This is a genomic window from Cobetia crustatorum, assembly GCF_000591415.1.
Lineage (GTDB): Bacteria > Pseudomonadota > Gammaproteobacteria > Pseudomonadales > Halomonadaceae > Cobetia > Cobetia crustatorum.
In genome coordinates, this window is record NZ_JEMF01000018.1 from 1 (window position 1) to 101341 (window position 101341).

82 protein-coding genes and 8 pseudogenes are annotated in these 101341 nt (G+C 58.2%); 55 read left to right on the forward strand and 35 right to left on the reverse strand.

What is annotated here, in order from left to right; all coding sequences use genetic code 11:
* Nucleotides 1-27: 27 nt before the first annotated feature.
* The 5 genes and pseudogenes from ftsY (at nt 28) to BF12_RS21040 (ending at nt 6994) form a co-directional block, all read left to right on the forward strand.
* Nucleotides 28-1376, forward strand: a pseudogene (gene ftsY, locus BF12_RS18655) (signal recognition particle-docking protein FtsY).
* Complete coding sequence (gene ftsE, locus BF12_RS0104380) at nt 1373-2041, forward strand: cell division ATP-binding protein FtsE (protein ID WP_024951214.1); 669 nt, start codon at nt 1373-1375, stop codon at nt 2039-2041. Before ftsY ends, ftsE begins: the two are co-directional and overlap by 4 nt.
* Entirely contained in the window at nt 2038-3066 is a 1029-nt protein-coding gene (gene ftsX / locus BF12_RS0104385) for a permease-like cell division protein FtsX (RefSeq protein ID WP_024951215.1), read from the forward strand. The genes ftsE and ftsX overlap by 4 nt, the downstream gene beginning before the upstream one ends.
* Before the next feature lie 247 nt (nt 3067-3313).
* Nucleotides 3314-4189 (forward strand): RNA polymerase sigma factor RpoH, encoded by an 876-nt coding sequence (gene rpoH, locus BF12_RS0104390; protein WP_024951216.1) that lies wholly within the window; start codon nt 3314-3316, stop codon nt 4187-4189.
* Between the two features lie 174 nt (nt 4190-4363).
* Nucleotides 4364-6994, forward strand: coding sequence for a putative bifunctional diguanylate cyclase/phosphodiesterase (locus BF12_RS21040; protein WP_024951217.1), 2631 nt, complete (start codon nt 4364-4366; stop codon nt 6992-6994).
* Nucleotides 6995-7131: 137 nt separating this feature from the next.
* Here BF12_RS21040 and slmA read toward each other — a convergent pair whose 3' ends face one another.
* The 5 genes and pseudogenes from slmA to coaBC all read right to left on the reverse strand — a co-directional run bounded on the left by slmA (nt 7132) and on the right by coaBC (nt 12226).
* Nucleotides 7132-7749, reverse strand: a complete 618-nt coding sequence (slmA, locus tag BF12_RS0104400) for a nucleoid occlusion factor SlmA (protein ID WP_024951218.1) — start codon at nt 7747-7749, stop codon at nt 7132-7134.
* Between the two features lie 113 nt (nt 7750-7862).
* Nucleotides 7863-8780, reverse strand: a complete 918-nt coding sequence (argB, locus tag BF12_RS0104405) for an acetylglutamate kinase (RefSeq protein ID WP_024951219.1) — start codon at nt 8778-8780, stop codon at nt 7863-7865.
* A 128-nt stretch (nt 8781-8908) separates the two neighbouring features.
* The gene (locus BF12_RS0104410) at nt 8909-10291 is read right to left on the reverse strand and encodes a phosphomannomutase/phosphoglucomutase (protein ID WP_024951220.1); all 1383 of its coding nucleotides are present in this window, start codon (nt 10289-10291) and stop codon (nt 8909-8911) included.
* Nucleotides 10292-10401: 110 nt separating this feature from the next.
* The gene (gene dut / locus BF12_RS0104415; RefSeq protein ID WP_024951221.1) at nt 10402-10860 is read right to left on the reverse strand and encodes a dUTP diphosphatase; all 459 of its coding nucleotides are present in this window, start codon (nt 10858-10860) and stop codon (nt 10402-10404) included.
* Nucleotides 10860-12226, reverse strand: a pseudogene (coaBC, locus tag BF12_RS18665) (bifunctional phosphopantothenoylcysteine decarboxylase/phosphopantothenate--cysteine ligase CoaBC). The gene dut and the pseudogene coaBC overlap by 1 nt, the downstream one beginning before the upstream one ends.
* A gap of 330 nt (nt 12227-12556) precedes the next feature.
* Here coaBC and radC point away from each other — a divergent pair.
* The 11 genes and pseudogenes from radC (at nt 12557) to BF12_RS0104475 (ending at nt 23405) form a co-directional block, all read left to right on the forward strand.
* Nucleotides 12557-13231, forward strand: coding sequence for a RadC family protein (gene radC / locus BF12_RS0104425; protein ID WP_024951222.1), 675 nt, complete (start codon nt 12557-12559; stop codon nt 13229-13231).
* A gap of 397 nt (nt 13232-13628) precedes the next feature.
* Entirely contained in the window at nt 13629-13865 is a 237-nt protein-coding gene (gene rpmB / locus BF12_RS0104430; protein WP_024951223.1) for a 50S ribosomal protein L28, read from the forward strand.
* A gap of 91 nt (nt 13866-13956) precedes the next feature.
* Complete coding sequence (rpmG, locus tag BF12_RS0104435) at nt 13957-14112, forward strand: 50S ribosomal protein L33 (RefSeq protein WP_024951224.1); 156 nt, start codon at nt 13957-13959, stop codon at nt 14110-14112.
* Nucleotides 14113-14270: 158 nt separating this feature from the next.
* Entirely contained in the window at nt 14271-15086 is an 816-nt protein-coding gene (mutM, locus tag BF12_RS0104440; protein WP_024951225.1) for a bifunctional DNA-formamidopyrimidine glycosylase/DNA-(apurinic or apyrimidinic site) lyase, read from the forward strand.
* Nucleotides 15087-15202: 116 nt separating this feature from the next.
* Nucleotides 15203-16393, forward strand: a complete 1191-nt coding sequence (locus BF12_RS0104445) for a class I SAM-dependent rRNA methyltransferase (RefSeq protein WP_024951226.1) — start codon at nt 15203-15205, stop codon at nt 16391-16393.
* A gap of 144 nt (nt 16394-16537) precedes the next feature.
* On the forward strand, nt 16538-16906 hold the full coding sequence (locus BF12_RS18670; protein ID WP_024951227.1) for a putative signal transducing protein: 369 nt from the start codon (nt 16538-16540) through the stop codon (nt 16904-16906).
* Nucleotides 16903-17412: an acyl-CoA thioesterase gene (locus BF12_RS0104455; protein WP_024951228.1), complete on the forward strand. Its 510-nt coding sequence runs from the start codon at nt 16903-16905 to the stop codon at nt 17410-17412. Before BF12_RS18670 ends, BF12_RS0104455 begins: the two co-directional genes overlap by 4 nt.
* A 219-nt stretch (nt 17413-17631) precedes the next feature.
* Complete coding sequence (gene ald / locus BF12_RS0104460; RefSeq protein ID WP_024951229.1) at nt 17632-18747, forward strand: alanine dehydrogenase; 1116 nt, start codon at nt 17632-17634, stop codon at nt 18745-18747.
* A 151-nt stretch (nt 18748-18898) separates the two neighbouring features.
* Complete coding sequence (locus BF12_RS0104465) at nt 18899-19912, forward strand: tryptophan--tRNA ligase (protein ID WP_024951230.1); 1014 nt, start codon at nt 18899-18901, stop codon at nt 19910-19912.
* A gap of 292 nt (nt 19913-20204) precedes the next feature.
* Nucleotides 20205-21433: pseudogene (locus tag BF12_RS18675) on the forward strand (YeeE/YedE family protein).
* A gap of 292 nt (nt 21434-21725) precedes the next feature.
* Nucleotides 21726-23405, forward strand: a complete 1680-nt coding sequence (locus BF12_RS0104475; RefSeq protein ID WP_024951231.1) for an NAD-dependent malic enzyme — start codon at nt 21726-21728, stop codon at nt 23403-23405.
* A gap of 107 nt (nt 23406-23512) precedes the next feature.
* Here BF12_RS0104475 and acnA read toward each other — a convergent pair whose 3' ends face one another.
* Both acnA and BF12_RS0104485 read right to left on the reverse strand, forming a co-directional pair.
* Complete coding sequence (gene acnA, locus BF12_RS0104480) at nt 23513-26257, reverse strand: aconitate hydratase AcnA (protein ID WP_024951232.1); 2745 nt, start codon at nt 26255-26257, stop codon at nt 23513-23515.
* Between the two features lie 17 nt (nt 26258-26274).
* Nucleotides 26275-26532, reverse strand: a complete 258-nt coding sequence (locus BF12_RS0104485) for a hypothetical protein (protein WP_024951233.1) — start codon at nt 26530-26532, stop codon at nt 26275-26277.
* 10 nt (nt 26533-26542) lie between these two features.
* Here BF12_RS0104485 and BF12_RS21555 point away from each other — a divergent pair, with 10 nt between their 5' ends.
* The 3 genes from BF12_RS21555 to trxB all read left to right on the forward strand — a co-directional run bounded on the left by BF12_RS21555 (nt 26543) and on the right by trxB (nt 29123).
* The gene (locus BF12_RS21555) at nt 26543-26908 is read left to right on the forward strand and encodes a zinc ribbon domain-containing protein (RefSeq protein WP_024951234.1); all 366 of its coding nucleotides are present in this window, start codon (nt 26543-26545) and stop codon (nt 26906-26908) included.
* A gap of 243 nt (nt 26909-27151) precedes the next feature.
* Nucleotides 27152-27754, forward strand: a complete 603-nt coding sequence (locus tag BF12_RS0104495; protein ID WP_024951235.1) for a peroxiredoxin — start codon at nt 27152-27154, stop codon at nt 27752-27754.
* Between the two features lie 412 nt (nt 27755-28166).
* Nucleotides 28167-29123: a thioredoxin-disulfide reductase gene (trxB, locus tag BF12_RS0104505; RefSeq protein ID WP_024951236.1), complete on the forward strand. Its 957-nt coding sequence runs from the start codon at nt 28167-28169 to the stop codon at nt 29121-29123.
* A 106-nt stretch (nt 29124-29229) separates the two neighbouring features.
* Here the strand turns inward: trxB and BF12_RS0104510 are convergent, their stop codons facing one another.
* Nucleotides 29230-29487: a SlyX family protein gene (locus BF12_RS0104510; protein ID WP_051510737.1), complete on the reverse strand. Its 258-nt coding sequence runs from the start codon at nt 29485-29487 to the stop codon at nt 29230-29232.
* Nucleotides 29488-29983: 496 nt separating this feature from the next.
* On the opposite strand from BF12_RS0104510, the gene BF12_RS23095 reads away from it, so the two are divergent.
* Nucleotides 29984-30448 carry a cold-shock protein gene (locus BF12_RS23095; protein WP_024951238.1) on the forward strand — a complete coding sequence of 155 codons (465 nt, stop codon included), beginning with the start codon at nt 29984-29986 and terminating at the stop codon, nt 30446-30448.
* Nucleotides 30449-30579: 131 nt separating this feature from the next.
* Here the strand turns inward: BF12_RS23095 and BF12_RS0104520 are convergent, their stop codons facing one another.
* The 7 genes and pseudogenes from BF12_RS0104520 to map all read right to left on the reverse strand — a co-directional run bounded on the left by BF12_RS0104520 (nt 30580) and on the right by map (nt 38680).
* Complete coding sequence (locus BF12_RS0104520) at nt 30580-31005, reverse strand: hypothetical protein (protein ID WP_024951239.1); 426 nt, start codon at nt 31003-31005, stop codon at nt 30580-30582.
* On the reverse strand, nt 31002-32198 hold the full coding sequence (gene dapE / locus BF12_RS0104525; protein ID WP_035159090.1) for a succinyl-diaminopimelate desuccinylase: 1197 nt from the start codon (nt 32196-32198) through the stop codon (nt 31002-31004). The genes BF12_RS0104520 and dapE overlap by 4 nt, the downstream gene beginning before the upstream one ends.
* A 152-nt stretch (nt 32199-32350) precedes the next feature.
* Nucleotides 32351-33376: a 2,3,4,5-tetrahydropyridine-2,6-dicarboxylate N-succinyltransferase gene (gene dapD / locus BF12_RS0104530; RefSeq protein WP_024951241.1), complete on the reverse strand. Its 1026-nt coding sequence runs from the start codon at nt 33374-33376 to the stop codon at nt 32351-32353.
* A 38-nt stretch (nt 33377-33414) separates the two neighbouring features.
* On the reverse strand, nt 33415-33771 hold the full coding sequence (locus BF12_RS0104535) for an arsenate reductase (protein WP_024951242.1): 357 nt from the start codon (nt 33769-33771) through the stop codon (nt 33415-33417).
* Between the two features lie 37 nt (nt 33772-33808).
* On the reverse strand, nt 33809-35008 hold the full coding sequence (dapC, locus tag BF12_RS0104540) for a succinyldiaminopimelate transaminase (protein ID WP_024951243.1): 1200 nt from the start codon (nt 35006-35008) through the stop codon (nt 33809-33811).
* Between the two features lie 165 nt (nt 35009-35173).
* The gene (locus tag BF12_RS0104545) at nt 35174-37885 is read right to left on the reverse strand and encodes a [protein-PII] uridylyltransferase (RefSeq protein WP_024951244.1); all 2712 of its coding nucleotides are present in this window, start codon (nt 37883-37885) and stop codon (nt 35174-35176) included.
* 5 nt (nt 37886-37890) lie between these two features.
* A pseudogene (gene map, locus BF12_RS18685) lies at nt 37891-38680 on the reverse strand (type I methionyl aminopeptidase).
* Between the two features lie 313 nt (nt 38681-38993).
* On the opposite strand from map, the gene rpsB reads away from it, so the two are divergent.
* The 18 genes and pseudogenes from rpsB to tilS all read left to right on the forward strand — a co-directional run bounded on the left by rpsB (nt 38994) and on the right by tilS (nt 60727).
* Nucleotides 38994-39728, forward strand: coding sequence for a 30S ribosomal protein S2 (rpsB, locus tag BF12_RS0104555; RefSeq protein WP_024951245.1), 735 nt, complete (start codon nt 38994-38996; stop codon nt 39726-39728).
* A 180-nt stretch (nt 39729-39908) separates the two neighbouring features.
* Nucleotides 39909-40777: pseudogene (gene tsf, locus BF12_RS18690) on the forward strand (translation elongation factor Ts).
* A 116-nt stretch (nt 40778-40893) separates the two neighbouring features.
* Nucleotides 40894-41634, forward strand: a complete 741-nt coding sequence (gene pyrH, locus BF12_RS0104565) for a UMP kinase (protein WP_024951246.1) — start codon at nt 40894-40896, stop codon at nt 41632-41634.
* Between the two features lie 4 nt (nt 41635-41638).
* Nucleotides 41639-42196, forward strand: a complete 558-nt coding sequence (frr, locus tag BF12_RS0104570) for a ribosome recycling factor (RefSeq protein WP_024951247.1) — start codon at nt 41639-41641, stop codon at nt 42194-42196.
* A 55-nt stretch (nt 42197-42251) separates the two neighbouring features.
* Nucleotides 42252-42995, forward strand: a complete 744-nt coding sequence (gene uppS / locus BF12_RS0104575) for a polyprenyl diphosphate synthase (protein ID WP_024951248.1) — start codon at nt 42252-42254, stop codon at nt 42993-42995.
* A complete protein-coding gene (locus BF12_RS0104580; protein WP_024951249.1) occupies nt 42995-43798 on the forward strand; it encodes a phosphatidate cytidylyltransferase in 804 nt (267 codons plus the stop codon). The genes uppS and BF12_RS0104580 overlap by 1 nt, the downstream gene beginning before the upstream one ends.
* Nucleotides 43795-45024 carry a 1-deoxy-D-xylulose-5-phosphate reductoisomerase gene (gene ispC / locus BF12_RS0104585; protein WP_024951250.1) on the forward strand — a complete coding sequence of 410 codons (1230 nt, stop codon included), beginning with the start codon at nt 43795-43797 and terminating at the stop codon, nt 45022-45024. The genes BF12_RS0104580 and ispC overlap by 4 nt, the downstream gene beginning before the upstream one ends.
* Before the next feature lie 86 nt (nt 45025-45110).
* Nucleotides 45111-46466 (forward strand): sigma E protease regulator RseP, encoded by a 1356-nt coding sequence (rseP, locus tag BF12_RS0104590; protein ID WP_024951251.1) that lies wholly within the window; start codon nt 45111-45113, stop codon nt 46464-46466.
* Between the two features lie 244 nt (nt 46467-46710).
* Nucleotides 46711-49047, forward strand: a complete 2337-nt coding sequence (gene bamA / locus BF12_RS0104595) for an outer membrane protein assembly factor BamA (RefSeq protein ID WP_176426471.1) — start codon at nt 46711-46713, stop codon at nt 49045-49047.
* Nucleotides 49048-49166: 119 nt separating this feature from the next.
* Nucleotides 49167-49679: an OmpH/Skp family outer membrane protein gene (locus BF12_RS0104600; RefSeq protein ID WP_024951253.1), complete on the forward strand. Its 513-nt coding sequence runs from the start codon at nt 49167-49169 to the stop codon at nt 49677-49679.
* A 91-nt stretch (nt 49680-49770) separates the two neighbouring features.
* Nucleotides 49771-50808 carry a UDP-3-O-(3-hydroxymyristoyl)glucosamine N-acyltransferase gene (lpxD, locus tag BF12_RS0104605; RefSeq protein ID WP_024951254.1) on the forward strand — a complete coding sequence of 346 codons (1038 nt, stop codon included), beginning with the start codon at nt 49771-49773 and terminating at the stop codon, nt 50806-50808.
* Between the two features lie 175 nt (nt 50809-50983).
* The gene (gene fabZ / locus BF12_RS0104610; RefSeq protein ID WP_035159064.1) at nt 50984-51427 is read left to right on the forward strand and encodes a 3-hydroxyacyl-ACP dehydratase FabZ; all 444 of its coding nucleotides are present in this window, start codon (nt 50984-50986) and stop codon (nt 51425-51427) included.
* On the forward strand, nt 51424-52191 hold the full coding sequence (gene lpxA / locus BF12_RS0104615; RefSeq protein ID WP_024951256.1) for an acyl-ACP--UDP-N-acetylglucosamine O-acyltransferase: 768 nt from the start codon (nt 51424-51426) through the stop codon (nt 52189-52191). Before fabZ ends, lpxA begins: the two co-directional genes overlap by 4 nt.
* 2 nt (nt 52192-52193) lie before the next feature.
* The gene (lpxB, locus tag BF12_RS18695) at nt 52194-53345 is read left to right on the forward strand and encodes a lipid-A-disaccharide synthase (RefSeq protein ID WP_035159066.1); all 1152 of its coding nucleotides are present in this window, start codon (nt 52194-52196) and stop codon (nt 53343-53345) included.
* A 132-nt stretch (nt 53346-53477) separates the two neighbouring features.
* Nucleotides 53478-54122: pseudogene (rnhB, locus tag BF12_RS18700) on the forward strand (ribonuclease HII); the annotation flags it as partial.
* 362 nt (nt 54123-54484) lie between these two features.
* Nucleotides 54485-57985: a DNA polymerase III subunit alpha gene (dnaE, locus tag BF12_RS0104630; protein ID WP_024951258.1), complete on the forward strand. Its 3501-nt coding sequence runs from the start codon at nt 54485-54487 to the stop codon at nt 57983-57985.
* Between the two features lie 236 nt (nt 57986-58221).
* Complete coding sequence (gene accA / locus BF12_RS0104635) at nt 58222-59175, forward strand: acetyl-CoA carboxylase carboxyl transferase subunit alpha (protein WP_024951259.1); 954 nt, start codon at nt 58222-58224, stop codon at nt 59173-59175.
* Between the two features lie 154 nt (nt 59176-59329).
* The gene (tilS, locus tag BF12_RS0104640; protein ID WP_051510739.1) at nt 59330-60727 is read left to right on the forward strand and encodes a tRNA lysidine(34) synthetase TilS; all 1398 of its coding nucleotides are present in this window, start codon (nt 59330-59332) and stop codon (nt 60725-60727) included.
* On the opposite strand, the gene ppx is transcribed toward tilS, so the two are convergent.
* Nucleotides 60724-62256, reverse strand: coding sequence for an exopolyphosphatase (ppx, locus tag BF12_RS0104645; RefSeq protein WP_024951261.1), 1533 nt, complete (start codon nt 62254-62256; stop codon nt 60724-60726). The two genes, tilS and ppx, sit on opposite strands and share 4 nt — an antisense overlap.
* Before the next feature lie 366 nt (nt 62257-62622).
* On the opposite strand from ppx, the gene trxA reads away from it, so the two are divergent.
* The 6 genes from trxA (at nt 62623) to BF12_RS23330 (ending at nt 67984) form a co-directional block, all read left to right on the forward strand.
* The gene (trxA, locus tag BF12_RS0104650) at nt 62623-62949 is read left to right on the forward strand and encodes a thioredoxin (RefSeq protein WP_024951262.1); all 327 of its coding nucleotides are present in this window, start codon (nt 62623-62625) and stop codon (nt 62947-62949) included.
* A gap of 526 nt (nt 62950-63475) precedes the next feature.
* Complete coding sequence (rho, locus tag BF12_RS0104655) at nt 63476-64735, forward strand: transcription termination factor Rho (protein WP_024951263.1); 1260 nt, start codon at nt 63476-63478, stop codon at nt 64733-64735.
* Nucleotides 64736-64899: 164 nt separating this feature from the next.
* Nucleotides 64900-66369, forward strand: coding sequence for a 4-hydroxy-3-polyprenylbenzoate decarboxylase (ubiD, locus tag BF12_RS0104660; RefSeq protein ID WP_024951264.1), 1470 nt, complete (start codon nt 64900-64902; stop codon nt 66367-66369).
* Between the two features lie 86 nt (nt 66370-66455).
* A complete protein-coding gene (locus BF12_RS0104665) occupies nt 66456-67250 on the forward strand; it encodes an NAD(P)H-flavin reductase (RefSeq protein WP_024951265.1) in 795 nt (264 codons plus the stop codon).
* Between the two features lie 21 nt (nt 67251-67271).
* The gene (locus BF12_RS23325; RefSeq protein WP_345917359.1) at nt 67272-67673 is read left to right on the forward strand and encodes an SDR family NAD(P)-dependent oxidoreductase; all 402 of its coding nucleotides are present in this window, start codon (nt 67272-67274) and stop codon (nt 67671-67673) included.
* The gene (locus tag BF12_RS23330; RefSeq protein WP_345917360.1) at nt 67670-67984 is read left to right on the forward strand and encodes an SDR family oxidoreductase; all 315 of its coding nucleotides are present in this window, start codon (nt 67670-67672) and stop codon (nt 67982-67984) included. The genes BF12_RS23325 and BF12_RS23330 overlap by 4 nt, the downstream gene beginning before the upstream one ends.
* A gap of 131 nt (nt 67985-68115) precedes the next feature.
* Here the strand turns inward: BF12_RS23330 and BF12_RS0104675 are convergent, their stop codons facing one another.
* Both BF12_RS0104675 and BF12_RS0104680 read right to left on the reverse strand, forming a co-directional pair.
* The gene (locus BF12_RS0104675) at nt 68116-68826 is read right to left on the reverse strand and encodes an anti-sigma factor (RefSeq protein ID WP_024951266.1); all 711 of its coding nucleotides are present in this window, start codon (nt 68824-68826) and stop codon (nt 68116-68118) included.
* Nucleotides 68805-69359 (reverse strand): sigma-70 family RNA polymerase sigma factor, encoded by a 555-nt coding sequence (locus BF12_RS0104680; protein WP_024951267.1) that lies wholly within the window; start codon nt 69357-69359, stop codon nt 68805-68807. Before BF12_RS0104680 ends, BF12_RS0104675 begins: the two co-directional genes overlap by 22 nt.
* Before the next feature lie 783 nt (nt 69360-70142).
* On the opposite strand from BF12_RS0104680, the pseudogene BF12_RS18710 reads away from it, so the two are divergent.
* The 3 genes and pseudogenes from BF12_RS18710 to BF12_RS0104690 all read left to right on the forward strand — a co-directional run bounded on the left by BF12_RS18710 (nt 70143) and on the right by BF12_RS0104690 (nt 73683).
* A pseudogene (locus BF12_RS18710) lies at nt 70143-71287 on the forward strand (3-deoxy-7-phosphoheptulonate synthase).
* Between the two features lie 49 nt (nt 71288-71336).
* Nucleotides 71337-71546 (forward strand): hypothetical protein, encoded by a 210-nt coding sequence (locus BF12_RS21945; RefSeq protein ID WP_156941132.1) that lies wholly within the window; start codon nt 71337-71339, stop codon nt 71544-71546.
* A complete protein-coding gene (locus BF12_RS0104690; protein WP_024951268.1) occupies nt 71530-73683 on the forward strand; it encodes a PhoX family protein in 2154 nt (717 codons plus the stop codon). The genes BF12_RS21945 and BF12_RS0104690 overlap by 17 nt, the downstream gene beginning before the upstream one ends.
* 253 nt (nt 73684-73936) lie before the next feature.
* Here BF12_RS0104690 and ppk1 read toward each other — a convergent pair whose 3' ends face one another.
* Nucleotides 73937-76222 carry a polyphosphate kinase 1 gene (gene ppk1, locus BF12_RS0104695; protein WP_024951269.1) on the reverse strand — a complete coding sequence of 762 codons (2286 nt, stop codon included), beginning with the start codon at nt 76220-76222 and terminating at the stop codon, nt 73937-73939.
* 42 nt (nt 76223-76264) lie between these two features.
* Nucleotides 76265-77284 carry a porphobilinogen synthase gene (gene hemB, locus BF12_RS0104700; protein WP_024951270.1) on the reverse strand — a complete coding sequence of 340 codons (1020 nt, stop codon included), beginning with the start codon at nt 77282-77284 and terminating at the stop codon, nt 76265-76267.
* A gap of 420 nt (nt 77285-77704) precedes the next feature.
* Between hemB and elbB the strand changes: the two genes are divergently transcribed.
* The gene (elbB, locus tag BF12_RS0104705; protein WP_024951271.1) at nt 77705-78394 is read left to right on the forward strand and encodes an isoprenoid biosynthesis glyoxalase ElbB; all 690 of its coding nucleotides are present in this window, start codon (nt 77705-77707) and stop codon (nt 78392-78394) included.
* A 134-nt stretch (nt 78395-78528) separates the two neighbouring features.
* On the opposite strand, the gene tatC is transcribed toward elbB, so the two are convergent.
* The 13 genes from tatC to BF12_RS0104770 form a co-directional block, all read right to left on the reverse strand.
* Entirely contained in the window at nt 78529-79326 is a 798-nt protein-coding gene (gene tatC, locus BF12_RS0104710) for a twin-arginine translocase subunit TatC (RefSeq protein ID WP_024951272.1), read from the reverse strand.
* A complete protein-coding gene (gene tatB / locus BF12_RS18715) occupies nt 79326-79802 on the reverse strand; it encodes a Sec-independent protein translocase protein TatB (protein ID WP_024951273.1) in 477 nt (158 codons plus the stop codon). Before tatB ends, tatC begins: the two co-directional genes overlap by 1 nt.
* A 5-nt stretch (nt 79803-79807) precedes the next feature.
* On the reverse strand, nt 79808-80062 hold the full coding sequence (gene tatA / locus BF12_RS0104720; protein WP_024951274.1) for a Sec-independent protein translocase subunit TatA: 255 nt from the start codon (nt 80060-80062) through the stop codon (nt 79808-79810).
* A gap of 110 nt (nt 80063-80172) precedes the next feature.
* Nucleotides 80173-80508 (reverse strand): phosphoribosyl-ATP diphosphatase, encoded by a 336-nt coding sequence (locus BF12_RS0104725; protein WP_024951275.1) that lies wholly within the window; start codon nt 80506-80508, stop codon nt 80173-80175.
* Between the two features lie 262 nt (nt 80509-80770).
* Nucleotides 80771-82399, reverse strand: coding sequence for a ubiquinone biosynthesis regulatory protein kinase UbiB (gene ubiB / locus BF12_RS0104730; RefSeq protein ID WP_024951276.1), 1629 nt, complete (start codon nt 82397-82399; stop codon nt 80771-80773).
* Nucleotides 82396-83079: a ubiquinone biosynthesis accessory factor UbiJ gene (locus BF12_RS0104735; RefSeq protein WP_024951277.1), complete on the reverse strand. Its 684-nt coding sequence runs from the start codon at nt 83077-83079 to the stop codon at nt 82396-82398. Before BF12_RS0104735 ends, ubiB begins: the two co-directional genes overlap by 4 nt.
* Nucleotides 83080-83086: 7 nt before the next feature.
* Nucleotides 83087-83833, reverse strand: coding sequence for a bifunctional demethylmenaquinone methyltransferase/2-methoxy-6-polyprenyl-1,4-benzoquinol methylase UbiE (gene ubiE, locus BF12_RS0104740; protein ID WP_024951278.1), 747 nt, complete (start codon nt 83831-83833; stop codon nt 83087-83089).
* Nucleotides 83834-83968: 135 nt separating this feature from the next.
* Complete coding sequence (locus BF12_RS18720; RefSeq protein WP_024951279.1) at nt 83969-84433, reverse strand: gamma-butyrobetaine hydroxylase family protein; 465 nt, start codon at nt 84431-84433, stop codon at nt 83969-83971.
* Between the two features lie 181 nt (nt 84434-84614).
* Nucleotides 84615-85940, reverse strand: coding sequence for an ATP-dependent protease ATPase subunit HslU (gene hslU, locus BF12_RS0104750; RefSeq protein ID WP_024951280.1), 1326 nt, complete (start codon nt 85938-85940; stop codon nt 84615-84617).
* A 1-nt stretch (nt 85941) separates the two neighbouring features.
* On the reverse strand, nt 85942-86463 hold the full coding sequence (gene hslV / locus BF12_RS0104755) for an ATP-dependent protease subunit HslV (RefSeq protein ID WP_024951281.1): 522 nt from the start codon (nt 86461-86463) through the stop codon (nt 85942-85944).
* 346 nt (nt 86464-86809) lie between these two features.
* Complete coding sequence (locus tag BF12_RS0104760) at nt 86810-87451, reverse strand: SPOR domain-containing protein (protein WP_024951282.1); 642 nt, start codon at nt 87449-87451, stop codon at nt 86810-86812.
* A 3-nt stretch (nt 87452-87454) separates the two neighbouring features.
* Nucleotides 87455-89140: an arginine--tRNA ligase gene (gene argS, locus BF12_RS0104765; RefSeq protein ID WP_024951283.1), complete on the reverse strand. Its 1686-nt coding sequence runs from the start codon at nt 89138-89140 to the stop codon at nt 87455-87457.
* Nucleotides 89141-89340: 200 nt separating this feature from the next.
* Entirely contained in the window at nt 89341-91608 is a 2268-nt protein-coding gene (locus tag BF12_RS0104770) for a primosomal protein N' (protein ID WP_051510741.1), read from the reverse strand.
* Nucleotides 91609-91814: 206 nt separating this feature from the next.
* Between BF12_RS0104770 and rpmE the strand changes: the two genes are divergently transcribed.
* Both rpmE and BF12_RS0104780 read left to right on the forward strand, forming a co-directional pair.
* Complete coding sequence (rpmE, locus tag BF12_RS0104775; RefSeq protein WP_024951285.1) at nt 91815-92027, forward strand: 50S ribosomal protein L31; 213 nt, start codon at nt 91815-91817, stop codon at nt 92025-92027.
* Nucleotides 92028-92565: 538 nt separating this feature from the next.
* Nucleotides 92566-93834, forward strand: coding sequence for a malic enzyme-like NAD(P)-binding protein (locus tag BF12_RS0104780; RefSeq protein WP_024951286.1), 1269 nt, complete (start codon nt 92566-92568; stop codon nt 93832-93834).
* Nucleotides 93835-94045: 211 nt separating this feature from the next.
* On the opposite strand, the gene BF12_RS0104785 is transcribed toward BF12_RS0104780, so the two are convergent.
* Together BF12_RS0104785 and BF12_RS18730 are read right to left on the reverse strand one after the other, a co-directional pair.
* A complete protein-coding gene (locus BF12_RS0104785; RefSeq protein ID WP_035159073.1) occupies nt 94046-94810 on the reverse strand; it encodes a DUF481 domain-containing protein in 765 nt (254 codons plus the stop codon).
* Nucleotides 94811-94956: 146 nt separating this feature from the next.
* A pseudogene (locus tag BF12_RS18730) lies at nt 94957-97469 on the reverse strand (penicillin-binding protein 1A).
* A 253-nt stretch (nt 97470-97722) separates the two neighbouring features.
* Between BF12_RS18730 and pilM the strand changes: the two are divergent.
* From pilM to BF12_RS18735, 5 genes are all read left to right on the forward strand, one after another.
* Nucleotides 97723-98784, forward strand: coding sequence for a type IV pilus assembly protein PilM (pilM, locus tag BF12_RS0104795; RefSeq protein ID WP_024951288.1), 1062 nt, complete (start codon nt 97723-97725; stop codon nt 98782-98784).
* Nucleotides 98781-99371 carry a PilN domain-containing protein gene (locus BF12_RS0104800; protein ID WP_024951289.1) on the forward strand — a complete coding sequence of 197 codons (591 nt, stop codon included), beginning with the start codon at nt 98781-98783 and terminating at the stop codon, nt 99369-99371. Before pilM ends, BF12_RS0104800 begins: the two co-directional genes overlap by 4 nt.
* Complete coding sequence (locus BF12_RS0104805) at nt 99368-100000, forward strand: type IV pilus inner membrane component PilO (RefSeq protein WP_024951290.1); 633 nt, start codon at nt 99368-99370, stop codon at nt 99998-100000. The genes BF12_RS0104800 and BF12_RS0104805 overlap by 4 nt, the downstream gene beginning before the upstream one ends.
* The gene (locus tag BF12_RS0104810; protein WP_024951291.1) at nt 99997-100548 is read left to right on the forward strand and encodes a pilus assembly protein PilP; all 552 of its coding nucleotides are present in this window, start codon (nt 99997-99999) and stop codon (nt 100546-100548) included. Before BF12_RS0104805 ends, BF12_RS0104810 begins: the two co-directional genes overlap by 4 nt.
* A gap of 153 nt (nt 100549-100701) precedes the next feature.
* The coding region (locus BF12_RS18735; RefSeq protein WP_156941133.1) for an AMIN domain-containing protein at nt 100702-101341 on the forward strand (640 nt) is incomplete at its 3' end.

Here is a 101341-nt window from a genome sequence, read left to right on the forward strand (position 1 = left end):
CAGGCCGCCCAAGCTGAAGCGGATCGCATTGCTACTGAGCAGGCCGCCAAGGCTGAAGCCGAACGCATTGCTGCTGAGCAGGCCGCCAAGGCTGAAGCGGATCGCATTGCCACCGAAAAAGCGGCTGAAATCCAAGCACAAGCGATTGCAGAAGAAGTCGCTGCAGCCGCACGTGTAGAAGACGCACGTGTTGTTGCGCGTCAGGAAGAAGAGCGCATTGCCGAAGCGCGAGCCGCAGCCGAGTTTGTGGCCATCGAGGAAGAGGAGCGTGCGGCACTGGAGCAAGCTCGCCAGGAAGCTGAAGTACGTGCCGCTGAAGGCATCGCTGCCTCTATTCACGAGGAGCTGGAGGCTGACGCATCAACCAATGCCTCGGAAGATGAGCGGGATACTGCTCGTGATGGCCGTGAGAAGCCGCGCCGTGGTTTCTTCGCGCGCATGAAAGCAGGGCTTGGCAAGACGCGCGCCAACCTGACAGAGGGCGTTGCTAGCCTGTTCCTCGGCAAGAAGCAGATTGACGATGAACTGATGGAAGATCTCGAGACCCAGCTGCTGATGGCAGATGTGGGGATCGAGGCCACCACCGAGATCATCGATAACCTGACGGCACGTATCTCCCGCAAGGAGCTTAAAGAGCCGGAGGCGCTTTATCAGGCGTTGCAGGAAGAGCTGCGCGTGATGCTGGCACCGGTTGCACGTGACATCGAGCTGCCGCCCAAGGGCAGTGGTCCCTTCGTGATTCTGATGATCGGGGTCAACGGGGTCGGCAAGACCACCACCATCGGCAAGCTGGCCAAGCGCTACCAGAGCCAGGGCCGCAGCGTGATGCTGGCGGCTGGCGATACCTTCCGCGCGGCAGCGGTCGAGCAGCTCAAGGTCTGGGGAGAACGCAACAAGGTGCCGGTCATCGCGCAGCACACCGGCGCTGATAGCGCATCTGTCATCTATGACGCGCTGGAGGCAGCCAAGCACGTAACGTCGATATTTTGATTGCTGATACTGCTGGGCGTCTGCACAACAAGAGCCATCTGATGGAAGAGCTCAAGAAGGTGCAGCGCGTGATGGCCAAGCTGGACGTCAATGCGCCGCACGAAGTGATGCTGGTACTGGACGCGGGTACCGGGCAGAACGCACTGGCGCAGGCGACCACCTTCCATGAGGCGGTCAATATTACTGGCCTGACGCTGACCAAGCTTGATGGCACTGCCAAGGGCGGCATTATCTTCGCGTTGGCCAAGCAGCTCAATCTGCCGATTCGCTATATTGGCGTCGGTGAAGGTGTGGATGATCTGCGTCCCTTCGCAGCCGATGATTTCGTCAGTGCGTTGTTTGCCCGTAGTGGGGAAGAGGTCGACGAGGAGCAGCGCGAGGCATGATCGCATTCGAGCATGTAGGCAAGCGTTATGGTGGGCGCTTTGATGCACTGGCCGGGCTCGACTTCACGGTCGAGCGAGGCGAAATGGCTTTTCTCACTGGGCATTCCGGCGCAGGAAAGAGCTCACTGCTCAAGCTGATCATGCTCCTTGAGCGGCCTTCGCGGGGGCGCATACTGGTGGCCGGCCATGATATCGGCCGACTGCACGTCTCCCAGGTACCGTATTACCGCCGCCAGATTGGCGTGGTCTTTCAGGATCATCAGCTGCTCAGCGATCGCAATATATTCCATAACGTGGCACTGCCGCTGATGATTCAGGGTGTTACACCACGTGAACAGGCTCGGCGCGTGCGGGCTGCGCTCGACAAGGTGGGTTTGCTACACCGAGAAAAGGCACTGCCGGTTGAGTTATCCGGTGGTGAGCAGCAGCGGGTGGGGATCGCGCGCGCCGTGGTCAACAAGCCTGCGTTGCTGCTGGCAGATGAGCCTACTGGTAATCTCGATCCGGCGTTATCCGCAGACATAATGCGGTTGTTCGAGGATTTCAATCGCATCGGTACCACGGTGATGATTGCCAGCCACGACTTGGCGCTGATTGCGGGCCTGCACCATCGCACGCTTGAACTCGCCGATGGCCGCCTGATTGCTGACAAGGATGCTCGATGAGTTCTTCTCGCCTTCGCACACGCAAGCCGACTCCCGAAGCAGTAGAATCTGCCGATGCTGCTGAGCGTCGCGCACGCAAGGGGGCACGCTCCAGTCGAGTCTCCGTCGAGAGTCGCTATCGTAGTTGGTTGAGCCATCATGGCGCCATGGCGCGTGATAGTGCTCGACGACTGCTCGTTACACCGATTGCCAGTCTTCTCACCATGCTTGCTATCGCCATCGCACTGACATTACCGGCGGCATTATGGCTGGCGCTGGATAGTGCGCGGTTGTTGGATAATGAGCTCAACGACAGTGCTCAGTTGACGCTGTATCTTGATACCTCCGTCAGTGAAGGGCGGGCGCTGGACCTGGCAGATCGATTGCGAGACGAGCAGGGCATCGGCGGTGTGCGTCTGATCACTGCGGCTGAAGGCATGGAAGAGTTCGCTCAGGCGCTGGACCTCAAGCGTTCCTTAAGCTTGCTGGATAATAATCCACTCCCCGCCAGTATCATGATTACACCTGTCGATACGACGCCGGAGTCTGTGCATCAGCTGGCGACTCGACTGGAAAGTGAACCGGGCGTGGAGAGCGCGCGGCTCGATCTGGCCTGGTTGGAGCGTCTTCGCCAATTGGGTGAGCTAGGCCAAAAAGTGACGCTGGGATTGGCGGTCTTGTTTGGTCTTGGTGTTCTGCTAGTCGTGGGTAATACCATTCGCCTATCCGTAGAGAGCCGCCGGCAGGAAATTGAAGTGGTGACACTGATTGGAGCAACGCATGCCTTTGTGCGACGTCCTTTCTTGTACAGTGGCGCTTGGTATGGGCTGGGGGGCGGGTTGCTGGCCTGCGGGATTCTGGCGCTAGGAGGTAGCTGGCTGGCAGCTCCTGTGACGGGCCTTGTACAAAGCTATGGCGGCAACTATGTGTTGCCTTCACTGGGGCTTTCAGGCGGCGCTGCACTGCTGTTTTCGAGTACAATACTGGGCTGGGTCGGTGCCTGGTTTGCGGTAGGGCGTCATCTCGCCAGCATATCCCCACGTTAATTATTGGCGATCAGCTGTCGATATTGTCATGACGGCAGGCAACGATTACGCCCCGACAACATTTTTACCGGGTGGCAGTGAAAGGAGGGTGGGCGATTAAACGTTTTTCTCACTTTGTCATGTTACGCCGCGCAACGTGACATGACATTTATACACGTCATGTACAGCCTTGACGGGAACCTGTTGCAACCTTCACAGTCTTACTACTTGCATGCGTGAATTAGGCAACCATGGAGACATCTGTATTATGAGCACTAGTCTTCAGCCACTTGGCCATCTGTCACCGGGTCAAGATCTAAACGGCTATATTCAGTCGGTGAACCGTATCGCTGTGCTTACTGCGGAAGAAGAGCATGAGCTAGCGTTACGTCTGCATGAAGAAAATCATCTGGAATCGGCACGTCGTCTCGTCATGTCGCACCTGCGCTTCGTTGTACATATCGCGCGCAGCTACAGCGGTTATGGCTTGCAGCAGGCAGATCTGATCCAGGAAGGTAATGTCGGCCTGATGAAAGCGGTCAAGCGCTTTGATCCTCATCAGGGAGTTCGTCTGGTCTCCTTTGCTGTGCACTGGATCAAGGCCGAAATCCACGAGTTTGTGTTGCGTAACTGGCGTATCGTCAAGGTCGCGACCACCAAGGCTCAGCGTAAGCTGTTCTTCAACCTGCGTGGTGCCAAGAAGCGTCTGGGGTGGTTGAACAATGATGAAGTAGACGCGATTGCGGGTGATCTGGACGTCAAGCCCACAGTAGTGCGTGAGATGGAAAGCCGTCTCTCTGCACACGATGCGGGGTTTGATGCAGGGCCCAGCGACGATGAAAGTTCTGCTTATCAGGCGCCGGCCAACTATCTCGAAGACCATAGCCTTGACCCGGCCGCTCGGGTTGAGCAGCAGGACATGGAAAACGACTCCCATGGTCGCTTGCTGAAAGCATTGGCTGCGCTGGATGAGCGCTCTCGCGATATCCTGCAGCAACGCTGGTTGAGCGATAACAAGTCAACCTTGCATGAGCTTGCTGATATCTATGGCGTGTCTGCTGAACGTATTCGCCAGCTTGAAAAAAATGCCATGAAGAAGCTGCGTGAATCGATGGGTGATATGAGTGAAGGCTTCGCTGCCTAAGTTCACTCTTGGATAATGCTGCGATGAATAAAGATACCCCTCGAGAATCTCGACGGGGTATCTTCGTTGAGGCAGGGTCGATACTAATAGGGAAGCAGTTATCAGTTGAACAGTGCAACATAATGTTTCATTCTGTTACAGTGCGATATATTTCATTCCTTTATTGGTGGCTCTGTGGACCCAATTTCTCCCCGTGACGGTGGTACACATTCGCTATGGCGGATCTTTGGCATCAATGCCGCCTTGCTGGTGGTGCTTGGGGGGCTCTATCTGGCCAGCCAGTGGTTCGATGTGCGCGAGCAAGAGATGCGAAGACTTGAGGCGCTGGATACTCAACTACACATCTCCACTGAGCAGCTGATTTCAGATGTCGCTCGCGAAATGATGGTGCTGGAACGAGTGTTGCGGGGGGAGAGTGATGATCAGTGGCGTGGCTCGCTTGAAAGTGCGCTGGGGCGGCACCCCTCGTTAGTCTCCTTGATAGCGGTACCGTTCGCTGATTATCGCGGAAGTAGTCTTCGTCAGATTGGTGTCGGGCGCAGCTGCAGTTGGCAGCTTTCTCAGTCCGAGGCTCAGGCATTGCCGGGGCGCAGCAGCCTGCTGTTTGGGTCAGCGTTACCGCTGGCATCCGGGCAACCAGGTCTCCCGTTTTATCGATATATGGATGTCGAAGGCATGCCTTGGCTAATCATCGGTTGCCTGGATTTCTCGGAGTCTCGTAGCCTACTGGCCAATCCTGGCTCTGATGAAGGTCAGCGCCTGCGTTTGTTCTCGACCAACGGTTTGCTGTTGTTCTCCAGTCCTCAGGAACATGCGCTAGGCATTACAGGGAAGCTGCCGCTGTCTTCTCTGGCCAGCATGGGCAAGTACATCTCGGAGCGTGGCGTGCGTCGTTATCATGTGCCGGGTTTTGATGGACGCCCCCGCATGGCCGCAGGCAGTTATATCGCACCTCTCAAGCTATTCAGCGTGGTAAGTCAGCCAGTGTCCACTCTATGGTGGTACTGGTGGCAGCGTACTTGGTTCGGTCTATTGCTGGGCGGTATCTTTCTGGTAGTTCTCGTCGTCGTTGTGGCCCGTGCTGAACGTCAGCGTGGCGAACGTCATGATGAGCTTGAAGGGGCGCTGGAATCCATGACCGCGCGCTCACGCACCCTGATTACCCTGATGGATAACTTGCCAGGCGTGGTGTATCGCATTGAGGTCAATACAGGTGTGTTGACGTTTATCAGCAGCGGTGCCGCGGAACTATTCGGACGTTCTGCCGAGTCGCTGGTGGGTGCCGGCGTCACGTTGTCCGAATTGATCCATCAGGAAGATCGTCAGGCTGTCAGCACGGCGCGTCACTGGGCAATGTGCGCCCAGATGCGCCATGAGCAGGTATTCAGAATTATCGCCGACCACGAGCGTTGGGTGCTGGAACGTAGTGTGATGATCGAGGGCGAGGACGGAGTGCGCTACTGGGAGGGCTTGCTGCTCGATATCAGCGCCCACAAGGAATCCGAGCGGCAGCTCGACTTCCTTGCGCGACACGATGCTCTGACCGGCCTCCATAATCGTAAAGCCTTCATGGCGGCGGCCGATGAAAATGTCGCGGTTGGCGGGCTGATGATCTATGCCGATATTGATCGCTTTTCCACCGTCAATGATGGGTTGGGTCATGAAGCTGGTGACCAACTGTTGGTATCAATGGGCGAGCGACTGCGACGTCTATTGCCCCCCGGTGGGCTAGTGGCACGACTTGGGGCAGATGAATTTGGTCTCTATCTCCCTCATGGCAATGAGCATCCGGCGCAGGTAGTAGAAGAGCTCCAGCAAAAGATTGAGCGTCCGTTTACGATTCTAGGGCGGCCGCTGATCATCAGCCTGACAGCAGGCTACGCGCTGGCGGAATCGGGTGGTGATGCACAGGCGCTGATGCTGAATGCTGACGTAGCGCTTTATCACGCCAAGTCGCGTGGCGATCATGCGCTGTGCTGGGAGTCGTCGCTGGACAAGCATGTGGCATCACGCATGACGCTGGAACAAGACCTGCGTCAGGCCATTGACCGTGATCAGCTATACCTTCACTACCAACCTCAATTGAATGCAGAGGGCGAGTTGCTAGGTGTTGAGGCGCTGTTGCGCTGGCAGCATCCAGAGCTAGGCATGATCTCGCCCGCGCAGTTCATCCCATTGGCAGAGGAGACAGGGCTGATTTTCCGGCTTGGGCGCTTTGTGCTGGAGGAGGCCTGTGCCCAGATGGTGCGCTGGCAAGAAGTGGGGCTTCACATGCCGCGTATGGCCGTCAATCTTTCGGCGCGGCAGCTGACATCTGGATATGAGCATGAGGTGATCAGCGTACTGGAAAGCCAGAATCTCTCGCCGACGCGGTTGGAGGTTGAGGTGACCGAGACGCTGCTGATTCAGGATATGGAAGGCGGGTTGGCTGTATTGAATGCGTTGCGTGAGCTGGGAGTGAGAGTGGCGCTGGATGACTTCGGGCAAGGTTATTCCTCGCTCTCCTACCTCTCATCGTTACCACTGGATGTCCTCAAGGTGGATCGCAGTTTTGTCATGAAGATGGATGCGCTTGCGATAGTAGACAGCGGTAATCGTTGCCCCAATCATCAAGCCACTCAACTCATAGGGGCCATCATCAGCCTGGGACATTCGCTGGGGCATGAAATTGTGGCGGAAGGTGTCGAGACCGAAGCACAGTTTGAGGGACTGAAGCAGTTGGGTTGTGATTCCTATCAGGGCTTCCTGCTGGCACGCCCGATGTCAGCAGACGCCATTGTCGAGCGATTCATGACAGTAAGTTGATGTATCGCTCTAGCACGCCCTGCATTTTGTGGACATGAGAAAAGCTCTAGGTGCAAAAAAGCCCTGCCTGCAATCATTGCAGGCGGGGCTTTTTTTGGTTGGTCTAGCTTATTGGGATCAATCAGCGATGTGCCTCATCAGACAGCGATACGCTCCTGACTGCTCAGCAGTAGATCACGGCTCAACAGCATCCACTGGTCTTCCCAATGCTCTGTCGGGCGTTTTCGATAATCACTGCGCACATATTGACCGATACGGCCTTCTGCACAAGCCAGCAGCAAATTGGCAGCCGCTGTGACAGTAATTGCCGGTCGCAGCCCTTCGCGAGGTTCGGCTTCGCGAAGCACCTGTTTGAGCTGGGTCTCGAGGCGCTCGAACAGCTGCGCCATGCGAACGCGCAGGCGTGCCGTCTCACCGGTAAGTGCATCACCGTTGAGCAATCGACACAGGCCCGGGTTCTTCTCGGCAAAACCCAGCAGTAGACTCAGGATATGGTGCACCCGAGCATGAGCTGTGTCGTTGTCTTGAAGAATCAATGCGATACGCTCGAATAGAGTGGTCTCGATAAACTCGATTAGCCCCTCGAACATTCGCGCCTTGCTGGGGAAATGACGATAAAGTGCCGCTTCTGACACGCCGACCTGACGTGCCAATGCCGCGGTAGTGATACGTTTGCCGCTGTCCTCTTCCAGCATCAATGCGAGTGCCTGAAGGATCTGTTCGCGACGGGATTGTTTTGGATTCGCCTGCGTCATGGGATCTTGTCGTTTCTCGCGGCCTATAGCGATGTGCTATGGGCGGGTACGTGTCCTGAGGCGTGTTGGCTGCCTCGCGCGAAATACCGGGGCATACCCCGGCTTTAGGCTCTTTAAGCCGTAACAGGGTCCGCTTCAGCGTTGCTGATCAGCGTGCCAACCCCGGCATTCGTGAAGATTTCAAGCAGGGTAGCGTGCGGAACGCGGCCATCAATGATGTGTGCGCTACGGACACCTTGTTTTACGGCATCCAGGGCACAGCTGATCTTGGGCAACATGCCGCCGTAGATGGTGCCGTCTTCAATGAGCGCGTCTACCGCTTCAGTGGTCAGGCCAGTCATGACTTCACCTTCGGCATTCAAGAGGCCCGCTACGTTGGTCAGCAACATCAGCTTCTCGGCACCCAATGCCTCGGCGACCTTGCCAGCCACCAGGTCGGCATTGATATTGTAGCTGCGGCCCTCTGCATCGACCCCGATCGGCGCGATGACAGGAATGAAGTCATTGCGTGTCAGCAGCTCGATCAGGTCAGTAGAAACGTGCTCCACTTCACCAACATGACCGATGTCGATGATTTCCGAGGCATTCATGCCCGGCATATGTCCGCTGACCTTGAGCTGACGTGCACGAATCTGACTGTTGTCCTTGCCGGTCAGGCCGATGGCCTTGCCACCGCACTGATTGATCAGATTGACGATGCCTTTGTTGACCAGGCCGCCGAGTACCATCTCGACCACATCCATGGTCTCGGCATCAGTCACACGCATGCCATCAACGAAGCGTGATTCGATGTTGAGCTTGGCGAGTAGAGCACCGATCTGAGGGCCGCCGCCGTGCACGACCACTGGATTGATGCCGACTTCCTTCATCAGCACCATGTCACGTGCAAAGGAGTTGATCAGGGCTTCTTCGGTCATGGCGTTGCCGCCGTACTTGACCACCACGGTCTTGCCGGAGAACTGCTGGATATAAGGCAGGGCTTCGGACAGGACCTCGACCACCTGATGTGGGTCGCGGTTGGCGTGGCTCATCAGCGTATCACTCCACAGAAATTAGGTCCGGAAATTGTCGTCGGAAAAGCATGTGCGGCGACGGGGTCTTCCGTCGCCGCACGTTCTATCTGTCCATCATGTCATATTTGAAACTGTAGAGATGCAGATCAGAAGGGCGCCACGATGCTGGGCTCTGCCTGCTTGAGTGCGGCACGGAAGCTGTCCTTGATGCGCTCCAGGGATTCCTCGGATTTGCCTTCAAAGCGCAGCACTAGCACTGGTGTGGTGTTGGAGGCACGACACAGTCCCCAGCCGTCAGTGTAGTCAACGCGAATACCGTCGAGGGTGGTCTTGACGCCATCAGTCCCGAAGTCGCCTTCACGCGCAAGGCGCTCGACGATAGCGAACTTGGTCTCATCGGTCACCTCGACATTGATCTCGGGGGTGCCGAGGTCCTGCGGATAACGATCGAAGAAGGTGTCAGCGTCCACATCCTGCTTGGCCAGAATCTCCAGCAGGCGTGCGGCACCATAGATACCATCATCAAAGCCGAACCAGCGTTCCTTGAAGAAGATGTGGCCGCTCATTTCGCCGGCCAGCGCCGCGCCGGTTTCCTTCATGCGCGCCTTGATCAGTGAGTGACCAGTGCGCCACATTTCCGGCGTGCCGCCAGCTTTCTCGATCACGGTCGCCAGATTGCCGGTGCACTTGACGTCAAAGATGATGCGCGCGCCCGGCACACGTTCGATCAAATCCTCGGAGAGCGCCATCATCAGGCGATCCGGATACAGGATTTCCCCCTTGGGAGTGACAACGCCAAGACGGTCGCCGTCGCCATCAAAGGCCAGGCCGATATCAGCACCGGTCTCCTTCACCTTGGCAATCAGGTCCTGAAGGTTTTCCGGCTTGCCCGGGTCCGGGTGGTGATTCGGGAAGTTGCCGTCGATCTCATCGAATAGAGCGATGGTGTCAACGCCAAGGCGACGGATGAGCTCTGGCCCCAGCTCACCTGCCACACCATTGCCGCAGTCGACCACTGCCTTGAGCGGACGCTTGACGACCACATCGCCGGTGATCTGCTCCAGGTAGCGCTCACGCACGTCTTCTTCGCGCAGACTGCCTTCGCCTTGGCTCAGGTCATTCTCCGCGAGACGACGATATAGATCGGTAATGGTATCGCCAGACAGGGTTTCGCCCGCCAGAACGATTTTCAGACCATTGTAATTGGCCGGATTATGGCTACCGGTCAGCATCACGCCGGAACGGGTACCTTCCAGGATGTTGGTGGCGTAGTAGAGCACCGGGGTCGGCACCATGCCGATGTCGATGACATCACGGCCGGCATCACGCAGGCCCGCGATCAGCGCCTTGGACAGACGTGGTCCGGAGAGACGGCCATCCCGCGCGACCACGACGGTGGATTCACCGCGTGCAGCGGCTTCGCTGCCGATGGATTGGCCGATGGCGCGTACGCCGTCTTCGGTGAGCGTCTCGTCAACGATCCCACGGATATCGTAGGCGCGAAAAATTGAAGCGGGTACCTGGCTCATGGTGCATCCCTGTCGGTTGAATCAATCATTAAGACTGTGCGGTCGCTTGCTGACCTGTGATGAATGGTGCGAATACCTGAGGCGTTTGAGGTGCCTGGGATGGCAAGGGCTCAGTGGCGGCCCGAGTGGCCGAAGCCACCCTCACCACGCTCACTGGCGTCGAATTCCGTGACCTCAACCAGCTCTGCCTGCACGACAGGTACTAGCACGTACTGTGCCAGTCGCTCACCGGGTTCCAGCACGAACTCGCTGGTACCGCGGTTCCAGACTGAAATCATCAGTTCGCCCTGGTAGTCGGAATCGATCAAGCCAACCAGATTGCCCAGCACGATGCCGTGTTTGTGACCCAAACCGGAGCGCGGCAGGATCATGCCGGCCAGTGCCGGGTCGGCAATGTGAATTGCGAGGCCAGTACGGACCAACTCACAGGCACCGGGTGCCAGTGTCAGTGGTGTATCCAGCAGGGCCCGCAGGTCCATTCCAGCGCTGCCGGGAGTGGCGTGATGCGGCAGCGGATAGTCGCGAACGCGCTCGTCGAGAATCTTGAGTTCGAGCTGGGGGCGGGTCATCAAGGTGTTTCCTGATCGTCAATGGCAGCAGGTGAGGTTGGTGAAGTGGTGCCATGCTGGGCATCACTCTCGGCACTCATGCTTGTCTTGTGGTGATGAAGCGTCAGCGCGCGGAGTAGTATCTCACGCGCCAGCGCGAATTTTGGGCAGGCGTCGATGGCCTGCTGCGCGATCGAATCACGCTCGTGCCACAACAAGGTGGCGGCATTGGAATCGCTGCCGAAACCAAGTCCCGGCGTACTGACATCATTGGCCACGATCATGTCGAGGCGCTTGCGCGTCAGCTTGTCGCGAGCATAGTGGGCTACATCGCGCGTCTCGGCGGCAAAGCCACTATCAGAGGCGCTGGCTGTCCGGCGGTGCGGTATTTATGGCTGCGGCTCGCAATACCGGCAATGATATCGGGATTGCGTGTCAGCACGACCTGCATCTGCTCTTCACCCGCCTGTTTCTTGAGCTTGTGCGTGGCGACCTCGGTCGGACGGAAGTCAGCGACGGCGGCGCAACCGATGAAGATATCACTGTCCTCGAACGCTGCCTCCGCCGCAGCTTGCATCTCAAGTGCAGACTCTACGTCGATGCGCTCCACGCCTGCTGGTGTTGACAGGGCGACAGGGCCGCTGATCAACCGCACACTGGCACCCAGTGCCACGGCTTCGGCGGCCAATGCGTATCCCATCTTGCCGGAACTGTGATTGCTCAGGTAGCGCACGGGATCAAGCGCTTCACGAGTCGGGCCAGCAGTCAATGTGATGCGTAGGCCACTGGCTGGCAGCTCACTTGAAGCAGCCGTTGAGTGGCTTGATACGACGGTGCCTGAAGTGAGCTGCTCACTCAGTGCTTTAAAGATGTCGTCTGGCTCCAGCATGCGGCCAGCACCGATATCGCCGCAGGCCTGTTCGCCGCTATCTGGCCCAAGCAGTGTCCATCCATCAGCGACCAATTGTTGAGCATTACGCTGTGTCGCAGGGTGCCCCCACATGGCTTGATTCATCGCTGGGGCCATTACCCAGTGCGCATCATTCGCTAGGCACAACGTAGTTAGCAGATCATCAGCATGGCCATGGGCTAGCCGCGCCATCAGGTCGGCCGTGGCGGGAGCAATGAGAATGACCTCTGCCCAGCGTGCCAGTTCGATATGACCCATGCCGGCTTCGGCCTCAGGGTCGAGCAATGATGTATGCACTGGATTGCCCGACAGTGCCTGCAGGGTCAGTGGCGTAATGAAGGCTTGGGCTCCCTCCGTCATGGCAACACGTACCTCACACCCCGCCTTTTTCAAAAGGCGAGTGAGGAGGGCGGCTTTGTAGGCCGCAATGCCACCGCTAATGCCTAGCAGAATGCGCCGTCCGGTGAGTGAGTGCATGGTATGTCCTGCGTCCCTGATTCGTCGATTTTTAAGCGCTTGAGTCTGCCCTCTACCATATCACCGTGATGCAACCTTGCGTAGCGTCTCCGGCAGCGTACGGCGGCTGTCGCGAGTGCATTGACTGGCCTTCCCTCCTGCCCTTCCATCTTGGCTTTCAAGGCTTGCGTTGAAGGAATAAGCGTTGAGAGTGCTGGTGGCAGGCTTGGAGTGAGGTGACCACTCTTCTCATGCTTTACGACCAGGTGAGTCTGGTGTGAAGCACTTGTCGGCGCCTGCGCTGGATATTGATCCGCCGCCGTATTTCGGGCAACACGGAAGGAGCAGGGCATGGGGATTCGGGAGTGGCCAGTCGGGGAGCGCCCGCGTGAAAAGTTGATTTCGCTAGGTGCTGCGGCATTGTCAGATGCTGAGCTGTTGGCGATATTCTTGCGAGTCGGCATCAAGGGGCGTTCTGCCGTTGATCTGGCTCGTGACCTGCTGACCACCTTTGGTGGGCTTAGACCGTTGTTGGAGGCAACGAAAGACGAATTCTGTGCCGCCAGAGGTCTTGGTGATGCCAAGTATGTCCAACTGCAGGCTTCGCTTGAGCTATCGCGTAGACATCTGGAAAGCTTGTTGATGCGCGGTGCAGCGCTGACGTCGCCTGTCCTGGTAAGGCGCTATCTGTCATCGCATCTACGCGATTTGCCGCATGAGGTCTTCGCGGCGCTTTTCCTTGATAGTCAGCATCGCGTCATACGCTTTGAAACGCTGTTCACTGGCACACTGGATGCTGCTGCGGTCTATCCGCGCGAAGTGGTCAAGCGTGCGTTAGCACTTAATGCAGGCGCCTTGATTCTGGCCCACAATCACCCATCAGGTGTTGCTGAGCCCAGCGATGCCGATCGACGAATCACTCAACGATTGGAAGAGGCGCTGGGCCTGTTTGATATTCGTGTGCTGGATCATTTCGTGGTGGGTGACGGTGAAGTCATCTCTTTTGCGGAGCGTGGCTGGTTATAAAAGAGCGAATGGCCAGCGTCATGTGAGACATGCTGTATGACGGGGGATTGCAAAACAGGGCACTGATTGTGGTAATGTTGCGCCTCCCGTATCACCCACCACAGAATTCGCGACCACTCTGGCCGACATTGGCTGAGTGAAGCGTTCGGCTAAGCAAGCGGCTGTACCGATGTGACACTTCGGGCACGGGCGTGTTGGCGAAAAAAATCCGACTTGGGCGTGCTTTCGCGTCACTCTTCGGGTAAAATGCTGCGCCTGCACGTTCCAGTACCCTGAAGCTTGTCTTCCGGAATGGACGTAACACACTTTGAAATCAGGGCATGAGGCGGCGCCTGCCACTTCCGGTTTGCCCGACAGGTTTTGAACAACTTAGCCAACGCAGCGGTTGGAGGCTCCAATGTCCAAAGTATGTCAGGTTACCGGCAAGCGCCCGGTGACTGGTAACAATGTTTCTCACTCCCAGCGCAAGACTCGTCGCCGGTTCCTGCCGAACCTGCACACCCACCGTTTCTGGGTTGAATCCCAGCAGCGCTTCGTCAAGCTGCGTGTCTCTACCAAGGGCATGCGCATCATTGACAAGAAGGGTATCGACGATGTCCTCAAGGACCTCACTGCACGTGGCGAGCGCTTCTAAATTTTAGAAGACAGCCTTGTAGCAATGGCAACCGGACCGAGAGCAATGCTTTCATCCGTTCGGTGAATGCGAATGTGGAAGGAAACTGAAAATGCGTGACAAGATCAAATTGGTGTCAAGTGCCGGTACAGGTCACTTCTACACCACCGACAAGAACAAGCGTAACACTCCGGACAAGCTTGAATTCAAGAAGTACGATCCGGTTGTTCGCAAGCACGTGATGTACAAGGAATCCAAGATCAAGTGATCTTGTTTCCCGTCAGCGTGCTGTCGGAATCCTCGAAAACCCGGTCCTGACCGGGTTTTCGAGTATCTGGATACTGCCCGATTGGGCATATCCCGCAACAGGGTGTCGGCACTGGCCGTCGCCCTGTTGCGCGTTTGGCCGTAAGTCGAGGACAAAGCATGCCCGAATTACCAGAAGTCGAGACGACTCGTCGCGGTATCGCGCCGTTGGTTGAGGGGCAGGAAGTTACCGAGGTGATCGTTCGTCAGCCACGTCTGCGTACGCCTGTCCCTGGAGAGCTTGCCGAATGGTTGGTCGGACATCGCTTTGGTGAATTGTCTCGGCGCGCCAAGTATCTGTTACTGCCTATTGCTGAGGGCCATCTACTCTGGCATCTAGGCATGTCGGGTAGTCTCAGATTGGTACCGCTGGGCACTCCGCCGCGTACTCACGACCACGTGGATGTGGTGCTGGGCAACGGGCAGATACTTCGCTATCACGACCCGCGTCGCTTTGGTTTCGTGGATTTCGTGAGTGGCGATCCGTATGCGGATATTCGGTTGAGCCGGCTGGGGCCTGAACCGCTGTCCTCGGCATTTACCGGTGAGTATTTCTTCACGCGCTCGCGCCGTCGCCGTGTCGCGATCAAGCCGTTCTTGATGGATAACGCCAACGTGGTCGGGGTGGGTAACATCTACGCCAGCGAAGCGCTATTCATGGCCGGTATTGATCCGCGTCGACCTGCGGGTGAAGTGACCCGCGAAGAGTGCGATCGTCTAGTCACATCGGCAAGTACGGTGCTGGCGGCGGCCATTGAGCAGGGCGGCACGACCCTGCGTGACTTCGTTGGCGGTGATGGTAAGCCGGGCTACTTCGCCCAACGCCTCAATGTCTACGGACGTGGTGGCGAGCCGTGTCGCGAATGCGGTCATGAGATCACGAGTCTGGTGCTAGGCCAGCGGGCGAGCTGTTTTTGCCCTTACTGCCAGCACTAGACCACTGCTTGACCGGGGGGCTCCGTGACCGGGGTCGCCTTGACGACTAGAATAGGCCCGTTCGGGCGCGTCCTGTCGTCGTCCTGTCCCCTTTCTCTGCTTTCTGGATATTTCCTGTGACTGAACGTCTGCGCCTGAAAAAGAATGCTGATCGCCGCCTCAAGGCTGGCCATCTGTGGCTGTACTCCAATGAAGTCGACATCGTCGAGACACCGCTCAAGAATTTCGAGCCGGGCGCTCAGGCCATCATCGAGGCCAGCAATGGCCGTGCGATGGGCGTGGCATACGTCAACCCGAACTCGCTGATCTGTGCACGTATCGTGTCGCGCGACCCGGAGCAGCGTCTCGATCGCTCGCTGTTGGTTCATCGCTTCAATCAGGCACTGGCCCTGCGTGAGAGTCTTTACGACAAGCCTTACTATCGCCTGGTACATGGTGAAGGTGATCTGTTGCCGGGGCTGGTCGTTGATCGTTTTGGCGACGTATTGGTGTGTCAGCTGAATACGTTTGGCATGGAGCGTCTGGCGGAAGTGATCGTCGATGCGCTGCTGAAGGTCGTCAAGCCGACGGCCATCGTATTCAAGAACGATTCCAGCGGTCGTCGTCAGGAACAGCTCGATCGTAGCGTCGAAGTTGTCTACGGCGAACTGCCGGACCAGGTCATGCTGGAAGAGAATGGCGTCAAGTTCACTGCGCCAGTACTCGACGGCCAGAAAACCGGTTGGTTCTACGATCACCGCGACAACCGTGCCTGGCTCAATCGCCAGGTAAAGGGTAAGCGCGTATTGGATCTATTCAGCTATGTCGGTGGCTGGGGCGTGCAGGCAGCAGCGAATGGTGCCAGTGAAGTGCTGTGTGTCGACTCTTCTGCTGCCGCACTGCAACGCGTCTCTGACAATGCCGTGCTCAATGGTGTCGAAGACCGTGTCTCCACCGCGGAAGGTGATGTCTTCGAGGCCATGGCTGCACTGCGTGCTGAAAGCGAGCAGTTTGACGTGATCATCGTCGATCCGCCGGCCTTCATCCGCAAGCGCAAGGACATCACCAACGGCGAGCGTGCCTATGCGCGTCTGAATCGTGAAGCCATGCGTCTGCTGGGTCGTGACGGTTTGCTGATGTCAGGTTCCTGCTCCATGCATCTGGCGCCGGACCGTCTGATGGATGTCGTACGTGGTGCTGTGCGCCATCAGGATCGCCACGGTCAGGTCATCTTCCAGGGGCATCAGGGCAGTGATCATCCGGTGCATCCATCGATTCCCGAGACGTCCTATCTCAAGGCGCTTGGTCTGCGGGTCTATCGCGACTGATCTCTTGTTGCCGCTCGATCATGACAATGCCGCCCCTCGGGGCGGCATTGTCGTTTCTGGCCTGTTCGTTCTGGCCTGTCCGTTTCTGATTACATCGCGCTCAGTCAGTCGTTTTCAGCCCAAGGACTCTGATAGTCTGAGAGCATGTATAAACGACTGACATCACATCACAATCTCGTGCTCATCGATCACTGGCGCAATCTGCTGGAGAGTGAAGGGATTCCCTGTGAATTGCGCAACCGTTTGCTTGGCGCGGCAGCGGGTGAGTTGCCGGTGCACGATTGCGAACCTCAGCTGTGGGTGGCCGAGCACAATCTGTCGCGTGCCAAACGTCTACTGGCGCGTATTGAGGCGGCGCCTACGCAGCCGGATTGGCAGTGTGCGTGTGGAGAGCAGCTCGAAGGTAGCTTCAGTGAGTGTTGGGCCTGTGGCGCCAGTGCACCGCTGGGCGAAGGAAGGCACAAGGAGGAGCGCGATGGTGATGTTCACGATGATCCGGAGTTTGTCGCATGAGTGCTGATGGCCAGACGACTGAGGCGCCCACCGGGCCTGATACGTTGAAGGAGCCCTCTGCTGGAGACTGGGCGCTGCCGCGTCCTTTTCTGTTGCCCATCACGGTGAACCGGGAAGCGTTGGATGGCTATGGTCATGTCAATAACGCCGAGTATGTGCGCTGGCTTGAGCGCATCAGCTGGGCGCATTCCGAGGCACTTGGGCTCGGGATTGAGCACTACCGAGAGCATGATCGCGGCATGGCGGTACATCGTCATGAGATCGATTACCTGGCCAGTGCCCGCCTTGATGAATCATTGATGTTGGCGACCTGGCTGGTGGACTGTGATGGTCGCCTCAGTCTGACACGACGCTTCCAACTGCGACGCTGCTCGGATGGCTTGACATTATTGGCGGCGCGCACACGTTTTGTATGTATTGAGCTCTCGAGTGGGCGCGCGCGACGGATGCCAGCTGCCTATCGTGAGTGCTACGGGGCAGCGTTGGTGAGCGAGGATTCTGCATAGTAGCCAACATTCCCTGCATTCTTCTGTGAAGAGGATGTGATTTGGTGGATGCCGCTAGCATCTGGCTGGCGAGACAGCGTTATGTCTGCTGTGCTTAGAGAGTGTCATGTGTAATGTGCGGCATTCTCTAGCTGCACTTCGTTAGTAGTGCTTCGCCAACAGTACTTTGCAAGTTCCACTCCGCCAGCAGTACTCCGCCAGCAGTACAAGGAATTCGCCATGCAGATCGCCGTGCCGAAGGAAATCAAGAACCATGAATATCGCGTTGCACTCACTCCCGCGGGGGTGCGTGAGCTGATTGCCCATGGGCATGAGGTCACGGTCGAGTGTGGCGCAGGAGAGGGCAGCGGTTATAGTGATGCCGAGTATCAGGGCGTTGGGGCGCGACTGGAATCCGCTGTCGAGCGTGTCTTCTCTTCCGCTGAGCTTATCCTCAAGGTCAAGGAACCCCAGCCGAGCGAGGTGGCCCGCCTCTCGAAGGGACAGACGCTCTTCACCTATCTGCATCTGGCCGCCGCGCGTGAACTGACCGAGAGTTTACTGGCCAGTGGCGTGACCGCGATTGCTTACGAAACGGTGACGGATGCCGCAGGAGGCTTGCCGCTGCTGGCACCGATGAGTCGTGTCGCGGGGCGTATGGCCATCCAGGCCGGTGCGCATGCGCTGGAAAAGGCCCAGGGCGGGCTGGGCGTGCTATTGCCGGGTGTTCCCGGTGTCGCTCCAGCGCGCGTCACGGTGATTGGTGGAGGTGTCGTGGGCGAGAACGCCGCGCGTATGGCGCTGGGGCTGGGCGCTGAAGTCGTGATTCTTGATACCTCATTGGCTCGCCTCGAAACGCTGGATCATCGTTATCAAGGTCAGATTCGCACTGTCTACTCCACGTCAGAAGCGCTGGACGAAGCGGTACGCCACTCTGCGCTCATCATCGGGGCGGTACTGGTGCCCGGTGCTGCGGCCCCCAAGCTGATTCGGCGCGAGCATCTGCGCAACATGACACCGGGGGCGGTGCTGGTCGACGTCGCGATCGATCAGGGCGGCTGCTTCGAGACCAGCCGACCGACCACGCATGCTGATCCTATCTATCTGGTCGATGGCATCGTCCACTACTGCGTGGCCAACATGCCGGGCGCCGTATCGCGTACATCGACTCAGGCTCTCACCAGTGCCACGCTTCCGTATGTCGTACGCCTCGCCAATGGTGGCTTCCGCAAGGTGTTAAGTGAAGATCGCCACTTTGCTGGTGGCCTCAATGTCCACGATGGCCACCTGATTCTGCCTGAAGTGGGAGAAGCTTTTGACATGCCTGTCACGCCACTGGATGAGGCGCTGAGATAAGGTGGTGAGGAGGGCGGAGCAGCCCTTACGAAGGCTATCCACCTCGGGGTAAGATAATGGCATCATGCATCGGGGCATCCGTCAGAGGCGGCTGCCCCGATGCGACTTGCTTGCAAGATTATCCCGACACAGACGGCCAAGAAGTGCATCCATGACCAAGACCCGCGTTCTTACCGGCATTACGACCACCGGCACCCCTCACCTCGGCAACTATGTCGGCGCCATCAAGCCCGCCATTGAGGCCAGCCAGGACCCAACGGTCCAGTCCTTCTATTTCCTCGCTGACTTCCACGCCCTGATCAAGTGTCAGGACCCGAAGCGAGTGCAGGAGTCGCGCCGTGAGATCGCCGCGACCTGGCTGGCGCTGGGCCTGGATACCGACAACGCCATCTTCTATCGCCAGTCGGACGTGCCGGAGATTCCGGAGCTGATGTGGTTGCTCAACTGTGTCTGCGCCAAGGGCCTGATGAATCGTGCACATGCCTACAAGGGTGCCGTGGCCGAGAACGAGGAAGCGGGCATCGAGGATGCAGATCGCGGCATCAGCATGGGTCTGTTCAGCTATCCGGTGCTGATGGCGGCGGACATCCTGATGTTCAATGCTCACAAGGTGCCGGTCGGACGTGACCAGATCCAGCATATCGAGATGGCACGTGACATGGCAGGGCGTTTCAACCACCTCTTCAAGGGCAATTACTTCACCATGCCCGAGGCGGTGACCGACGAGAAATCCCAGCTGCTGCTGGGCCTCGACGGCCGCAAGATGTCCAAGAGCTACAACAACACCATTCCGCTGTTCGGCACCGAGAAGCAGCTGCTCAAGAGCGTGCGCAAGATCAAGACCAACTCGCTGGAGCCGGGGGAGCCGAAGGACCCGGATACCTGTTCCCTGTTCCAGATCTATTCGGCCTTCGCCACCGAGGCGGAAGTCGCCGCCATGCGTGAGCAGTACGCCGCCGGCATTGGCTGGGGCGATGCCAAGAATCAGCTGTTCGAGTATCTGAACGATCATCTCAAGGCTCCGCGTGAGCGTTACGTCGAGCTGATGGATGATCCGGCGCATGTCGAGGCCATTCTCAAACGTGGTGCCGAGCGTGCACGTGATGAGGCCGCGCCGATGATGACGCGTCTACGGAGTGCAGTGGGCCTGGGCAACTTCATCTAAGCCCACCTGTCAGGTTGCCTTCGAGTGCATCCTCCTTCCATCGCTTTTACGCGTGAATGAGCTCAGCACCATGAGCGTGAAACGCCCGTCATTGACCTCAATGGCGGGCGTTTCTGTTGGTCGGGATCGTGGATGAGGTTGTGGGAAAGTATTAGCCTCTCCATATATCTTAAAAGAATGATTAGCTCGCTTAAAATTCATTCACAGGCATAAAGAGGCGCGCTAGGCTTGGCGCATTGAAGGAAAGCGACATGATTATATCCAAGGGGAGCAAGACATGAGTCACCAAGCGATGCCGGGCAAGGCCAGTGAGCCTGCTCTGCCCTCTACCACCATCAGTCCGCGGGCCATCTGGGCTGGTGGCCTGCTAGTGATTGCCGCAGTGCTGCTGACGCTGGTGTCTGGCTGGCGTCAGGGCCTGTTGCTACTGATCGGCGGTGCCTGGGTGTGGTGCTTTATCACGCCGCCTTCGGCTTCACCTCGGCATGGCGAGTGTTCATCACAGATCGCCGTGGTCGTGGCCTGCGCGCTCAGATGCTGATGCTGGCGATTGCCGTAGTGCTGTTCTTCCCTGTGCTGGCGGGGGGCAGTCTGTGGGGGCAGGAGGTTTCTGGCTTCGTCTCGCCGCTGGGCACCTCAGTGGTGGTCGGTGCCTTCCTGTTCGGGCTCGGCATGCAGCTGGGCGGCGGTTGCGCCTCGGGCACGCTGTTCACCGTCGGTGGCGGCAATGCACGCATGATGATCACCCTGATCTTCTTCTGCGTTGGCTCCGTGATCGGTACCGCGCACTTCAGCTGGTGGCAGAGCCTGCCATCACTGCCGGCGGTCTCGCTGGTGGATAGCTTCGGCGCACTGGGTGGCATCATCGTAAGCCTGGTGCTGTTCGCCATCATCGTGGTGGTGACGCGTACGCTGGAAAAGCGCCGTCATGGTTCGCTTGAGAAAGCAGCCGTGACTGATAGCCAACCGCGCGGCCTGTCACGCTTCCTGCGAGGGCCCTGGCCGCTGCTGGCGGGGGCCGTGGCACTGGCACTGCTCAACTTTGCGACGCTGGCGCTGGCTGGCCGTCCGTGGGGCATCACCTCGGCCTTCGCGCTGTGGGGCACCAAGGCCTATACCGCGCTGGGTTTCGATGTCAGCGACTGGGGCTACTGGCAAGCAGCAGGTAATGCCAAGGCGCTGGCTGCACCGCTTTACCATGACATCACCACGGTCATGAATATCGGTATCATTGTCGGTGCGCTGGCGGCGGCACTACTGGCAGGCAAGTTCGCACCGAAGTGGAACATTCCGCTACGTTCGCTGGTCGCGGCCGTGCTGGGTGGGTTAATGCTTGGCTACGGCGCACGCTTGGCCTTCGGCTGCAATATCGGTGCCTACTTCGGCGGCATCGCCTCCGGCAGCCTGCACGGCTGGTTGTGGTTGGTAGCAGCCTTCGCTGGCAATATGCTGGGGGTGCGTCTGCGACCCTTCTTCTCGTTGGCACCGCGTAAGGCGGTTTCGCGAGCTGACCTCGCATAAAGAACGCACGAGAAAGGCATGAAATCAGGTGCCTTAAGCCAATGTAAGCGCCTTGTTTGAGCCATCAGTGATGGATTAAGCGAGGCGTTTTGCGTTGTAAGGGTCTCCTCGCTACGCAACGTCAGGCAACCCCGACCAGACTGCCGAAGCATAAGGTGCGCATGTTATCATCCGGCCTTGGTCGTACGTGGTAGTCGCACGTCGACAGGTCCCTCGGGCGTACGGCAGCCTGCAGTCATTCTGCGGTGAGTGTCGGACGTGAGGTCGTCCCAACTGATTCAAGAGTCCCGCCATGACCGATACTTCCAAGCGCTCCCTGTATATTCCCTATGCCGGCCCGAGCCTGCTCGAAATGCCGCTGCTCAACAAAGGCAGCGCCTTTAGCCTTGAAGAGCGTGTCAGCTTCAATCTGATGGGCCTGCTGCCGCAGAATGTCGAGAGCATCGAGGAGCAGGTCGCGCGCGTCTACAGTCAGTATCAGCAATGCACCAATGATCTCGACAAGCACATCTTGTTGCGCTCGGTGCAGGACGACAACGAGACCCTGTTCTTCCGTGTGATTGAAGAACACCTCGAAGAGATGATGCCGATCATCTACACCCCGACCGTTGGTCAGGCGTGCGAGGAATTCTCTAACATATACCGTAATCACCGCGGCCTGTTCATCTCCTATCCAGACCGCGAGCACATGGATGACATCCTGCGCTCCGCAACCAAGGACAACGTCAAGGTCATCGTTGTCACCGATGGCGAGCGTATTCTGGGTCTGGGCGATCAGGGTATTGGCGGCATGGGCATTCCCATCGGCAAGCTGTCGCTGTACACCGCCTGTGGCGGCATCAGCCCAGCCTACACTCTGCCGATCTCGCTGGATCTGGGCACCAACAATCAGAAGCTGCTCGACGACCCGCGTTACATGGGCTGGCGTCACGAGCGTGTCACTGGCGATGATTACAACGCCTTTGTCGCTGACTTCATCACTGCCGTGAAGCGCCGTTGGCCGAAAGCGCTGATCCAGTTCGAGGATTTCGCGCAGGCCAACGCCATGCCGCTGCTCGAGCGTTATCGTGATGAGGTCTGCTGCTTCAACGATGATATCCAGGGCACTGCCTCCGTGGTCGTCGCGACCCTGATGGCGGCCTGCAAGGCCAAAGGTGAGAAGCTCTCCGATCAGCGCGTCACCTTCCTGGGGGCTGGTAGCGCCGGTTGTGGTATCGCTGAGATGATCGTCGTGGCGATGGTCAAGGAAGGTATGGACGAGCGCGAAGCACGCAAGCGCGTTTATATGGTCGATCGCTTCGGCCTGCTGACCAGCGACATGGAAGGACTGTATGACTTCCAGAATCGTCTGGCACATGACGCTGCAAGCGTTACCGAACTTGGCGATCGCGGTCTGCTGGATGTGGTCAAAGGCACACATCCAACGATACTGATCGGTGTGTCCGGTCAGCGTGGCCTGTTCAGCGAAGAGGTGATTCGTGCCATGCATGCCGGCTGCGAAAGCCCGCTGGTCATGCCGTTGTCCAATCCCACTTCCCGTGTCGAAGTAACGCCGGCCGAAGTGATCGAATGGACTGACGGCAAGGCGTTGGTCGCGACCGGTAGTCCGTTCGCACCGGTCGAGCACAACGGCCACATCCATGCGATTGCCCAGTGCAACAATGCCTACATCTTCCCGGGCATCGGTCTGGGTGTACTGGCAGCCAATGCTTCGCGTATCACCGACAACATGCTGATGGCCGCCGCCAATGCATTGGCCAACAACGCGCCCATCGTCGTGAAGGGTGAAGGTGCACTGCTGCCGTCTCTGGGCGACATCCAGTCCATCAGCCGCCAGATCGCCTTTGATGTGGCGCGTCAGGCACAAACCGATGGTGTGGCTTTGGCCTCCAGCGAAGAAGTGGTTCTCGCCAACATCGAGAAGAACTTCTGGCAGCCACGCTATCGCTCCTACCGTCGCAAGGCATTCTAAACTCTCATCATGAGAGTGCCGCATAAAGAAACCCCCGCAGGCTCAGCCTGCGGGGGTTTTTGTCTTTCTGGTACTTAAGATTCAACCACCTTCAATGGGATTGAGGATTACAGCATGCCGCGCAGCACGTACTGAAGGATACCGCCGTGGCGGTAGTACTCCAGCTCGTTATCGGTATCGATGCGGCACAGCGCCTCGACTTTCTGCTCGCCTTTCTTGCCCTTGAAAGTCACCTTGACCTTGCCGCCAGCGCTCAGATCATTCAATCCGCTGATACTGACTTCTTCGTCACCAGTCAGCCCCAGCGATTGACGGCTCTCGCCTTTAGGGAACTGCAGCGGTACCACGCCCATGCCAATCAGGTTGGAGCGGTGGATGCGCTCGTAAGATTCGGCAATCACCGCACGCACGCCCAGTAGCAGGGTGCCCTTGGCTGCCCAGTCACGTGAGGAGCCGGTACCGTATTCCTTGCCCGCCACCACAACCAGAGGGGTCTTGTCCTCGGCGTACTTCATGGCAGCATCGTAGATCGCCATCTGTTCGCCGGACGGCACGTGACGTGTCTCGCCGCCCTCGACGTCATCGAGCATCTCGTTACGGATACGCACGTTGGCGAAGGTGCCGCGCATCATCACTTCGTGGTTACCACGGCGTGAACCATAGGAGTTGAAGTCCTTGACCTCGACACCGTGCTCCTTGAGGTAGCGACCCGCTGGACTATCCGGCTTGATGGCGCCAGCCGGCGAAATGTGGTCGGTGGTCACCGAGTCGCCAAGCATGGCCAGTACACGGGCGTTCTCGACGTCCTTGATGGGTTCCGGCTCACGGCCCATGCCTTCGAAGAATGGAGGATGCTGAATGTAGGTGGAGTCTTTCCATTCATACACCTCGGCTTCCGGGACTTCGATGGCCTGCCAGGTTTCGTCGCCATTGAAGACCTCGGCGTACTCCTTGCGATACATGTCGGTACGCACCTGCTCGACAGCCGTGGCAATTTCCGCTTGGGTCGGCCAGATGTCCTTGAGGAAGACATCATTGCCCTCGGTATCCTTGCCCAGCGGCTCCTTGGAGAGGTCGGTACGCACGGTGCCGGCTAGCGCATAGGCGACCACCAAGGGCGGCGACGCCAACCAGTTGGTGCGCACGTTGGGATGCACGCGGCCCTCGAAGTTGCGGTTGCCCGATAGCACCGAGGCGACCGTCAGGTCTCGCTCGTTGATGGCAGCTTCGACGGGGTCAGGCAGTGGGCCGGAGTTACCGATACAGGTGGTGCAGCCGTAGCCGACCAGATTGAAGCCCAGCGCGTTGAGATCTTCCTGCACACCGGCGGACGTCAGATATTCGGTGACCACCTTGGAGCCCGGTGCTAGCGAGGTCTTGACCCATGGCTTGCTGCGCAGGCCCTTCTCACGCGCCTTGCGTGCCACCAGACCAGCGGCCAGCATTACGCTGGGGTTGGAGGTGTTGGTGCAGGAGGTGATGGCCGCGATGACGACATCACCGTGATCAAGGCGGAAGGTTTCGCCCTCAAGTTCACTGTAACCGGCGTCCTTGCCATAGCTTTGCTCGACATCGACGGCGGTCTGGCCGCCTTCGGAAAGCCACTTGCCTTCTTCGATATCCGGCACCTCACCAAGCTGCTCATCGAGAATCTTTTCGAAGACTTGCTTGATGTCGGTCAGTGCGACGCGGTCCTGCGGACGCTTGGGGCCCGCGAGGCTGGCCACGACTTCAGTCATGTCCAGCTCAAGAGTATCGGAGAACACCGGCTCGTGACCGGGCTCACGCCACAGGCCTTGCTCTTTGGCATAGGCCTCGACCAACGCGATCTGCTCGTCGGAGCGGCCAGACAGACGCATGTAGTTGAGCGTCTCGCCATCCAGAGGGAAGAAACCGCAGGTAGCCCCATACTCCGGTGCCATGTTGGCGATGGTGGCGCGATCTGCCAGCGGCAGGTCATCGAGGCCATCACCATAGAACTCGACGAACTTGCCGACCACACCACGGCTTCTCAGCATCTGGGTGACGGTCAGCACCAGATCCGTGGCGGTGATGCCTTCGTTGAGCTTGCCGTTCAGCTTGAAGCCGACCACTTCGGGAATCAGCATCGATACCGGCTGACCGAGCATGGCAGCTTCCGCTTCGATGCCACCAACCCCCCAGCCAAGTACACCCAGACCGTTGATCATGGTGGTGTGAGAGTCAGTGCCGACCAGGGTATCGGGATACGCGAATGTCTTGCCGTCTTCTTCACGGGTAAAGACCGCACGTCCCAGGTACTCGAGATTGACCTGGTGGCAGATGCCAGTGCCTGGCGGTACGACGGAGAAGTTGTCGAAGGCCTGCTGGCCCCAGCGCAGAAACTCGTAGCGCTCGCGGTTGCGCTCCATCTCGATACGCACGTTGTCCTTGAAGGCCGAGGCATCACCGTAGTGATCCACCATCACCGAGTGATCGATGACCAGATCAACTGGCGTCAGCGGATTGACCTTCTCTGGATCAGCGCCCAGCTTCTTGACGGCATCACGCATCGAGGCCAGATCAACCACGCCCGGCACACCGGTGAAGTCCTGCATCAGCACGCGAGCGGGGCGATAGCCGATCTCATGTGTGCTGGAGGCGGTCTTCTGCCAGTCTGCCAATGCCTTGATGTCAGCCTTGGTAGCGGTCTCGCCGTCTTCAAAGCGCAGCTGATTTTCCAGCAGTACCTTGAGCGTGAAGGGCAGGCGCGTCAGGTCACCCAGCGTCTCGGCCGCTTTCTTCAGCGAGTAGTAGTGATACTGCTTGTCTCCAACTTTCAGTTCCGAGAGCGTGTTGAGCGAATCCAGTGACTGAGAGTGCTGGGAACCCATGATTCTCCTCCTTGTCATTATCTTGCCCGGTCCGACAACTGATGATTCATCACGCAGCTATCTCGAACAGCGATGTCAGGTGCTGTCTGGCCGGATGCGAAGCGTCGCAGGCGAGCGATATCCAAATCGCCAATGTCGGCATAGTTAAAGCTATGGTCATCATGTGACAGGAATTCAAGCATTCGCAACGCATTGGCCGCAGTATAAGTAAGGAACCCCGCGTCGCGTTCGCTGCCATACAGGTGAGAGTCGGCGGTCGCCGATACTGAAGTCATGGAGGTTGCCATGCGTAATGATACCACTGAACGCCCGGAGCCCACGGGGCTGCCGGATGATGATGAAGTGCTGGATGCTGCCGTTGAGCAATGGCTGGCGGAGCATTCTGCTGGCCAGCCCGATGAATGGCCAGGGCATGAGTTACTCGAGAGTGAAGGAGAGGAGGCGACCAATGATGCGCTGCATGAAGCCGAGATCAACTGCCCTTACTGCGATACTCCCTTCACGTTGTTTCTTGATCTCGATGAAGGCAGCTTGCTGAATATTGTCGATTGCGAACGTTGCTGTCAGCCGATTCAGGTACGCCAGCATGTCGATCCGGTCAGTGGTGAGCTGGAGGGGTTGGATATCGGTCAGGACGACGACGTTCTATAATCCAGACGCCGCACGATTCCTCTAGCAGGATATTCTGGTCATGCAGTGCTTTGGCTTCATAGTGCGAGTACCCTTGCCGGAAGGTGTTTGGTAGCACTGTCATTGAGCTGCCATAGCCAATTTCTATGATGCTAATTGTGGCAAACATTTGGCATCCGCCACGTGTGACGATTAGTCTGTGTGGCGATTCATCACAAAGGCAGCCCGCTGCCTTTAACATCATCATTTCCTCAGGAGATCACCATGAGCGTATTGGTCGGACGTCAAGCCCCGGATTTCGAAGCCGCAGCAGTACTGGGCGACGGCACCATCGTTGACAACTACAAGCTGTCCGATTCCAAGGGCAAGCTACGCGTGCTGTTCTTCTGGCCGCTGGATTTCACCTTCGTATGCCCGTCTGAAATCATCGCCCACGACAACCGTCTGGCGAAGTTCAAGGAACTCGGCGTTGAAGTCATCGGTGTGTCCATCGATTCCCAGTTCACTCACCACGCATGGCGCAAGACCTCTCCGGACGCTGGCGGCATCGGTGAAGTCGGCTTCCCGATCGTGGCTGACGTCAAGCACGAAATCGTCCAGGCCTACGGCATTGAGCATCCGGAAGCAGGCGTCGCGCTGCGCGCTTCCTTCTTGATCGACGAAGATGGTGTCGTTCAGCACCAGGTCGTCAACAACCTGCCACTGGGCCGTAACGTCGACGAGATGGTCCGCATGGTCAAGGCCCTGCAGTTCCACCAGACCAACGGCGAAGTTTGCCCGGCAGGCTGGGAAGAAGGTCAGGAAGGCATGAAGGATACTGCTGAAGGCGTCGCTAAGTATCTGGCAGGCCACTCCAGCAGCCTGTAAGCCGCTAGGCTGTCCTTCGGTAAGTTGATTGCCGAGCGACTTGTCATCTACCTCTCGACACTCTCGCGAGGTAGATGACGCAGAAGCCGCTGCCTCTGGCGGCGGCTTCTGCATTTCTGATCTGAATGCTTGGTCTGCATATCAAGGGAGGAAGGCGTCAGTCATAAGCTTCTGCCATGCCGGTCTGAGGCCAATGCTGAAAGCCGTCGCTGTCTGCGCTACCCTGCCAATCCTGTTGCGCGAGCATCAGGTGTCTTATCACTACATGCAGTGCACTGAGCCATGTTGATCGCCTGTCATCACGTGGTGTGCCATTCGATGGCCTGCATCGCTCAGTACATTGACTGGCTTGCTGTCCCGCGCGCGGATGGCAAGCCGATGCCATCTGTTTTATCTGTTATCGAGGTCATCCATGAGTAATGTCCGTCACGAACGCCTGATCATTCTCGGTTCCGGCCCAGCGGGTTACACCGCTGCCGTCTATGCTGCGCGCGCCAACCTCAAGCCGCTGCTGATCACTGGCCTGCAGATGGGTGGTCAGCTGACCACCACGACTGATGTCGATAACTGGCCGGGTGATGACGCTGGCGTTCAGGGGCCAGAGCTGATGGAGCGCATGCGCCGTCATGCTGAGCGCTTCGAGACCGAAGTGCTGTTTGATCACATCAATGAAGTCACGCTTGGCGAGCGTCCGTTCATGCTCAAGGGCGACAATGGCAGTTATACCTGCGATGCGCTGATCATCGCCACCGGTGCCAGTGCCCAGTATCTGGGCCTGCCGAGCGAGCAGCAGTTCATGGGCCAGGGCGTATCGGCCTGTGCAACCTGCGATGGCTTCTTCTATCGCAATCAGGAAGTCGTGGTCGTCGGTGGCGGCAATACTGCCGTCGAGGAAGCGCTGTATCTGTCCAATATCGCTTCCAAGGTCACGCTGGTGCACCGTCGTGACAGCCTGCGTGCTGAGAAGATTCTGCAGGACAAGCTGTTCGAGAAGGTCAAAAACGGCAACATGGCCATCGAATGGCATCACGCGCTTGATGAAGTGTTGGGCGACAACTCTGGTGTGACCGGCGTGCGTCTCCGTCAGATCGAGAGTGGTGCCACCAAGGACATGAATGTCATGGGTGTGTTCATCGCTATTGGCCACCGTCCGAACACCAGCCTGTTTGAAGGCCAGCTTGATATGCAGGGCGGCTATCTCAAGGTGCAGTCTGGTCTGGAAGGCAATGCTACCCAGACCAGTATCCCTGGCGTATATGCCTGCGGCGATGTGATGGATCACGTCTATCGTCAGGCCATCACGTCAGCAGGCACTGGTTGCATGGCCGCGCTGGATGCCGAACGTTATCTGGATGATCTGATCGCCTGATGAGCCACTAGCTCATGCCCGACAGAATGACTGACCGGCCCCGCGGCCTTGCTGCGGGGCCGGTTTACGTTGCAGAGCGGGTTTGCCTGACTCGATCCTGAAAAGATCAGTAGTGAGGCGGCAGCTCGTCTTGCAACGGCGTGTGATCTTCGCTTTCCCTCTGGACTCCCTCGTTGACTGGCTCACGTAGGGAGCGAAGCTGAGTCGCCATCAATGCATTAAGACGCTCAAGTGACTCTATCTGACGCTGCTGAGTGATCACCGTACGGTCTAGCGTGTCGAGCCAGTCATCCTGATGAGCGAGGCGAGACTCGAGAGCTTCCAAGCGGGTTTCAAGCTCAGGATCGAGAGAGGTTGGCATCATCAATGCGCTCCGCTGAGATGTGATAGTTAAGGCGTCGAGTCAGAAGTGCTGTCGTGCCATGAAGAATGATAAGGGTTGAAGTATTGCACCTGAGTAGCATCAGGCGTGCATGGGTGAGCGTGATAGACTGATTATGGTGCGATTTACTCCTTTTTCGTGTAACGCACCTGTTGACGGTAAAAGATGGCGTCGAGGTCTCCTCGAAGCTTTCTACTGCCGGTTCCATCGACTGATGCAGGGTAACCTGCACCACGAGCCAAGACGTGGTCAACCTGTCACTCCTTGTGTCAGTGCGGGCTACGGGCACCGCCGTGAGGCGCTGCGTTCAGACAGATTTCCCGACACCCCAGCGGGCCTTTTGCAAGTCACCGCCGGGTATCCGGGTCGCTGTCCTTGCTGCGACTGAGGCAGAATATTCTGATACGGATCATCTGAAGCACTGCCTTCTGCCCTGTCGCGATCTACCTACATCCATTACTTGAGAGAGTTTATCTTGATGAGTTCCAAGACGTTCTTCCGTTGTTTCATCATCAGTGTGTTGCTGGCACTGCCGGCACCGTTGCTGATTGCTGTCTTCATTACGCTGACCGGTGGCGAGTTGGCTACCACGCTGAACGATGCATTGAGTGTGCCGGGTTTTGAGCTGGCTTATGCAGCTGCCGCTGCTGCTGTCTTTATTCTGCTATTGGTCGCGACGCTAGCCATTCCGGCGCTGTCACCGCGTACTGCTGCCATGGCTGAAGTCGAAGACGACGATCGTGAGATCGGCGAGGTCAAGTGGTTCAACGTCAACAAGGGTTACGGCTTCGTGACTCGTGAGAGTGGTGAAGATGTTTTCGTTCACTTCCGTGCCATTCGTGGCAAGGGCCATCGCACGTTGGCTGAAGGTCAGAAAGTGCGTTATCACATCATCAGTAATGAACGTGGCCTGCAGGCTGATGATGTCACTGTCATCACCTGATCAGTGACATGGTCTCCTGAGCAGTACGGGAGACCATGGTGAAAACAAGAACGCCCCGCAGGCTCTGTCTGCGGGGCGTTCTTGTATCTGGCGATGATGCATTGGCTAACGAGCAAGAGCGGCGTATTTGCTCAACCCTTGTCGGGCCAGGTAAAGGCCTCTTCGCTACCATCCGGCAAGATGCGATAAAAGCGGTCTGGCTCATCGCCGGGCTGCCAGCTGCCTAGCGAGCAGCGGCTCTCTACCTGTAGGGCAGCGGCAACAGCGCGGGCGCAGTCCACATCACGTGCCCATGGTGTTGCTGCACTGTCGAACCATAGACTAGCGAAGCCATTGGCCACTTTTTCTACCACCAGCAATGCAATGTCGTCACCATCACGTGTCAGGCGTGTGCGATGCTGAAGTCTGCCTGCGGGTTGAAATACCACCACCTGCCCGAACAGTTCGCTCAGCCAGGCACCGAGCGCCTCGAGGCTGAGCGGCTTCAGATAGATTTCGATATCTGGATACTGCTCATCGCCAGCATCGGCGTCGATAGTGTCAATGGTATGGCTCATGCCGTGGCCTCACGGGTCGTGGGGACGAACAGGTATTCGAGGATGTGCTCATAGGCGCTGGAGAGTTGATCCAGATCGCTGGCCATCACACGTTCGTCAATCTTGTGAATGGTGGCATTGACCGGGCCTAGCTCAACGACCTGAGTGCCGAGGGTTGCGATGAAGCGTCCATCGGAGGTGCCGCCAGAGGTGGACAACACTGGCTTGCGACCCAGTGCACGCGCCACGCCGTGGATGGCAGCATCGACCAGCGCACCCTCCGGCGTCAGGAAGGGCTCGCCGTTCAAGGTCCAGTCGATCTCCACGTCCAGCCCGTGCGCCGCGAGAATTTCGTGGGTGCGACGTTTGAGATCATCAGCTGTCAGCGCGGTGGAGTAGCGGAAGTTGAATACGACTTCCAGCTCACCGGGAATGACATTGGTTGCGCCGGTGCCGCCACGAATGTTGGAAATCTGGAAGCTGGTCGCCGGAAAGAACTCATTGCCGTCGTCCCAATGCTCAGCGGTCAGTGCGGTCAGCGCCGGTGCTGCTTCGTGGATCGGGTTGCGTGCCAGGTGAGGATAGGCGACATGGCCTTGAACGCCGCGCACACGCATCACCGCGCCCAGTGAGCCACGGCGGCCATTTTTGATGACGTCACCGGCATAGTCGGTGGAGGACGGTTCGCCGACGATGCAATAGTCGAGACGCTCGTGGTGTTCACGTAGATATTCGACCACCGCACGGGTGCCGTGGACTGCAGGGCCTTCTTCATCAGACGTGATCAGGAAGGCGATACGGCCTTCGTGGTCCGGGTACGCAGTCACGAAGCGTTCGGTGGCGGTCAGCATCGCCGCCAGTGAACCCTTCATGTCAGCCGCGCCACGGCCACACAGGAAGCCGTCAGCGTCGATGCACGGCGAGAATGGCGGGTACTGCCAGTTGGCCTCAGGGCCGGTCGGTACGACGTCGGTATGGCCAGCGAAGGCCATTACAGGGCCATGATGGCCGCGCACCGCCCAGAAATTCTCGACATCGCCGAACGGCAAGCGTGTGATCTCGAATCCGATGGCTTCCAGACGTTTGATCATCAGTGCCTGGCAATCCAGGTCATCTGGCGTGACGGAGGGGCGTTCGATCAGGTCGAACGCCAGCTCCAGTGTCGGTGAGAGGTCAGAAGGGCGTGGCGGAAGCGGTGCGTGTGAATCAGTCATCATGGGCCATCGCTGCAGGCGTCGTCGCGAGGAGCGACAGCGCGGAATTCGGGGGGAGTGACGTAGATCGTCAGACTGGCCCGGACGCGTCCGGGCCAGAAGGTACCGCGAGTGGCCGGAAAGTCATGTCCGACAGTCACTCGCCACACGCATCAGTTGTGTGCGTGCAGGGCATCATTGAGTGCGATGGCGCTCTTGTTGGTGAGGCACTCGACACGGCCGGTGACGGAGTTGCGACGCAGTAGCAGGTCGTCCTGGCTCGCCAGCTCACGTGCCGCGACCGTCTCGACTTCCTGACCTTTGTTGTCGAAGACCATGACCTTGGTACCGGCGGTGATGTAGAGGCCAGCTTCCACGGTGCAGCGATCGCCCAGCGGGATGCCGATACCGGCGTTGGCACCGATCAGGCAGCCTTCGCCGACCTTGATGACGATGTTGCCGCCACCGGACAGGGTGCCCATGGTGGAACAGCCGCCGCCCAGGTCAGAGCCCTTGCCGACGAAGACGCCCGCGGCGATGCGGCCTTCGATCATGCCCGGGCCTTCGGTGCCGGCATTGAAGTTGCAGAAGCCTTCGTGCATCACGGTGGTGCCTTCACCCAGATAGGCACCCAGACGCACACGTGAGGTGTCGGCGACGCGAATGCCGGTCGGCACCACGTAGTCGGTCATCTTCGGGAACTTGTCGACACAGTCCACGGACAGGGTGCGACCTTCCAGGCGAGCCTTGAGGCGACGCGCCGGCAGTTCTTCGATGTCGATGGCACCTTCGCTGGTCCAGGCGACATTCTTGAGCAGTCCGAACATGCCGGTCAGGTCGATGCCGTGCGGGCGAACCATGCGGTGGGACAGCAGGTGCAGCTTGAGGTAGACCTCCGGCACGCTCTGCGGTGCGGCGTCTTCCTCGATGAACATGGCGACCAGCGGGCGCTGGGAGGCCGCCAGGCTTTCAGCCAGCTCAGCCTGAGCGCTGTCACCGGCGTCACGCAGGGCGCTGGCCAGTGCGGCGCAGTGTTCCGGCAGGAAGCTGGTGGCGGTGGTGCCAGCCGGCGCGTCCAGTGCCTTGCGAGCGGCGTCAGCGACGGCAGCGTTCGGCGTATGCAGCGGGGCAGGATAGTAGACTTCCAGCCAGTCGCCGGTGGTGTTCTGGGTGCCGATTCCGAGGGCAAGGCTCAACATCGTGTCAATCTCCAGGGTGTCCAGTAAAAAAGAGGGTGTCAGTCTTGCGGTTCATAGACCGCTTTGTCATAGCCGATCACCAGATCCACCTCATCTTCGGCATGATGTCGCTCGAGAATGGGGCGCTTGATCAGGGTCGGATGCTCCAGCATCAGCGCACGTGCACTGTTGGCATCGATGCTGTCACGTTGTTCATCGCCTAGCGCGCGCCAGCTGGTGCTGCGCTTGTTGAGCAGATTGCTCCATGCGGTGCGCTCCAGCCAGAATTCCAGCAGGCTGGCGGAGAGGCCGTCCTCGCGCAGGTCGTGCCAGCGATAGGGCACTCCTTGAGTATCGAGTGCGCGACGTGCCTTGCGGCAGGTGTCGCAGGTCTTGATGCCGTAGAGCACGTGCATGACGATCTCCTTGAGTGGCCTTGAGAAATAGCAGAGCTCAGTGGATGCGTTCCACGAAACGACGCAGGCGCTGGGCGGCTTCGATGGTCTGTTCAAGCTCGGCCACCAGTGCCAGACGAATGCGTCCTGCTCCCGGATTCACGCCGTTCACTTCACGTGCCATATAGCTGGCGGGCAGTACGCCCACGGCCTCTTCGCGCAGCAGATCACGCGTGAAGGCAGCATCGTCTCCACCTGGTACGGCGGGATAGAGGTAGAAGCTGGCTTCGGGGGTCGGGAAGTCCATTACCGGTGCCAATATCTTGGTCACCGCGGCAAATTTCTCGCGGTAGGCATCACGGTTGGCTAGCACGTGCGCCTCGTCATTCCAGGCGGCAATGGAGGCGTACTGGTGATGTTGCGGCATCGCGCAGCCATGATAGGTGCGGTAATGACGGAAGCGACGGATCACCTCACCATCGCCGGCCACGAAACCGGAGCGTAACCCCGGCAGGTTGGAGCGCTTGGACAGCGAGTGGAAGACCACGCAGCGCGCGTAGTCATCGCGACCCATGGCGGCACAGGCTTGCAGCAGGCCTGGCGGCGGTGTGGATTCGTCGAGATACAGCTCCGAATAGCACTCATCAGAGGCGATCAGGAAGTCGTGCTCATCCGCGAGGCGAATCAGCTGCTGGAAGTCGGCCAGCGGCGTTACCGCGCCGGTGGGATTGCCCGGCGAGCAGATGAAGACGATTTGGGTGTCACGCCAGACATCGGCCGGCACCGCGGCGTAGTCGGGGCGGAAGCCGTTCTCGGCGGGGCAGGGCAGGTAGGTCACTTCACCACCGGCCAGTAACGTCGCACCTTCATAGATTTGATAGAAAGGATTTGGCACCAGTACGCGCGCAGGGCGGGTGCGGTCCAGCGCGGCCTGGATGAAGGAAAATAGCGCTTCGCGGGTACCGGTGACCGGCAGCACCTGTCGCTCGATATCGGGTGTGGCATTGAGTGAGAAGCGACGCTCTAACCACTGGGCGATGGCTGTGCGCAGCTCCGGCATGCCACCGGTAGCGGGGTATTTGGCCACGCCCATGATGTGCTCGCGCAGGGTGTCGAGTACGAACTCGGGCGGTGCATGGCGTGGCTCGCCAATGGTCAGTGCGATAGGTTCCAGCGCCGGGTTAGGGGCGATGCCTTCTCGCAGCTTGGCCAAGGTTTCAAACGGGTAGGGCTTGAGCTGGTCGAGATCCGGATTCATGCACATTCCATGGGTGATGGCCGTGGGCGTGACGCATAGGGCCGAGCAAGAGGAAAAGGCGTCCGGCGACTGTGTTGGACGGCCATGCAAGTCGATTCGCAATTATAAGGAAGCGAGGCGGTACCCTCAATCGTGTGCGCGCCGCCCAGCCTCTCTATGTGCTATCTAGCCGCGTTCGCCGACTTCAAGGACCTCCGTCAGAGCGTCGCGCAGGCGCTCCTGACGAGCAGGGTCAGTAATGGGGTCGCCGTCGCGATCAGTGATGAAGAAGATATCTTCTACCCGCTCGCCAAGGGTGACGATCTTGGCGGCATCGATGGCGATTTCTTGCTCCATGAACACACGGCCGATGCGCGCCAGCAGGCCCGGGCGGTCCGAGGCGACCACTTCCAACACGCTGCGACCGTTGGTGTAATCCTGGCTGAGCGTGATGCGTGGCGCGATGCGGAAATGCTTGAGCTGACGCGGCGTATGGCGATTGACGATCACCGAGTAGTCATCCGGATCATCCAGCTCTTCGACCAGATGGGTGCGGATGTCGGCGAGACGTGCGGCGTCGCGGATCGGCTCACCGTCATCGTCGAGCAGGATGAAGGTGTTGAGCGTCCAGTTGTGACTGGAGGTGGCGATGCGTGCGTCGTGGATCGAGAGTCCCAACTGCTCCAGTGCCGCCGCCGTGGCGGCAAACAGGTTGTCCACCGAGCGGGTATGGATGAAGACCTTGGTGCCACCTTCGGTCATCTCTTCGGTCGGTGCGCTGGTCAGCACCAATGGCAGCGGCTCACCGTTTGCGTCGTACTGGGGAGCGGCCTGGCGCGCGAGAATGCCCTGGGTATGCCATGCGACTTCACTGGGGGCGTAGCGCACGAAATAGTCATCGCCCAGGCTGGCCCACAGCGCCTCGGCATCGCTGCGTGTGGTGCCCATGCCGATCAGTAGCGAGAGTGCTTCTTCACGTGTTTCAGCAATCCACTCGTGACGCTCCGGTGGATGTTCTAACCCGCGTCGTAGTGCGCGTCGGGTTTCCATGTGTAGCTGACGTAATAGCGATGCACGCCAGCCGTTCCACAGCGAGGGGTTGGTGGCGTTGATATCAGCTACCGTCAGCACGTAGAGATAATCCAGATGCGTCTCGTCACCGACGATTTCAGCAAAGCGCGTGATGATTTCCGGGTCGGCGATGTCTTGCTTTTGAGCGGTCATTGACATCAGTAGGTGATGGCGCACCAGCCAGCTCAGCGTACGGGTATCACGCAGGCTGAGTGCATGGCGCTGCGCAAAGTCTTCTACCTCGAGCGCTCCAAGTTCTGAGTGATCGCCACCACGCCCTTTGCCGATATCGTGATAGAGCCCAGCGATCCACAGCAGTTCCAGCTTGGGCAGTTCACGAATCAGGGCGGCCGCAACCGGAAACTCTTCCTCGGCATCTGGCGCGCGAAATTCCTGCGCGACCTTGAGCAGGCGCAGCGTATGAGCATCCACCGTATAGACATGGAACAGATCGTGCTGCATCAGCCCCACGGCACGACCGAAGGCCGGTAGATACTTGCCGAGAATCCCGTAGCGCGCCATGCGCTTGAGTACGCGGGGCACGTTGCCGCCGCAGCGCATCAGCTCCATGAACAGGCTCTGATGGCGGACATCGTCACGGAAGGCATCATCGATCTGATGGCGATGATCGCGCAGCGCACGGATGGTGTCAGCGCGCACGCCTTCGATTTCCGGATGCTGCGCCATTAGCAGAAATAGCTCCAGCAGCGCGGCAGGACGCCGCCGAAACACACCTTCTTCGCGCAGGCTGATATAGCCACTGCGAATCTCGAAACGTGCATTGAGCGGTATGGTGCTGACGGATTCATCGCGCCGTAGAATTGCCTCATCGAAATGCTGCAGCAGCATGTCGTTGAGGCCGGCCAGCGCGGTGACGTGACGGTAGTAGCGCTTCATGAACTGCTCGACCGCGAGGTGCTCCGGCGTGTCGATGAAGCCAAATAGCTCAGCGATAGCACGCTGGTGATCGAATAACAGGCGGTCCTCGGCGCGGCCGGCCAGCATGTGCAGGGCAAAGCGTACCTGCCACAGGAAGGCCTGGCCCTGGCTGAGGATGCGCAGCTCGGCATCGTTCATGAAACCCAACTCGACGAGATTGTCGTAGCGCTCAACCCCGAAGTGGCGTTTGGCGACCCAACCGATCATCTGGATATCGCGCAGCCCGCCCGGTGATGACTTGATGTTGGGCTCGAGGTGATACTCGGTGTTGGCGAACTTGTGGTGACGAGTGATTTGCTCCTGCCACTTGGCCTCGAAGAAGGCCTCGGCTGGCCACAGGTGTTCGGTCGCCAGCCGTTCGCGCATGGCTTCGCGTAGCCGCTGAGGCCCGGCGACAATGCGCGACTCGAGCAAGTTGGTGATGACGGTGACATCAGCGCGTGCCTCACGCTCGCAATCATTCAACGAGCGCACTGACTGGCCGATCTCGAGCCCGATATCCCATAAGAAGGTGATGAAGGCGGACAGCGCTTCGCGATAGTGCGTGTCATCGTCCTGCTCCAATAGCAGCAACAGGTCGATATCAGAATGAGGGTGCAGTTCGCCGCGGCCATAGCCGCCCACGGCGAGCAGTGCAATACCCGTGTCCGGCCAGGCCTGTCGATGCCAAGCGATGGCCAGCAGGCGGTCCAATGCGCGGGCACGACCATGAATGAGGTCGCGGATATCGGCGCCTGCCTTGAAGCGGGTTTCAAGCCGCTCCTGAACCTGCGCCAATGCCCGCTTGAACAGTGGGATGGGCGTCTTCGTCGTGGCCAGCTCGCGATCGAAGGTGGCGGCGTCGTAAAGCGCTTCGCGTTCGACGAAGTGGTAGTGGTGCAGGAGCATCGTGATCAACCCTCGAGGAAGGAGAAGTCCTCTTCATCGCGACGCGTGAGCACCTCGACGCCGGTAGCCGTGACCAGCAGTGTATGTTCCCACTGGGCAGACAGGCTCTTGTCCTTGGTGACAGCGGTCCAGTCATCCTTGAGGACTTTCACCTTGTAGCCGCCGACATTGACCATCGGTTCGATGGTCAGGCACATGCCTTCGAGTAGCTCTGCGTCAGCACGTGCTTCATAGCCATCATAATGCAGCACCTGCGGATCTTCATGGAAGCCAGCACCGATGCCGTGGCCACAGAAGTCGCGCACGACACTATAACCTGCGGACTCTGCATGTTTTTGAATGACACGCCCCAGTTCTGACAGTCGTACGCCCGGCGTACCAGTTCAATGCTCTTGTAGAGGCATTCCTGGGTGACGCGGCACAGGCGCTCGGCCTGGATGGTCGGCTCGCCGACGATGTACATCTTTGAGGTGTCGCCGTGGTAGCCATCCTTGATCACGGTGATATCGATGTTGAGGATATCGCCCTTTTTCAGCTTCTTGTTGTCATCAGGGATGCCGTGACACACCACATGGTTGATCGAGGTGCAGATGGACTTGGGGAAGCGTGATAATCGAGCGGTGCCGGAATGCAGCCCTGAATCTCGGTGATGTGATGGTGCGCGATGCTGTTGAGTTCGCCGGTAGTGGCTCCGGCACGAACGTGTTCGTCGAGCATTTCCAGTACTTCGGCCGCCAGACGGCCGGCGACGCGCATCTTGTCGATTTCTTCAGCTGTCTTGATGGGAATGTTCATGAGGACTCGAGGTGGGAATGAGGGAGGCGAAACGCCGCTAGACCGCGCGTGGCGGGGTGGCGACTGGATGGGTCGCATATCCGCCAGGACATCGACGACTTCATATCGCAGTTGAGCTATGGTATAAAGCCGCGCGCTTTCCTGCAAATTTACCCGACAGGTCACCTCTAGGCAGACCAAACGGCAATCGCTTGCAGAAACGCGTACATAACCCCAATCCACACACGTTCCGTCACATGGTCCCGGGTGCCGCGCAAGCGGTCGGATCCATGGGGGACGTGGAGGCCCAACCCGATATCCAGGAGATATTCACATGGCGCAAGTCAACATGCGCGATCTGCTCAAGGCAGGCGCACACTTCGGTCACCAGACCAAGTACTGGAACCCGAAGATGTCCAAGTTCATCTTCGGCGCTCGCAACAAGATCCACATCATCAACCTTGAGCACACCCTGCCGGCACTGAATGAAGCCGTCGCTGTGGTCGAGAAGATGGCTGCCAATGGCAACAAGATCATGTTCGTGGGCACCAAGCGCGCTGCCGGCAAGATCATCAAGGAAGAAGCTCGCAAGTCAGGCCAGCCGTACGTCAACCATCGTTGGTTGGGCGGCATGCTGACCAACTTCAAGACGATCCGTCAGTCCATCAAGCGTCTGCGTGAACTCGAGCAGATGCATGAAGACGGTACCTTCGCGAAGCTGACCAAGAAAGAAGTCCTGATGGCCACTCGTGAGCAAGACAAGCTCGAGCGTTCCATCGGCGGTATCAAGGACATGGGCGGCCTGCCGGACGCAATGTTCGTGATCGACGTTGACCACGAGCGCATCGCGATCAACGAAGCCAACAAGCTGGGCATCCCGGTCATCGGCGTCGTCGATACCAACTCCAACCCGGACGGCGTGGACTACGTCATCCCGGGTAACGATGACTCCATCCGCGCCATCCAGATCTATGTCCAGGCAATTGCAAACGCCTGTGGCAAGAACAAGGAAGAAGAGCTGGCCGGTGAGTTCGTCGAAACTGCGGCTGAAGAAGACGCAGCAGAGTGATCCTGGCGGCTTGATCTGACTGTCACACACGCTGCGCTACACTAAGTGCGGCATGGCCTAGCCAAGCGGCAGTCAGGTCAGGCAATGAGGGGGCCACGGCCCCCTCATTTGCGACCGCCTTGTGCGGTCGTGACCGAATTCCCGTATTCAAAGACGTCGACACGACAGAGGTTTCATCCCATGGCAGCTATCAGTGCATCTATGGTAAAGGAACTGCGTGAGCGTACTGCGCTCGGCATGATGGAATGCAAGAAGGCTCTTACCGAAGCCGGTGGTGACATCGAGCTGGCGATTGAGAACCTGCGCAAGAACTCCGGCTTGAAGGCCTCCAAGAAAGCTGGCCGTGTGGCCGCTGAAGGCGCCATCGTCATCAAGGTCGCCGACGATGCCAGCTATGGTGTGATGGTCGAAATCAACTCCGAGACCGACTTCGTCGCTCGTGATGACAATTTCAAGGCCTTCACCAACCTGATCGCCGATCGCGTGTTCGCTACCAAGAACACCGATATCGCCTCCCTGATGGAAGGTGAGCTGGAAGATACTCGTGGCCAACTGGTTCAGAAGATCGGTGAGAATATCTCCGTTCGTCGTGCTGCAGTGGTCGAAGCGCCTGCTGGCGGTGTCGTCGGTGGTTACGTCCACGGCGGTCGTATCGCTGCGCTGACGCTGCTCACCGGTGGTACTGGTGAAGTGGCCAAGGACGTTTCCATGCACGTCGCAGCCGTCAATCCGGTCTGTGCACGTCCGTCCGACATGCCGCAGGAACAGATGGACGCAGAAAAGGCCATCATCCTTGCTCAGCCGGACATGGCTGGCAAGCCGGCAGAAATCGCCGAGAAGATGTCCCTGGGTCGTCTGAAGAAGTATCTGGCTGAGAACAGCCTGACCGAACAGCCGTTCGTCAAGGATCCGAACCAAACCGTCGCCGAGTTTACCAAGCCGCCGGTGGTGAAGTGGTGTCCTTCGTACGCATGGAAGTCGGTGAAGGTATCGAGAAGGAAGAAGTCGACTTCGCAGCTGAAGTCCGGGAGCAGGTCAGCCGCGCGTAATGGCTGACTGATTCCGTTCTCACGATGGCGTGCGCATAGTCGCACGCCATCGTGTATCTGGCCCCCGCCTTCGGGCCACCCCGTTCCCCGTAGTGTCAGTATCAGGAGAGTTTCGCATGGCCACCATTCCCGCTGAACGCAATGCCAAGTACAAGCGCATACTGCTCAAGCTTTCCGGTGAGGCCCTGATGGGCGATGGCGAGTTTGGTATCGATCCCAAGGTGCTTGATCGCATGGCGCTGGAAATCGGTCAGTTGGTGGGTATCGGCGTCCAGGTCGGCATCGTGATCGGTGGCGGTAACCTGTTCCGCGGCGCAGCCCTGCAGGCAGTTGGTATGGAGCGTGTGACCGGTGATCATATGGGTATGCTGGCGACTGTCATGAATGGTCTGGCGCTGCGCGATTCTCTTGAGCGCTCCAATATTCGCTCTCGCGTGATGTCTGCCATTCCGATGAGTGGTGTGGTCGAGCATTACGATCGCCGTACCGCGATTCGCTATCTGACGTCGGGAGATGTGGTCATCTTCTCCGCCGGAACCGGTAACCCGTTCTTCACGACCGATTCCGCGGCCTGTCTGCGTGGTATCGAGATCGATGCAGACGCGGTCATCAAGGCAACCAAGGTCGATGGTGTCTACGACAAGGATCCGGTCAAATATCCGGATGCCGTGAAGTACGACAGTCTGAGCTACGACGACGCACTTGATCAGAAGCTTGGCGTGATGGATTTGACCGCCATCTGTCTGGTGCGTGACCATGACATGCCGGTGCGGGTGTTCAACATGAACAAGGTAGGCGCGCTGCTCAACCTGGTGGTGGGTGGCAAGGAAGGCACGCTGATTGACAGAAGAGGGTAAGTTTGTGATCAACGACATCAAGAAAGACGCCGAAGCACGTATGAAGAAGACCATCGAGTCTCTCGGTGCCGCCTTCAGCAAGATCCGTACGGGGCGTGCGCATCCGAGTATTCTGGATGCCGTGACCGTCGATTATTATGGCAGTCAGGTACCGCTGAATCAGGTGGCGAACATCACCACCGAAGACGCGCGTACCCTGACAGTTGTGCCGTGGGAAAAGCCTATGGTGCAGAAGGTCGAGAAGGCGATCATGACCTCCGACCTGGGCCTCAACCCGTCTTCTAACGGTGACGTGATTCGTGTCCCGATGCCGATGCTGACGGAAGAGACGCGCCGTGGTTACACCAAGCAAGCGCGCGCTGAAGCCGAAAACGCCCGTGTTGCACTCCGCAATGTTCGTCGTGATGCCAACGGCGACATCAAGAGCCTGCTCAAGGACAAGGACGTGTCCGAGGACGATGCACGTCGCGGAGAAGATGAGATCCAGAAGCTGACCGACAAGTATGTGGCGGAAGTCGACAGTGCTCTGGAGCACAAGGAAACCGACCTGATGCAGGTCTGATCGGGTCTGTCGCCGGCGCTCTGTCGGCGGCATCCGGTGCTCGTAGTGAGACCCCATGACGTCACCGAATTCCCTCTCTACGCCACGCCATGTGGCGATCATCATGGACGGCAACAACCGCTGGGCAAAATCCCGCGGCTGGGCAGGCATACGCGGCCATCGTGCCGGTGCCGAGACCGTCCGCAGTACCATTCGTCGCGCTGCTGAGCAGGGCGTCGAGGTGCTGACCCTTTTTGCTTTCTCCAGTGAAAACTGGAAGCGTCCGGCCAATGAGGTCAGCGCGCTGATGGAATTGTTCCTCATGGCGCTCAAGCGTGAGGTCAAGAAGCTTCATCGTCATGATATTCGCCTCTCCGTCATCGGTGAGCGCAGTCGTTTTTCCAGTTCTATTCAGAAGCATATTCAGAGCGCCGAAGACATGACGCGCGATAACCGCGGCATGCACGTGGTGATCTGTGCCAACTACGGTGGCCGCTGGGATATCGCTGAGGCGGCTCGTCGTCTGGCGGAGCAGGTCGAGCGTGGTGAGCTGATGGCAGCCGATATCAACGAAGAGCGTTTAGGAGCTGAGGTATGTCTGCATGAGTTGCCGGAAGTGGATCTATGTATCCGCACCAGCGGCGAGCAGCGTATCTCCAACTTCCTGATTTGGCAGTTGGCCTACGCCGAGTTCTACTTCTCGCCGGTGCTATGGCCTGATTTCGATGCGGCGGCCTTTGATGAGGCGCTCAATGCCTATGCCCTGCGTCAGCGTCGTTATGGCATGACCAGCGAACAACTCGACGCCGAGGGGCTCTAGTGCTCAGACAACGTATTATTACCGCAGTTATCCTCGCGCCACTGGCACTGTTGGGGTTGTTCGGCCTCGATGGCGCGCCCTTTGCCGTCTTTACCGGCGGCATAGTGGCGCTGGGCGCTTGGGAATGGGCCAATCTATCCGGTGTGAGTGCGGGTAAGGCTCGTCTGCTATTTCCGCTGACACTGGTCGTTCTGATGCTGCTGGCGGGTATGTCGGATGGTCTTGAAGCACGTTGGCCGCTGTATCTGGCGGCGATGGCATGGGCAATCAATCTGCGCTGGGTGATGCGCTATCCCGCTGCAAGTCAGGAATGGCGTGCAACAGGCGTGCGTCTGGGCGTGGGTGCATTGGCATTGCTGCCGACCTGGTTTGGGCTCATTCAGCTCAAGGCCGGTGGTGCTGAGTGGCTGCTGTACGTACTTCTGATGGTGTGGGCGGCGGATATCGGTGCCTATTTCTCTGGCAAGCGATTCGGAAAGCGCAAGCTGGCGCCACGTGTCAGTCCGGGCAAGTCCTGGGAAGGCGTCTACGGCGGGCTGGTCGCCACCGGATTGCTGGCCACCGGCTATGCACTGGCAGGGCAGGCCGACTGGCTGCCGCTGCTGGTGGTCACGCTGGGGGTGACGGCTGTCTCGGTACTGGGAGATCTGCTCGAGAGCATGTTCAAGCGTGAGCGGAAGCTGAAGGACTCCAGTCAGCTGTTACCGGGGCATGGTGGCATCATGGACCGTATCGATAGCCTGACAGCAGCAGTGCCGATGTTCGCACTATTGCTGCCATGGATCCTGGGAGGTGGCGCATGAGTGCCGCCGCCCCCCTTCCTGCTCGACAGCGCATTACTATCCTCGGTGCTACTGGCTCCATCGGGTCCAGCACGCTGGATGTGATAACGCGCCACCCTGAGCGCTACTGCGTACACGCCCTGAGCGCCGCCAGCCGGCATGAAGCGTTGTTGGCGCTGTGCCTGACGCACCGGCCTCAGGTGGTCGTGATCGGGTCTGCTGGCGCAGCAGAAGTGCTGCGTGAAGCACTGTCAGGTATTGAGAGCTATACCGGTGCGCCGATCGAAGTCCGTTACGGTGAGCAGGCGTTGGTCGATATCAGCGAAGCGCCTGAAGTCGACAGCGTGATGGCGGCGATTGTCGGTGCCGCAGGCTTGCTGCCGACGCTGGCCGCTGTGCGTGCTGGCAAGCGTGTCTTGCTGGCCAACAAGGAGGCGCTGGTGTGTGCCGGTCAGTTATTCATGGATGCTGTGAAGCAGCATGGTGCGACCTTGCTGCCGATCGATTCCGAGCACAACGCCATCTTCCAATGCCTGCCGGCTCAGCATCGAGAAGGACTTGCCCCGATCGGCGTCGAAAAATTATTGCTGACGGCGTCTGGTGGCCCCTTTCGTGATGAAACGGAGTGGCCGCCAGAGCGTCTGGCAGCGGTAACACCAGCACAGGCCTGCGCGCATCCCAACTGGTCGATGGGGCGCAAGATTTCAGTGGATAGCGCCACCTTGATGAACAAGGGGTTGGAGCTGATTGAGGCTTGCTGGCTATTCGCCTGTCGCCCCGATGACATTCAGGTCGTAGTGCACCCACAGAGCGTCATTCACTCAATGGCAGCTTATAGCGATGGCTCGGTACTGGCGCAGATGGGTAACCCGGACATGCGTACGCCGATTGCCTACGCGCTGGCATGGCCGGAACGCATCGATGCTGGTGTCGAACCCCTCGATCTGTTTCAGGTTGCGCGGCTCGATTTTCGCGCCGCCGATGAAGAGCGTTTCCCGTGTCTGCGGTTGGCGCGTGAAGCTATTGCGGCGGGCGGTACCTGGCCTGCGGTGATGAATGCTGCCAATGAAGTCGCTGTCGCGGCATTCCTTGAAGGCCAGCTGGCCTTTGATCGTATCCCCCTGCTGGTTGAGGCGGTGATGCAGGCGCGACCACCTCAGGTGGTGGATGGCCTTGAGGTCATCTTGTCTGAAGATGCCTCTGCACGTGAACTGGCCAGCGCACAGCTTGCCGTTCTCGGTCCCTGAGTCGTACCTTGGCCCGCCTGCCACTCTCGATATGAGAAGCGGTGGGCGGGCTGCCCATGTCGGGCACTAATTTCCAGGAGCGAATGATGGGTGTGATCCAGAATATTCTTGCGGTGATTGTCGTGCTGGGTGTGCTGATCACCATCCATGAATATGGCCATTTCTGGGTCGCACGCCGTTGCGGTATCAAGGTGTTGCGCTTCTCCATCGGCTTCGGTAAGCCGCTGTGGTCGTGGACGGATCGTCATGGCACAGAGTATGGGTTGGCAGCGATACCGCTGGGCGGTTATGTCAAGATGCTGGATGAGCGCGAAGGTCCGGTTGATCCCTCAGAGCGCCATCTTGCCTTCAATACCAAATCCGTATGGAAGCGCATCGCGGTGGTCTGTGCCGGGCCGCTCGCCAACTTCCTGCTTGCCATCTTTGCCTACTGGGCACTCTTCGTCGCGGGTACTACCACTGTGGTACCGATGATCGGTGGCGTGACGGCGGATTCACCAGCAGCGCAGGCGGGACTTTCACCCAAGGCTGAGATAGTCGCGATCAATGGGCAGCCGACGCGTTCGTGGGACGAGATAAACCTCCGGTTGATCGGTGCCATCGGCGATGATCGCTTGAGTATCACCACGCGTGCTGCCGGTGCCAGCGTGACGCGTGAGCAGGCGCTTGCGGTCAATCACTTCTTGGTCGACCAGGATCCGCCGCGTCCACTGGCAACGCTGGGCATCACTGCCTGGCGTCCACAGTTGCCCGCAGTGTTGGGGCAGGTGCTGGATGACGGCGCCGCACAGGCAGCCGGCTTCAAGGCAGGGGATCGCATCGTCAGCATCAATGGCATGTTGGTGGTCGATTGGATCGATTTCGTTGAGAGGGTGCGCGGCGCGCCAGGCGAGACATTGTCAGTCTTGATCGCGCGCGAGGGTGGCGAGCAGACCTTGTCACTGACACCGGCCAGTCACTCTCTGGAAGATGGCCGTACCATTGGCCAGGTGGGGGCGGGCGTCGAGAACATCAGCTGGCCGGCTGAATATCAACGCGAGCTGAGCTATGGTCCGCTCGCAGCTGTGGGTCAGGCGATCGGAAAGACCAGTGAAATGACCGTATTGACGCTCGATTCCATTCGCAAGATGCTGGTGGGATTGATTGCCCCCTCCAACCTGTCAGGCCCGATTACCATTGCGCGTATTGCGGGTGATACGGCGCGCTCCGGACTTGAATCATTCTTGAGTTTCATGGCCTATCTCTCTATCAGTCTTGGCGTATTGAACCTGCTGCCCATTCCCGTGTTGGACGGGGGGCACCTGCTGTTCTATTTGATCGAGGCTGTTCGTGGTAAGCCATTGTCCGAGAAAGTGCAGAATGCAGGCCTCAAGATCGGCATGGCACTGGTAGGATCGCTCATGCTGATGGCCATCTACTTCGACCTCATGCGTCTGTGGTGATGAATTCGGCCGGGGAAGGTGTATCGCTACCTCGGCAATATGAACCGAATCTGAACTGTCAGTGCCCATGAGGGTCAATTCATTGCGCGGGCTGGTCAATGTGCCCAACTCCCGTCATCATGCCCACACGACTTCGGCCCCGATTACCGACCTCCGCTGATAGCTGTCTTGTCAGTTGCAGGGGGTTGTGTATAAGGTGCCTGTTCACCCAAGCGGGCGGAATCCAGAGAAGCGAAGCGACTGCATGAAACTCAAGACCATTGGATTGGCAGCTGCGCTGCTCGGGGCCAGCCAGGGCGCCTTGGCCGCGTCTTTCAAAGTATCGGACATCAGGGTAGAGGGGCTCCAGCGTGTGTCTGCGGGCACCGTCTTCAACGCCTTCCCCGTGTCTGCAGATCAGAATGTCGCAGAGGATGATTTGTCCTCTGCGGCGCGTCAGCTATTCGACACTGGCTTGTTCGATGACATACGCCTCAAGCGTGACGGCGATGTATTGATCATCGATGTCGTCGAACGTCCTACCATCTCCAAGATTGAAATTGATGGTAATTCTCAGATTCCCGATGAGGACCTGCGCAAGGGCCTCAAGGAAGCTGGGTTGGCTGAAGGACAGGTGCTGCAACGCTCCACGCTGGAAGAAATGCAGCGTGAGCTTGAGCGTGTCTATCAGGCTCAGGGACGTTATAGCGCACGTATCGAAACCTCAGTCGAAGAACTTGAGCGCAATCGCGTGCAGGTCAATATCGACGTCAAGGAAGGTACGGTCGCCAAGATTCATCAGATCAATATCGTCGGCAACAGTGCCTTCGATGATGAGACCCTGCGCGAACAACTGGAACTCGAGGATCGCCCAGGCTGGTTCTTCGGTTGGTTCTCTGATGACGAGTATTCCCGCGAGAAGTTGACTGGCGATATCGAGACACTCAAGTCCTGGTATCTTGATCGCGGCTACGTCAACTTCCAGGTGCGCTCGACTCAGGTCTCCATCTCACCGGACAAGTCCGAAATCTTTGTCACCATCAATGTCGACGAAGGTAAGCCGTACAAGATTGGCAAGATCGGTTTTGCGGGCGACATCAAGATGAAGGAGCCGCGTGCGCGTGACCTGGTCAAGCTGGCACCGGACGCTCTGTACTCTCAGCGCGAGGTGACGGCCTCCAGCGAGGCGCTGCGCCAGGCGCTCGGCGCCGATGGCTTTGCCTTTGCCAAGGTCAACGCTATCCCCGAGGTGAATGAGGAGACCGATACCGTCGATCTGACCTTCGCTGTCGATCCGGGTAAGCGTGCTTATGTGCGTCGCATCAACTTCAAGGGGAATACCACGACCGCAGACGAAGTCCTGCGTCGTGAAATGACCCAATATGAAGGTGCACCGGCCTCTACCGACAAGATCAAGCAGTCCAAGCAGAAGCTTGAACGTCTTGGCTTCTTCAAGCAGGTCGATGTTGATACTCGTCCCGTGGCTGGAGAGCCGGATCAGCTGGACGTCAACTACAACGTCGAAGAGCAGCCGTCAGGCTCTATCTCGGCGTCTGTCGGTTTCTCGCAGGGCGATGGTGTCATCTACGGGGTCGGCCTGTCGCAGAAGAACTTCCTGGGCACCGGTAACGAAGTCAACATCAATGCCCAGAAGTCGGATGACTACACCAACGTCAGCTTCGGTTATACCGACCCGTATTGGACGCTGGACGGCATCTCTCGTGGCTACAACATCTTCTACCGCAAGGTGGACTATGACGATGATGATGATGTTGCAAGCTATGCGACAGACAGCTTTGGTGGCGGCATCAACTTCGGTTATCCGATCAATGAGCTGTCGCGTCTGAACTTCGGTGCCGGCTATGAATTCGTGCGTGTGAAGGACTTCGATGACAGCCCGTCAGAGGTCACCGAGTACCTCGAGGATGAAGGCGAAGACTTCAATCTCTACAAGCTGACCGCCAGTTGGTCGCGCAACAACCTCAACCGCGGCATCTTGCCGACGGCGGGGAGTTCGCAGACCTTGTCACTTGAGGTTGCTGTTCCCGGCTCTGATGCGGATTATTATAAGTTTCGCTACAAGGGCCAGAAGCTCTTCGAGCTGCATGATGACTGGTCACTCAAGTTCCGTACCGAACTGGGCTACGCCAACTCGTTCTCTGGCGACAGCTATCCGTTCTTCAAGAACTTCTATGCGGGCGGCCTTGGCAGCGTGCGAGGTTATAGCTCAAATACCTTGGGCCAGTCCTCCACGGAAGTTGACGATGGTGATGACGATACCCTGGGCGGTAACATCCTGATTGAAAGCGGAATCGATCTGATTTTCCCGATGCCCTTCGTGAAGGACAAGCGTAGCGTCCAGCCGTCATTCTTCGTCGATGCCGGTAACACGTTCCAGACTTCTTGCTATGACGTGAGTTCCAGCTACAGCAGCAGCTGTGAAAGCGGTGTGGATCTCGGTGATCTGAATTACAGCGCAGGTATCGGTTTGTCGTGGATCACGCCGGTGGGGCCGTTGACCTTCAGTGTCGCGCAACCGATCGGCAGCGATGATGACGATGATACCGAGGTCTTCCAGTTCTCACTGGGCCAGACCTTCTAGGGTCGTTTTATGCCGCACCCGCTGATGCCGGTGCGGCTCTTTGCCACGACCACCGGCGCCGCCGTTCCTGTTCTGCCGTCGGTTATCGAACAACAGGCCTACAACAAGGAGTTATTGTGATGCGTAAATTGACCCGCGCGCTGTGTCTGGCAGGTGGCCTCGCCGCCTTTGCAACTCCAATGCTGGCACAGGCCTCTGATGTTGCTGTCATTGACTGGCGTCAGGCGTTGCTCAGCTCTGACACTGCCAAGCGTTCCATGAATCAGCTCAAGAACCAGCTGGCCGGCAAGCAGGATCAGGCCAAGGCACTTGCCAAGGAGCTCGAGTCCCTTCAGGCGAAGCTGCAGAAAGATGGCGCGGTGATGTCTGATTCCGAGCGTCAGTCTGTGCAGCAGCAACTACGCCAGAAGGGCGGCCAGTTCCAGCAGCTACGCGGTCAGGTACAGCAGCAGCAGCAGCAGGCGGAACAGGCTTTCCTCAAGCAGTCCAAGCCGAAACTTGATCAGGCCATCCAGAAAGTGGTCGACAAGCACGGTGTTGAGCTGGTGGTAGATCGCAATGCGACGGTCTACAGCAAGGACGGGCTTGACCTGACTGATGAAGTGACTCAGGTGTTCAACTCGCTCAACTGAGTGCATTCCGCGCGCTGAGCGTGCGGGGTGTGTTGCATCCGAGTATGCCAACACGAATGCGAGCCAGAGGCGCCCAGCGCCCAGAGACAGAATGAAAAAGCAACAATTCTCCTACACTCTCGAGGATTTGGCCGAGCGCCTGGGCGCTCGGCTCGTCGGTGACCCAGCAGTTCGCGTCTCCGGTTTGTCGACCTTGGTGGATGCTGCGCCAGGCGATATCGCCTTCCTCGCTAACCGCGCCTATCTCAAGTATTTAGGTGAATCCGAGGCCACTGCTGTCCTGCTTCACGAGAGTCATCTCGAGGAATGCAAATGCAACGCACTGGTGCTGGACAATCCGTACCTGGCTTACGCTGAGCTGTCGCGTCTGTTTGACCCGCTGGCAGGAACACCGCAAACGAGTGTTCACGCCAGTGCTGTCGTTGATGAGACTGCGCAATTGGGGGCAAATGTCGAAATCGGTCCTCAGGTCGTGATCGGTCCGGGTGCTCGTGTCGGTGATAATTCCCGCATTCTGGCTGGTTGCGTCATCGGGGCCGATAGCTCGGTAGGCGAGGGTGCTCTGCTGCACCCGAATGTCACGCTCTATCATGGTGTGATGATCGGGGCGCGTGCCGTGCTGCACAGTGGTTGTGTGATCGGGGCTGATGGATTCGGTTTTGCGCACGACGGCAAGGGCTGGCACAAGATTGCCCAGCTGGGCGGTGTGCTGATCGGTGATGATGCGGAAGTGGGTAGCTGTACGAGCATTGATCGAGGCGCACTGGGCGACACGATTATTGGCAATGACGTCAAGATCGACTCTCAGGTACAGATTGCGCACAACGTGCAGATTGGCGATCACTCTGCGCTGGCAGGCTGTGTCGGCATTGCCGGCTCTACCAAGGTGGGGCGTTACTGCCTGATGGGCGGTGGTGTCGGCCTGGCAGGCCATCTGGAGATTTGTGACGGCGTGCAGGTAACTGGCATGAGTCTGGTCACTAATTCCATCAGCAAGCCGGGTGTTTATTCTTCCGGCACCGGTGCGATGGATAATGGCTTGTGGCGTCGCAATGCGGTGCGCTTCAAGCAACTCGACCAGCTGGCGCGGCGTTTGAACCAGGTTGAGAAGCGTCTGAAGGACAAGTAGCTCCTGTTCTGAAGGGCTTCTCGTGCTTGCTCGGTGACCTCTTGGTCAATGAGCGGCTGCCAGCCACGCGCAAGGACGCTATAATGCGCGCCATTGCCTGAACGGCGGTCCGGACCGTCATTACATGCCTGCCCGAGCGCGGCAGGCATTTCGTTATTTCAGAGGTTGTAAGCCAATGGTTATGGACGTCAACGAGATCCGTGAGTATCTCCCGCACCGCTATCCTTTCCTGCTGGTCGATCGGGTCATGGAGCTGACCCTTGGCGAGTACATCGTTGCGCGCAAGAATGTGAGCATCAATGAGCCGTTTTTCAATGGCCACTTCCCGGGTCACCCGATCATGCCGGGTGTGCTGATCGTGGAAGCCATGGCTCAGGCGGCTGGTATTCTGGGCTTCAAGACTGTCGATAAGCGTCCTGCTGATGGCTACATCTATTATCTCGTTGGTAGTGACAAGGTACGTTTCAAACGTCCAGTGATGCCGGGTGATCAGCTTGAGATCAGTGCCCGAGTGCTACGCGAAAAGCGCGGAATCTGGAAATTCGCCTGTCAGGCCAAGGTCGACGGCGACGTGGTCTGTGAGGCCGAAATCATCTGTGCTGAGAGGAAGGTCGCTTGATACATCCTACTGCCATTGTCGATCCCGGCGCCCGCTTGGCCGATGATGTCGAGATCGGTCCGTTTTGCGTGATCGGGGCCGATGTCGAGATCGGCGCTGGCACGATGGTGGGGCCGCACGTCGTCATCAAGGGCACTACCATCATCGGTGAGCGTAATCGTATCTTTCAGTTTGCGTCGATAGGCGAAGACTGTCAGGACAAGAAATACGCTGGTGAGCCAACTCGGCTGGAAATTGGGGATGACAATGTCATTCGCGAAGGCGTGACGCTGCACCGTGGTACTGTCCAGGATGCCAGCCTCACGCGTATCGGCAGTCGTAACCTGCTCATGGCGTACGCCCATGTTGGCCATGATTGCATCATCGGTGACGACTGCATCATGGCCAACCAGGCGACGCTTGGCGGCCATGTCCATGTTGGCAACCACGTCATTCTGGGTGGACTGTCTGCCGTGCATCAGTTCTGTCATGTCGGCGAGCATGCCATGGCCGGCGGCGGCTCCATCATTACCAAGGACATCGCTGCCTTCGTGATGGTCAACGGCCATCCTGCTGAGGCCCATGGCCTCAATAGCGTTGGCCTCAAGCGTCGTGGCTTTGCTCGGGAGACCATCTCTGCGCTGAATACAGCCTACAAGACGGTCTTCCGTCAGGGGCTGACGTTGGCGCAGGCACTCGAGCAGCTGGAAGCCGAACCCCCACTTGCCGAGCGTGATATTTTCATCACCTCGCTCAAGGCGTCTACTCGCGGTTTGACACGCTAGGCATGCGCATCTATCTGGTAGCCGGGGAGCTCTCCGGTGACATCCTCGGCGCCAGCCTGATGCGGGCCCTCAAGGCGCGCTATCCCGAGGTCGAGTTTCGGGGCATCGGTGGCCCGCGGATGCAAGCCGAAGGTTTCGACAGCCTCTATCCACTGGAAACCCTTTCAGTGATGGGGCTGGTCGAGGTGCTCAAGCATCTGCCAGAACTCATCAAGGTGCGTCGTCACTTGTTGCGCGATGCGCTGGAATGGCAACCGGATGTGATGATCGGTATCGATGCTCCTGATTTCAACCTCGGACTTGAGTTACGCCTACGCAAGCGCGGCATCACCACCGCACACTATGTCAGCCCCTCTGTCTGGGCGTGGCGTCAGGGCCGTGTGAAGACTATTCGGCGTGCTGTTGATCGTATGCTGACCTTTCTGCCTTTTGAAGCCGCTTTCTATCGTGAGCATCAAGTGCCGGTGACGTTCGTGGGTCATCCGCTGGCTGACGAATTGCCATTGATAGACGACCGTGTTGCTGCACGCGAGCAACTGGGTCTTGATCCTGAGGTTCAGCTGTTGGCTGTGTTGCCGGGTTCGCGTGGCAACGAGATTCGCTTTCTGGGTGATACCTTCCTCTCGGCCATCGAGCGGTTGTGTGTCCGTTATCCTGACCTTGAAGTCGTGATTCCTGCAGCGACGCCCTTGCGTCGCACAGAACTTGAAGCTCTGATGGATGGCCGCACGTCTCTCGATCGTGCGCGCGTTCATCTTGTCGATGGGCAGTCGCGTGAGGCAATGACCGCGGCAGATGCCGTGCTGTTGGCCTCAGGCACGGCAGCGCTTGAGTGCCTGTTGTGCCACCGCCCGATGGTCGTGGCTTATCGCATGGCACCCATGACACACCGTATCGCGCGTCACTTGGTCAAGACTGAGTGGATTTCGCTGCCCAATCTGATTGCGCGTGAAACGCTGGTGCCGGAGCTCATTCAGGATGACGCTACCCCCGAAGCCATCGAAGAAAGTCTGGCACCGCTTCTGTCACGTGCCGCTGGCGATGTCTCGCGTCAGCGTGAGCTGCGCGATCGCTTTGAAGTTATGCATCGTGAGTTGACCTGCGATGCCAGCGCTGCTGCTGCACGTGCTATCGGTGAACTGGCGGGTCGCTAGGCGGCATTGTCTGACGCCTTTTGTCCATGGACTCATCGCTCTGTTCTGGCATCGCTTTTCCCCAATATTGATTCATCCTGACAGGCTGGCCGCAGTAGCGATCTGCCTGTTGTCTGACGCCCTCGAGATACCATGACTGATTCTGCCGACGCCACGACTTCCTCGCCCTCGACGCGCAAGCGCAAACCCGCCGATGACTTTCCTGCCCTCGTTATTCCTTATCAAGGTGAATTGCTGGCAGGTATCGATGAGGTGGGGCGCGGGCCACTGGTCGGGCCAGTGGTGGCGGCAGCCGTGATTCTTGATCCGCGTGACCCCATCGAAGGTATCACCGATTCCAAGAAGCTCAGCGAGAAGAAGCGGCTGGCACTTTCTGAGCAGATCCGCACTCGTGCCTGGGCCTGGGCGATTGCCGAGGCTACCAGCGAGGAGATCGATGCGCTCAATATCTATCAAGCGACTCACTTGGCCATGCGTCGCGCGATTGATGCTCTTGGCGTACGGCCTGAGTATCTGCTAGTCGATGGCAATCGGCTGCCGGGTCATGACATTCCCGGTATGGCGGTGGTCAAGGGGGATCTGCGTCACGCCGCCATTGGTGCTGCTTCGATTCTGGCTAAAGTGCACCGTGATGCTCAGATGGCTGCGCTGGATACACATTTTCCGGTCTACGGCTTTGCGCGTCATAAGGGGTATCCGACGCGAGAGCACCAGGCCGCGATTGAGGCACATGGCATTCTGACCCTACACCGCAAGAGCTTTGGGCCGGTCAAGCGTCTCTTCATGGCAGGACATGTGCCACAAGTCGTGCCGGAAGATGCGCTGATTCCGCTGCCGACACCGTACGAAGAGGGTGCGGAGGCCGCTGAAAAAAAGCTGCCAGCCGTGGTCTGACTGATGCTAGTGAGCCCGCGGCGTTGCCGTCATTCGTGACGCCTGAGACGAGCGCTTTCGCGCCGCAAGAAGCGCCTGTTGTCGCTACAGTCGTCACTACAGCTGAGCAAGCTGACGCGCTATCCTTGTTGTCTGCCTCTGATACGCCACTACCCTATGATGTACCTCATCAGGGAATCTCCACCGCCTCGACCGTACCCGCGATTGAATCTTTCACCGTTACGCAGACTTCACGAGCCGATTCCATGACCACGCCCTTTGTTCACCTGCGCGTTCACTCCGAGTTCTCTCTCGTCGATGGCCTGCCCGGCGTCAAGCCGCTGATCAAGGCGACGGCGACTGCCGGCCAGCCCGCGGTCGCTGTCACGGACGAGGCCAACCTGTTCGGGTTGGTCAAGTTCTATTCCAATGCGCGCGCCTCGGGTATCAAGCCGATCATTGGTTCCGATCTATGGCTGCTCAATGCCCAGGATGCCTCTCGCCCGTATCGCATTACCTTGCTGGCGATGAATGACACCGGCTATCGCAACCTGACCGAGCTGATCTCGCGTGGTTGGACGGACGGCCAGAAGCAGGGGCGTGCCTATCTCGACAAGCAATGGATCTTCGATCAAGCCGAGGGGTTGATCGTGCTATCGGGTGGCCGTGAAGGGGAAATTGGCCGCCATCTGTTGTCTGATCATGAAGACAGCGCGCGCGCCTTGTTGGCTGAGTGGAAGGCCATCTTCGGTAATCGCTTCTATCTGGAGCTGACACGTACACAGCGTCAATACGAGGAAGAGTGCCTGCACCTCTCGGTGGCGTTGTCCGAGGCGACCGATACGCCCGTGGTCGCGACCAACGATGTGCGCTTCCTCAAACGTGAAGATTACTGGGCACATGAGACTCGAGTCTCCATTGGCGAGGGTAAGGCGCTGGATGACCCGCGTCGCGAAACCCGCTATAGCGATGAGCAGTATCTGAAGACCGCCGAGGAGATGGGGGAGCTGTTCGCTGATATTCCCGAGGCACTCGAAAATAGTGTGCTGATCGCGGCGCGTTGCTCGGTTACCGTCCAGTTGGGAACTTACTTCCTGCCGGAATTTCCGGTGCCGGAAGGTATGACGATGGATGAATTCTTCCGCAAGGTCTCACATGATGGTCTGACGGAGCGTCTCGACAAGCTGTATCCACTGGTCAAGCACCCGCGGGGTACCGACGCTTGGGCCGAGATTGAGCAACGCTATCGCGCGCGGCTGGATTTCGAGCTCGATATCATCCTGCAGATGGGGTTCCCCGGTTACTTCCTGATCGTGATGGACTTCATTCAGTGGGGGAAGGACAACGGTGTGCCGGTCGGCCCGGGGCGTGGTTCTGGTGCTGGCTCACTGGTGGCCTACGCGCAGAAGATCACCGATCTTGATCCGCTGGAATATGACCTGCTGTTCGAGCGCTTCCTGAATCCCGAACGTGTCTCGATGCCCGATTTCGATGTCGATTTCTGCATGGAAAAGCGTGATCGCGTCATCGACTATGTGGCAGAGCGTTACGGACGCAACGCGGTATCGCAGATCGTGACCTTCGGCACCATGACCGCCAAGGCCGTGGTGCGTGATGTCGCGCGTGCGCAAGGCAAGCCGTACTCCATGGGTGACAAGCTCTCCAAGCTGATTCCCTTTGAAGTGGGTATCACGCTTGAGAAGGCCATCGAGCAGGAGCCGCAGCTCAAGGAATTCGTCGAGAAGGACGAAGAGATTCAGGAAATCTGGGAGATGGCCCTCAAGCTCGAGGGCACTACGCGCGGCACCGGCAAGCACGCGGGTGGTGTGGTGATTGCGCCGACCAAGCTGACCGACTTCGCGCCGCTATTGTGTGACGAGGATGGCAACGGCCTGGTGGTGCAGTTCGACAAGAATGATGTCGAGGAAGCCGGACTGGTGAAGTTCGACTTCCTGGGGTTGCGTACCCTGACCATCATCGACTGGGCGACCGAGATGGTCGACAAGATCCGTGCGCGTGAAGGGCTCGGTGCGTTGGAGATCGACGACATCCCGCTGGATGATGCTCAGACCTTCGACATGCTGCAGAAGGCGGAGACGACGGCCGTCTTCCAGCTGGAATCACGTGGGATGAAGGAGTTGATCAAGAAGCTCAAGCCCGATTGCCTTGAGGACATGATCGCTCTGGTCGCCCTGTTCCGCCCCGGCCCGTTGCAGTCCGGCATGGTGGACGACTTCATCAACCGTAAGCACGGTCGCGCTGAAGTATCTTATCCACACCCGGATTATCAGCATGAGCTGCTCAAGCCGGTATTGGAACCGACCTACGGCATCATCCTGTACCAGGAACAGGTCATGCAGATCGCGCAGGTACTGGCCGGCTATACGCTAGGTCAGGCCGATATGCTGCGCCGTGCAATGGGCAAGAAGAAGCCGGAAGAAATGGCCAAGCAGCGTGCTGGCTTCATGGAGGGGTGTGCCGATAAGGGCATCGATAAAGATCTCGCGGGTAATATCTTTGATCTGGTGGAGAAGTTCGCTGGCTACGGCTTCAACAAGTCGCACTCTGCGGCCTATGGTTTGGTCTCTTACCAGACGGGTTGGCTGAAGGCGCACTATCCGGGGCCGTTCATGGCGGCGGTCATTTCTACCGAGATGCAAACCATCGAGAAGGTGGTGCCGCTGATCGAGGAGTGCCGCCATATCGGCCTGACGGTCACGCCGCCGGATGTGAACCTCGGTGGCTACAAGTTCACCGTTGATCTGGAAGGGCGCGTCGTCTATGGCCTGGGCGCCATCCGTGGCGTGGGTGAAGGCCCGATCGAGGCCATCGTCAGTGCGCGTGCCGAGGGTGGCCCGTTCAGCGACATCTTCGACTTCTGCAAGCGCATCGATGCCAAGAAGATCAACAAGCGCACACTGGAAGCGCTGATTCGTTCGGGGGCATTGGATAACATCGGTCCATCACGCGCGGTGCTGATGATGGCTGTCGAAGATGCGCTCAAGGCCGCTTCACAGAATCATGCCAACAACGATGTGGGTATCATCGACATGTTCGGTGATGCTTTCAGCGAGCCAGAGAAGGATGTTTATGCTGGCTATCGTCAGGCGCGCGAGTGGACTGACAAGGAACGCCTGACCGGTGAGAAGAATACTCTTGGCCTTTATCTGACGGGTCATCCCATCGATGAGTACGAAGGCGAGCTCAAGCGCTTCATCAATGCGCGTATCAGTGATCTCAAGCCTTCACGCGAGCCGCAGCGCATTGCCGGACTAGTCATTGCCATGCGCACCATGAAGTCCAAGCGTGGCGATACCATGGCCTTCGTGACACTGGATGATCGTACCGGTCGTATCGAGGCATCAATGTTCGGTGAGCTTTACGATCAGGTGCGAAACAAGCTGGCACCAGACACGATCGTGATTGTCGAAGGTGAAGTCAGTCAGGATGATTATTCAGGTGGTCTACGACTGCGCGGTAAAGATGTTACGCCGATTATCGATGCGCGGACGCGCTTCGGTGAGGCCGTGGAAATAAGTATTGCGGCCGAAGATATTGGTGGACGCTTCACGCGTGATCTGTCGAATTTACTGACGCCATATCTGGCACGCGAAGGACTACCTATGCGCTTGCGCTATCGCAATGCCTCTGCCGAAGCCTGGCTGGAGCTGGGAGAGAATTGGCGAGTGTCTCCCAGTGATGAGCTGTTGATACAGTTGGCTGAGGTAGAGGGACAGCGGGGCGTGCGCCTCAAGTATCGCGACTGATACCCTCCGACAGTAGGCCGTAACGATGCTCGGTCTGCTGTCGGAATATTGTGAACGAACATCGATACAGGCGGGCAAGGTTTGCACCTGTCGAACAGGGTGCGATAATGCTCTTCTTTCTTTTTCCATGCCGACTGTGACCGCCGCGAGCCACAGATCGCCTGAGCGTTCGCTCAGGGGGAGTGACCCGGCCGACTCGCTTTCCTGGCTGCCCGAGACGACGAACGAAACGCCTTATGAATCCCAATTATCTGGACTTTGAACAGCCGATCGCCGAGCTGCAGGCCAAGATCGAGGAACTCCGTCTGGTCGGTAACGACTCCCAAGTGAGCCTGGCTGACGAGATCGAACGCCTTCAGGGCAAGAGCACCAAGCTCACCGAGTCTATCTTTAAAGATCTCGGTGCTTGGCAGGTATCCCAGCTGGCGCGTCATCCGCAGCGTCCGTATACCCTCGACTATCTCGAGAACCTGTTCGCGGACTTTGATGAGCTGCACGGTGATCGTCACTACGCTGACGACGAAGCACTGGTTGGCGGTATCGCGCGTCTCGACGACAAGCCGGTGATGGTGATTGGCCATCAAAAAGGTCGTGACGTAAAGGAAAAGGTACGCCGCAACTTCGGTATGCCGCGTCCGGAAGGCTACCGCAAGGCCTGCCGTCTGATGGAGATGGCCGAGCGCTTCAAGATGCCTATCCTGACCTTCATCGACACCCCGGGTGCCTATCCGGGCATCGGTGCAGAGGAGCGCGGTCAGTCCGAGGCCATCGCCTACAACCTGGCAGTGATGTCGCGCCTCAAGACCCCGATCATCTCCACCGTCATCGGTGAGGGCGGTTCCGGTGGTGCACTGGCCATCGGCGTGTGTGACGAGCTGAACATGCTGCAGTACTCCACCTACTCTGTGATCTCGCCGGAAGGTTGCGCCTCCATCCTGTGGAAGAGCGCCGAGCGTGCTGCTGACGCGGCGGATGCCATGGGCATCACAGCCTCGCGCCTTAAGGAGCTGGGCTTTGTCGATAACCTGATCAAGGAGCCGCTGGGTGGCGCGCATCGCAACCCGCAAACGACAGCCGACAGCATCAAGGCGGTACTGAGCGAAGGCCTGGAGCGTCTTGGTGCTCTGGATACGGAAGCCCTGCTGGAACGTCGCTACAAGCGCTTGATGAGCTACGGCGCCCCGGCGTGAGTCGATAGGTAGCCCTGAACGACTATCGAGCTGGCATGTAATAATCGAGACGCCTCCGGAAGCTTTCCGGAGGCGTCTTTTCGTTGCCGGCCGTGTTCAAGATCGTGTGACTGATCGTACTCAAGCCTGTGCTTCCCTTTATTCAGGAGTTCGTATGGCCCACCCGTGTCGTGAAATGCTGGAGTCCCCCGCCTTGAGTGTCGTGCGTCATGCGCTGGCGCAGACTGCCGCTGATCGCACGGTATGGATTGCGCTGTCTGGTGGGCTGGATTCGGTGATGCTGGTACGACTGGTGGCGAAAGCGGCGGATGGCTGTCCGCGACGCATACGGCTAGTGCATGTACATCACGGCCTGCAGGCGGCCAATGACATCTTTGAGCAATTGGCACGCCGAGTAGCCTCGCGGCTGGGTTTGCCGCTCAGCGTATGCCATCTGGTGTTGTCTACCGCGGCGCTGAAGGCGCGTGGGCTTGAGGCTGCGGCACGTGAGGGACGTCTAACGGCGCTGGCTGACTGTTTACGCGATGGCGACAGCTTGTGGCTAGCACAGCATCGTGATGATCAGGCAGAGACGCTACTGCTCAATGCACTGCGTGGTAGTGGTGGGCGCGGTCTGGCGGCCATGCCGCACGAGCGTACGCTGATGTTGGGGAGCCGAGGCGTCGCGCGGCTGGTGCGACCATTGCTGGATATCTCACGGTGTGAGCTGGTGGGGTTGGCAAGAGAACAAGGTATGAGCGTCGCGTATGATTGGTGCGAAGATCCGAGCAACGCTGATCAGCATTTCGATCGTAATTATCTACGTCACGTTGTTGTGCCAAAACTTGAGGAGCGCTGGCCGCAGTCTAGCGCCAGTCTGTCCCGTTCAGCTCTTCAGCTACAGGAAGAGCAGCAGTTACTCGATGAGCTAGCCGCTGAACTGCTGGCGGATCTGCAAGAGGGAGTGAGTGCAGAGGGGGCGTGTGCGGAAGGTGAGGTGTTGCGTCTATCACTCGCGAGAATGGCCGCACTAAGCGAGGCGCGTCAGCGACTGGTGCTGCGTCATCTCTGTCAGGTACACGGCTGGCCGGTGCCACCACGTGGTCGACTGATGAGCCTGCAGCAGTTGATTGCGACGCCACCCACTTCGGTGGGAGAGGTGCGTTGGACGAATGCTCGCTATGTCGTCGTCGTGCGTGTATGGCGAGGCCAACTGTGGTGGCAGGTCAATGGGGTTGGTGTTGAAGACGATGAAGATGCTGGCGCGATATGTGCTTTGGACGTGCAGGCATATTTGGCGTGGCAGACCCTTGGGAGGGATCCCGAAGCAGTGCTTATCACGCCACGCCAGCCCGGCGACATGTTGCGTGTGCCGGGGCGTGGGCGACGCGATCTCAAGCGATTGCTGCAAGAGGCTGATATTCCCCCCTGGCAGCGTCACCTGCTGCGTGTCGCAAGGCAAGTGACGGATAGCGAGCAGTGCGAAGGGCGAATCAAGGAAGTAGGCGAGGAGCAAGTTGAGGGGCTGTGGCATCCCTCGTGTGGCTGGTGGCTGCTGGCCTCAAATGTCTAGTCGAAGCCCTTGAGAATCAGCGTCATCTCAGCAGCTTTCTGCAAGTCGCTCTCTTGGTTCAGGTCATCGCAGATCAGACTGTGATCACGATATTCCTCTGCCAACGAGAGCGTTAGCTCATCGCCTTTCGCGTTCATGCGCGTGCCGAGTACTGGCTGCTCCGGGCGTGAATGATTGAGCATCACCGCAATGCGTAGCAGGCGTGCCAGGCGCGCGATACGCGGCTGTAGTGTCAGTGGCAAGTTTGCCAGTTCTCGACTGGCAAACTTGCGACGGTGAGCGCGGACCAGAAAGGCCAGCGCCTTCTGCTCTGGTCGTGAGAAGCCCTGCAGGTCGGAGTGCTCAATCAGGTAGGCGCCATGGCGGTGGAACTGGCTGTGAGAGATGGCTTGGCCCACCTCATGCAACTCTGCTGCCCAGGCCAGCATCTGGCGAGATGTCGTGCCCAATGTCCAGGCGTCAGCGACCTGATCAAATAGCGCGAGCGCGGTGGTGCGCACATTGTCAGCATGCCGTGTATCAATCGCATAGCGGCGACGCAGCAGATCGATGGCCGTAATGCGAGAATCTTCGGCCGTATTGCGGCCGACCAGATCAAACAAGACTCCTTCACGTAGCGCCCCATCTGAGTAGCGCAGCTGTTCAAGGCCAAGGGCTTCAAACACCGCGCACAGGATAGCGATGCCGGCAGGGAAGACAGTAGCCCGATCACTCTTCAAGCCTGGAAGATTAACCTTGTCGAGGCGCTTGAAGCTCAGTAGCACTGCGCGCAGGCGCTGAAGCCCCTCGCGTGTGACGAGCCCGTGTGCTGCCCATCCATGGGCTTCCAGTACGCTGGCGGCTGCCTTGATGGTGCCTGATGACCCCACAGGATCCTCCCAGCCCATTTCGCGATAACTACGCTGAATGCTGGCCAATTCGGAGCGCGCTGCCAGCTCGGCGCGGCGCATGCGTTTTTCGCTGATCTCGCCATCAGTAAAGAAGGCCTTGGTGTAAGCGACGCAGCCCATGTGCAGACTTTCCAATAGCTGTGGCTCGAACTGTTCACCAATGATGAATTCGGTAGAGCCGCCACCAATGTCGACGATCAGGCGCTTGCCATGCACGTCGGCGAGCGCGTGAGCCGCCCCAAGATAAATCAGGCGTGCTTCTTCACGGCCGGCGATGATTTCGATGGGATGTCCTAGCAGCTCTTCGGCACGATCAATCAAGGTCTGGCTATTGTGAGCAGCGCGTAATGCGTTAGTGCCCACGATGCGTAGATTGTCGGCCTCAATGCCATCGATGAAGGGCGCAAACTGGCCAAGGCAATTAAGTGCGCGCTGCATCGCGTCTTCACTGAGCATGCCATCTTCGTCGAGACCTGCGGCTAGCTGGACCTTCTCACCCTGTTTGGCGACTACCTGTAACTGTCCTGCCTGATAATTGGCCAGCAGTAAATGAAAGCTGTTGGAGCCAAGATCAATGGCGGCCAGCTTAAGCAGTGGCGCATCATCGCTACTGCTTAAGCTTTTATCGGCAGCATTCACGGACCGTAGAGAGGAAAGAGGGGCAGAATCACTCAAGAGGCAGAGTCCTTTATGACAGGCCTTTCACGACAAGGGCACGGCACGGACCTGATGGCTATGTGCGTGAGATGATGCGCCGAGCCTGTCGAACAACAGATGGTCATCGCATACGGTGATGACAGGAGGCTTTTGCAAGGTTGCGACGACTTGCGAGAGGTGTCAAACCTCAGGTAGCTCTCTACTACCATGCGGGAGAGAGCTTGGCAGCACATGAGTCGCGTAGGGCATGGTATTCTAGATTCGTGATATGACAGAAAAGTGCATGGTTTGAGCATTATTACTGATAATAATCAGCAAGGCTGAAGTGGCCTGGGAGATAACATCGCGATGAGCGAGCGTGTGGCACAGATTGCAGAAAGGGATTTCGAGTCAGCCGTGTTAGAAAGTGAGCAGCCGGTACTGGTTGATTTCTGGGCTTCCTGGTGTGGGCCATGCAAGACCGTCGCGCCGACGCTTGAGGCACTGGCCGAGGAATATGCCGGGCGTTTGAATATCGTCAAGATAGATGTCGATGAAGCCCCTGAACTTGCGGCCCGCTTCGGTGTACGTGGTGTTCCGACGTTGATGCTATTTCTGGGCGGTAATGTCGAAGCCAGCAAGGTGGGTGCCATGCCGCGTGCTCAGCTAGCAGCCTTTCTGGATGCCAATCTCTAAGTTATGTTCATGCTAATGGTGTCGGCAGGTTCTCCGTGAATGCCTCTCTGACTCCGGCCCTTGACGTAGGGGCTTGCGTTCAGGCGTCGGCTTGACTACCATCGAGGCGTTCGCCTGATTACACGCTCTCTGATTGCGCCATGCCGACCGTCCCACGGTCCCTCAGTTGTCAGCCAGCCCTCTGGTAACTCTGTCCTACCATTACAGGTCAGCCACCAGGCGATTCATACCGCTAGATTCCATATCGAGAAGACTTTTCAGTCAGGAAGCACGACGCCCCATGTCTATCATGACTGGGCCGTAGTGACTCGACACTCCGTCGCTAAATTTGTTGTTGTGCGGTTGTGGTGAGTGATCTTTCCTGAACCTTTAGCACCTGTCTTTATCCAACTCAGGCGCTTGCCCCCGGGAATGCTGTCGAGTTCTGCCTGCACCTTTGGGTGCCAGTCTCTGCCTCCTGTCTGTCTTCTCGATTCCCTTCTTTTCTTTCAGCCCTGCTGACATGAGCCACGTTCAAACAAAGCCGATGAATCTTACCGAACTCAAGCAAAATACCGTCCCCGAACTGCTGGAACTTGCCCAGACCATGGGTATTGATAACCTGGCACGCTCGCGCAAGCAGGACATTATCTTCGCCATCCTCAAGAAGCACGCGAAAAGCGGTGAGGATATTTACGGTGATGGTGTGTTGGAAATTCTGCAGGATGGCTTCGGCTTCCTACGTAGTGCAGATTCTTCCTACCTTGCTGGCCCTGACGACATCTATGTCTCACCTTCCCAGATTCGACGTTTCAATCTGCGCAAGGGCGACTCTATCTCTGGCAAGATTCGCCCGCCGAAGGAAGGCGAGCGTTACTTCGCACTGCTCAAGGTCAGTCAGATCAACTTTGACCGTCCCGAGAATGCCAAGCACAAGATTCTGTTCGAGAACCTGACGCCGCTGTTCCCTCAGTCGCGTCTGCTGATGGAAATTGGTAATGGTTCTACCGAAGACATCACTTCACGAATTCTGGATCTGACCGCGCCAATTGGTAAGGGTCAGCGTGGTTTGATCGTGTCGCCGCCCAAGGCCGGTAAGACAATGATGTTGCAGAACATTGCTGCATCCATCACGCGCAATAACCCCGAATGTCACCTCATCGTGCTGCTGATCGATGAGCGTCCTGAAGAAGTCACCGAGATGTCGCGCACCGTGCGTGGCGAAGTCGTGGCCTCTACCTTCGATGAGCCGCCGGCACGTCACGTGCAGGTTGCGGAGATGGTGATCGAGAAGGCCAAGCGCCTTGTCGAGCACAAGAAGGATGTCGTCATTCTGCTCGACTCCGTCACTCGTCTGGCGCGTGCCTACAACACCGTCGTGCCGTCCTCCGGCAAGGTGCTGACCGGTGGTGTTGATGCACATGCCCTCGAGAAGCCGAAGCGCTTCTTCGGTGCCGCACGTAACATCGAAGAAGGCGGTAGTTTGACCATTCTCGCCACGGCGTTGGTCGATACCGGTTCCAAGATGGACGAAGTGATCTTCGAGGAATTCAAGGGTACCGGTAACATGGAAGCCCACCTCGATCGCAAGCTGGCCGAGCGTCGTGTCTTCCCGGCCCTCAACATTCGTCGCTCCGGCACGCGTCGTGAAGACCTGATTGCCTCTGAAGATGAAATGCAGCGCATGTGGATTCTTCGTAAGCTGCTGAATCCCATGGAGGATGTGGCTGCTACAGAGTTCTTGATCGATCGTCTGAAAGATACCAAGACCAATCTCGAGTTCTTCGAGGCCATGAAGCGCCGTTGATTCGCGCGGGCTTTGCTCTCTGAGCCGAGCCATGCTGTAAAAGGTTGTCTTCACCAGGACGCCCGTCTCCCTGATCCGGAGGCGGGCGTCTTGCGTTGATGGCCTGCCGATGGCTGGCTGGCAATGGTATGCTCGGGACTTGTCCAAGCCGAGCGGAAACCCCCATGCAGTATCGAGACTTACGCGATTTCATCGCGGCGCTGGAAGAGAAGGGTGAACTCAAGCGAATCAGTGTTGAGGTTGACCCTTATCTGGAGATGACCGAGATCTGTGATCGCACCCTGAAGGCGGGTGGGCCGGCGTTGCTGTTCGAGAACGTCAAGGGTCATACCATGCCGGTGCTGGGCAACCTGTTCGGTACAACGCGGCGCGTGGCGCTGGGCATGGGGCAGGAGTCAGTCGAGGCATTGCGTGAGGTCGGTGAGTTGCTGGCCTTCCTCAAGGAGCCGGAACCGCCCAAGGGGTTCCGTGACGCATGGAACAAGCTGCCGATCTTCAAGCAGGTAATGAGCATGGGCCCCAAACGGGTCAAGCGCGCACCTTGTCAGGAAGTCGTACTGGAGGGCGATGATGTCAATCTCGACATGATTCCTATCCAGCATTGCTGGCCGGGCGACGCTGCACCGCTGGTGACCTGGCCGCTGGTCATCACGCGTGGGCCGCACAAGGAACGTCAAAATCTCGGCATCTATCGTCAGCAGAAGATAGGCAAGAATCGTCTTATCATGCGCTGGTTGGCGCATCGTGGCGGTGCGCTGGACTTCCGTGAATGGCAGAAGGCACATCCCGGGGAGCCCTTCCCGGTAGCCGTGGCACTGGGGGCGGATCCTGCGACGATTCTGGGCGCCGTGACGCCGGTGCCTGATTCGCTCTCTGAGTACGCTTTTGCAGGTCTGCTGCGAGGTTCGCGTACCGAGTTGGTCAAGTGCGAGTTGTCGGATCTCGAAGTCCCGGCGAGCGCCGAAATCATTCTTGAGGGCTTCCTCTATCCGGAGGACATGGCGGCGGAAGGCCCTTACGGTGATCATACCGGCTACTACAACGAAGTGGAGAGCTTCCCTGTCTTCACTATCGAGCGCATTACTCATCGGCGTGATCCCATCTATCACTCCACCTATACCGGGCGTCCGCCTGATGAGCCGGCGATTCTTGGCCTGGCGCTCAATGAAGTCTTCGTGCCGATTCTGCGCAAACAGTTCCCCGAGATCGTCGACTTCTATCTGCCACCGGAAGGCTGCTCCTACCGCATGGCGGTCGTGACGATGAAGAAGCAGTATCCCGGTCATGCCAAGCGCGTGATGATGGGGGTCTGGAGCTTCCTGCGTCAGTTCATGTACACCAAGTTCGTGATCGTGCTGGATGACGACGTGGATGCCCGCAAGTGGGAGGATGTCATCTGGGCAATCACCACGCGCATGGACCCGAGCCGTGATACCGTTCTGATCGACAATACGCCGATCGATTATCTTGATTTTGCTTCGCCGACGGCGGGTCTGGGCTCGAAAATGGGCATGGATGCCACCAACAAGTGGCCGGGGGAGACGGATCGCGAGTGGGGCGAACCCATCGTGATGAGTGACGAGATCAAATCCCGTGTCGATGAGCGCTGGGACAGTCTGGGCATTCTGGACTGATACCCTTCCTTTCTATCGGCACCTACGCATACACCCTGTCGCTGCGCGAGTACGTGGTGGCAGGCTTCAGACAACAAGAGGATACGATGACGGCGCGGACCCTGACCTGTCATGTCGAGAGTGTGGAAGATCTGACCCCGGACGTGTTTCGTGTGCGTTTTGCCGCACGTCCCGAGGCTCTGGCGCATGCGCCAGGCCAGTATCTCGAGATGAAGCTCGATGACACCACTTGGGTACCGTTTTCCATCGCCAATGCTGCCAGTGACGATGGTGTGCTCGAACTGCATATCCAGCACTGGCCGGAGCGCAGTAACTCGGCACGACTGCGCTCGTTGCTGGTTGCAGCCAATCAGTTGGAGTTACGGCTGCCGAACGGTGAGTGCTTTCTCGATCTCGAGGATCCGAGCCCGATCGTGCTGATTTGTGCCGGCACCGGTTTTTCCCAGATGCATGCCATGCTGCAGGCTGCCTTCGCGCGTGGCCTGACACAGCCTATTGAGTTGTGGTGGGCCGCGCGTGAGCGTCGTGACTTGTATCTGGAAAGCGCGGCGCTCAATTGGGCCACCAGTCAGCCCAATTTCCGCTATATCCCGGTGTTGGAAGAGGCGCCAGCACTTGGTGATGCTCATCATCAGGCACTGGAAGCCGCCGGCGTTGAGCCGGGCTTCACAGGCCATCTGGGGCGTATCGATGCCGCACTGAGTGAGCATGCTGGCAGCATGGCCGGTAAGCGGGTGTATCTGTCTGGTTCGCCGGGCATGGTGTACGCCTGCGTTGATGCACTGACGCCCTTGGGTGTCGAAGCCGAAGCGCTGAGTTCTGATGTGTTCAGCTACGCACCACGCGTGCCGCTGGTTGATCCGGTGCTTGCATCTGCTTGAGGGCTTGAAGGAGGCCAGAGGATGAGCCAGTCCCCGATTCTGATTACTGGAGGCGCTCAGCGACTAGGTCGCTATTGTGCCGAGCGGCTGGTGGATGATGGCCATTCAGTCATCATCAGCTATCGCCGGGAGCGTGATGAGCTGGAAGCGTTGCGAGCACTTGGCGTGCGTACTGTGCAGGCGGACTTTTCCAGCGAGACCGGCATTCAGGCGTTTATTGCGGCGGTTCGAGAACTGACACCGACACTCAGAGCCATCGTGCACAATGCCAGCGATTGGTTGCCGGACACCGGTGGAGAGGCGGCAGGAAGTAATTTCGAGCATCTGTTCCGTGTTCACATGCAGGCGCCGTATCTGATCAATCTGGCGCTGCGCGATCTGCTCGAAGCAGGTGTCGAGTCGCAAGCGACATCATTCACATGAGTGATTTCGTGGTGCAGAAGGGCTCAAGCCGGCATGCTGCCTACGCCGCGAGCAAAGCAGGTCTTGAGAACCTGACGCTATCGTTTGCGGCCATGTTTGCCCCACGCATTCAGGTCAATACGATTGCGCCAGCATTGATCATGCTCAAGCCTGACGACGACGATGACTATGCCGAACGGGCGAAAGCCAAGTCACTGATGCAGAGCGTGCCGGGGCCGGGTGTGATCTGGCAGGCGATGCGCTACCTGCTCGACAGCCACTATGTGACGGGTACCACCATGCCGGTAGATGGAGGTCGTCACCTCAAGTGATGGGGCTTTTGACCAATGATGCCTCTGGCATCGCTTGCGCCAGAAGGCTAGCCAGATGATGCACAAAAAAATGCCCCTGCTTTTCAGCGGGGGCATTTTCGTTGATGGCATATCGCGCTGCGACCTGTCATCTACAGGATATGACGCCCTTCGACAGCAGTGAACTGACCCTTCTTGAGCGTCGGTCCCATCTGCTTGCCAGAGGGGGCGCCGCCCGGGTTTTCCAGCGTGATCACGAGATCACTGTCAGGGAAGGCCGCGAGATATTCCTTCGGCACTTCCACCTTCATGGAGCCGGAGTGCGGCAGGATGCCCAATGACATGGGCTTCTCGCCATCCTTGGTCATCAGCCAGAGTTCGCAGACCTTGCCAGGGGCGGGAGCATTGGGGCTCACGGCCTGCACCATCATCTCGCCCGAGTGAGACGCATTGACGATCCAGCCAGGGCTGCTGTCAGGATTGCTGACCACGAACACATAGTCGCTCTCCATGCTCTCGTTCTGTCCGAGACTGAAGGTCAGCGTTACGGCGAGCGCTAGACTGAATGCCGTGGCCGTCATGCCTTGCCAGAGGCCAAGGCGACGCCACCACGGCTGGCGGGCTGTACCGGTCGCCTCGGCGATGCCTTTCCAGACACTGGCAGGGGGCGCAATGGGTGTCAGCTGCTCGTTGAACACGTTCAGGTGTTCACGCCAGCGTTCAACGTCGCGTTGTACATCGTGACTGACTGACAGCAACGACTCAAATGCAGCGCGTTCGTCACGTGTCAGGGTACCGAGCGCGTACTCTCCCGCTGCGGCTTCGCGCAGATGGGGGTCGCTCAGATCAAATGACTCATGCATGTCTTCAACCTCTCGAGTCCACGTCGGACCCAGCTCTTGACGGTGCCTAAGGGCTGGTCCAATTGATTGGCAAGATCCTGGTGAGTTAGCCCTTCGAAATAGGCTAATTCCAGAGCGCGGCGCTGATCTTCATTCAGCTCGGCCAAGCATTGATGGAGTTCACCACTATGCTGGGCCAGGTCGACATCTGCCTCGATATCACTGAGCCCTGGCATGGCGGCGATCAATTCATCGCTGTCATGCTCGCTAGGGCGCTGTCGACGAATCCAGTCGATGGCGATATTGCGAGTCATGGTGCCGAGCCAAGTCATCGGTCGAGCGCGACTGGCGTCGTACTGGCCTGCTGCCGCCCATATCCGGATGTAAACCTGCTGAAGACAGTCCTGCGCTGATGCCTCATGTCTCAAGATACGCAGCAACTGAGCGTATAGATGCGCACTGGTAGCTCTATAGAGTCGATCCAGTGCTTGGGCATCCTGCCGGGCACATCCCAACAGATACTCTACCAGTGCATCATTTCGGGAATCCTGCATGCATGCATTCCAAGCTGTGGGCGCGGTGCCAGGCACCGCTGGATGAATGCGTGTTGCCAGTCATGACTAGCAGCGGCAACCAATGATAATGATTATACTGATGCATATCTAAGCCGATAGTCTCCCTTACGCCAAGCTGGCAACGAATAGTTGCCTGATCACGCTTGCGCACGACGGTTCTGGATGCAAGGATAGAGATCTCGCGCTTCATGCGTTACGTTATTGGTATAATGTCACTTTATTGTTGTTAATGGATACTGGCCTTGCCCATGAACCACCCGATATCTTCCAGCTTGCGTTCTGCCACTGTCTGCCCTTCGGGTCAGGTAGCCAGCAGTACGTGTGCTGCGGATTATTGGTATTGGTTTATACAGGGGCGCGCCTGAGGTTACGGCGCGCCTGTCTTGTACGGGCTGCCACCACCTTGAGAAACCCCCGGTCGCAGTCACGGCCGGGGGTTTTTGCATTTATGGCCCGGCCAACTTGTACGATAAGAGGCGCAGTCTCGGGACTGGCAGGTCAGCAATCGCGACACGAATGATCGCAGTTTGAATGAACAGAGGAATTTCCATGCGCACCACGACCACATTGACTCGCTTTATCCTCGCTTCCTTACGGGTCGTGCATGGTTATTGGCGCTGGCGATTTAGTGGCGTCCTGTCTCTTGCCGCTGTCACCGCGGGACAGGGCGATATCCACCGGAGTGACATGTCGCGAAGTCCCTGTTTGCCAGACTGAATATTGTGTGATGAAGCAGGTGCTTCATCACCGGAGATAAAGATCATGAATGCCAGCCTTGAACGTGTCCTGACTGCTAACGACCTTTCCGAGAATGTGACTGAGAACGCTACTGTGACAATCCCTGATGCCCGCTCGATACCTTCTCTGACTACTGGACGCATCAGTCGCGAAGCCTTGCCCAGTGCCGCTGAACTGCGAGTGACTCTGCCAGTCAGTGCGACGTTGGACGCCGAGATTTGTCAACATCGCGCCGAGATCAATGCCATTCTCGCCGGTGAGGATGACCGTATGTTAGTCGTCGTGGGCCCGTGTTCGATCCACGACATGAAGGCTGCACGTGAGTACGCCGCTCGCTTGGTAGCCATTGAGCCTCAAGTACGGGATCGCCTCAAACTGGTGATGCGTGTCTATGTCGAGAAGCCGCGTACGACAGTGGGATGGAAGGGGCTGGCCTACGACCCGCATCTGGACGGTAGCGACGATATGGCAGCGGGTCTTCACCAGGCGCGCCAGCTGATGCTGGAAATCAATCAGATGGGCCTGCCCGTCGCGACCGAGCTACTGCAACCACTGACGGCTGCCTATCTGGAAGATCTGTTGGGCTGGGCCGCTATTGGGGCTCGTACCACCGAGTCCCAGATTCATCGTGAGATGGCCTCTGGTCTTGGCTGCGCAGTGGGCTTCAAGAATGGCACCGATGGTGGAGTCGAGGTGGCAGTACAGGCGATTGGCGCAGCGCCCATGGTCATCGCCACTTCGGTATGAATGACGATGGCCGTCCGGCCTTGATCGAGACCGCCGGTAACCCGCATACACATGTCGTGTTGCGCGGCGGCCACGGTCAACCCAACTATGACGCCGAATCCGTCGCTGCCTGCCGCCGTGAACTGGAGAGTGCCGGTCTGGCGCCGCGGCTGATGGTGGATTGCAGTCATGCGAATTCGCGCAAAGATCACCGTCGTCAGAGTGAAGTGATGCTCGACGTGCTGGCGCAGCGCATGCAGGGTGATGATGCGTTGATTGGCGTAATGCTCGAGAGCCATCTCAATGAAGGCAAGCAGGCGCTACCAGCCGCCTCACGGTTGTCCCAGCTGCGCCATGGGGTGTCAGTCACCGATGCTTGCCTTGGCTGGGTAACCACCGAACACTTGCTGACGCTGGCGGCGGAACGGTTGCGTAACGTCTGACTCTGATCAGCAGATGTCGTCACGGTCTGCAGTGCTCGATAGAGTGATGATGACTCGCAAGACCTCCTCCATCCCTGACGCCAGTGGCTTTCTCGCCACTGGGCGTTGTCGTTTCTGGGGTGCTGCCTTGGCCGCGTCACATGAATGTCATCCGGTTCGCGTATCACTTCTCGTGGTCTTTGGCATGCGATTAGCTGCCATGTCCCAGAAGAATCACCCGCCACCTGACCCGGGGAATATTCATGAGCAAGGAAATTGAAGATCATCGCCTGCTGAATTCCAGTAGCAATGAGCCGTTTTCATCTGTCATCGAAAAGCATGTCTCGCGCCGTAATGTGTTGCAGGGCGGCCTGGGCATGGCGGCTGTCAGCGTCTTGGGAGGCTTTGGTCTTGCTGGTGTCAGTGGTGCTGCCTATAGCGATGCCAGCAAACAGAAGGCGCCCGCGGCTGAGAAGACACCACTGACCCTGGCCTTCGAGTCCATCAATGGCTCACGTACCGATGCCTTCGTGGTACCCGCTGGCTATACCGCTCAGGTACTTGCACCGTGGGGCACACCGCTCAATGACGCTGCGCCACAGTGGCGTGAAGACTTGGCGCTGACGCCCGAGATTCAGGCCAATAGCATCGGCATGCATCACGATGGCATGCACAACTTTGCTCTGAGCGCCGCGACGGCCTCCAGTCATTTCCTGCTGGTGATGAACAACGAATACATCGATCAGGACGCATTGTGGGCACCGAAAGGCGGCGCGACCAACGCCGAGACAGGCAAGCGTCCTGCCGATGAAGTGCGCACCGAGATCAATGCGCATGGTGTGTCCGTCGTCGAGATAAAGAAAGATACGGCCGGTAAGTGGAGCGTCGTCACAGATTCGAAGTATAACCGGCGCATCACCAGTGCCAGCGAGATGAAATTGAGCGGACCGGTGGCAGGCAGTGATCACGTCAAGACGGTCTTCTCGCCGGACGGCATGTTGGCGCGTGGCACCAATAACAACTGCGCCAATGGCTATACGCCGTGGGGCACCTACCTGACCTGTGAAGAGAACTGGCCGGGTTATTTCGTCAAGCGTGACGATCGCCAGCAGGATGATGATCGTATCGGTCTCGAGCTTGAGCGTGGACGTTATGGTTGGGAAACGGCAGCTGGCGATGCCAGCGAGATCAATGGTGAGTTCGCGCGTTTCGACAATACTCCCACCGCTGACAGCGCCGACAAGGATTATCGCAACGAGCCACGCGCTTTCGGCTATATCGTCGAGATTGATCCCTACACCGGCGAGAAGGCCGTCAAGCGTACCGCACTGGGACGTTTTCGGCACGAAGGCTGCTGGCCGGGCAAGCTGGTCGAGGGTCAGCCGGTCGTCTTCTACTCCGGCCACGACTCCCGCAACGAGTACATCTACAAGTTCGTGTCGGATGTCGTCTGGAATGGCGCGGATGCGCATGTTGCCGGTGAGGTGAAGGACCGCCTGGCGATCGGCGACAAGTACATGGACAAGGGCACGCTGTATGTCGCCCAATTTGCGGCAGATGGCACGGGCAAGTGGTTGAAGCTGGTGCCGGATTCCGTCACCAGAGATGGCCGTACGCTCGCCTCGGCGCTGAATCTGGCCACTGATGACCTCGCTGGTATCATTATCAATACCGCCGATGCAGCAGACCTGATGGGGGCAACGCCGATGGACCGCCCTGAATGGGGCGCTGTCGATCCGGTCTCGGGTGAGGTCTACATGACGTTGACCAACAACACTGATCGTAGCGAAAAGGGATCTGCTGCGGCCTTCACGGCCGATGGCAAGGCGATTGAAGAACTGGGTGTCGGCTACAAGACAGCACCGGTTAACCCAGCCAACCCACGCGCAGATAATGAGGCGGGCCAGATCATCCGCTGGCGCGAGTCTGATGCGCACGCCGAGTTTGACTGGGAGATTTTCGTTTTTGGCGCTGCCGCCAGCGATGCTGACAACCTGTCAGGCCTGACCGAGATGAATCAGTTTGCAAGCCCGGATGGCCTGTACTTCGATGAGCGCGAAGGAGGGCAGGGTATTCTGTGGATCGAGACCGATAACGGTTATGAGGGCGTGACAGAAGCCACCAATGATCAGGTGCTGGCGGTTGTACCGGCTGCACTTCAGCAGGCTGAAGGCGATGCAGCCGTGATTGGTGCCGATAACCAGGCGCAACTCAAGCGTTTCGCGGTTGGCCCGAATGGTTGTGAAGTGACTGGAATCTTCGCGACACCCGACAGAACAGCGCTGTTCGTCAACATCCAGCATCCGGGGAACTGGCCGCAGGGCGATGATGCTACTGCCGTGACACAAGGGAGCGTGCGTCCGCGTGCATCCACCGTCGTGATTCAGCGCGCTGATGGCGGCCAGGTCGGTGTCTGAGACGCTGGCGGTGTGACGGATCACGCCAGAGTGTCAATGAAGCCCCTGCATCTGTGATGCGGGGGCTTTTTCATGTGTGTCTGTGTCAGACCAGCGCTCATCAAGCGAGCAGAGTCGTGACGAACATCCTGTGTGATGGTGTTGTGCGATGTTGCTCATAACGAAAACGGCCCTCACGCGTTAGCATGAGGCCGAAAGGGCCGAAAGGGCCGAGAGTGTCGGTGATAACGGGGAAGAAATAAGAAATACGAAATCAGGCCTTGGCGGCGTAGGCGAACAATAGCGTTTCTTGCACGCTGATCGGTTCGGCATCACCTGCATCCAGCTGGGTGTAATGCCCATCGCTCTCCAGGCGCCAGCTCTGGCAGTTGTCGACCAGATAGGTGTCCAGGTCCTTGCGCACGCGCTGGGCCAGCTTCTTGTCGAGTAATGGGAAGCAGGTCTCGACGCGGTGGAACATGTTGCGCTCCATGAAGTCCGCGCTGGAGCACCAGGTCTCTGGATTGCCTGCATTGTGGAAGTGGAAGGTGCGAGTGTGCTCAAGGAAGCGTCCGATCACTGAGCGTACGCGAATGTTGTCGGAGATGCCCGGTACATCCGGGCGTAGGCAGCACACACCCCGAATGATCAGGTCACACTGTACGCCCGCGCGCGAGGCGCGATACAACGCACGAATCAGCTTGGGCTCGGTCAGTGAGTTGCACTTGACGATGACGTGCGCCCGTTTGCCTTTCTCGGCGTTGCGTGTCTCGCGATCAATCATCTCCACCATGCGCTCATGTAGGGTAAAGGGCGCATGCAGCAGCTTTTCGATCGTGCGCTGCTTACCCATGCCGGTCAGCTGTTGGAAGACCTTGTGAACGTCTTCACACAGCGTCTCGTTGGAGGTCAGCAGGCTGTAGTCGGTATAGAGGCGTGCCGTCTTGGCGTGATAGTTGCCGGTGCCCAGATGTGCATAGTGACGTAACTGACCATGCTCACGACGCACGATATGCAGCATCTTGGCGTGCGTCTTGTAGGCCATCACGCCGTAGATGACGATGGCGCCGGCTTCCTGCAGGCGTGACGCCAGCTGCAGATTGTCTGCTTCATCGAAGCGGGCGCGCAGCTCGATCACGACCGTGATCTCCTTGCCCTGGCGTGCGGCTTCCACCAGTGATGAGACGATGTTGGAATCGGCACCGGTGCGATACAGCGTCTGCTTGATCGCCAACACGTTGGGGTCGCGCGCCGCTTCGGCCAGTAGATTCTCGACCGGCGAGAACGACTGGAACGGGTGATGCAGCAGGATGTCTTCGCGGCGGATGGCATCAAACAGGCTACCGTCGCCCTTGAGCGCCTTGGGAATGCCGGGAGTAAAGGGCGTGTAGAGCAGGTCTTCACGGCCGACATCACCAATCACTTCCATCAGACGATTGAGATTGACGGGTCCCTTGACCTGATAGAGATCACGCAGCTCCAGCTCGAATTGCTTGAGCAGGAAGGTGTAGAGCGTCTCGGGGCAGTTGTCCGCTACCTCCAGGCGTACACCGTCGCCATAGCGGCGTGCCAGCAGCTCGCCACGCAGCGCGGAGGCCAGGTCCGAGACATCCTCTGCATCCACTGACAGATCGGCGTTGCGCGTCAGACGAAACTGATAGCAGCCCTTGATCTTCATCCCCGGAAATAACTCCTGGGCATGCGCGTGGATCATCGACGACAGGAAGACATACTCGGTGTAACCGGCATCGGTGATGGCATCGGGGACGCGGATCAGGCGAGGCAATGAGCGCGGGGCGGGCAGAATGGCCAAGCCGCCTTCACGACCGAAGGCATCTTTACCCTCGAGCTCGACGATGAAGTTGAGGCTCTTGTTGACCAGTCGTGGGAAGGGATGAGATGGGTCGAGGCCTATAGGGCTGATGACGGGCTGAATCTCGTCCTCGAAGTAACTACGCACCCAGGTTTTCTGCTTGGAATTCCACTGATTGCGGCGGCGAAAGCGGATGTGCTGTTCTTCGAGGGCCGGTATCAGCTCCTCATTGAGAATGCGGTACTGGCGCTCCACTTGCTCATGGGTGACGCGGGATATCTCATCCAGCACCTTGCCAGGCAGCAGTCCATCAGGACCGGGGTCAGTACGATCAAAGGCGATCTGATGCTTGAGACCCGCCACGCGGATTTCGAAGAACTCGTCCATGTTGGACGTGAAGATCAGCAGGAACATCAGCCGATTTAGCAGCGGGTGCGAGGTGTCCTGCGCCTGTTCGAGTACGCGGATGTTGAACTGAAGGTTGGACAGCTCGCGGTTGAAGTACAGGGCAGGGTCGGCGAGGTCCGCTTCCGGTGAGGGCGTGACCTTGGCATGAATGCCGGTCCGAGTCCGATTGACGCGCAAAGGAGGAGGCTCAAGCGCTGGCGGCTCATCCGTCGGTAGATCAGACCCGCTGATTTGAATATCGCCGGAAGCTGCCGGTGTGACAGCTTCCGAGTTGCGTGTACTGACCTCTGCCAGAGTATCCGAGGGGTCGTCACGGGTGTGCTTGTGCGTCTGTTCCATCATCAACTCCATGATCCCGGTCAGCCGCAGTCGCCGGGGTTGTCAAAGGTGATTCTTTTCCGCCAATAGCTCGGCAGCCCGGCGGGCAAAGTAGGTGAGAATGCCGTCGGCACCCGCACGCTTGAAGCACATCAGCGACTCGAGGATGACCTTGTCAGCCTCCAGCCAACCATTCTGGAAGGCGGCCATGTGCATGGCATATTCACCGCTCACCTGATAAGCAAAGGTCGGCACCTGCAATTCGGTCTTCACGCGCGTGACGACATCCAGGTACGGCATTCCCGGTTTGACCATCACCATGTCGGCGCCTTCGCTCAGGTCCATCGCCACTTCATGCAGCGCTTCGTCACTATTGGCGGGGTCCATCTGGTAGGTCTGCTTGTCCGCCTTGCCCAGATTGCTGCTGGAACCGACAGCGTCACGGAAGGGGCCATAGTAGTTCGAGGCGTACTTGGCCGAATACGCCATGATGCGCGTATTGATCAGGCCTTCCTGTTCCAGCATGGCACGAATCGAGCCAATGCGACCGTCCATCATATCGGAGGGCGCGATGACATCCGCGCCGGCTTCGGCATGCGACAGCGCCTGCTTGATCAGCGTCTCGACGGTGCGATCATTGAGCACGTAACCATCATCATCCAGGATGCCGTCCTGGCCGTGTGTGGTGTAGGGGTCCAGTGCCACATCGGTGATCACGCCTAACGTCGGCAGCGCTTCCTTGAGGGCACGTACGCAGCGCTGTACCAAGCCTGAGGGGTTGTAGGACTCTTCTGCGTAGAGCGTCTTCGCCTCGGTATCCACCACAGGGAAGAGTGCGATGGCGGGCACGCCTAGTGCGTGCACTTCACGGCATTCCTCGATCAGAAGGTCGATGGACAGTCGCTCGACACCAGGCATGCTGGGCACGGACTCACGACGTTGTGCGCCTTCCAGCACAAAGACAGGCAGGATCAGGTCATCAGCCGTCAGCTGATTTTCACGCATCAGGCGGCGAGAGAAATCGTCCTTGCGCATGCGGCGCATGCGAGTCGCAGGAAACTGGCGCGGGGTACGTTGGCTCAAGAATCACTCTCCGGGTCGGCTGGTCCGGTCTCGTGATGGACGCTGGCAGTCTAGATTTATAATATTTCAATGATATTACAAGGACGGCCGGTCGATACGGACGGGAAGCAAGGTGCTGGCACAGGGCCAGCGTCGGTGTCTTGAGTATATCAGTGCTATCCGGCTGCGGCAGGGGCGTGGTGTGAGGCACGATGTCGCGTTGGATGTAAGGCTGTGATACATAGCAATGGTACAGCGCAGGATGCAGTGAAATGAGATGACGCGGTCATGGCTTGAGTTGTCGCTGGCCTGCCCATAGTCTTGAGTCATTGGCGCATTGGCATCCTTCACCTGCACGGTTGTCACTGCCCGTTGTTTGAGTATGTCTTTCTGACCTATCCGGCCGCCGCCGGAAACATCTCACCGTCAATGGAGTACCCCATGACCAAGCAGGTAGCCCTGATCCTTTCCGGTTGCGGTGTCTACGATGGCTCCGAAATCTACGAAACGACCTTGACCATGCTGCGCCTCGATCAGTTGGGCATTGTCTATGAATGCTTTGCGCCCGATATCGATCAGCACCATGTGATCAATCATTCCACTGGTGAAGAGATGGACGAGACCCGCAATGTACTGGTCGAGTCTGCACGTCTGGCGCGTGGCAAGGCGCGCCCGCTGGATGAGCTCTCTGTCGATGATTTTGATGCACTGATTTTGCCCGGTGGCTTTGGTGCCGCCAAGAATCTGAGCAACTTTGCTGTCAAGGGTGCTGATTTAGAGGTTGTCGAGGGCCTGCGCGCCGCAGTGCAGCCCTTCCATGAGGAAGGCAAGCCGATTGGTGTGATGTGCATTGCGCCGGTAATGGTGCCGCAGCTGTTGGGGCAGGGCATTTCCGTTACCGTGGGTAGCGATGCCAGTGTCGCAGGTGCCATCAGTGCGCAGGGGGGCTTGCACAAGAGTTGTGAAGTGACGGATATCGTGATCGACGCTGCCAATCGCGTCATTACCACGCCTGCCTACATGCTGGCTGAGCGCATCAGTGAAGCAGCCGAAGGTATTTTCAAGCTGGTGGATCGTATCGATGGCTGGATCACGGATGATCAGGCACGTGAGGCGGATAAGCAGAACTAGCCGCCGGTGAATGGTAACTCGCGTTAACCACTCATGAAGCCAGACACGACTTTCAAGATATAAAACGCAAACACCCCGCCAATGGCGGGGTGTTTGCGTTTGGACGATGCACGGCTAGCTAGCTTGTCGCACGCTTACGATGGTTCTTGTGTGGCATCTTTCGCTGGCAATGCGCGACGACGCTTGAAGAAGCGTGCCGACAGAATGCCCACTTCAAATAACAGCCACATCGGAATCGCCAGCAGTGATTGAGAAATCACATCTGGTGGCGTCAACATCATGCCAACCACGAAGCAGCCGATCACGATGTAGGGACGCTTTTTGCTTAGTGCCTCAACTGACGTGGCGCCTGTCCAGATCAGCAGGAAGGTAGCGATGGGAATCTCAAACGCGACACCGAAGGCGAAGAACAACTTGAGGACAAAATTCAGATATTGATTGATGTCCGTCATGATCGCCACGTTCTCGGGGCCTGTAGTGGTAAAGAACTTGAACAGCAGCGGGAACACCACGTAGTACGCGAAGGCAGCGCCGGCATAGAACAACACAATGCTGGAGGCGAGCAATGGCAATGCCAGTGCTTTCTCATTCTCGTAGAGTCCTGGTGCAATGAAGGCCCACGCCTGATATAGCACCATGGGGATGGCCAGGAATAGCGCCACCACGAGTGTCAGCTTGAAGGGCGCCAGAAAGGGCGATGCCACTTCGGTGGCGATCATCTGAGACCCTGGCGGCAGCAGCGCCATCAGAGGCTCAGCCACATAGAGATAGATCTGATTGGAGAAGCCATACAGCGCAGCGAACACCACCAATACGACGACGGTGGCACGCAGCAGTCGTGAGCGTAGCTCGATCAGATGCTCGATGAGCGGGGCGTGGACAGTCTCGCCCGTAGAGGACGAACCCGACTCCGGGGCATGCGGATCACTCATCAGGAACGCGGCTCCCGTGACTCACTGGTGATGGATGCGGCGTCCGGCTCACCGTCGGGCTTGCCAGTCCCAGCGGGACGGGAGCTCTCGGGCGTAGGCAGCACGGTAGATGTATTATCGACAGTCGGTGCCTTGTCGACAGCAGAAGCCTTGTCGAGAGAAGGTGCCTTGGCGACAGAAGATACCGGGTCAGCAGGGGATGTCGGCTGTGCGATGCTGTTCTCCACATCACGTGCTTCATTGCGTGCGTGAGCCAAAGTCTCATCGAGCTGCTTCTTCTGCTCACTGAGCGTCTGGCGCAGCTCTTCGGCTTCCAGCTGAGCACTGATTTCCTGCTGGATACCCGAGACGCTGCGTTTGATGCGGCCCAGCCACAGGCCCGCCGTACGGGCGGCCCGAGGCAGACGCTCCGGGCCGAGCACAATCAACGCCAGCAGCGCGATCAGTGCCAGTTCAAAAAAGCCGATATCGAACATGCGGGTTACGAGCGCTTGTCAGCGGTATCGTGGCTTTTAGCCTCGACATCGATGGTTTCGCCGCGCGACTCTTCATGAGCGACCTTCTGCTGAGCAGCCGTCTCTTCTGATTTTTTCTCTTCTTCCTTCATGGCGCCCTTGAAGCCTTTTACCGCGCCGCCAAGATCCGAGCCGACGTTACGTAGTTTCTTGGTTCCGAAGATCAAGATGATGATGCCGAGGACGATCAGGAGCTGCCAGATACTAATGCCACCTAACATGGGAAGTTCTCCGTTTTGGCCGCTGACACCAGGTCATGAGGCCTTGAGTCTTGCAGGGTGTCATCACCGCTGCCGAGGAATACGGCTTGCGCCGGGAGATTGCTGATCCATCACTGACCGCGAGCGGCCTTTTCATCGTGGCCTGAAACGCCAAAGCGGCGCGCCAGCTCATCCAGCACTTCCTGATGGTCCAACCCTAGATGCGACAGCATGACCAAGGAATGGAACCACAGGTCGGCAGTTTCACCGATCAGTGCACGATGGGAGTCCACATCGTCCTGCGTGAAATCCTTGGCGGCCAGTACTGTCTCGGTCGCCTCTTCACCGATCTTCTCCAGTACCTTGTTGAGCCCCTTGTGATGCAGGCTTGCGACATAGGAGGAGGTCGGGTCAGCGTCGCGCCGCTCTGCCAGTACTACCGACAGGCGGTTGAGAATATCACTCATGAATCATCGTTCCTGAAAGCATCGCTTCAAAAAAGCATCTCTGCAAAAAAAGCATCACTGCAAAAAGCATCAAATCGTGTTCTACAGACGTGAAGCAGACGTGTCGTCTATAGAACAGAGCGTACATCTCGTCAGCTACCCGCGAGTGTCTCTCGGGCATGCGACTCAGGATGCAAGCGTTACATGACATTCATATTGCACTGCACTCAATGGGCGGGCAAGCCACGCTGACAATAAGCCCATATACGGCCTACGGATAGGCTCAGCGCCACAGCAGCAATAGTATGCCGAGTCCTGCGCCGACCAGTACTAACGGAGGCTGAGTATCCGCCCAGGCCATCAGCGGTTGCCACCCCAGTGCACCTGCGACCAGTAGCGCTCCTGCTCGTAGGCGCCAGCTGGTGCTGGCAGCACCTGAGACACGATCGCGCAGCGTAGTGATGGCCTCGGTTTGACGCGTGCGTGCACGGTGCTCGTCCTCTATGCGCTCAAGCGCCTGGAAGGCCATCACCGGTAGCTGTGGCAGCTGATGAGATAGCTCAGGAGCCTGCTTGAGCATCTCGTTCCAGAACGCCTTGGGACCGGCGCGCTCCTTCATCCAGCGCTCCAGATAGGGGCGCGCGGTGGCCCACAGATCCAGCTCCGGATACAGCTGGCGGCCCAACCCTTCGATGTTGAGCAGTGTCTTTTGCAGCAACACCAGTTGTGGCTGAACTTCCATGTTGAAGCGCCGCGCGGTCTGGAACAGGCCCAGCAGCACTTGGCCGAAGCTGATGTCCTTGAGCGGCTTCTCGAGAATCGGCTCGCAGACTGCACGAATGGCAGCGGCAAACTCATTGGCACGCGTGCCTTCGCCGACCCAGCCAGATTCGATGTGTAGGACGGCCACCTCGTAATAATCCTGACGGAAGAAGGCCAGCAGGTTGCGCGCCAGATAGTCCTGATCTTCACGCGTCAGGCTGCCGACGATACCGCAGTCAATGGCGATGAATTGCGGATCATGGGGGTTCTCACGCGAGACGAAGATGTTGCCGGGATGCATGTCAGCATGGAAGAAGTTGTCGCGGAAGACCTGAGTGAAGAATATCTCCACACCGCGCTCTGCCAGCTTCTTCAGATCAGTGCCCTGTGCCTCCAGCTCATCGATCTCCGCGACGGGGATGCCGCGAATGCGTTCCTGGACCATCACCCGGCGCCGTGTCAGCGGCCAGTGGATGGCGGGTACGTAGAGCAGTGGCGAGTCGAGGAAGTTGCGCTTGAGCTGGGAGGTGTTGGCCGCTTCCTTGTGCATGTCCAGTTCATCGAACAGCGTCGCTTCGTAGTCAGAGACGACTTCTACCGGGCGTAGACGGCGCGCTTCCGGTGATATCTTCATCAGGATGCGCGCGAATAGATATAGCAGCCCAATGTCCTGACGCATCACTTGATCAATGCGGGGGCGAATGACTTTCACGACGACATCCGAGCCATCATGAAGGCGCGCCGCATGCACCTGAGCGATCGAGGCCGAAGCCAGCGGTTGCGCCTCGAACTCGGCGAAAGCCTCCTCGACTGACATGCCCAGTTCCTGCTCCACCAGCTCACGCGCCACCTGATTCTCGAAAGGGGGCACCTGGTCCTGAAGGCGCTTGAGCTCGTCGGCTATATCAGCTGGCAGCAAATCACGACGAGTGGATAGCATCTGACCGAACTTGATGAAGATCGGCCCTAGTGCTTCCAGTGCCAGTCTCAGTCGTTCACCGCGCGAGCGGCTGCCGACAGGAAACAGGCACAGCGGCGATAGCTTGACCAGCGGCCGTAGCAGCGCCGGCACGCGCGCGAGAGGAATCAGGTTGTCGAGTCGATAGCGAGCGATGACCCACAGGATGCTCAGCAGGCGATAGAGTCTCACGACGGCTGGCACTCCCGGTCATAAGGATTAAATGGGAGGGGCGATGAAGTCGTTGTGGCTTCAAGGTGGCGGTGCAAGCGTGTGAGGCGTGCCTCGGTACGGTCTAGGCACTGGGTCAGCTCGGTCAGTTCGTCACGCGCGACCTTCATCTGCGCATGGCCGGGTAGCCAACGCGCTTCCTCGGTGAGGTACTCGCGTAGGTCGAGCTCCAGCTCGCGATGACTGGTCAGGCCAAAGCGCCCCAGACTGCGCAGGCCATTGGCCAGGCTATGGCCGGGGGTTTCGCCAAACCATTCGGCTAGCGCGCCTTCCCAGTCCAGATCAAGATCCATCACCAGATCACGAGCACTTTCCAGCAGATGAATGCGTCCGCGGACTGCCAAACGGCCCTCGAACATCAATCGCTCGATCGGCTCGCCGGAGAGCAACGCGGCAGCAGTTTCCATGTTGAGCTCTACCACGACATCGCCGTCGCTTTCTTTCGCGTCCGGTAGGCGTAACAGATGTAGACCCTGCAGATCGAAGTGCACCAGCAGGTCAAAGGCGGGTCGTTCGATCCGCAAGAGCAGACGCCGGCCGGCCAGCGCATTGAGACGCGTGGTGGAAGCCGGGTCGCGGGCGAGTAGCTGATTGAGCGTTCGCTCAGCCGTCGCCAATAGCAGGGGAGTCAGCAGTGCCATGGCAGCCTCAGAGCTTGATGCCGCGGTGCAGTGCGACGATACCGCCCGTCAGATTGGTGTACTCGACACGCTCAAGTCCCGCGTCTTCCATCATGCCGGCCAGCGTCTTCTGATCAGGGTGCATACGGATGGATTCAGCCAAGTAGCGATAAGAGTCGGCGTCGCCAGCGACCAGCTCACCCATCTTCGGTAGCAGGCGGAAGCTGTACTGGTCGTAAGCGGTAGAGAGTAGCGGATTGACCGGCTTGGAGAACTCCAGCACCAGTAGACGGCCGCCCGGCTTGAGGATGCGCTGCATCGAGCGCAGGGCCTTGGCCTGATCCGTGACATTACGCAGTCCAAAGGCGATGGTGATGATGTCGAAGGTGTTGTCCGGGAAGGGCAGCGCCTCGGCATTGGCCTGCACGTACTCGACATTGCCGCCGACACCGTTGTCGATCAGCTTGTCGCGACCGACGTTGAGCATCGAGGCATTGATGTCTGCCAGCACCACGCGGCCACGCGGACCGACCAGACGCGAGAACTTGAGCGTCAGATCGCCAGTCCCCCCGGCGATATCCAGCACGGTATGACCCGGACGGGCACCGGCCCGCTCCAGGGTGATGCGCTTCCACAGACGGTGGACCCCAAATGACATCAGGTCGTTCATCACGTCGTACTTGGCGGCGACACTATGGAAGACATCGGCGACGCGGCCTGCCTTCTCTTCCACGGCAACTTCTTGATAACCGAAGTGGGTCGTACGCTTGTCCATGACTTCCCCTGTTGTGATGCCGCGCGAGGCGGCATCAGCGCATATGGTGAGCTTTCGCAGTGGCTCGATTGTAACCGCTGGCCAGCGGGCTGTCTTTTGGCATGATGCCGCAGCACTGTGGTGTTGCCTTGCGCTCTATAACTGATTGAGCGGAATGCCCAGCGGCTCACGGGAGGCACCGGCCTCTTCCAGCTGGCGCAGGTAATAGGCCCACATGGCGTCGCGGCGATTGGCCAGTTCCCACAAATATTCCCAGGTGTAGAGTCCGCTGTCGTGGCCGTCGTCGAAGTGCAACTTGAGCGCGTAGCGGCCACTTTGGGTGATATTGGCCAGTCCGACGTGGCGCATGCCGACCTGCAAGGTTTCCTGTCCCGCCCCGTGACCACGCACCTCGGCAGACGGCGACATCACGCGCAGGAATTCTGTGCTGAGTCGGAAGGTCTGGCCATCGGCGTAGCCCAGTTCCAGTTCGCGCTCGGACTTGTGATAGTGCACACGAGTGGGGACTGGCGCTTCCTCGGCATTACGCGCCTGACGCTCATGTACGCGATATTGATGTTCGTTGGGTGCGCTGGGCTCGGAGGGTGTGTCGTGGCTCATCGGGAAATCCTCTCAGGCGGCCAGACAAGCAAGCGCTAGTCGGCAGAATTAGGCGTAATGGCTGGGCTCGTTGAGTATCAGTGGCCCGCAACGTGACGGCTCCCCCATGATGCACTGACGCCCGAGCCGGGCCAAGCCGGATCGGCGTCAGAAGTGCTGGGTGCAGAAGAGTGGCGCGTTTTTACAGGATATAGCGTGACAGGTCTTCGTCACGTGCCAGATCACCCAGGCGCTCATCGACGTAGGCAGCATCAATGGTGAGTGCTCCCGCTTGATCAGCACCTTCGTAGGATATCTCTTCCAGCAGACGCTCCATCACGGTGTGCAGACGACGGGCACCGATATTTTCAGTGCCTTCGTTGACCTGATAAGCGATCTGCGCGATGCGCTCAATTGCATCGTCAGCAAAGGTCAGCTCGACCCCTTCAGTCGCCAGTAGGCCCTTGTACTGACGAATCAGTGCGGCGGACGGCTCTGTCAGGATGCGCTTGAAGTCATCCGGCGTCAGTGCATTGAGTTCGACGCGAATCGGCAGGCGCCCCTGTAGCTCGGGAATCAAGTCCGACGGCTTGGTCAGATGGAATGCACCGGAGGCGATGAACAGGATGTGATCCGTCTTTACCATGCCGTGCTTGGTGGAGACGGTAGAGCCTTCGATCAGCGGCAGCAGATCGCGCTGCACACCTTCACGAGAGACATCGCCACCGCTGCCGGTTTCGCCGCGCTTGGCAACCTTGTCGATTTCGTCGAGGAACACGATGCCGTTCTGCTCGACCGCCTCGATGGCACGGCTCTTGAGATCTTCGTCGCTGACCATCTTGGCCGCTTCTTCCTCAAGGACCAGCTTGAGGGCTTCCTTGACGCTGATGCGACGATTTTCTTTCTGCTGCTTGCCCATGTTGGAGAACATGGATTGCAGCTGGTTGGTCATTTCTTCCATCCCCGGCGGGGTGGCGAAATCAAGGCTCTGGCTGGCTGGGCTCAGCTCGATGTCGATTTCCTTGTCGTCCAGTTGACCTTCACGCAGCTTCTTGCGGAACATCTGGCGCGTGCTGCTGTTGTTGGAGGCAGCGTCATACTCTTCGCCTCGCACACGCGGTAGCAGGGCATCGATAATACGCTCTTCGGCAGCATCTTCTGCCTTGTCGCGCACTTCCTTCATCGCATCTTCACGGACCAGCTTGAGGCCGACTTCGACCAGATCACGAATGATGGATTCGACGTCACGGCCGACATAGCCCACTTCAGTGAACTTGGTCGCTTCGATCTTGAGGAAGGGCGCACCGGCAAGCTTGGCCAGACGACGCGCGATCTCAGTCTTACCGACACCGGTCGGGCCAATCATCAGAATGTTCTTGGGCGTGACTTCAGGGCGCAGATCGTCATCGAGTTGCATGCGACGCCAGCGATTGCGCATGGCCACTGCGACGGCGCGTTTGGCTTCCGGCTGACCAACGATGTGCTGGTCGAGGGCGTTGACGATTTCCTTCGGGGTCATCTGGGACATCTCAGGACAGCTCCTCGACAATGACATTGTGATTGGTGAAGACACAGATATCGGCCGCAATGGCGATGGATTTCTCGGTGATTTCGCGAGCGGATAGCTCAGTATTATCGAGCAGGGCACGGGCAGCGGCTTCAGCGAAGTTGCCGCCGGAGCCGATGGCCAGCACGCCGTGCTCGGGTTCAACGACATCGCCGTTACCGGTGATGATCAGCGAGGAATGTTTGTCAGCGACGACCAGCATGGCTTCCAGCTTGCGCAGAGCACGGTCGGAGCGCCATTCCTTGGCAAGCTCTACGGCTGACTTGACCAGCTGGCCTTGATACTTCTCCAGCTGTGCTTCAAAACGCTCGAATAGCGTGAAGGCATCAGCGGTGCCGCCTGCAAAACCGGCCAACACCTGATTGCGATACAGGCGACGCACCTTGGCGGCATTGCCTTTCATTACGGTGTTGCCAAGGGATACCTGGCCGTCACCAGCCAGAGCGACCTGGCCGTTGCGACGCACGGAGACGATCGTGGTCATGGGAGACTCCTGAGAGAACATGTCGGCGATTGGAATAAGATGAACAGAGCCGGGCATGATATGACTGGGCAGACAAGGCATAGGCCTCATCGGCGGAATACGGTTGGCGGCTGTCGAGTACTTGTCATCAGTGCTGACCACTCGCCGGAAAGCACTAAATGGGGGCGCTATGATGGGTTTCAAGTGGCCGGTCAAGGTGCGTTGAAGGGGACTGGTGCTGTCACAAACAAAACGGGCCCGCTCATGTAATGAGCGGGCCCGTTTGCTATCGGCTGTTGGCTGCTGCTGATGTGTTGCAGATAACGCATGCCGTGGCCTGGCCATCTAGCCTGAGCCGGCGACCATGTTACTGGAGCTTGATCAGTAGCGGCTCGATGCCCTGAGTATTCATCAGGTCTTGCGCGCGGTTGAGCTCGCGAGTGTCTTTATAAGGACCGACCTGCACCCGATGCCACACCGTTCCCCCCGAAGCATTGACATCACTGACCTTGGCCAGCAGTCCCAGGTCCTTGAGCTTGCCCGCCAGCTTCTTGGCATCACCCATCTCACGGAATGAAGCCGCCTGCAGCATATAGTTCGTCAGGGATGCCGTAGATGCCTTGGTGCTCTCTTTGCTGCCCGGGCGCGGAGTGGACTTGTATGCTTCCACCTTGGGTGCAATCACCTCGGTTTCCGGTAGCAGCGTGTAGAACTCGAAGGTCGGCATGGCGCTGCTGGCGCCTTCTTTAGCGCTGCCCTGCTTGTCGCTGGTTGACGTATTGCCTTGCTGACCGTTCTGTTGAGTATTGGCCTTGGGCACAATGGCGGCCACTGGCAGGCGCGGTGCCTGCTTCTCGAAGTATTGCGCCAGTGCAAAGCCGGCGATCAGGCCAATGATGCCCCACAGCCACCCCGGCATTCCGCGGCTTTGAGTTGCAGCGGACTGCCGGCGAGGGCTTGCGCCCTGACGGGATGCGGGCTTCTTGCTGGCGGGACGGCGAGCAGCCATGTTTTACATCTCCTCGGGAGCGCTGACACCCAGCAGGGCCAGGCCGTTACGAATGACTTGTGCGGTCGCCAGCCCCAACGCCAAGCGCGCGTTACGGGTGGCATTGTCCTCGACCATCACCTTCACTGCGTTGTAGCAGGTGTGGAAGTCGGAGGAGAGGTCTTGCAGGTACTGAGCGACCTGCTGCGGCTCGCGCACGCGTGCAGCGTGGCTCACGACATCCGGGAATTGCGCCATGCGATTCATGACGGCTTTTTCCTGATCGCTGGTCAGTAGTGTGAGCTGAGCCATGGCCAGGGTTTCGTCGAAGGACTTGTCTTCGCGATCAGCCTTGCGCAGGACACTGTGCACGCGGGCGTGAGCGTACTGAATGTAGTAGACCGGATTGTCGTTGGACTGCGAGCGAGCCAGGTCGATATCGAAGGTCAACTGGGAATCTGCACGACGCGCGGCGAGGAAGTAGCGGGTCGCATCGCGGCCAACTTCCTCGATCAGATCACGCAGTGTCACGTAGCTACCGGCGCGCTTGGAGAGTTTTACTTCCTTGCCAGAGCGCATCACGGTCACCATCTGGTGCAACACGTAGTCCGGCCAACCCTTGGGGATGTCGGCCTTGAGTGCTTGCAGACCAGCGCGTACACGGGTCACGGTGGAATGGTGATCAGCACCCTGCTCGTTGATGACCTGGGTGAAGCCACGCTGCCACTTGTCGAAGTGATAGGCGACATCGGGCAAGAAGTAGGTGTAGCCGCCGTCACGCTTGCGCATTACGCGGTCTTTGTCATCGCCGAAGTCGGTGGTGCGCAGCCATAGCGCGCCGTCATCTTCGTAGGTATAGCCATTGTCGACCAGACGCTTGACGGTCTCTTCGACCTTGCCTTCGCTGTAGAGCGAGGATTCGAGGAAGTAGACATCGAATTCGACGCCGAAGGCCTTGAGGTCAAGGTCTTGCTCATGACGCAGGTAGGCAACGGCGAAGACACGGATGGCGTCCAGGTCGTCAGTATCAGCTGCCCCAGTGACCTGCTTGCCATCAGCTTCAACTGTATCGCCGGCCATGTAGGAGGCGGCCAGTTCGCTGATGTAGTCACCGCGGTAACCGTTCTCCGGCCAGCTCGCATCATCCGGGCCCAGGCCCTTGGTGCGTGCTTGGGTGGAGAGCGCCAGATTATCGATCTGTGCGCCAGCATCGTTGTAGTAGAACTCACGGGTGACGTCGTGTCCGGTCGCGGATAAAAGGCGACACAGCACGTCACCGACCGCGGCGCCGCGGCCATGACCGACATGCAGCGGACCAGTCGGGTTGGCTGATACGAACTCGACCTGGACCTTCTCGCCACGCCCGAATTCGCTGTGACCAAATTGCTCGCCTTCGCTGAACACGCGGCGCACGATGTCGGCGACAGCACCAGTGTCGGCGAAGAAGTTGAGGAAGCCGGGCCCTGCGATCTCAACCTTGGAGACGGCCTCGGACGCTGGTAGTGCGGCAATCAACTTTTCAGCCAGATCGCGCGGCTTCATGCCAGCAGCCTTGGACAGCATCATCGCCAGATTGCTGGCGTAGTCGCCGTGGGTCTTGTCCTTGGTCGGATCGACCTTGATCTGCGGGCTGGCATCGCTCGGGATTGTGCCGTCAGCCTTGAGGGAGTCCAGGGCCTGGCCCAGCAGTTCGATGATCGTCTCTTTCATGGAATATCAGTCTCTTCACGGCTCAGATCGCGCTTCCATCGCCGGCATGACGGTGACAGAAGCTGCAGGCGGTAGGCCTGCGATGCAGTAGGGGGGTGCGGATAGGAATGCACTATGGGTGTCATTATCACCGATCCGGCGTCTTGCTTAAACCGCCGCGGGCAATCACATCGCGATCAATCGGCGATCAATGGCATGACTTACGCCATGCCGATGGGATCTATGTCCAGTGACCAGCGCAGGCGACGGGCGTCACGGTCCTTCTCGCACAGGGTCACTAACCAGGCAGCGGCTTCGTGCAAGGCGCCACGTTTATCGGCGCGCAACAACAACTGCGCATGATATCGGTTCTGTCGACGCTCCATTGGTGCCGGTACCGGTCCAAGGCAGTCCACGCGCAGGCTGGAATCTGTCAGATGTTGGCGAAGCGCGGCGCCAATCTTGAGCAGCCATTGCTCTACTTGTTGCTGATCCGGCGCTTCAGCGCGCAATAGCGCCAGATGACTATAAGGAGGCAATTGCGCAACGCGTCGTTCTTCGAGCAATTCGCTGGCCAGCTGCGGATAGCCGGCCTGAATCAGTGTCAGCAGGTTAGGGTCTTCGGGGTGCCGTGTCTGAATCAGCACTTCGCCGGGGCGTTCGGCACGCCCCGCACGTCCGGCGACCTGTATCAGCAGCTGGGCCGATTGCTCCAGTGCACGGAAGTCGGCGGCATATAGGCCACTGTCGGCGTTGACCACGACGACCAGCGTGACATGTGGGAAGTGATGGCCCTTGGCCAGCATCTGTGTTCCGACCAACAGGCACGGCTCGCCGCGACGTATCACGGCGAGTGCCTCGCTCATCGCATCCTTGCGCTGCGTGCTATCGCGATCGATACGCAGCACCGGCACGTCGGGGAATTTTTCGCCCAATAGCTCTTCGGTGCGTTCGGTACCGGCTCCTTGCGGGCGTACATCACCGCTGCCACAGGCAGGACAAGCATCGGGCAGCGGACGGGTACGCTCACAGTGATGACATGTCAGCTGAGGTGGATGGCGATGCAATGTCATGCGTGCATCACAATTATCGCACTCGGCCAGCCAGCCACAGGCATGACAGGTGAGGGTCGGTGCGAAGCCGCGGCGATTGATGAATACCAGCACCTGATCGCCCTGGGTAAGACGCGTCTCGATGGCCTCAAGGCTCTGGGTCGAGAGACCGCCAAGCGTCATGCGCCCGCGGAGATCTATCGGATGCAAACGTGCGGGTTGGCTGCGACCGGCACGCTGATACAAATGCAGATGTACGAAGCGTCCCTCGCGAGCGTGACGCAGACTCTCGAGTGACGGCGTGGCGCTGCCCAGCACCACGGGAATGCCTTCCTGCTTGCCGCGCACCAATGCCAGGTCACGAGCGTGATAGCGCAATCCATCCTGCTGCTTGAAGGAGCCATCGTGCTCCTCATCGACAATGATGACGCCAAGCTTGGCCATGGGGGTGAAGATCGCGGAGCGCGTGCCAATCACGATGCGCGCCCGTCCACTGCGCGCGGCTTCAAAGCCATCGAGGCGCTCGCCGTCACTGACACCTGAATGCAGCATGACCTGCGGGACGTGGAAGCGTCTGCGAAAGCGTTCCAGCGTCTGAGGCGTAAGGCCAATTTCAGGCACCAGCACTAGCGCCTGACCGCCGCGGTCCAGCACGGCCTCGATCAGTTGCAGATAGACCTCTGTCTTGCCGGAGCCGGTGACGCCTTCCAGTAGCGTCGGACTGAAGTGACCAAGCCCTTCGTGGAGACGTGCCAGCGCGCGTCCCTGTTCATCATTGAGCGAGAGATCAGGTTCGGCGAGTACCCCTTTATGTGCGTGTTCAGGGCGAGTGCCGGTGACGGGTTCTTCGAGAGAGGTAATCAAGTCACGGCCACGCAGGGTTTCCAGCTGCTGGCGAGTAAAACCCTGGGCAGTGATAGCAGTATGGACTAGACCATGGCGATGCTGGGCCAGTAGCTCCAGGAGTGCGATCTGACGCGTCGCGCGACCCAGGCTGGCCGGTTCAGTGGCGCGGCCCTTGTCTGTCAGATGCCAGCGTTCTCGGGTACGTGCTTCCAGCACACGGCCCTGCCGCAATAGAGAGGGCATGGCTTGCGCAAAGGTATCGCCCAGCGAGTGCTGGTAATAACGAGCGGTGAAGCGGCACAGCCATAGCCAGTCAGCAGGTAGCGGCTCATCGTCGATGACTTCAGTGACAGGCTTGAGCTTCTCCATCGGGAAGCTCGACTCCGTGCGTAGCTCGGCAATCACGCCGACGAGTTGACGCCGCCCAAATTCGACACGCACGCGCAGGCCTGCCTGCCAGCCATGACGAGGAGGATTGCGCGCAGGAAGGTAGTCGAACAGATCGCGTAGCGGTCCGGGAATCGCAATGCCCAGCACACGCCCCGGCAGGTAAGCAGCAGTCTTGTCGGTAGTGTCAGGCACGCGGAACATCCAGTTGTGAAGGTCGAGAGGCACCATGCAGTCTACAGAGTGTTGCCACGAATAAACGGTACAAAGTTTGGTCTTGCGGCAGATGGCTGGTAAAATGCGCGGCCTTCCGTCGGAGTCGGCGGAAAGACCGGTTATCATCCAAAACCCGTGTACGGTGCCTGGCAAGTGATCAGGTGGCGGTGCACAGCGACTTGAGGCTACACATCATGAGACAGGGTATCCATCCGGACTACCAGCGCCAGACCGCTACTTGTTCTTGCGGCGCGCAGCACGAAATCAGTTCCACGGCCAAGCAGACTTTCGCGCTTGACGTGTGCTCTGAGTGCCACCCGTTCTACACCGGCAAGCAGAAGCAGGCTACCACCGGTGGTCGCGTTGAGCGCTTCAACAAGCGTTTCGGTGCTGCCATCAAGCGCTGATCCCTCAGCTGCTTGTCGCTTTCATGTCCTCGTGGCGTGAACAAAAAACCCGCTTGCGAGCGGGTTTTTTTGTGCCCGTGTGTTGGGCTGCCCGTCTAGGTGGCTCAGGTGGCTCAGGTGGCTCAGGTGGCTCAGGTGGCTCAGGTGGATTACGGGGAATCGTACAAGGTAATACCTGCTTAAGAAGAGTTATACGCTGCACAGGCTAGCTAAATTGTTTCCATTTTAGCACTAGTGCGACCTTCGCTCTGCATCAACCCGCATGGATCATTCATACTGAGCGCGTTGCCAGCAGAAGGCAGGTATTTCTAGCGAGAAATGGCCTGGAATTGAGCAGATTAGTGCGTTATTCATTACCAGTGATAAGGAAAGGATTATGGATGAGCGCCTCATCCATAACGTTAGACGAATGGCTAAAATTTTATTTTAAACTATCGTTTTAAATCCTTTTATAACAGCAAGTTGCGTCGGTTGTTCGGAGGTGCGTTTTTCTATATTCTGGAGGCAGCCAACCCAGTCAAAATACCGGATGACACGCATGTCTGATGCCATGAAGAAAGCAGCACTGCAATATCACGCTGAACCGATTCCTGGAAAGCTGTCCGTCGAGCTGACCAAGCCGACCGAAACTGCCAAGGATCTGGCGCTAGCCTACAGCCCGGGCGTTGCCGAGCCGTGTCGCGAGATTGCTGCCGATCCGGAAAATGCCTACCTGTACACTGGCAAGGGCAACCTGGTTGCCGTCATCTCTGATGGCACAGCCATTCTGGGGCTGGGCAATCTGGGCCCGCTGGCTTCCAAGCCTGTCATGGAAGGTAAGGGGGTGTTGTTCAAGCGTTTCGCTGGTATCAACTCTGTTGATGTCGAAATTGATGCCGAAAGCCCGCAAGCCTTCATTGATACCGTTCGTCGCATCGCGATCACTTACGGTGGCATCAATCTGGAAGACATCAAGGCGCCGGAGTGCTTTGAAATCGAGCAGGCGCTGATCGAGCAGTGCAACATTCCGGTCTTCCATGATGACCAGCACGGCACGGCCATCGTCACCGCCGCCGGCATGCTCAACGCACTGGATATTGCGGGTAAAACGCTGGCAGATGCACGTATCGTGTGCCTGGGTGCTGGCGCAGCTGCTATCGCCTGCATGAAGCTGCTGGTCGCCAGTGGTGCCAAGGTCGAGAACATCTTCATGCTCGATCGAAAAGGTGTCATTCACAGCGGTCGTGATGACTTGAATCAATACAAGGCGATGTTCGCGACTGAGACTGAGCTGCGTACGCTTGATGATGCTATCGACGGTGCCGATGTGTTCGTTGGTTTGTCAGGCCCGAACTTGCTCAAGGCTGATCAGCTCAAGAAGATGGCTGACAAGCCGGTCGTGTTTGCCTGCTCCAACCCGGACCCGGAGATTCATCCGGACATCGCACGTGAAGCACGCCCGGATGTCATCATGGCGACAGGCCGTTCTGACTACCCGAACCAGGTCAACAACGTACTGGGCTTCCCGTTCATCTTCCGTGGCGCACTGGACGTACGTGCAACGCGCATCAATGAAGAGATGAAGCTGGCAGCCGTGCATGCTCTGAAAGACCTGGCTCGTGAGCCGGTCCCTCAGGCAGTGTTGGATGCCTACGAGATCGATAGTCTTGAATTTGGCCCGGGCTATATCATCCCGACTCCGATGGACACGCGTCTGCTCGAACGTTTGCCGGCTGCTGTGGCACAGGCTGCGATTGATTCCGGTGTGGCACGCAAGCCGTACCCGGCGCACTATCCGCTGACCAATACTGATCAGGTCTATGGTTAAGCGCACGACTCAGTGCATAGCCGAGTGCATGGTTGAACAGTGATAGGTGAAGTAAGGGCCTGTTAGCTGAATTGACATGAAAAAGCCCTCGCCGAATTTCCGGCGAGGGCTTTTTGTTGGCTGCTTTAGTGTCACGATCTCTGCCGGCCGCATTTAATGGTCAATGCAACGTTGGCGATTTGTGACAAGAATTCATCAAGTGAGACATTGATCAGAAGCTGTAAAGAATGGAAGCCGCCGTCGTGGTATCCGTCTTGGCATCGGTATCATCTGGCGGGCTGGTGTTGTTCTTGATCTCGTGGGAGAGCTTCAGTGCAAGACTGGCATTGATGGAGACGGTCAGTGCGGTATAGCTGCGACTGATCACGTTGTCACGCGTGGCTTCCATCGAGAACTGTTGCTCGAATTTTGAGGTGTCTGACAGCTGCCAGCGGTAGTCCATGGCTGAGTAGCCAAGGATGTAGTTCTCGTGATCGCCGTCCGTGATGTTGTCGTAGCGATAACCAGGCCCCGCCTCGACCGAGAGGATATGCTCAGGGCCAGAAAGTAGCCGGATGCCGTAGCCACCAATGGAGGTAACCTGGTCGTCATAGCCGGAGAAGCGCTCTTTCTCCCAGCGCATCAGACCGAAAGCATAGCGATTCTGACCGAGGTCGTAGCGCTCGCGCTGGCCAACCAGATACTGCTCGGTGGTGGTCTCATCGCCGCTGGAGACATGTTTCGCTTCCATGCGGAAGGTATGTGTCCAGGGTCTGAGATGCCAGGACAGGCTCGCCTTGCCCAGCAGCGTTTCACTGTTGGAATTGCCGGAAAGCTTGGTGAATCCCAGCTCCGCTTGACCACTGAAGGGTTCGGAGTCTTCGCTGGCGGGCGGTGGAGCATAAAACAGACTATCGTCGGCGACGGCCTTTTGCAGCGGAAGCAGGGCCAGGCACAGCAGTGCAGTCATGCGCAGTGCGGGCAATGGGTGAAGCATGCGGACTCCGGACATGGTTGAGGGGCATGACATCATCATTGAAAAAATGACGCTATTGAGATGAAAGAAGAGCGACCAGTGGCCGCTCTTCTCGAGACTCGCCGCCAATCAGATGACTTCGACTGGCATGCGCTGTGTGGATCAGATCAGAAGATGGCCTCGAAAGTTCCGGTGCCTTCCGATCCACTTTGTTCTTCCAGTTCTTTGCGCATGGTGCGTTCCTGATACGGCGGTAGATGGTCCTTGCGGAACAGCTCGCTAATGCCACCCTGTCCGCTATGAAGACGCTTGCCGGTATCTGGGTCGATGGTCGCTGTCACGATGCCGCTGGGACGTTCCATGGTAGCTGATGGCATGTCTTTCAGGGCGCCACGCATGTAGTCGACCCAGATGGGCAGTGCTACCTGCGCGCCATATTCCGCTAGCGTATCGTTTGAGTCCTTTCCGACCCAGACCGTGGCGACCAGGTTGCTGTTGAAGCCGGAGAACCAGGCATCACGCTGGTCGTTGGTGGTGCCGGTCTTGCCTGCCAGGTCATCACGACCCAGTGCTAGAGCGCCACGGCCAGTCCCACGCTTGATGACGTCTTGCATCATGTCGCGCATCAGGTACATGGCTTCCGGCGAGACAACACGCTCGGCCAAGGGGTACTGACGTCCATCACGATTGACGGTCACCATGCCCGGCGAGCAATTGGAACAGGCTACAGCGGGATGCGCTTCGTAATCGATATCATCATCGCCACGCGTTACGGTATCGATATACCAGGGTTCGACGCGGAAGCCACCATTGGAGAGCAGCGCGTAGCCTCGTGCCATCTCGAGAGGTGTCAGCGACGCACTGCCGAGTGCCAGCGACAGCCCATTGGGTAGCTCATCGCGCTTGAAGCCCAGCTTGACCAGGAAGTCGAGGGTCTTGTCGAGGCCGACAGTCTGCAGCAAGCGAATAGACACCAGATTCAATGAGCGATATAGGCCAACCCGTATACGTGTAGGCCGGTAAACTTGCCGCCGGCATTCTCCGGCCGCCATAACTTGCCGCCATCCTTCATGACGACCGGGGCGTTATTGATGATGGTCGCGGGCGACATGTCACCTTCCTCAAGCCCGGCAAGATAGACGAAGGGCTTGAAGATGGAGCCTGCTTGACGACGTGCCTGGATGGCACGGTTGAATTTGCTGGCGGAATAGCTGAAGCCGCCTTGCAGCGCAAGGATGGCACCGCTTTCAGGATCCAGTGACACAATGGCCGATTGGGCATCCGGCAACTGGCCGAGACGGTAGCCATCTTTTTGCTTGATGACACGTACCAGGTCACCTGACTTGGCAATGTCGGCTGCCGAGCCTGGTACGCCGCCGCGCCACTTGGCGCTCTTGTACTCGCGCGCCCACTTGAGGCCGTCCCAGTCGAGGGTGGCCACGGTCGAATCATCGAGCAGCACCTTCATCTGCTTGCCGTCGCTTTCCACCACAATCGCAGCCTTTAGCGGGCCGTAATCTGGTGTGCGATCCAGTACTTTCAACCAGTTTGAGACATCACGATCGATGCCCTCGATGCGCTTTTCGCTCTTTTTGGCAGCTTGCTTGGCAGTTTCAAGAACTTCCGGCGTTTTGGACAGTTCTTCTTCGAGTCCGGCCTGATCAGTCTGGTCCTGTGCTTCTGCCAGCGAGGCAGAAATGCCTGACTCCTCAACACCTCTCCAGCCATGGCGCGTGTCATAGGTAATCAGGCCTTTTATCAGTGCGTCACGTGCTTGTGGCTGCAGCGTGCTGTCGAGAGTTGTAGTGATGCGGACATTATCGGTGTAGGCCTTGTCGCCAAAGCGATCAACCGCAAAGCTCCTTGCCATCTCAGCGACATAAGGCGCCTCTACTTCTGGCTTCGTGTAGTGGCGGGCTGCAGTGATCGGCTCCTCGACGGCTTCTTCATAGGCCTGCGCTTCAATGTAGCCCAGGTCTTTCATGCGTAGCAGAATCCAGTTGCGACGGATCAAGGCGCGCTGAGGGTTGGTCAGCGGATTGAAGCTGGACGGTGCCTTGGGTAGGCCGGCGAGCATAGCTTGCTCGGCGAGCGTCAGCTCATCCAGAGACTTGTCATAGTAGGTGCGTGCTGCTGCCGCGATCCCGTAGGCACGGTGACCCAGGAATATTTTGTTGACGTAGAGCTCGAGGATTTGCTGCTTGGAGAGAATCTGCTCCATCTGCAATGACAGCAGGATTTCCCGAATCTTGCGCGTGAAGGTCTGGTCCAGCGTCAGCAGGTAGTTACGAGCCACCTGCATGGTGATAGTACTACCACCAGACTGGATGCTGCCGCTGGAGGCTAGCTGAACCGCAGCGCGCGCCAGGCCTTTCGGATCGATGCCCGGATGCGAGAAGAAATTACTGTCTTCTGCGGCGAGCAGTGCGTCGACGAAAGATTTGGGTATTTCGTCGTAGGTCACAGGAATACGCCGCTGATCACCATATTCACCGATCAGCTTGCCGTCGCGCGTGTAGATGCGCAGTGGTGTTTGCAATTTGGTGTCTTGAAGCTGATGAACATCGGGCAGGCCTGGCGCGAAATAGAGAGTGGCGCCGACAATGGCCAGCAGTCCCGCGGCACACAGTGACATCAGCAGCCAGAACACTGGCGAAAATAGTCGTCTTAATAGCTTCATGGGCAAGACAGGATCCGTGAGTAATGGGAAGCGAGTGGCTGCGCGGGGGTTGGCAATTCCATTGCTGGAGCATTATAAGTAGCGGGCCCAGATGCGGCCAGCGTTGAACCCCGACTTCCGCGTCTGTTGTGTTATTCTTGGAAACATAATGTAACATCTTGGAATGATAGAGGGATGTCGCGGAGACGTCGTCCAGGAACCGGCGGCCAGCTAGTCTGGCAGGATCGTCATCAAAGCAGGGGAATGCCAATTGCTGGGACTTAAATCTGCCGGCAAGGGACTGATTGGGGTCGATATCACATCGGCTACGGTCAAGCTCCTGGAGCTGTCCAGGCAAGGGAATCGCTACCAGATCGATAGCTATGCTGTGCGCCCGCTTAAAGAAGGCGCTGTCGTCGAACGTCGAATTCGTGACATGGACGAAGTCGTGATGGCCATAAAGCGCGCTGTTGAGCAAGCCCAGCCGCGCTCGAAGCGTGCTGTCGTAGCTGTGCCGGCCAGTGCTGCCATCACCAAGACGCTGAGCTTTCCCGCCAATCTGGCTGATGACGAGATCGAGCAACGCATTGCGCTTGAATCCGAGAAGCACTTCCCTTTCCCACTTAACGATGTTGCGTTCGACTTCCAGCATTTGGGAATCAATCCCCGTAATCCTGAACAACAGGATCTGTTGCTGGTGGCATGTCGTAGCCTGGATGTAGATCAGTTGACATCTGCTTTGGTTCAAGCGGGTCTCGAACCTGCTGCGGTGGATGTCGAGACATTCTCGCTTGAGCGTGCCTTTGGCGAGTTACGCCATCAGCTGCCGCCGACCTACGATAACGAAGAGTGCGTCGCCGTGGTCGACATCGGTGCGACCATGACGGCATTCCATGTCATCCAGAACGGGCGCATCGTCTATAGCCGTGACGCCGTGTTCGGTGGTCGTCAGTTGACCGACGAAATCATGAACCGCTTTGACCTCTCCAATGATGAGGCAGGCCTTGCCAAGAAACGTGGCGGTCTGCCCGAGACCTATGACAGCGAAGTGCTGGGTCCGTTCCGCGATACCCTCATGCAGCAGATTGTCCGTTCTCTTCAGCTCTACTACACCGCCGGAAAGCGCCGAGAGGTTCAGCGCATTTTGCTGGGCGGCGGCACTGCGGCGATTATTGGGCTGCGAGAAGCACTCGCGGAGCAGACGGGGCTCGAGGTGATGATGGCCAACCCGTTCACTCATATGAGCGTTAACCCGCGTGTTGATATTCAGGCACTGGCAGGGGATGCGCCTGCGATGCTAACGGCATGTGGCCTGGCAATGAGGAAGCGGCCATGACCATCGAGATCAATTTACTATCGTGGCGTGAAGAGCGACGCGAGATGCGCAGCAAGCGCTTTCTTGGCGTACTGGCGATGGCTGCGATCGTGGGCATTGGTGCTGGATACGGCATGAGCGAGAACTACCAGAGCCAGCTCGAGGCGCAAAAGCAGCGCCACGCCTATATCGAGAAGGAAATGGCGCGACTTAATCGTGATATCAAGGAAGTCGAAGATATAGAAGTGCGTCGAACCCAGATGCTGGCGCAGATTGAATTGATACGCAGTCTACAATTCTCGCGTCCCGAGACGGTGCGTGTCTTCAATCAGCTGGTATCGACGCTGGTTGACGGCGCCTGGTATCAGAGCATCAGTCGCGGCGGCCGTCAGATTAAGGCCAGCGGTACTGCTGAAAGTACGCGACAGGTCTCCGGCCTCATGCGCACGCTGGCATCATCAGAAATCTTTGGTACACCCACGCTTTCTGATGTGCAGAGCAATGATGATGACCAGCGCAGCTTCAATATCATGATTCCGGAGCGACCCATGTCATCCGCGATTAGTGATCCTGAAACGAAAGCCGCCAAGAAAGGAGGCCGGCAATGAGTTTTATCGATGCCGAAGTTCGTCGCCTCAAGTCTACCGACTTTCGTGATCTTGACCTGAAAGAAGCGGGCATCTGGCCGATTACGCTACAGGCAGTACTAGCGCTGATAGTGCTGAGTGCGCTGTTCTGGGTGTCTCACTGGTTCTTGGCGGCTCCGAAAGCAGAAGAGCTTGAGAAACTACGGGCTCAGGAAAGCCAGCTGCTGAGGCAGTTCGAGAGCAAGGCCTTCAAGGCAGCCAATTTGCCGGCAATGCGCGAGCAGATGAAAGAACTTGAAACGCGGATGGAGCAACTGCTGGAAATGTTGCCTACCGACGCTGAAGTTCCAGCACTGCTCGATGATATCAGTGAGGCTGCTATCAGCAACCAGCTTGAAGTGGAGTATATCCGTCTCAAGCCAGCCGAGAATCGAGATTTCTATGTTGAGCAGCCTTTCGATATCAAGGTGCGCGGTGACTACCATCGTATTGCCGCCTTTATTTCCGGCGTTGCTGGGTTGTCACGCATAGTCACGTTGCATGATTTCATTCTCACGCCGATAGGCGAGAGTGATGAGCTTGAGCTGTCGCTATTGGCCAAGACTTATAATTACCGTCAGACGACGGCTGCATCGGGAGGCAAGAAATGAGCCTGATGAATCGTCGAGAATGTGTGATTGGGAGTGCGCTACTGCTGACAATGTTGGTAGGTTGCGGAGATCCGCAGTTGTCAGCTCTTGAAGGGGAGCTTGAGTCTTTGAGGGGGCGTCCTTCCGGGCAGGTCCAGGAGCTACCGCCTCAGCCCGTGTATCATCCGGTCACCTATGACATGGCTGATGCTCGTAGCCCGTTCCAATCTCGTTTGCCAGAGCCGGAAGAAGAACTTACTGCAGTGGATAACGGTGTGCGTCCGGATCTGGATCGTGCGCGTGAACCTCTTGAAGCCTGGCCGATGGAGCAACTCAGCATGGTAGGCACTCTGGATGTCGACGGCACGCGTTCTGCGCTGATCCTGACGCCAGCGCAGGAAGTGCAGCGCGTTCGGGTCGGGAATCATATGGGTAGTAATTTTGGCAGAATTGTCCGCATCGGCGATACGCAGCTCGATATGATAGAGATAGTGCCCAATGGTCAGGGCGGCTGGATTGAGCGCACTCGGGCGATGGCGCTGGCGGAGCCCGTGCAGAAGGGCGGTTAAGGTCGATAGAGTAGGCAGCCAGGCATATTGTCACGGAAGACGAGCGGTCGACCTTCAAGGGACAGCGACCGACACCATTACGCTTCGATAAGAATAAGGCGCGCTCAGCTCCAAGGCTGAGCGCAGTCATAGCGAGACAGGGGACTAGGGAACATGACGCGATTGAAACAAATGAGTCTGCTGGGGCTTGTGGCCTTCGGTACTTTGATGGCGAATGCGGCGCTGGCAGCCTCGACGCTGAAGGACCTGGAGTTCACCTCGCTGGGCGGTGATCGCATGGAACTCAAACTCGACTTTGCCGGTGGCGTACCGGAAGTCAAAGGCTATCGTATCGAGACTCCGCCGCGTATCACTATTGACCTGATGGATACCCACAGCCAGCTTGAGAAGCGTCGCTTTGATCTGGGCCTCAATGGCGTGGATGAGTTGGTGGCCCTTGAAGCGGGCTCGCGGACGCGCCTGGTCATGAAGCTGAATCAATCCAAACCGTATGTCACACGCACCGAAGGCAATAGCCTCTATGTCATCATCGGTGAGCAAGGCGGCCCAGTAGCGACTCAATCTTCTGTCGCTGCGCAGAACAATGCTCCAACTGCTTCCAATGATGCGCTCGAAGTAGCTAGTGAGCCTTCTATCAGTGGTATTGATTTCCGTCGTGGGACCGAAGGCGAAGGGCGTGTCGTGCTCAACTTCAATCGCTCCAACGTCGAGTCTCGTGTAACAGAGCGGGGTCGCAAGATTTATGTCGACCTCAAGGGCGTCAAACTCCCGCCTTGTAGTGGTCAAGTGTTTT

Bases quoted from the DNA above. Each gene is read 5' to 3' on its own strand.
- BF12_RS0104510 (WP_051510737.1), bottom strand. From the start codon at position 29,487: ATGATGCCAACCTCTCTCGATCCTGAGCTTGAAACCCGCTTGGAAGCT.
- BF12_RS0104410 (WP_024951220.1), bottom strand. From the start codon at position 10,291: ATGAGCCAGGTACCCGCTTCAATTTTTCGCGCCTACGATATCCGTGGG.
- BF12_RS23095 (WP_024951238.1), top strand. From the start codon at position 29,984: ATGAGTTCCAAGACGTTCTTCCGTTGTTTCATCATCAGTGTGTTGCTG.
- BF12_RS0104780 (WP_024951286.1), top strand. From the start codon at position 92,566: ATGTCTGATGCCATGAAGAAAGCAGCACTGCAATATCACGCTGAACCG.
- fabZ (WP_035159064.1), top strand. From the start codon at position 50,984: ATGGTTATGGACGTCAACGAGATCCGTGAGTATCTCCCGCACCGCTAT.
- rpoH (WP_024951216.1), top strand. From the start codon at position 3,314: ATGAGCACTAGTCTTCAGCCACTTGGCCATCTGTCACCGGGTCAAGAT.
- uppS (WP_024951248.1), top strand. From the start codon at position 42,252: ATGACGTCACCGAATTCCCTCTCTACGCCACGCCATGTGGCGATCATC.
- tilS (WP_051510739.1), top strand. From the start codon at position 59,330: ATGGCCCACCCGTGTCGTGAAATGCTGGAGTCCCCCGCCTTGAGTGTC.
- dnaE (WP_024951258.1), top strand. From the start codon at position 54,485: ATGACCACGCCCTTTGTTCACCTGCGCGTTCACTCCGAGTTCTCTCTC.
- BF12_RS0104725 (WP_024951275.1), bottom strand. From the start codon at position 80,508: ATGAGTGATATTCTCAACCGCCTGTCGGTAGTACTGGCAGAGCGGCGC.
- BF12_RS0104475 (WP_024951231.1), top strand. From the start codon at position 21,726: ATGACCGATACTTCCAAGCGCTCCCTGTATATTCCCTATGCCGGCCCG.
- dapE (WP_035159090.1), bottom strand. From the start codon at position 32,198: ATGACTGATTCACACGCACCGCTTCCGCCACGCCCTTCTGACCTCTCA.
- rpmG (WP_024951224.1), top strand. From the start codon at position 13,957: ATGCGTGACAAGATCAAATTGGTGTCAAGTGCCGGTACAGGTCACTTC.
- accA (WP_024951259.1), top strand. From the start codon at position 58,222: ATGAATCCCAATTATCTGGACTTTGAACAGCCGATCGCCGAGCTGCAG.
- BF12_RS21555 (WP_024951234.1), top strand. From the start codon at position 26,543: ATGCGTAATGATACCACTGAACGCCCGGAGCCCACGGGGCTGCCGGAT.
- BF12_RS0104600 (WP_024951253.1), top strand. From the start codon at position 49,167: ATGCGTAAATTGACCCGCGCGCTGTGTCTGGCAGGTGGCCTCGCCGCC.
- BF12_RS0104800 (WP_024951289.1), top strand. From the start codon at position 98,781: ATGACCATCGAGATCAATTTACTATCGTGGCGTGAAGAGCGACGCGAG.
- BF12_RS0104535 (WP_024951242.1), bottom strand. From the start codon at position 33,771: ATGCACGTGCTCTACGGCATCAAGACCTGCGACACCTGCCGCAAGGCA.
- elbB (WP_024951271.1), top strand. From the start codon at position 77,705: ATGACCAAGCAGGTAGCCCTGATCCTTTCCGGTTGCGGTGTCTACGAT.
- tatA (WP_024951274.1), bottom strand. From the start codon at position 80,062: ATGTTAGGTGGCATTAGTATCTGGCAGCTCCTGATCGTCCTCGGCATC.
- tatC (WP_024951272.1), bottom strand. From the start codon at position 79,326: ATGAGTGATCCGCATGCCCCGGAGTCGGGTTCGTCCTCTACGGGCGAG.
- ispC (WP_024951250.1), top strand. From the start codon at position 43,795: ATGAGTGCCGCCGCCCCCCTTCCTGCTCGACAGCGCATTACTATCCTC.
- BF12_RS0104760 (WP_024951282.1), bottom strand. From the start codon at position 87,451: ATGGCTGCTCGCCGTCCCGCCAGCAAGAAGCCCGCATCCCGTCAGGGC.
- hslV (WP_024951281.1), bottom strand. From the start codon at position 86,463: ATGACCACGATCGTCTCCGTGCGTCGCAACGGCCAGGTCGCTCTGGCT.
- trxB (WP_024951236.1), top strand. From the start codon at position 28,167: ATGAGTAATGTCCGTCACGAACGCCTGATCATTCTCGGTTCCGGCCCA.
- argB (WP_024951219.1), bottom strand. From the start codon at position 8,780: ATGAGCCACGCCAACCGCGACCCACATCAGGTGGTCGAGGTCCTGTCC.
- hslU (WP_024951280.1), bottom strand. From the start codon at position 85,940: ATGTCCCAGATGACCCCGAAGGAAATCGTCAACGCCCTCGACCAGCAC.
- BF12_RS0104805 (WP_024951290.1), top strand. From the start codon at position 99,368: ATGAGTTTTATCGATGCCGAAGTTCGTCGCCTCAAGTCTACCGACTTT.
- dapD (WP_024951241.1), bottom strand. From the start codon at position 33,376: ATGTTGAGCCTTGCCCTCGGAATCGGCACCCAGAACACCACCGGCGAC.
- BF12_RS0104465 (WP_024951230.1), top strand. From the start codon at position 18,899: ATGACCAAGACCCGCGTTCTTACCGGCATTACGACCACCGGCACCCCT.
- BF12_RS18670 (WP_024951227.1), top strand. From the start codon at position 16,538: ATGTATAAACGACTGACATCACATCACAATCTCGTGCTCATCGATCAC.
- BF12_RS0104665 (WP_024951265.1), top strand. From the start codon at position 66,456: ATGACGGCGCGGACCCTGACCTGTCATGTCGAGAGTGTGGAAGATCTG.
- rho (WP_024951263.1), top strand. From the start codon at position 63,476: ATGAATCTTACCGAACTCAAGCAAAATACCGTCCCCGAACTGCTGGAA.
- bamA (WP_176426471.1), top strand. From the start codon at position 46,711: ATGAAACTCAAGACCATTGGATTGGCAGCTGCGCTGCTCGGGGCCAGC.
- ubiE (WP_024951278.1), bottom strand. From the start codon at position 83,833: ATGGACAAGCGTACGACCCACTTCGGTTATCAAGAAGTTGCCGTGGAA.
- BF12_RS21945 (WP_156941132.1), top strand. From the start codon at position 71,337: ATGACTCGCAAGACCTCCTCCATCCCTGACGCCAGTGGCTTTCTCGCC.
- ftsE (WP_024951214.1), top strand. From the start codon at position 1,373: ATGATCGCATTCGAGCATGTAGGCAAGCGTTATGGTGGGCGCTTTGAT.
- BF12_RS0104770 (WP_051510741.1), bottom strand. From the start codon at position 91,608: ATGTTCCGCGTGCCTGACACTACCGACAAGACTGCTGCTTACCTGCCG.
- tatB (WP_024951273.1), bottom strand. From the start codon at position 79,802: ATGTTCGATATCGGCTTTTTTGAACTGGCACTGATCGCGCTGCTGGCG.
- dut (WP_024951221.1), bottom strand. From the start codon at position 10,860: ATGACCCGCCCCCAGCTCGAACTCAAGATTCTCGACGAGCGCGTTCGC.
- ftsX (WP_024951215.1), top strand. From the start codon at position 2,038: ATGAGTTCTTCTCGCCTTCGCACACGCAAGCCGACTCCCGAAGCAGTA.
- BF12_RS18720 (WP_024951279.1), bottom strand. From the start codon at position 84,433: ATGAGCCACGACACACCCTCCGAGCCCAGCGCACCCAACGAACATCAA.
- lpxD (WP_024951254.1), top strand. From the start codon at position 49,771: ATGAAAAAGCAACAATTCTCCTACACTCTCGAGGATTTGGCCGAGCGC.
- ald (WP_024951229.1), top strand. From the start codon at position 17,632: ATGCAGATCGCCGTGCCGAAGGAAATCAAGAACCATGAATATCGCGTT.
- BF12_RS23325 (WP_345917359.1), top strand. From the start codon at position 67,272: ATGAGCCAGTCCCCGATTCTGATTACTGGAGGCGCTCAGCGACTAGGT.
- radC (WP_024951222.1), top strand. From the start codon at position 12,557: ATGGGGATTCGGGAGTGGCCAGTCGGGGAGCGCCCGCGTGAAAAGTTG.
- slmA (WP_024951218.1), bottom strand. From the start codon at position 7,749: ATGACGCAGGCGAATCCAAAACAATCCCGTCGCGAACAGATCCTTCAG.
- trxA (WP_024951262.1), top strand. From the start codon at position 62,623: ATGAGCGAGCGTGTGGCACAGATTGCAGAAAGGGATTTCGAGTCAGCC.
- BF12_RS0104735 (WP_024951277.1), bottom strand. From the start codon at position 83,079: ATGGCACTGCTGACTCCCCTGCTATTGGCGACGGCTGAGCGAACGCTC.
- lpxB (WP_035159066.1), top strand. From the start codon at position 52,194: ATGCGCATCTATCTGGTAGCCGGGGAGCTCTCCGGTGACATCCTCGGC.
- ubiD (WP_024951264.1), top strand. From the start codon at position 64,900: ATGCAGTATCGAGACTTACGCGATTTCATCGCGGCGCTGGAAGAGAAG.
- BF12_RS0104545 (WP_024951244.1), bottom strand. From the start codon at position 37,885: ATGCTCCTGCACCACTACCACTTCGTCGAACGCGAAGCGCTTTACGAC.
- acnA (WP_024951232.1), bottom strand. From the start codon at position 26,257: ATGGGTTCCCAGCACTCTCAGTCACTGGATTCGCTCAACACGCTCTCG.
- ppk1 (WP_024951269.1), bottom strand. From the start codon at position 76,222: ATGGAACAGACGCACAAGCACACCCGTGACGACCCCTCGGATACTCTG.
- rpsB (WP_024951245.1), top strand. From the start codon at position 38,994: ATGGCGCAAGTCAACATGCGCGATCTGCTCAAGGCAGGCGCACACTTC.
- BF12_RS23330 (WP_345917360.1), top strand. From the start codon at position 67,670: ATGAGTGATTTCGTGGTGCAGAAGGGCTCAAGCCGGCATGCTGCCTAC.
- mutM (WP_024951225.1), top strand. From the start codon at position 14,271: ATGCCCGAATTACCAGAAGTCGAGACGACTCGTCGCGGTATCGCGCCG.
- BF12_RS0104810 (WP_024951291.1), top strand. From the start codon at position 99,997: ATGAGCCTGATGAATCGTCGAGAATGTGTGATTGGGAGTGCGCTACTG.
- BF12_RS0104690 (WP_024951268.1), top strand. From the start codon at position 71,530: ATGAGCAAGGAAATTGAAGATCATCGCCTGCTGAATTCCAGTAGCAAT.
- dapC (WP_024951243.1), bottom strand. From the start codon at position 35,008: ATGAATCCGGATCTCGACCAGCTCAAGCCCTACCCGTTTGAAACCTTG.
- rpmE (WP_024951285.1), top strand. From the start codon at position 91,815: ATGAGACAGGGTATCCATCCGGACTACCAGCGCCAGACCGCTACTTGT.
- BF12_RS0104675 (WP_024951266.1), bottom strand. From the start codon at position 68,826: ATGCATGAGTCATTTGATCTGAGCGACCCCCATCTGCGCGAAGCCGCA.
- rpmB (WP_024951223.1), top strand. From the start codon at position 13,629: ATGTCCAAAGTATGTCAGGTTACCGGCAAGCGCCCGGTGACTGGTAAC.
- BF12_RS0104520 (WP_024951239.1), bottom strand. From the start codon at position 31,005: ATGAGCCATACCATTGACACTATCGACGCCGATGCTGGCGATGAGCAG.
- BF12_RS0104680 (WP_024951267.1), bottom strand. From the start codon at position 69,359: ATGCAGGATTCCCGAAATGATGCACTGGTAGAGTATCTGTTGGGATGT.
- rseP (WP_024951251.1), top strand. From the start codon at position 45,111: ATGGGTGTGATCCAGAATATTCTTGCGGTGATTGTCGTGCTGGGTGTG.
- argS (WP_024951283.1), bottom strand. From the start codon at position 89,140: ATGAAAGAGACGATCATCGAACTGCTGGGCCAGGCCCTGGACTCCCTC.
- pyrH (WP_024951246.1), top strand. From the start codon at position 40,894: ATGGCCACCATTCCCGCTGAACGCAATGCCAAGTACAAGCGCATACTG.
- BF12_RS0104785 (WP_035159073.1), bottom strand. From the start codon at position 94,810: ATGCTTCACCCATTGCCCGCACTGCGCATGACTGCACTGCTGTGCCTG.
- BF12_RS0104455 (WP_024951228.1), top strand. From the start codon at position 16,903: ATGAGTGCTGATGGCCAGACGACTGAGGCGCCCACCGGGCCTGATACG.
- BF12_RS0104485 (WP_024951233.1), bottom strand. From the start codon at position 26,532: ATGACTTCAGTATCGGCGACCGCCGACTCTCACCTGTATGGCAGCGAA.
- BF12_RS0104495 (WP_024951235.1), top strand. From the start codon at position 27,152: ATGAGCGTATTGGTCGGACGTCAAGCCCCGGATTTCGAAGCCGCAGCA.